A 105520-nucleotide genomic window follows, 5' to 3' on the forward strand; every position below is an offset into this window, starting at 1 on the left:
ATCGGTAAGGATCACGCCGACGCTCTAGCCAAGGGGCCGGTAAAGATCGAATCCAGATCGGCGGTCACGGACACGTAGTCGTGACTCATAGTTTTTTTCTTAGTTTTCATTTGTCAAAGAACTTCCTTCCCCGCATAACGGGGAGACTTGTCTACAGTGATCCGATGCGGCACCTGAATCCTGTGCCTGGTTGTGCTCGTTTATCCGGGGTCCGGTCTGTCTCTCGCGGAATCCTGCGGTCGAACGGGTCAAAACGTATCACACGAATTTTTGACAAAAGCACAAGAATCGTGCAGCGCACGCTACGTTGGCCGTCATTTCAAGGTGCCAATGGGCATCAAAGGGAACGTTTGGGAATCTCTGGGAACACCGCCGCACGAGGTTATTGTGACTGACATCACAACTTTGGCGCGCGGGTGTATCGATCCCCTTATGACGCCTCACAGACCAACAACCGACTGAGACTCAGCCCAGCACATTGCGCACAGCCTCATCCCAAGACCTGCCCAACTTTGCGTAACGCTCCGTCGTCGCAATCGACTTATGGCCTAGCAACTCCTGTACCTGCTGAATCGGCACACCCGCCTGCACAAGCCAAGATGCAAAGCTGTGCCTCAAATCGTGAACACGAACATGCCCGACCTTGCGCTCCTGGCGCCCGACCTTCACCGACGCAACCCGCGCCGCAGCATCGAGACGCTTTGCGAACAAGGCCGAGTCGTACGGCAGCCCCGCAGCATTCGCCACCACAAGGCCACTACGCGGCGTCGGCACGTTCACGCACGGAAGACTCGGCGGCTCTCCAAACCCCACCGCCGCCAACCTGCCAGCAAGCAACTTCCCCAGCGTTGCACCAATAGGTACAGACCTAGCCGCGTGCCCCTTGGTCGCCTTCAACGACTTATCAGCACGGTCGTACGCCAAGACCACATCAACAGTGTTGCGCTCCAAGTCGACCCGCTCCCATGTAAGACCGACCGCCTCCGACCACCGCATTCCCGTCCCGATCAGCAAGTCGAAGATGAACTGGTCGAAACCGATGAGCACCGCGCGAACAGCGTCGGCCTCCGCACGAGTCAGGAAGCGTTCAGGCGACGGGTCCGGCTTCGGAACGTCGACACCTCTGCACGGATTGACGGGAGCCTCACCCCGTGCGCCAGCCGGAATCATGCCCTTGTCCAGTGCCAACCGCATCACCGACGACAGGAGATTGACGTGCTTTTGAATCGTGGAAGCGGCGAGCTTGTCGCTCCGCATATCAGCCACCCACTGCTGCACGTCGGGCCTAGAAATGTCCTTCAAAGCAACATCACCCCAACGGGGCGTCACACGGTTGTCGAGCTTGCTCTCGTCCTGCTTGCGTGTCGTCGGCTGCACGATCCGCTGCGCCCACCACGTCGGCAAAAACTCTGAGAACGTGACGGTGCCAAGGCTGTCAGGGTCGTTACGAACCCGCTTCTCCGCAAGGTCCGCCGCCAATAACGCGTCCGTCTTCCGACCAAACGTTCCCGCCGACCGTTGCTTCCCGTCGCTGTCCCGGTACATGCCGCGCCACTTCTTGGACGGGAGTTGCGTTGCCCATGCCATCCGCCAAGGATACGTGCGCGTGCAACACGGTGACAGTGCGTGGTGTGTTCGTGTTGCAACCCACGTTCCAAGGCGTGCCGATCCATGCTTATCCGTACGCACCCGCACCGATCCGACACGCCGTTCTAACAGGGATTTTATGGGTCAATTCCCGCATCTCCCGACCGTGCTGTATGTTGTCGCTTGAACGGTCTTCTAATCCCTAGGTCGCAGGTTCGAGTCCTGCCGGGGGCACCAAAGACCGTTCAGAAAGCAGTCTTGGTGAACGGATGTCTATCGTTGACCCGCATCCACGCGGCTCCGATCGTCTGCGCGGGCCCTGGTCAACCTTGCCCCGCTTCCCAAACAATGCGCATCCGCCTCACCTTCGGATGGTGTGCCGCATGAAGCACGACACCGTACACGGTTACCTCAACACCACGTCTCAGACGCCCTCGAACATCCGCGACAGGTGGGACGCAACCGATTACAAAGGCACTCGGCGACACGCCGCCACGTCCGACACTGACGGAGGTGAGCAATGAGCGCCGCCGCGCGCCAAACTTTGAATTTGGATTCAGGGCTACAGATTCGAATTTTCGTCAGAGGCAACATATACGGTCGCCAGCATGCAACCACCCTCTGACCCCTTTGCAAAGCTTGCGATCCTCGCAACCTACGGACGAATAGTGACACGAGCTAAGCAAGCTTCAGACCTCAAACCATGGGGGTTGACTCGTCGTGTACCCGACCGGGGAAGCATTCTCGCCGAGGATGATCTACGCGCCTTTGAGCTGATTCCAGAACTCGAAGACAAGTTCCTTGTATCCAGCACAGCAGTCTTCCCCGCAATGGCCGCGACCGACAACATATCTGCTATTGCCCCGCTACTCCCTCACATCAGCAATTCAACCAGCCTGCACTCCAACGCTGTGATGAATCTCTGCCGCACCGCGATGGAGTCTGCCGCCCGCACGATCTGGCTGCTGAGTCCCAAAGACCGTGAGACACGTCGACAACGCACTACCTCACTTGCTGGGAAGGAATGGCATGAGCAGACCATCTACTTCGCCCACGCAGCGAACCTACACAAGGGAAGAATCAGCCCTGAGGCCGAGACACAACGCGCCGAACACGCTGCGCAGTCGATGCAGTACCGCGATATCGCCGAAGCTTCAACAACCATCGGCTTCGACCGACCAACTAAAGCGATCGAACTTGCTGGCGGGTGGATCGACGATAATCCCCCGGCGCACGCCCGCCAGGAAGTAGCAAAGTTCGGCGTTCAGCAGCTTGCGCAGGCCACCTACTGCATCACGTCGAGCACCGTACATGGGTACAAATGGGTACACGAACACGTTGGCGACGATGGACGGGGACTGTTTAACAGCTTGGCGGACTCACTAGCAGTCGCTCTCGTGATGACTGAAAGCGCCATCGCGCTGTTCGAGGCGCAATCAGCAGGAGAAGTCCCTAGCAACTACCCTCGTCCCATCTATCCGGATCGCTTGGAACGGACGATCCGCGAGTGGTCAAGGGCTTACCTAGATGAATAGTGTGCTGCCACTTGCCGCGCCGATTGTTTAGGAGACCTGGTCTCCAGGCGTACTTTCGCCTTTATTGCCGCGGGCCGCGACTGCGCGGACCACAACTACCCGACGCAGCACAGCGGACGGGATGGTGCAGCTCTGAGGCGCCTAATTCCGGTCCCTTCGAGGCGGTATTTTTCACATAAGTGCGCTAACAGCGCGCAGTGATCCATTCGATCTGAATCGGAGGCAGAGTGCCTGCACCATTTGTCGTACTCATCCGACGAGCTTGCCATGGCACCGATGTCGGTATCGACAACGCTGCCGACCGGGATGAAATTCGATTGCACCGCGACGCAACGCTGATAGCGTCATCGACTGATGTCTGAGCAGATCCCCGCCGCACAGTGGCACACCCGTACCGAAACTCCGGCCGACGTGCCGACTGTCCGCGAGATCACCCTCGCCGCGTTTCCCACCGCGGAGGAAGCCGAGATCCTCGACGGCCTACGGCGTGACCCCGCGTGGATCGACGGACTGTCGATCGTCGTCACCGACGAGTCGGGACGCGTCGTGGGCCACGGCGTCGCGACCCGCGGCTTCGTCGACGACTCTCCGGTCCTGGGATTGGGGCCGGTGTCGGTGCTTCCGCAGTTCCAGAACCGCGGCGCGGGCAGCGCAGTCAACCGTGCACTCCTCGAGGCCGCACGGCAGATAGGCGAACCACACGTCGTCGTGCTCGGACACGCCGACTATTATCCGCGGTTCGGGTTCGAACGCGCATCGACGCACGGGATCACCGTCCCGTTCGACGCCCCCGACGACGCCGTCATGGCGATGACACTCGACGAGGGCAAGCCACTTCCGCCCGGAGTCATGCACTACGCCGCGCCGTTCGGCGTGTGAATCATCTGGACGGACAACACCTTTCGACTAGGCGCCGCGCGCTCCCGCAGTTCCTCGCCACCCGCCGATGAGGTGAATGGTGTGATAGATGAGCAGCGCACACACCGCGCCGATCGCGATGCCGCCGAAGCTCACGTCGCCGATGGTCCAACTGAAGTCTGCGATCGCGATGATCAGCGGAATCGCGGCGGTGAACTGGTTGATCGGTCGGGAGAAGTCGACGCGGTTGGTCACCCAGATGTGCACACCGATGATGGCGACAAGGCCATAGAGCGCAGTGGTGATGCCTCCGAGGACCCCGGAGGGAACCGACGCGATCACGGCACCGATCTTCGGACACAGTCCCAAGATGATCGCCGCGGCAGCGGCGACCCAGTACGCCGCAGTCGAATACACCTTGGTCGCAGCCATGACACCGATGTTCTCGGCGTAAGTCGTGGTCGCCGACCCTCCGCCCGAGCCTGCGATCATCGTCGACAGTCCGTCGGCGAACAACGCCCTGCCCATCCGGTCGTCGAAGTTCGCTCCGGTCATCATCGCGACGGACTTCACGTGCCCGATGTTCTCGACCACCAGCACGAGGACCACCGGTAAGAACGTCGGGATCACCGAGAGGTGGAACGTCGGGGTGTGAAACTCGGGCAGGCCGATCCAACTCGCGGTATGTATGGCGCTGGTGTCCACCTCGTCGCGAATCAACGCCACCACATAGCCGATCACCACGCTCAACACGATGGCGAGTCGTCCGAGCAGTCCACGCAACAACGCGATCGACAAGACCAGCAGCACCAGGACGATCGTCGCGGTCACGGGCTGCTTCTCGAAGTTCGCCTTTGTCGACGGCGCAAGGTTGAGGCCGATCAACGCCACGATCGTTCCGGTGACGATCGGCGGCATCACGAGGTCGATCCACCGAACGCCCGCAAAGTGCACAATGACGCCGATCAAGGCGAGCAACGCACCCACCACGACGATCCCGCCGAGCGCCGACGATTGCCCATTCGACGCCGTGGCCGCGAGTACCGGCGCGATGATCGCGAAGCTCGAGCCGAGATAGCTCGGCAACCGATTACCCGTGATGATCAGGAACAGTGCGGTACCGATCCCCGAGAACAACAGTGTTGTGGCGGGCGGGAATCCGGTGAGCACCGGGACGAGGAACGTCGAACCGAACATCGCGACGACATGCTGCAGGCCGATACTCACCGTCTTCGGCCACGACAGCCGCTCCCCCGGTGAGACCACGTCGTCGACGTCGACGCGCGTCCATCCCATGTTGTCTGCCAGTCGTCGCGACGTCGTGGTGGCGCCGGAGCTCCCGCGCTCGCTCCCTCCACCGTTGTCGCCGTCGCCCCTTCCGCTATCGCCACCGCCATCACGAGTTTCGTCGTTACGCACGAGAATCAGTCTGCGCGATCACGGAGCGCGACGCCGGGTTTACCGGCATACCGGGACCGGCGACCGCACCTAGCCGGGCACCGATCAGACCGGTAACCCACTGTCGGACAGCACCTTTGCGTTGACAGCCGCCTCCCAGCGTCGCCGCAGGGCGCGGTCAGCGAAGCTCCATAGTGTTCTCCTCGTCGGCAACGCCGCCGGCAGGAAGTCACGAAGGAGAACCCATGCCTATCAATAACGGGCCGCAGCAGAACAACAACGGCCCGCGACAGGCCCCTGCCCCGCAGCCGCCGCGTCGCCGTCGTCGGCAGCGCTTCTGGAATCCGCGCGCACACCGCTGGGACTGGCGCTGGGTCTACTGACCTTCCGGCCCTACGGGAGCCGACACGGACGTCCGACGCCGCCAGGCGTGCCACCGACGCCCGCGTCGGCTCCTGTTCTCATGCCCGCTGACTCCCGTGCCCGCCGATTCCCATGCCTACCGATACAGAAGGACGTTCGATGAACGCGCGACAAGCTTTTCGACGCTTCTCTCCCGCAGTACGTGGCGAGGCCAGACGATTCGCACTCGCGGGAACTCTGCTCGGCATCGCCGCGGCATGCGAGGTGGTTGCCGTCTTCGTGCTCGCAGACGTCATCGACGGCGCGCTCGACTCCAACAGCGTCACGACGTTCGCGCGCCTTGCGCTCATCTGGCTCCTCATCACTGCAATCTCCTGCGGCGGAGACTATTTCGGCCAGGTCGTGTCCGTCGGCATCTCCGAGCGGGTGGTGCTGCGGCTGCGTGACCAGCTCTTCGACCATGTGCAACGCCTTCATCCTGTGCAGCACCGACGGCTGGGTCTTGGCAACCTCGTCACCCGACACACCGGCGATCTCGAAGCAGTCGAGTACCTGATCGGGACGGGCGTGATGCAGTTCGTGATCGCGCTGGCCCACACCATCGGGCTGGTCGTCGCGGCGCTCATCATGAGCTGGCAGGTCGCGCTCGTCGCTCTGGCTGCGGTCCCGGCGCTATGGGGTCTCTCGGCGTTCTTCGCGCGTCGGCAGGAACGCGTCACCCGCGACGAACGCGGCGCCAACAGCGACATCGCCGACTCCGTCGAAACCGCACTCCTCGGCCACGAGACGGCCGTCGCCTACAACCAGCAGGGACGTGAACACGCTCGACTCCACCGGCACGGAGTCACCTGGATGAGCGCCCGCCTGGCGCAGACGCGCGTCGAGGCCGGACTCGGCGGCATCTTGAGCTTCGGGCAGGTCGTGGTCACGCTGGCCATCGCGATCGTGGGCGTCTGGCAGGTCCGTCAGGGCCAGCTCAGCGTCGGCGGCCTACTCGCCCTCACCGGCTACCTCGGGATGCTCTATCCCAAGATGCAGGAGCTCGCCGACATCCGGATCGCCATCGCATCGGCGGTGATCAGCGCCGAGCGAGTTGCCGAAGTCCTCGACATCGCACCCGTCGAACGCGTCGAAACCCCCACGGCCCGCACGTCGGTCCGAACTCCACTACGTCCGACGACTCCGGTCGGTATCGCACTGCGCGACGTCACACTCGCGCGCGAACACCAGACGGTCCTCGATGCCGTGGACCTCGACCTCGCGCCGGGCACCATCACCGCACTGATCGGACCGAGCGGCGTCGGAAAGTCGACGCTGGCGTCGCTGCTGTGCCGATTCGAACATCCCGACTCCGGGAACCTGAGCATCGGCGACGTCGACTACGACGACCTGACAGGCGCTTGGATTCGCGATCACATCACGCTGCTTCCGCAGCAGCCGATCATCAAGGGCGCCAACATCTCCGACAACATCGCCTACGGGCGGCCGGACGCGACGCGAGAAGAGATCATCGCCGCCGCGGTCGCCGCCGACGCCGACGAGTTCATCCGCAGGCTTCCCGACGGCTACGACGCCCGGCTCGACGACGGCGGCCTCACGCTCTCCGGTGGTCAACGGCAACGTATCGCGATCGCCCGTGCGATGCTCCGCAATACCCCCGCGCTCATCCTCGACGAACCGACGTCAGGTCTCGACGCCGCGACCACGAGCCGGATCCTCGACCCCCTCCGGCGGCTCGCCGACGGCCGCACCACGCTGCTCATCACGCACGACACTCGGGTCACCGCGATCGCCGACCGCATCGTCGAACTCCGCGACGGGCATCTCTACGACCTGACGCGGTGGATGGAACCCGAGAACACACCCGCGTGACGCGATAGTGCACGTACGGGGAAACCGCCTGCTCGATATGCAACAGGCACCCTATGCACACTATTGCATAGTGCGTAGGTGCATTGGTACGGTCGAGTCGTGGCACTCGAACACGCGATCATGGTGTCGCTCTCCGAACGCCCGGGCACCGGCTACGAGATCGGCAGGCAATTCGACCGGTCGATCGGCTACTTCTGGTCGGCGACGCACCAGCAGATCTATCGCACACTGGGCAAGCTCCACGCCGAGGGCATGGTGAGCTTCGAACCCGTCGCCCAGGAGGGCAGACCGGACAAGAAGGTCTACACACTCTCCGACGCGGGCCGTCAGGCACTGCGCGAGTGGGTTTCGTCGCCGACACCCATGCAACAACTCCGCGACGACCTCGGACTCAAGATCCGAGCAGCAGAGCACGCCGACCTCACCGACGTCATCGACGAACTCCGCAGGCACCGCGCCGAACACCTTGCGCGACTGCACCTTTACCAGTCGTTCGAGAAGGACGACTACCCCGATCCGCAGGCACTGACCGGCCGTCGCCTCCATCAGTACCTGGTACTCCGCGGCGGCGTACGCATCGAAGAAGGCTTTGTCGGTTGGTGCGACGAAGTCATCACCGCGCTCGACACCGAGCAGCGTCGAACAGCCACCGCGTCGACGCCATCCGTCGGCAACGAGTCCTGACCACCAACCCACCCCATCCCCGACGACCCAGGAGAACGCAGATGTCAGCCCCATCCGCGAATACCAGCTCGAGCCAACCGAATCCGTACTATCCGCGTCTGTTCGAGCCCCTCACCGTCGGTGGGATGACGTTGCGCAATCGCATCGTCATGGGGTCGATGCACACCGGCCTCGAAGACCGCGTGTGGGACACCGACAAGCTGGGCGCGTACTACGCCGAGCGCGCCCGCGGCGGTGCGGGCCTGATCATCACGGGCGGCTTCGCGGTCAGTCGCACCGGCCAGCTCCTGCCTTTCGCGGGCAAGATGACCAACGTGCTCGACGCCAAACGGCACCAGCGCGTCACCCGCGCGGTCCACGATGCGGGCGGCAAGATTGCCATGCAACTCCTCCAGGCAGGCCGCTACGGCTACACGCCGCTGAAAGTTGCTCCGGGAAGCGAGAATTCGCCCATCCACCCGTTCAAGAACCTGCCGATGCCCGAGACCGTCATCCGGCACGTGATCCGCTCGTACGGTCAGGCCGCGAAGCTGGCGCGTCAGGCCGGGTACGACGCCGTCGAGATCATGGGCGGCGAGGGCTACCTGGTCAACCAGTTCCTGTGCCCGCACACCAACGACCGCACCGACAAGTGGGGCGGCTCCACCGAGAACCGGCAACGGTTTCTCGTGGAGGTGATCACCGAGATCCGACGCCGCGTCCCCCGCGACTTCCCGGTCATCCTTCGGCAGTCGATCGCCGACTTCGTCAAGGGTGGACAGACCTGGGACGAGATCGCCCTCATGGCGCGCAAAGCCGAGGCGCTCGGCGTCGACGCCATCAACACCGACATCGGATGGCACGAAGCCGGAGTGCCGACCATCGTCACCTCGGTGCCGCGCGCGGCGTTCGTCAAGTTCACCGAACGACTCCGCGACGAGGTCTCGATCCCGCTCATCGCGAGCAACCGCATCAACACCCCGGAGGTGGCGGAGGAGATACTCGCCCGCGGCCGCGTCGACGCGGTGTCGATGGCTCGCCCGCTCCTGTCAGACCCCGAGTTCCCGGTGAAGGCCATGACCGGTCGCGCCGACGAGATCAACACCTGCATCGGCTGCAACCAGGCGTGCCTCGATCACGCGTTCGTCGGGAAGAAGGTGTCGTGCCTGCTCAATCCGCGTGCCGGACGTGAGACCACGCTGACCCTCGGCGCGACACGTCGGGCACGCAAGGTCGCGGTCATCGGCGCCGGACCGGCCGGACTGTCGGCCGCGGTGACCGCCGCACAACGCGGACACCGGGTCGAGCTCTTCGAGGCCGGCCCGACGATCGGCGGCCAATTCTCCATCGCCGCAAGGATTCCCGGTAAAGAGGAGTTCGCCGAGACGCTGCGCTACTACACCCGGCAGCTCGAGCTCAACAACGTCCGCGTCCATCTCGAACAGCGCGTCGACGCCGAGCACATCATCGCCGAGGGCTTCGACGAGGTGATCGTCGCCACCGGCGTCACCCCACGCATCCCCGACATCCCCGGTGTCGATCACCCGATGGTCATGTCGTACGCCGAGGCAGTCCTCGGCCACCGCGAGATCGGCAAGCGTGTCGCGGTGATCGGCGCGGGCGGCATCGGTTTCGACATCACCGAATTCCTCACCGTCGACGACTCACCCTCCCTCAACCTCAAGGAGTGGGAACAGGAATGGGGAGTCAGCGAAGACCTCGACGTTCCCGGCTTCCTCACCACGCCCCGACCGCTTCCCGCGACCCGCGAGGTCTTCCTGGTGCAGCGCAAGCGCGGCAAGCAGGGCAAGACACTCGGCAAGACCACCGGGTGGGTGCACCGGGCGAGTGTGAAAATGAAAGGCGTCGAACAGATCTCGGGTGCAACCTACGACAAGATCGACGACGCCGGACTCCACCTGAGTTTTCACGACGACGACGGCTCGGTCCGTGAGACGCGCCTCCTCGAGGTCGACAACGTGGTCATCTGCGCGGGACAGGAGTCCGTCCGCGACCTCGTCGACCCGCTGACCGTGGCGGGCATCCGAACGCATGTCATCGGTGGCGCCGACCTGGCCGCCGAGCTCGACGCCAAGCGCGCGATCCGTCAGGGCACGGAGGTCGCAGCGGGTATCGAGTAAACCGCTACCAATCGATCGACACCCAGACCGATTCGACGTACGCGCGGCCGCAAAACTGACAAGCTGTGTGGGTCGCACGTCCGTCGATCGAAGGAGTGGCATGGCGTCTCCGTTTGCCGAGCGTCGCTGGGGCTCGACGTCTAGTCCGCTGCGCGGCCCCATGACCGCTCTCGCGAAGACGAGCGTCGGCTCGTGGGTGGTGCGTCGATCGGCCGGTGTCGACCGGCGTGTCCTGCATGCCTCGAAGGGTCGGTTCACGGTGCTGGGACCGATCGGGGCTCCGACGCTGCTGTTGACGACCACCGGCGCAAAGTCTGGACTGTCGCGAACATCGCCGCTGCTCTACGCCCGCGACGGCGACGACATCTTCGTCGTCGGGTCCAATTTCGGCCAGGAACGCCATCCCGCCTGGACGGCCAATCTCCTCGCCAACCCCGCCTGCACGGTCAACACGGCAGGCGTCGAGGTCGACGCCGTCGCGACGCTTCTCGACGGCCCCGAGCGCGAACGGATCTACCGCCTCTTCGAGAGCGACGTCACCGACGTGTACTCGGTCTACCGCGATCGCACCGATCGCGAGATCAGGGTGTTCCGGCTCTCGGCGAGCTGACCGGCGCACAGCCACGCGACCAGTTCGCGATCGAGCCACTCCGGCGGCGCTACCATGACCGCCATGCCCATTGCGTCTCCTGTCGTGTCCGCGCGTGCCGTCGTCACCGGCGCGTCCTCCGGAATCGGAATGGAACTCGCCCGCGAACTCGCCCGTCGTGGACACTCGTTGATCGTCGTGGCGCGTCGCGGAGACATCCTCGAAGAGCTCGCAGTCGAGCTGCGCACGCAACACGACGTGCAGGTCGAGGTGCGACCGAGCGACCTGTCGGATCCGACTGCCGTCGAGATCCTCTCCGCAGAACTCGCCCAGCGTGAGGTCTCGGTACTCTGCAACAACGCGGGCATCGCCACCTTCGGTCCGGTCGCCGAGCTCGACGCCGACTACGAGCGCGCCCAGGTCCGGCTCAACGTCAACGCCGTGCATGACCTGACCCTCGCGGTGCTCCCCCAGATGGTTGCTCGCGGCTCGGGCGGCATCCTCATGGTCGGCTCGGCAGCTGGCAACATGCCGATCCCCAACAACGCCACCTACGCGGCGTCGAAAGCCTTCGTGAACACCTTCAGCGAGTCGCTGCGTGGCGAGGTCGGCGGTTCGGGTGTCCACGTCACCCTGCTCGCGCCAGGACCTGTCCGTACTCAGACACCGGACCCCGAGGACGCGTCGATCGTCGACAAGATGGTGCCGGGCTTTCTGTGGCACGACAGCGCGGAGGTCGCCAAGATGAGCCTGGATGCCCTGGAGCACAACAAGATGCGCGTTGTGCCCGGAACGCTGTCGAAGGCAATGTCGGTCGCGGGCGGATACAGTCCGCGAGCGCTCGTCGCTCCCATCGTCGGCACGTTCTACAAGCGACTCGGGCCAGAGTCCTAGGAACCCCGATGCCACTCGAAGAATTGCTCCGCATCGGTACGACGCGCCCGATCGTGCGGTGGGGCGACCCTGTCCTGCATACGCCTGCCCGTCCGGTGACAGACTTCGACGACGAGCTGCAGCATCTGATCGCCGACATGTTCGCCACCAATACCGCGGCACCGGGTGCGGGTCTTGCCGCGGCCCAGATCAGCGTCGACCTCGCGGTATTCGTGTACGACTGCGGCGACGAGACAGGCAGGCGACGTACGGGCGTGATCTGCAATCCCGAGCTCGAACTCCCTGAGGGCCGCGACAGGGAACTCGCGACGCTGGGCGAGGGATGTCTCTCGCTGCCGGGTGCCCATGAGGATCTCGCCCGTCCGAAGGTCGCGACGTGTCGAGGCGTCGACCAATTCGGCCAACCGGTCACCGTGACAGCGGGCGGGATACTCGGCCGCTGTCTACAGCACGAGACCGACCACACGCGCGGCATGGTGTTCGGCGATCGCCTGACCGCCAAGGCTCGCAAACGACTCTTCCGCGATGCCGGTGAGGTTACCGATCGGTATCCCGACGACTGGCCCGTGTCGCCGATGGTGTCCGGCTCGCGATGACCGGCTCTGCCTTCAGCGGGACAATTCAGGATTCTGATAGTTAGCCAAATCACACAGTGCTAGTTTCTGAGAACTTACTCACAGGTAGGTGCTGGCTCGTTCTCAGGAGGTCTCATGCGTCGCTTCACCCGTCTACGTCGGACAGTCATCACGGCCGCAACGCTATCCGCAACTGCCGCAGCCGTTTTCGCCACTTCCGTACACGCGGAGGCGGCCCCTTCGCTCTACATCAACCACAAGCACACCACGGTGACCACTCACCTCAAGAATCTCGGCGTCGACGTGGTCTTCACAACCACAGAGCGGACGAAAGCCGAGTCGATGCCACCGTTCGCGCTGGAATCCAAGATCGAGCCGGCACAGACACGTGCCGCATGGAGACTGGCCGACCTACGCATCGCGACGCTGCAGATCAAGATGATCCCCGACGGACCAGCGACCGGAAACGCCACGCCGACGGGCCAGGGACCGATGGACGTCAAGGTCACTCAGAAGCTCGACATTCAGATCCAGCGGATCGAACCTCTCGGCATCAAGGAGTTCAATCTCGTCGGGGCTCCGTGTACGACGAGCACCCCTGCTGAACTGGAGTTGACCGGCCAGATCCCCTTCTCCGAGGACGAGGGCACCGACTTCTTCGCGCCCCTCACCCTCAAGGGCGATCTGACCATCCCACCGCTGGCAGGCTGCGGCGCGCTCACGCCGCTGCTCAATCCCATCGCGTCCGGCCCGGGCAATGCGGTGACGGTCGAACTGAAGGAGTGACGCTCAGGCGGTGCCGGGCGTCCTCAGCGTCGACGACGCCCGGTACCGAAGATGGCTCGGCTGAACTCGCGGCCGGCCTGGCTGGCAGCGTTACGTAAGAAGCTCTGCATCGGCTGGCTCGTCAGGATTTCGGTGATCATGCCTGGCTCTTCGGGCGCGGGAGCAGGCACAGGTGCCGGCGTCGGCGCTGGTGCCTGTGCGGGCGGAGTCGGTGCCGGGGCGTCGGGTGACTCGCCCGGCGAGAGCATCTTCGCGGCGAGCTTCTCGTATGCCGACTCGTTGTCGACCGCCGTGCCGTAGGTCTGATAGAGCGGGCTCGCCTTCGCCGCTGCCGTGATCTCTTCTGCCGCAACAGCTTCCATCGACGACCGGGGCGCACGAATGACCGTCCAGGCGACCGGCGTCGGCGCACCCTTCTCCGACAGCACGGTCACGATCGCCTCGCCGGTCCCCAGAGACGTCAGTGCCTGATCGAGCTTGTAGACGTCCGATACCGGATAGGTCTTGACCGTCTTGCTGAGTGCCTTCTGATCGTCGGGGGTGAATGCGCGCAGCGCGTGCTGGACTCGCGCGCCCAATTGGGACAGCACGTCGTTGGGAATGTCGGTCGGCAACTGCGAACAGAAGAACACACCGACACCCTTGGACCGGATCAACTTGACCGTCTGCACCACCTGGCCGATAAAGGCTTTCGACGCGCCGTTGAACAGCAGATGCGACTCGTCGAAGATGAAGACGAGCTTGGGCTTGTCGACGTCGCCCACCTCGGGCAGGAACTCGAACAGGTCGGCCAGGATCCACATGAGGAACGTGGAGAACAGCACCGGGTTGGCGGCTTGGTCTCCCAGCTCGAACAGTGTGATGATGCCGCGGCCATCCGGCGCGAGCCGCAGCAGGTCCTTCGGATTGAGCTCGGGCTCACCGAAGAACGTATCGCCGCCTGCCGCTTCGAGATTCGTCAGTGCACGCAGAATGACTCCTGCGGTCTGCGTGGAGACGCCGCCGATCGCCTTGAGTTCTGGCTTACCCTCGTCGCTGGTCAGGTAGGCGATCACCGACCGGATGTCTTTGAGGTCGAGCAGGGCCAGCCCGTTCTTGTCGGCCCAGTGGAAGATCAGGCCCAGCGTCGATTCCTGAGTTTCGTTGAGTCCCAACACCTTGCTGAGCAGAATCGGCCCGAAGGCAGTGATGGTCGCGCGTATCGGCACCCCGATCCCCTGCGATCCGAGTGACACGAACTCGACCGGGTACGCCGTCGGCGACCAGTCGTCGCCGGTCTGTGACGCCCGTGAGGTGATCCTGTCGTTGGACACCCCCGGTCGGCTCAGCCCCGACAGGTCGCCCTTGATGTCGGCCATCACAACCGGAACGCCGTTGGCCGACAACTGTTCTGCGATGAGCTGCAAGGTTTTTGTCTTACCCGTGCCCGTCGCCCCGGCCACCAACCCGTGACGGTTCATCATCGCCAGCGGGATACGAACCTTGGCTGTCGGATCGACCTGGCCGTCGACCGATACCGTGCCGAGTTCAAGCGCAGTCGAATCGAACTGGTAGCCCTGCGCGATCGTCTGGGCGGCCTGGGTGGGATCGGTCACGAACATGTCCTTCCGGCGGTTGATTGACTGAGCACGACACCGGTCCAAGCACTGGCAGTCGGTGCACTACAGCAAACAATAGCCGTGGAACGCCGCCCGCTAAGGTTGATGCGTGCAGGACAAACTGGTGTGGATCGATTGCGAAATGACCGGCCTCGATCTCGAGAAGGACAAACTGATCGAGATCGCCGCCCTCGTCACCGATAGTGAGCTCAATATTCTGGGCGACGGCGTCGACGTGGTCATCCACGCCGACGACGCCGACCTCGAGTCAATGCCCGACGTCGTGACCAAAATGCACGCCGACTCGGGGCTGACCGAAGAAGTCCGACGCTCGACCATCACAGTCCCGGAGGCCGAGGCGATGGTCCTCGACTACATCCGCGCGCACGTGACGACCGCGGGCGCAGTCCCCCTCGCAGGCAACTCCATCGCGACCGATCGGGGCTTCATCGCTCGGGACATGCCGGAACTCGACGCCTACCTGCACTACCGCATGGTCGACGTCAGCTCGATCAAAGAACTCACTCGACGCTGGTACCCGCGCATCTACTTCAATCAGCCCGAGAAGGGCCTCGCGCACCGTGCCCTCGCCGACATCCGCGAGTCCATCCGCGAACTCCGGTATTACCGCGCTGCGGCCTTCGTCCCCGACCCAGGCCCCGACGTCGATACCCTCGCGACGATCGTCAAAGACCTCGGACCGGCCTGAACGCACAGGTCAGTCAACCGATTGGAGTTCGGAGCGTCCGAACCGCTAGAGTATGACCTTGGCTCTGGGACCCAGTGTTCTTCCTGGGTTTCCGATGCCGATGGTGAGCGTAGTTCAGTTGGTAGAGCACCAGGTTGTGATCCTGGCTGTCGCGGGTTCGAGTCCCGTCGCTCACCCCAAAAGAACGAGGTTCAGACCTGCGACAGGGAAATCCCTGTCCGGGTTTGGACCTCGTTTTTCGTTTCTGCGACTTCGGCGGATCTCGGCGCCAGCCGTGCCAGAGACCAAATCAAGCACCCGTGTACGAGTATCCGGCTATGCTAACCCGTATCTCCCCGTACGAGATAGGAGTTGGTCTACATGAGCGCGACGGACCACACCGGTGCTGCGACGAGCAGGGAAGGCCGTCCCAGCAACCAACGCGCCGATGCCCAACGCAACCGCGGCGCGATCTTAATGGCCACTCCCATCGCTCTCCGTAAGAATCCCGACGCTTCCATCGCAGACATCGCAGCCGAAGCCGGTGTCGGCCGGATGACCCTCTATGGGCACTTCAAGACCCGCGCGGAGCTCATCGAGGCGGCCGTGGTCGAGAGTCTGAAGCGAGGCGACGACGTTCTCTCCGAAGTGCCGCTCGACGACGATCCCGCCGAGGCCCTCGGCCGCCTCGTCGAATCCAGTTGGACACTCGTCGATCAGGCCCGTGGTCTCCTCGCCGCCGCCCAGAAGGAACTGCCTGCTGCTCGAATCCGCGAGCTGCACGAGACGGTTGAAGCACGCATGCGCAACCTGCTGGAAAGAGGGCAGCGAGAAGGCAGGTTCCGGGATGACCTGCCGGTGAGCTGGCTGCTGACCACCACCCACGTCGTCATCAACGCCGCCGCCGATGAGATCACCGCCGGCAGGCTTGATCCCTCGGACGCGGCTCGTTTCATCAATGCCATCCTTCAACCCGCATTTGCCCCACCAGCGGACTGACGATCATGTCCCGACTCGTCGACGTCCTGCCGCCGTGGCGAAGTCCGCGCTGGATCGTCCTCGGCTTCTTGATGACCAGTTTCGGGTGGGCCCCGATGATGGCGATGTCGTCCACCGCGCCCCCGACGGCACCGCTCGCCGTGGCATACGGCGCTGGACTCATCCTGTACGGGTTCGCTCTGTTGACCGTTCTGCGCAACGCGGTCGAACCCGCACCCGTGCTCGCCGCAGGTATTCAGAAGACGACGCTGCTGATCATCGTCTGCTCAGCGCTGTGGACGCCGACTCACCTGTGGACGGAGTCGGGTGAAACGCCCTGGGTATGGCTCGCCGGCTTCGCCATCGCCGCCTGTGCGCTGCTCACCTGGCACTGTGGCGTGATCGCGGCGGTGATACTCGGCGGCGCCGCAGCACTCGGCGGCGAAATCTTCGACGGGTCGCCGATCCCGAGCCTTCTCACAACTCTCGGCTGCGCCCTGGCCGCGTGGGCGACATGTCATGTCCTGGTCTGGATTCACCGCCTGTGGCTGGCAGCTCAAGATGGTCGGGAGGCCCACACCGAACTCGCAGCCGCACAGGAGCGGTTACGCGTGGGCCGCGAGTTGCACGACGTGCTCGGGCGGCGTCTGACAGTCATCGCGCTCAAGGCCGAGCTCGCAGCCGATCTCGCCCGGCAAGATCCCGACCGAGCAGCTGCGGAAAGCGAGAGCATCCGTGAACTCGCGAACGGAACGCTTCACGAAGCACGACGCGCGATCCATGGAGAATCCGCCATCGATCTCCCGACTCAACTTCGGTCCGCACGGCTCGTGCTCGACTCAGCCGGAATCGACACGACGATCGACGTCGAGAAGCCAGACCTCATACCGCCACCCGTCACCAACCTTCTGGCGATGGTCGTTCGCGAGGCCGTCACAAATCTGTTGCGCCACAGCGACGCTCGTACCGCGTCGATTCTGATTTCCGCGACGACCTCCATGGTGACCATGCGGATAGTCAACGATGGGGCCGGAGGAAAGACTTCACAGACGAGCACGGGCGGCGGAACCGGCCTCGCGGCGCTGTCGGCGCGATGCGCAGTCATGGGCGCGAGTCTGGTCGCAGGTCCCATCGGAGAGAACCGCTTCGAGCTGAGCCTGGTATCGCCCCGCGACAGCGGGAATGCGCCGTGAACGAGTCAATCCGAGTCCTCCTCGCCGAGGACGATGAGCTGATCCGGGAGGCGTTGGTTGGTCTACTCGAGCGGGAGACCGACCTGCGCGTGGTCGCCACCGCACGCGATGGCAGGGAGGCGGTCGAACGTGCTGTGCTCCATACGCCCGAAGTCGCCGTTGTCGATCTACAGATGCCGAAACTGGATGGCCTCGAGGTCATCGGAGAACTGCAGCGGGTACTCCCGCAGTGCGCCGGGGTGATACTCACCGGCCACGGGCACCCCAATGCTCTGCGTACCGCCCTTGCCTCCGGCGCACGAGGCTTCCTCGCCAAGGGAGCGCCCGCCACCGCCCTCGCGGATGTCGTCAGGCGAGTCCACTCGGGGCAACGCTACGTCGACCCGGTACTCGCCGCAGACGCGTTGACCATGCGACCGTCACCGCTGACGGCACGTGAGACCCAGGTCCTCGCGGCCGCGCAAGAAGACCGCGCCGTCCGCGATGTCGCCCGAGAACTTTTTCTCTCCACCGGCACCGTGCGGAACCATCTCGCGACCATCAATCGAAAACTCGGCGTCGACAATCGATCCGGCGCCTACCGAATAGCCCGCGAGAACGGGTGGGTGGATTTTGCGCCGTGAGCGCGAACACGATTCGGCTGTGCCGCCCCGGGAATTCCGCGGAAAATTCGTGACCGATTCACGGGTTGGCCGGGCACGAGCCGGGCCGAGACTTTCGAGTATGAACACACAAACTCATCTCGAGAATCACAGCCACCACAACGCAGGCCAGAACGGGAGCATAGGGCGCCATGTCCTGGGGCGCTGGCCCTCACTCCTCGGTCTGGCCGCTCTGCTTTTCAACGTCACTAACGGAGCAGACTCCCATGTGACCGCGATGATCATCGTCATCGCCTCCATGTGCTACCTGGCCGCGAGTGCCATCGGCCGTCAACACAGCGGCTGGGTCGTGGTCGCGGTGGCAAGCATCGCCGTCGTCCTCGCACGCCTCACCGGACTCGACCCCACCGCGACCCTGCTCGTCATGGGCGCCGGTTTCGCCGCCTTCGGCTTCCTCCGCGGCCGCAACATCGACCGCCGTGAACTCACGGCACAAACCCTGGCGTTCGGAGGATTCAGCGCAATCGCGCTCACCGCCATGGTGGTGAATCCCGTCGCCGCCCTGTATTTGGCCGCACTCGGCGCCATCGGGCACGCGGGCTGGGACGTGATCTACTTCGTCCGAAACAAGGTTGTGCCGCGTTCTCTTGCCGAGGCCTGCTTCATGCTCGACCTCGGCCTCGGCGTCGCGCTGCTTCTGATCGCCTGGCTCGGCCCCTTCTGACCGGCCCCACCGGGATGCCCACACCTGACTGCCCTATGCGTGGAACCTTCGCCGCTATCGAACCCCTCGCCAACTGGTTGTGTTTCGCGACCAGTTGCCATAGCCTTTAACTGATCGCGAAACACGAGCAGTTTAGAGAAAGGTGTCAACGATGAGCAGTCAACCCACCGTGATCTTGGTGCCAGGCGCATGGACGGGAGCCTGGGTGTGGGAGCCAACAGCAAACGAGTTGTGCCGCAGAGGAATTGAAGCCGAGGCGGTGACCCTTCGCGGTCTCGAGACCAACCTGCCCCGAGCAGCCATCGCCGCTGTCCATCTCGAAGACCACGTCGATCAGGTCGTCGCGCTTGTCACTCGTCGCACGAATCCCGTTGTGCTCGTCGGCCATTCATATTCGTCAATGGTCACCGCTCAGGTTGCCGACCGTGTGGGCGCCCAGGTCGTCGGACTCGTTCACTTCGGAGGCTTCATGCCCGAGGATGGACGTTCCCTGCTCGACGGCTGGGGACACTCTCCGTCGGCACGCGAGGACGAGCGCCGGGCAATCGTCGATGCGGGAGATGTATGGTTGCCACCCGAGCCACACATGCTCGAACACGAACGGGACCTCACGAATGCCGACCGGACGTTACTTGCCGAGCGATTCACGCTGCACCCAGGTCACACCGTCACCGACCCCGCGCGGCTGCATACCGCCAGTTCGGATCAGCCCACGACATACTTCACCCTGTCGCCTGAGGACATCTCGACCGCAAGCCGCGCGACGGACCCGGGTGTCCCGAAGGCATGGCGGGTCGAGCATCTCGTGAGCGGACACTGGCCCATGCTGTCGAGGCCCGACGACGTCGTCGACCTCATCGCCCGTGAAGTGGTCCGCTACGGAGAAGGACAGGAGTGAAGCATGGCCACGACAGATCGTTCCCGTTGCCCGATCAACCTCGCTGTCGAGATTCTGGGAGACCGCTGGACCTTACTTGTGCTGCGCGACATCATCTTTGCCGACCGTAGGCACTTCCGAGAACTTCTCCGCGGCTCAGAAGAGCACATCACCAGCAGCATCCTGGCCGACCGGCTCGACCGACTCACGACGGCTGGAATTCTCACCCGCGAGGACGATCCCACGCACCGACAGAAGGCCCGGTACACGCTGACGGACAAGGGCATCGACCTCGTCCCGGTCGTCGCCACCGTGGCGCAGTGGGGTGCGGCTCACTACCCGGCCGATCCGGACAAGGTCGACGTGGTCGCTGAACTCGCATACGAGCCTCCGACGGCGTGGACGCATCTCATGGACGCCCTGCGCTCCGAGCACTCACCCAGCGCCCCCATGGACTCGATGTAATCTCCGCGCTCTGGTGGCGCGTTGCGCTTTGGCGTTCTAAAGTCTCGATCCAGGAAGATCGGCCCACCTCGTCGGCCGTTTCCGCTCAGCGATGCGGCATCGGGCGCGTCGCACAACGAATCGAGAGCGCGCATGCGACATCGGCTGGCGGCAACGGCAATTCTGAGCGCGACGATAGCGGCTGTCGCGACAGCGCCGAACGGTTCTGCCGCGACTGTTCTGACCGTCGCAGGCAATCAGCTGGTGGTCAGTACCCCGATGAGCCAGGAACTACGCGGAGACCTCTGCCGATCTCCGAACGTGTGTAAGGCCGTCGAATACCCGTCCGCGTCGATCGGTTCGGTGGCGCTCCAGCAGGGAGCCGTCAACCTGCAGAAGGCGATCGCCTCGACGTCGGGCAAGAAGATCGTGATGGCCTACTCGCAGGCCGGATACATCGTCACGATGTGGGTGGCCGCGCACGCGCACGACGCGGATGCTCCCAGTCGCGACGATCTCACGTTCATAGTGTTCGGAAATCCGCAACGTGCGATCGGCGGATTTTCACGGGCGACCGGTGGCGCCTCGACTCCCAGTAAGACCGGGTATCGGGTCATCGATGTGAGTCGCGAGTACGACCTGGAGTCCGACTTCCCCACCAATCCGTTCAACGCACTGGCCGTCGCAAACGCATTCGCGGGCTATCTGCTGGTCCACACCGACTACACCGGCGTCGACATCAACGATCCCCGCAACCTGGTGAAGACGGTCGACGACACAACCTACGTGCTCGTGCCGACCGACAATCTCCCCCTCCTCCAACCCCTGCGCATGCTGGGCTTGAACGCTCTGGCAGACCAGCTCAATCCCGCGCTCAAGAAGATCGTCGACGCCGGGTACGACCGGAGCGGATTCACTCCGCAGACCACACCGGTGTTTCCACTACCCGAGGGATCGCCCACCTCGTCGTCGAGGAGCAGCAACTCTGTCACCGTCTCGAGCAAGCTCGCGACGTCGCAGCGCCCGACGGCGCTTCTGACGGCGCCGGCCCCACTCGCCGCGACCGCCCCGACCACCTACTCCCTCGCAACGACGCCGACGACGCAACCCGCGACGACCAGCACCTCGAAATCCGTTTCCGACGCGCCTTCGCAGACAACGCAAGTCACGCAATCTGAGTCCGCGAGCGCGGTCGGCAACAACGAAGCGGCCCCTGCGGCGACGCCTCACACGACCTCGGTGCCCGACGCAACCGCAGAGCCCGATGCCTCAGCCAAGGACACCTCGCACACGGCAGCTGAGACCGCGGGAGCGGTGGGCGCAGCGTCGTAGCGCGGTGTTTACTTTCATGCTCTACGATCTGCACCCGTGCTGGAAGATCTGAACAAGGCCGCGAAGAAGTCGGGGCTCCACGTTGCGCCGGGCAAGAAAAAGGACACGTACTCAGTGCGAAAGTCCAAGAGCGGCAAGCTCATAGCCAAGAACATCGACGCCGACGAGGTAAAGAAGATCATCAAAGATCGCAAGTGACCTCGACCAACCCGGGTGCGGCCCTCATCAACCGAGGTGGGCCAGCATCGTCACAAGTTGGTCGTGCTCACCCGACACCTCGGAGAACCGCAGCGGCTTGACCCGCTCGACCAGTATCTCGCGCTCCGAGGTGGGCAGCAGTTTCATCACCTCGGTGAGGAACTCGTCGAGCGGCATGGCCCACTCGGCGTCGGCCTGTCCGGGCATGAGGTCTGTCTGCACGGCCGGCGGGACCAGTTCGAGGACAGCGATACCCTTGTCCGCCAATTGAATCCGAAGGCTCTCCGATAGCGAGTGGATGGCCGCCTTCGTGGCGCTGTACGTGGGGGTGCCGACCATCGGCGTGAACGCCAGACCCGACGACACCGTGATGAAGGTCGCCCCGTCCTTACCGGCCAGCGAATCGGTGAAGGCCGCGACCAGACGTAGCGGTCCCAGAATGTTTGTGTCGACCTCCAGAGCCGCGGTCTCCAGAAAGTCGGGAGTCGTGAGGTCCTCGGCCCGCATGATCCCCGACATCGCGACGACCACGTTCAGTTCCGGGAAACGTCGAGTCACCTCAGCGGCCGCGCGAGTGACGTCGTCGGTGTCGGTGGTGTCGATGCGGACCGCCTCGATCCCGGGGTGCTCGGCGACGATCTGGTCGAGAAGTTCCTTACGACGCCCGCCGATGAGGACCGTGTTGCCCGCCTCCTTCAGCCTCAGCGCGAGACCGAGTCCAATGCCCGACGTCGCGCCCGCGATGAAAATGGTGTTGCCGCTTGTCTTCATGTCGTCTCCTCGTTGCCGTGTGGTCCGGCCGTGCGCCGTTCCTCGGTTCTGACTCCGAGTTCACTCCTCTCGTACGACGCCGACAAGGCACCCGATATCCGGGGACCGACAATCCCTGGTTCACCTCCGTCCGATCGGTCACCCTGGAGAGATGACTGACAAGCCGATGCCCTCGAAGCGAGCAAGGTGAGCACCGTCGATCGAGCGGGCCTCGCCGAGTTCCTCCGTCGGCGCCGGGAGTCGTTGCAACCCGCCGACGTCGGCCTCGGCGTCGGACAACGCCGCAGGACACAGGGGCTCAGGCGCGAGGAGGTCGCGGCGCTCGCAGGAATGTCGGTCGATTACTACACGCGACTCGAACAGCAACGTGGGCCGCAGCCGTCGGACCAGATGGTCACGGCCATTGCGCGGGCACTGCACCTGTCACTCGCCGAACGCGACCACCTGTTCCGGTTGGCAGGACACAACGCGCCCGACCACCTCAGCCGGGATGATCACATCTCCCCCGGGATGCTGCGCATCATCGACCGCCTCACCGACACTCCGGCCATGGTCGTCAACAGTGCCGGTGAGACTCTCGTACAGACCCCGCTGGCTGCCGCGCTCGTCGGTGACGACAGTGTCTTCACCGGGTTGAGCCGATCGATTGCCTATCGATGGTTCACCGACGCTGACACCCGTGCGCGTTTTCTCCCCGAGGATCACGCCCTGCATGCGCGGGCGCACACGGCCAGACTGCGGGAGGCGGTCACGCGGCTCGGACCACACTCGCGTGCAGCAGAAGTCGCCGACGCACTACTCGCCGAGAGCACCGAGTTCGCAGAGCTGTGGCACCGGCACGATGTCGGCGTCACGCTGACCGACACCGACAAGCGAATCGTGCACGGTTCACTCGGCGTCATCGAGGTGCAGTGCCAGATGCTGTTCGATCCGAGCACCGCTCAAGCACTATTGGTTTACACCGCGGTGCCGGGCTCGTCCGATTACGAGAAACTGGCGATGCTCGCGGCGTTCGCCGACTGAACCGCCAACCTCTCGGCCTCAGAGGCTGCGCGAGATGATCTCCTTCATGATCTCGTTGGTGCCCGCGTAGATCTTCTGCACCCGCTGATCGGCCCACATGCGCGCGATCGGGTATTCGTTCATGTACCCGTAGCCACCGAAGAGTTGCAGACATTCGTCGGCCACCGCCATCGCCCGCTCACTGGTCCACCACTTGGCCATCGCGACAGTAGGGATGTCGAGCTTGCCGTCGAGGTGCTTGATGATGCAATCGTCGGTGAACACGCGGGCGATGCGCGCCTCGGTGGCGACCTCTGCGAGCTTGAACTTGGTGTTCTGGAAACCGAAGATGGGTCGGCCGAATGCGGTGCGGTCCTTGGTGTAGGCCAGCGTGTGCTCGAGCGCGACCTCCATCCCGGCGGTCGACGCGACGGCGATGATCAGACGCTCCTGCGGGAGCTGATGCATGAGCTGAATGAAGCCCTGACCCTCTTCGGTGCCGAGCAGGTTCGACGTCGGCACGCGAACACCGTCGAAAAAGAGCTCCGAGGTGTCCTGTCCGCGCTGCCCGACCTTGTCGAGCACACGACCACGCCTGAACCCGGGACGATCGGCCTCGACGAGGACGAGCGAGATTCCCTTGGCACCCTCACTCACGTCGGTCTTGGCGACGACGATGATGAGGTCAGCCTGGCCGCCATTGGTGATGAAGGTCTTCGAGCCGTCGATGACGTACTCGTCACCCTCGCGGATCGCCTTGGTCTTCACGGCCTGCAGGTCCGATCCGGTACCCGGCTCGGTCATCGCGATGGCCCCGACGACCTCGCCCGACGCCATCTTCGGGAGCCAGGTGCGCTTCTGCTCCTCCGACCCGTAGGCGAGGAGGTAGTGGGCGATGATCCCGTTGTGAAGGCTCGCGCCCCACGACGAGTCCGCGATGCGCGCCTGCTCCTCGATCAGCACCGCCTCGTGGGCGAACGTTCCGCCGCCTCCGCCGTACTCCTCGGGAATCGACATGCACAGCAGGCCGAGGTCACCCGCCTTGTTCCACAGCTCACGGTCGACGTGATGCTGCTCGATGAACTTCTCGATATTCGGCTTGATCTCCTTCTCGCAGAAACTGCGAGCAAGATCGCGCACCGCTGTCAGGTCGTCGGTTTCCCACGGGGAGCGCTCGGCCATGCTGTACACCTCGATCGTCGGCAAACAATGTCACCGCCGATCGTAACAGTGGCCGGTGTCACAGTACTTGCTAGGCGTTGCCCTTTGACCAAACGGCCCACGGAACGTTCCAGTCGCCGAGCCCGTCGGTACCCGAGAGCGTCCCGCCTGCGGTGTTCTTGACCACCACCGGGTCGCCGCGCAGCGTGTTCTGCATGACCCAGAGCGCGTCGTCGGGACTGAGGTTGAGGCACCCGTGGCTCGTGTTGGTATTGCCCTGCGCCCACACCGACCACGGCGCGGAGTGGAAGAAGATGCCGCTGTAAGACATCCGTGTCGCGTAGTCGACCGGAGTGCGGTAGCCGTCTGCGGAACCGACGGGGACGCCGTAGGTCGAGGAGTCCATGATGATGTGGTCGTGCTTGTCTGACACGAGGTACACACCGTTATCCGTTTCGGTACCCGGCTTGCCCATCGATGTCGGCATGCTGCGGATGTCCTTGCCGTCGCGATTGAAGACAACCTGCTTGGTGCGGTCGTCGGCGGTCACGACCATCGAACGCCCGACGGTGAAGTTCGACTTGAGGTTCTCCTGACCGAAGAGGCCATCACCCAGGTCGATGCCGTAGGTGTTCACCGCGACCGAGACCTTCGTTCCCGGCTTCCAATACTCTTTCGGCCGCCAGCGGACCTCGGTATCGCTGATCCAGTAGAAGGCACCCTCGACCTGAGGGTTGGTGGTGATTGTGATCGCGCGCTGGGCGGCCTTGCGATCAGGGATGGGTTCGTCGAACTTCACGGCGACCGGTTGGCCGACACCGACGGTCTCACCGTTCGACGGGGTCAGGTACGCCTGTGTCAGATTGGCAGGCGCTCGTGTGGTGAACGAGACACGCTTGGTGCTCGTGCCGCCGATGCCCTTGGCGTCGGCCTGCACGGTGTAGTTGCGCGCGTAGCCGAGGGGCTCGGCACTCGTCCATCGCGTCGCGTCCTCACTGAGGCTTCCGCGCAACGGCGTGCCGTCGGCCTTGTCGATGCGCACGTTGGTCAGGGCGCCCTCGCTGGCCTGAACGGTGATCGGCGCGCCGGGCTGAATGCCGACCGCCTGATCGATCAGAGGCCGGTCGGCCCACTCGGTGATCTCGACGCCGGGCATGAGGAGATCGCCGAAAAGTGCTGAACTCTGCACGTTCTCGGAGTATTTCGCCGTCTGCGAGCAGGAGCTCAGCAGCGCAGCCACGGCAACCACCATTCCAACGATCAACAACCCGCGTCGCTGGATACGACCGCTCCCCATGTGACTCCTGCCCGATGTTCAAACGATCTGCGGTCCCGTTGTGTGGAACCGCAGACATGGATCAAATGACTGTGCGCGACGGCGCGCCACCAGTGTACGAGATCTACCGAATGCCCGAGTCGCCCGACATGGCTCAGTCGTCTTCAGGATCGATTGCCGGTAGCAGCCGCGGGCCCGAACCGTCGACGCCGAGTTCGTCGTCGGGGTTGAGTACCCGGCAACTCCGCAAGGACACACACCCGCATCCGATGCACTCCACGAGTTCTTCTTCCATGCGCTCGATCTCTTTGCGTCGAGCTTCGAGCCGGCCGCGCCACCGCTCCCCGATGCGTCGCCAATCGGTTTTCGACGGCATGCGATCCTGCGGCAGCTCGGAGAAGACCTCGGCCACCTCGGCGAGCGGGATACCCATGCGCTTGGCCACCTGGATCACAGACACACGCCGGATCACGTGCCGAGCGAATCGTCGTTGGCCTCCGGAGGTGCGTGTCGAGGAGATCAACCCCTCGCGCTCGTAGAAGTGCAGAGCCGATACCGCGACTCCCGTGCGCCGGGCAACGTCGCCGACGGTGAGCAGATCGGTCGGGGTTGGTTTGATCTCGTTCACGCTTGACCTCAACTTTAGTTCAGGTTCTAGCGTAGCCGACATGACGACCGAAGATACTAGAACGCCTGGGGATTCCAGAGACAACGCATCCGCAGGCACACGATCCGGAAGCTGGCGCGAACTGTTCGGCGCCGAACACATCACCGCCTCGCTCGTCCTGGCCGGTGGTATCGCGGTGTACGCGATGAACACCTTCGTGACCGCCGCACTCCTCCCGTCGACGGTCGACGACATCGGCGGAGATCGTTACTTCGCATGGGTGACAACAACATTCATGGTGGCATCGGTACTGGCGTCGATGCTGGTCGCTCGTTCGCTCGCATCATGGGGCGCAGCACGCGCCTACCTGATCGCGTTCCTGCTGTTCGCAGCAGGCTCGGTCGGCGCCGCGCTCACACCGAACATGGAACTCCTCCTCGCCTCACGGGTGCTGCAAGGGCTCGGAGGCGGACTCCTCGCCGGGCTCGGCTACGCCGTGATCCGCGATGCACTCCCCGAACATCTCTGGACACGCGCCACGGGATTGGTCTCGGCGATGTGGGGGCTCGGCACACTCCTCGGACCGACCATCGGCGGCGTCTTCGCCCAAATCAACTTCTGGCGGGGAGCATTCTGGCTGCTCGCCGTCGTTGCGATCATCCTGGGTGTGCTCTCGGTACGCGGATTGCCCAGGCGCAGTGCGGAATCCGACGACTTCGGCCGGGTTCCGGTGCCATCGCTGACGGTGCTCGTTCTGGCTGCGACAGCATTCAGTATCGCTGCGGTCGTGCCTGTCGGCGGACCAACCGTCGTCGCACTCGTCTCCGGTGTGGCACTCCTGGGGGCCTTTGTCATGGTGGATCGCCGCGCGTCGTCTCCGGTGTTGCCGCACATCACCTATCAGCGCGGTAATCCGTTGAAGTGGTTCTACATCGTTCTCGGCATCCTCAGTGCCGCGGCCATGGCGGAGATCTTTCTCCCCAAGTTCGGGCAGGAACTCGCGGGGATGTCGCCCCTCGTCGCCGGAATCTTCGGTGCCACCGTGTCGATTGGTTGGAGTGTCGTGCAGTTGTTCAGCGCGAGTGTTGACAGCGAACGGACCCGAAGGCGACTCATGGTCCTCGGCCCGGTGTTCATGACCATCGGCCTGACACTGTTCGCCGCGACTCTGCACGCGAACGCGGGATGGATCGCCGTCATCTGGGTAGTGGGGCTCCTGCTTGCCGGAGCGGGTGTCGGACTCGCCTTCCCGCACCTGAGCGTCGCGGCGATGCGCAGCACCGATGATCCGGTCGAGGGGTCGAAGGCCGCCGCCGGGGTCGGCACCGCAGAACTCATCGCCAATGCGATCTCGTCCGCACTGGTCGGGGTGTTGGTTGTCGTCGGTGGCCCGGGCGCCGCAGGGGCGATGACCATGGGCGCGGGACTCGCAGCGCTCGGCGCCCTCGGCGTCGTGGCGATCACCGTCGCCATCCGGCGCTAGCGTCGTCGGGTTAGGCAATCGGTGATCGGCTATCGACGGTGATGGGCCGACAAAGAAAACCGCCCCTCACCGTTGAAACGGTGAGGGGCGTTCGCTGTGCGCCATCAGGGACTCGAACCCCGAACCCGCTGATTAAGAGTCAGCTGCTCTGCCAATTGAGCTAATGGCGCTTGGCCGTGCGAGAAAGAACCTTACAGGGTCACTGCCTCAGAAGTGAAATCGCCTGTTCACAAGCCCTTTTTGGCCTCTCCCGCACGGGAACTCATGCGTTGCCCTTCTTCCACACATCCCACGGAACGTTCCAGTCACCGAGGCCGTCGTCGCCGGGCAACGGCTCGCCGACGGTGTTCTTCGCGATGACGATGTCGCCGCGGAGTGCGTTGTTCAAGAACCACTCCGCGTTGTCGGGGCTCACGTTGAGGCATCCGTTGCTCACGTCGTCGACGCCCTGGTCGCCAAGCGACCACGGCGCGGAGTGAACGTAGATGCCGCTGAACGAGATTCGAGTCGCGTCATACACGGTCTCTCGATAGCCACCGGGCGAGCTCACCGGCACCCCGTACGTCGAGGAGTCCATGATCACGCTCGGCTCACGCTCGGCGACCATGTAGATGCCGTTGTTGGTCGGCGTCGAATCCTTGCCCAGCGAGGTCGGCATCGTCTTGACGACCTTGCCGTCGATCGAGACGGTGATGTTCTTGGTCTTGTCGTCGGCGACCGCGACAAAACTGCGCCCCACCTTGAAGTTGGTCTCGAGGTTGTTGCTGCCGTATACCCCGCCACCGAGGTCGATGCCCTTGAGGTTGGCCGCGACGTGCACCTTGGTGCCCGGCTTCCAGAAATGCTCGGGGCGCCAACGCACCATGCTGTCGTTGAGCCAGTAGAAGGCACCCTCGACCGGAGGGTCGGCGGTCACCGTGATCGCGCGCTGCGCGTTGAGTTTGTTGGCGACAGGGGTGTCGAAGTTGATTGCAACCGTCTGGCCGACACCGACGGTCTCGTTGTCCTCGACCACCGACGACGCCGATGCCAGCGAGTCCGCGGAAGCCGTCGTGAAGCTGATCTTGCGGGCACCATCGCCCTCGACGCCCTTCGCCGCAGCGGTCAGCGTGTAATCGCCACCGAAGTCGAGCGGCTGACTCGACACCCAGGTACCGCCGTCGGGCGACACCTTGCCTGCGACCGGACCATCAGGCCCCGACACGACGACGGACGTGAGACTGCCGTTCTGCGCCGCGACCTTCACAGGGGCGCCAGGCATGACACCGACCGCGTGGTCGGACATCGGACGGTCACGCCATCCGGTCACCGAGATCGTCGGCTGCGCAAACGATTGCAGCGCAGGCGCATTGGTGACCGTGTCGGAATACTCCGGCGACTGAGAGCACGCCGCCGCACTGACAACAACCAAACCGGCCGCCGCGAGCGCACCCACACGGCGTACGCGCGAACGGGACGACTTCTGCCCACTCAGACCAATGAAAGAAGTTTCTGAAGTACTCAAAGAAGTTGAAGCCTTGAAGCGACGAGCACGCGTCACGCGATCACCTTGCGGACGACGCCAACCAAGACGACTGCCCCGGCAACCGCGAGCGAGATCTTGACCGCCGGCTTGTTGACGAAGGCGATCACCTTGGTCTTCGCGGAGTCGGCAAGCCTTTCGGGACTCACCCGAACCGCGAGTTCGTCAAGTGTGTTGGCCAGGTCTTCGCGCGCCTGCACGATGTCCTGTTCGATACGGTCGGTGTCGCCGGCCACAGTTGTCCTCCCAGACTTTTTCACTACACATGCGGACTCACCGATCCGCGTCTTTCCGCCAGAACGCCGTCGACGCAGCGGCCACGGCAGGCGCGCGCGCGTCGACAGAGCAAACGACATGTCGAGAATACGTCATCGCGACGTGGCGAGCCTCGTCCTGCACGAGCGAGTCGAGGAGGTGCCCGGTTTGCCCGGCTGAGGGTCGATCACCCGGTCGACCTGCCCTATCGGTAGCCTGACGACCATGTCTGGCACATCCCGTCTTGCCGTCGGCGACACCGCGCCCGGCTTCACACTCACCGACGCCCACGGCGAAACGGTATCGCTCTCCGACTACGCCGATACCAAGGTCATCGTCTACTTCTACCCCGCGGCGTCGACGCCCGGCTGCACCAAGCAGGCGTGCGACTTTCGCGACAACCTCGCTGAACTGGACGGACAAGGTATCGCCGTCGTCGGTATCTCCCCCGACAAGCCGGAGAAGCTCGCCAAGTTCGCCGACGCCGAGGGTCTGACGTTTCCCCTGCTGTCAGATCCGGACAAGTCGGTTATGACCGAATGGGGAGCGTTCGGCGAGAAGAAGCTGTACGGCAAAACCGTGACGGGCGTGATCAGGTCGACGTTCCTCGTCGACCACGGGACCATCGAGCTCGCGCAGTACAACGTGCGTGCCACCGGGCACGTTGCCAAGCTCAGGCGCGACCTGTCGGTGTGACCCACAGGCGCTGATCGAACCGAGTTGATCGAACCGATGAGTACCGAACCCCTGGTGCCGCGCAAACGCCCTACGCAGGAGCGCAGCAAACGAAAGTTCTCCGCGATGCTCGCGACGGCGCGCGATCTGCTGACCGAGGTGGGTTTCGAATCGCTCACCTGTGAGGAAATCGCCGTTCGCGCGGGCGTTCCCATCGGAACCCTCTATCAGTACTTCGCCAACAAGTACGTCATCGTCTGCGAACTCGACCGACAGGACACAGTCGGCGTCCGTGAGGAGCTCGCCGCCTTCGCGTCGGAGGTGCCCTCGCTCGAATGGCCGAACCTTCTCGAGAAGTTCCTCGACCATCTCGCGACGCTCTGGCGCGACGATCCATCGCGCCGCGCGGTCTGGCTCGCTGTCCAGTCGACCCCTGCGACCCGCGCGACGGCGACACTCAACGAGCGCGTACTCGCCGAGCAGGTGGCTCGCCTTCTTGCGCCGCTGATCCCCTCGCAGGGACGCCGCCGGGAGATGATGGCTCAGGTTCTCGTCCACACCGCGTACTCGCTGTTGAGTTTCTCGGTGCAGGACGGCCACGATCACGACGCAACGGTCGACGAACTCAAGCGCATGCTCGCGGGCTACCTCCTACTCGAGGAGTCGACCGGTAGCTGAATCCGTTGCACCGCACACGGATTGCGCACCGGCCGGTCAGCTCCCCTCCAGGATCGCCACCGCGGCAGCGGTGTTCCCGTCGTGCGTGAGCGAAATGTGCACTGTCGTCTCACGGAGGTGTTCGGCGATCTCCCCCGACAACCTGATCGCCGGACGGCCCCACGTGTCGGTGACGACCTCGATATCGCTGTGCCGGATCAAGGGCAGCAACGGCGAGCGCGAGAATCTGCTCACCGACCACGCCTTGACCACCGCCTCCTTCGCCGCCCACCGTGCCGCGAGGTGACGGGCGTCCTCACCCGTACCCGTTGCCGCGTCACGTCTCTCGCCCACCGTGAATCTCTCGACGAAGTTCGTGCCGACCTGTTCGAGTTGGTCTCCGAACTCCGGGATCGACACGACGTCGATCCCCACCCCGAGTACGGCCATCGCGTCAGCGCCCATCGGCCGCGACGCCGTACGCGCCATCGGTCGTGAGGCGTGCACCCGGATCGAGCAGCAGCCCGGCTTCGGCATCGTGCTCGTCGAGCGTGCTGTCGAGACGTCGACCCGACGGACGACGGTACGCAGGCTCGCCGCCGCACATCGCGACCAGCCGCCGCTGTGCACCGTCACGTTCGCGGCGTGCGGCCCGATCGCGATAGCTCTGCGCCTGATCCGAATCCAGTGTTGCGACAAAGGCTTCCGGATGGACGATGGCGATCAGACCCGAGACGTGACCGAAGCCGAGGCTGGTGAGCAGACCCGCCTTGAGCGGGAACCGATCACCGAGCGCGAGCGGCTCACGCGCCCACACCAGGTGGGGGTAGTCGCGCATCTGCTCATCGACACAGTCGAGGCTGCGGTTGGGTGGGATCACCCCGTCACGCAGCACCTGGCAGAGCCCGATGAGCTGGAATGCCGCCGCGCCACCCTTTGCGTGGCCGGTGAGCGACTTCTGCGACACGACGAACAGCGGCGCGCCGGGCGTCCTGCCGATCGCGTCGGCGAGTCGCTCGTGCAGCTCTGACTCGTTGGGATCGTTTGCACGCGTCGAGGTGTCGTGCTTGGACACCACCGCGACGTCGTCGGCGCTCACGCCGAGTGCACCCAGCGCGTTGGCCAACGGCGAGGCGAGCGCCCCACGTGCGGCTCCCAGCGCTCCGAGTCCCGGTGCGGGAATCGAGGTGTGCACTCCGTCGCCGAAGCTCTGCGCCCAGGCGACGACACCGAGGACCGGCAGTCCGAGCTGTGCCGCGACGTCGCCGCGAGCGAGCAGAATGGTTCCGCCACCGGCAGATTCGACGAATCCTCCGCGTCGCCTGTCGTTGGCACGCGAGTACCGGCGCTCGTCGATTCCGCGTGCGGCCATCTTCGCCGACTCCGCGGTCGCCGACATGTCACCGAATCCGACGATGCCTTCGATACCGAGATCGTCGAATCCGCCCGCCACCGCGAACATTGCCTTGCCGAGACGGATCTTGTCGACGCCCTCCTCGACCGACACCGCGGCCGTCGCACAGGCAGCGACCGGGTGGATCATCGCACCGTAGCTTCCCACGTACGACTGAACGACGTGTGCGGCAACGATGTTCGGCAACGCCTCCTGGAGGATGTCGTTGGCTTTCGCCTCGCCGAGCAGGGTGTTGACGTACAGCTCACGCATCGACGTCATGCCACCCATACCGGTTCCCTGGGTATTCGCGACGAGTCCCGGATGCACCCACCGCATCAGTTCCGACGGGGTGAATCCCGATGACAGGAAGGCGTCGACGGTCGCGACGAGATTCCACAGCGCAACACGATCGATCGATTCCACCATGTCGGGCGTGACACCCCAGCGGGTCGGGTCGAACCCGGTCGGGATCTGGCCTCCGACGGTCCGGCTCAGCTCGAACTTGCGGGGCACGCGAATCTCGGTGCCGGCCAAGCGAGTAACCCGCCAGTCTCCGGTGTCGGAGATCGGGGCGATCCTGGTCTTGTCCGGATCGGCGGCCGCAAATGCCCTTGCCTGCTCCTCGGAGCTGACGGTGAAGCTCAGGTCCTCGTCGAGGAAGATCGACGTGAGCAGCGGCGAGGTGTTGTCGACCATGGCGCCTTCATCACCGTAGCGCCGAATGCCGCAGCGCTCGACGACCGCGTCGTGGTAGCGCTCTGCGATGTCGGCCTCGTCGACCGGATCGCCGGTCCCGGTGTCGTACCAGCCCGGCTTGGGTGCGTCGTCCCAGACGATCAGACCGGTGTTCCAGGCAAGCTCCAACACGCCTGCCGCGCTGAGCTTCTCGTCGACCTCCATCTCGAACCGGGTGCGCGACGAACCGTAGGGTCCGAGCTCTCCGGCGCCGACGATCACCACGAGATCCTCGGGGCGCGCATCGATCGACGGCCATGCTGGCGCCATCGACTTCGCGGCGCGGGCCGGCGCGGGTAGCGCAGCGACCGTGGCGTCGTCGAGTTCGTCGGCCTCCGCCTCGACCTCTCCGGCGTCGTCCTGGTCCGTGGCGAGCGCTTTGAGATCGATCGACGGGTCGAGGCCGCCGGTGAAGTCGGCGAGAATCGCCTCGTCCCGGGCAGCGGCTCGCTGCTGCGGCGTGCACAGTCCGAGGAGCTGTGCTGCCATTTCGTCGGTGCTCCACGTCCGCACGCCCGCGGCCTCCACAGCCGCGACCATGCCGTCGTTGTGGCCCATCAGCCCGGTGCCGCGCACCCACCCGATGAGTGCGTGCGCGAGAGTCGTTCGCGCACCCCACGATTCCTCGGCTCCCCAGCGGGTGACCAGTGCATCGAGTGCGGCCTTGGACTCGCCGTAAGCACCGTCGCCACCGAACATCCCGCGGTTGGGCGATCCGGGAAGCACGACGTGCAGTCGGGCCGCGATGTCATGATCGGCGCCGATCTCACACAGCCCCGCGATGAGCCGCTCCACCGACCAGAGGAGGACCTTCATCTCGAGCTCTGCGCGCGCCCCGGCGTCGGTGAGGTCGCCGGCGACACGGGGTGCCGCGAACGGGAAGAGCAGCGTCGGCTTCATCGCAGGCTTGATGACAGCCGTTGTGCCGCCGACGTTCTCGGTCTGTTCGCTGCCGACCCATTCGACGAGATCGTCGACATCGGTGTACGACGCCATGTTGGTCGGTGCGACCCATAGCGCCGCGTCGTGACGCGCGTTCTCCCGATAGAGCTTCTTGTAGAAGGCGAGCTTGCCGGAGTCGAGCTTCGACGTCGTGGCGATGACCGTCGCTCCGCCCGCAAGCAGTCGACCGATCACGCCTGCGGCGATCGATCCCTTACCCGCGCCGGTCACCACGGCGATCTCGTCGGACCATTCACCCGCGTCGGGCGCCTGTGCCGCGGCGGCGATGGCGCCGAAGATCTGCGCGCGGGTCGCCTCGCCTGCGGCGAGAGCCTTGCCCTGCCACCACGTGGCATGTTGCGCGACAGTCTGTCCCGCACCCGCGAAGGACTCGACGATCGTGTCGTGGCGGTCGGCGAGGTCGGCGTCGGCTGTCAGCCAGATGCGGACCAGATCCTCGCGACTGGTGGCCCACCGGTCGTCGACGAGGACGATCTTCTCCGCGTCGAACGCCGGCGCGACGGTGCGCGCCCAGTCGGAGCCGAGTTCGGCACTGACCCGCTCGGCCAGGTGCGCGTCGACGTTCTCCGCGATCTCGGGCGCGGCGTCGTCCTCGGTGAGTCCGAGTTTGGCCAGCACCGTGTACGCGGCAGAGGCCAGCGCGCCACTGCGTCCGGTGAGCTGCTCGGTGAACTCACCGAGTGCTGCCGCGTCGACCGTCGCGCCACCGCCGGTGTCGGCCGCGGGCTTGGCGACAGCGATACCGCGCGACGCACCCACCGCGGTCACGGCGCGGTCGACGAGAGCATCGAGCGCGTCGGTGTTGGCGAGTGGTCCGTCGAGCAGATCGCCGAGGTCGCCTCCGCGCACGCTGGCTCCGTCGCGGGTACCGAGGGCGAGTGCCACGGTGGTGTGCAGTCCCCAGCCGGGACCGAGCTGCCACACGCCGGTCACCCGATCGGCGATGTAGGCCTGCCGCTTTCCGACGGGGCCGAGTACCTTGCGGATCTGATCGGACACCGCGTCGGTGAGCACCGCCCCCAGCGGGCGGTAACCACGCGCGAGGCTGTCCACCGTCGCGGCGAGCGCGACCATGTCGGCTTCTGCGGCTCCGTCGATCGCGCCGAGTCCGAGCTCGCCACCGATGTCGAGCAGGAGCTGGTTACGCCGCGACGAGACGCCATCGCACAACGCTTCGATGGTGTCGGCCGAACCGATCTGCTCGGGGCGGATCTTGGTCCACAGCGCCACGACTGCACGAACCGCGTCCGACGGCCCGAAGGAGACGTCGTCGGGCCGCGGAGCGCCTGCGGGCGCACTCGGAGCAGCAGGCGCTGCTGCCGCGGGAGCGGGCGTGCTTGACGCAGCGTCGTGCGAGGCACCGGTGTCTTGCGCAGGCGCGTCTTCGACGGGTTCATCGTCGAGCTCGGGGCCGGCATCCTTGGCGAGGATGACGTCGGAATCGCGCTCGACGTTCACCACTTCGGTTGTCGCCGAGCCGTAGTCGTCGAGCTTGAGAGTGTTGGTCGCCAGGCCGGCCAGCGTGGGCGCACCCTTGAGGCCGATCTCGACGAAACGTTGGATGCCCAGCCCGCCGCGCTCGGTTGCACCGAAGAGGAGGTCCTGGGTTTCGATCCAGCGCACAGGACTGGCGAACTGCCAGGCGAGTAGCTCGATGAGAACGATGCGCGCCAAGCCCGCCGGGTCGGCCGCGTGGGTGTCCCAGTCGGCGAGGACGGCGTCGAGCGGATCGGACGGCACCAGTGCCGCAATCTCTTCGACGAATGCACGGTCGAGCGTGAACAACCGCGGTACGAGATTCGGGATGTAGCGCCCGACGAGGATGTCGGGATCGATCTGTGCGGGCAGCAGTTCGTCGAGCTTGCCGCGGAACTCGGGTACACCGGCGCGCAGCACTGTCGAATGGAATGGCACATCGATGCCGGGAACGAGGATGAACGATCGCTTGCCGCCGAATTCGGTTCGACGACGCTCGATCTCGTCTTCGAGATGTTCGAGACCGCGAACCGTGCCCGCGATCGCGTACTGCGAGCCGAGAAGGTTCAGGTTGACCACCTCGAGGAACTCGCCGATCGACTCCCCGACCTCTGCGACGAACGACTCGACGTCGGCGTCGGCGAGGCCGAACTGGCTCGGGCGAATGGCCGCCATGCGATAGTCGCTGCGCCCCAGGTCATCTCGCGGGACCAGATGGTGCATGGCCTCGCCGCGCTGGAACACCACCTCGAGGACGGCTTCGAGTGGGAGCACTCCCGCGCATGCCGCGAGGGCGTTGTACTCGCCGACCGAGTGTCCACAGGTGATGGCGCCGTCGACGAATCCGCCTGCTTCCTTGAGCTCAGCGATCTGCGCGACGCCGAGGGTCGCCATGGCGACCTGGGTGAACTGTGTCAGGTACAGCACGCCGTCGGGGTGGTTGTAGGTGGTGCCGTTGGCGATGAGCGTGGTGGGGTTGTCGCGTACAACTGCGAGGATCGAGAACCCGAGAGCCGCGCGCGTGTGCTTGTCCGCGCGATCCCAGATCGCCCGGGCCGCCTTCGAGCGTGACCTGGCGTCGAGTCCCATGCCCTTGCTCTGGATGCCCTGCCCCGGGAAGGCGTAGACGGTTCGCGGAGTCGCGAGAAGTCCCGTGGCACTCATCACCAGGGTGTCGCCGACCTTGCAGGTCACCTCGACGACCTCGCGGCCGCGATCGAGACCGACGCGGTCGACGCGGACCGACACCGCATCGCCGGTACGAACCATCCCGAGGTAGCGAGCCGTCCACCCGACGATCGGGCGCGGCGACGGGATGCGGTTGCGCGAGTCGGCCGCAGTGACGACGTGCTGAGCTGCCGCCGACAACCACATGCCGTGCACGATGGGCTCACCGAGTCCCGCGAGCTTTGCCGCGCTTGTATCGGTGTGGATCGGATTGCGGTCGCCCGAGACGACAGCGAACGCACTCATGCGTGTCGGTGCGGTGATAGTCGCGGTACGCAGCGGCTTCCGGGTGGCCGCGGCCTCGTCGGTGATCGCTCCCCCGGCGCGCTGCGGGTCGTCGAGCTCGGCATCACCGATGCGACCACGGATGGCGAAACGCTCTGTCATACGGGCGATCTCACCGTCAGGCCCCGACACCTCGACGGCGACGTCGATGACGCGTCCCACCGTCGTGTCCCGGACCTCGCCCGCGCGGGCGACGATGGTGAGTTCGGTGTCGTGGTCGGGGATGGAACCGACGGTCTCGATGGTGTGGTCGAGGTGGACGAGGTCGAGCAGGCCCTCGACGACGGGGATGCCGTCGTCGGTCGTGGCAGCACCGATCGTCGCGAAAACGCTTGGCCAGCAGGCTCCGACGAGCGTGTCGGGCACCGCGAAGCCGAAGGGCTGCGCCGGTGTGACGGCGTGGAGGTGAGCAGGCAGCGTGTTGGCGGTGACGACGGCGTGGTCGGCGACCCCGTCTGCCGACCACCCGATGGTGGTGACCGCGACGCCGTCGACGACGTCGGTGAGGCGTCCGCCGGCTGCGACGGTGAGGATCTCGCGCATGGCACCTGCTGCGTCGTCTCGCTCGATGCGAGGGCTGCCGCCGTCGGCGATGCTCCGATCAACACGGAGCGGAATGCGCACAGACGATCCCGAGATCGGCACGATCAGCTCGAAGCTGTCCTCTCCCACGTGTTCGAGCACTGCGCCTGTTGCCGCATGCTCGGCTCGGCGCTCAGAGGAGACCTCCCACGACTCCCGATCGCCGAGCAGCGCAACCGGACTCGGCACGATGCGGCCGGCCCACGAAACGTCGTCGGCCCAGAGCACGGCACCGAGGATGCCCGCGTCTCGCACCGGAGCCTGCTTGCGGGCGGTGATCAGGTCGGGGTCGGCGCCCGCGGTGGCGAGATCGTCGACGACCTTGGCCTCGAATCGATCGAGCAGCTCGCCCACCGGCTCATCGACACGGGTGATACCCGAGACCGCGACCGGTCCGGGGATGATGCAGACGGCGTCCGCGCCGTAGCGTGCATCGTGGGCCTGCCACAGCGAGTCGCTGCGCCACCACCGTCGAACGTCTTTGTCGACGACGGGCACGAAGTTGACCGGCTTGCCCGGGGTCCGGCACAGGCCGAGGAAGAAGGCGACGTCCGCGGGATGCAGGATGTCGGTCTCGATCTCGGGGTAGACACCGCCGAGCGCGTCGATCGCCGCGTGCGGATCGTCGGTGGTCGAGATGTCGGCGAACATCGTGGGGACCGGGCCCGAATCCTTCGGGTGCATGCGCGCCTCGGCACGCTGCAGCATCTCCACAAATCGCTGCTGCCAGGTGATGTCGGCCCACGGGTACTGATCGGTGCGGCCATCCCCGACGGCCAGCGTCGCATAGCGATCGAGCCATTCGCGGTAGGTCATGGTGTCGAGGTCGCCGAAGTAGGGTTTCGCTGTCAGCGCCATCGCGGCCACGATCTCGTCGCGACGCTCGGCCACCGCGTTGGCGTCGCCCGCCACCTCGTCGAGCAGTCGACCGCAGCGCGACGCGGCGTTGTCGACCTCATGGATGTCGGCGCCGAGTTGGCTTCGGCCCGAGGCCATTCCGTTCGCGGCCCGGCCTGCGCCGATCCACTCGTCGACCCCCTCGGTGTCGACGAGTAGCTGCTTGACCTCCGGCGCGGTGGTCGCCTCGGCGGTCGCCATGGCCGCGGTACCGATCAGGATGCCGTCGAGCGGCATGGTGGGATACCCGTGCCTGGTTGCCCATTCGCCGGTCAGGTACTCGCTGGCGCGCTCGGGGGTGCCGATGCCGCCACCGACGCAGATGACGACGTTGTCGCGCACGCGCAGCTCGGCGTATGTGGAGAGCAGAAGGTCGTCGAGGTCTTCCCACGAATGGTGGCCACCGGCGCGCCCGCCTTCGATCTGCACGATGACCGGGTGATGCGGCACCTCGGCCGCAATGCGGATCACCGAACGGATCTGCTCGACGGTGCCTGGCTTGAATGCCACGAAACGCAGTCCTGCGTCGACGAATTCGTCGACGAGTGCCACTGCGTCCTCGAGCTCTGGGATACCCGCCGACACGATCACGCCGTCGATCGGAGCGCCCTGCGCCCGTGCCTTCTGCACGAGACGCTTGCCGCCGAGCTGCAGCTTCCACAGATACGGATCGAGGAACAGCGCATTGAACTGCGCTTCGCGGCCCGGCTCGAGAAGGTCGGTGAGCGCCGCGATGTTGCGGGCGAAGATCTCCTCGGTGACCTGACCGCCGCCGGCGAGCTCTGCCCAGTGACCCGCGTTGGCCGCGGCAGCGACGATCGCGGGGTCGACGGTGGTCGGGGTCATGCCCGCCAGCAGCATCGGAGAGCGCCCGGTCAGCCGGGTGAACGCCGTCTGCACGACACGACGACCGTCGGCGAGTTCGGCCAGTGTCGGGGCGAAGTCGGACCAACGGCGCGCAACCTCGGGAATCCCGCCGGGGCTGAACAGATTTCGCTGGCCTCCGCGAAGCGCTGTCGCCACCAGACCGACGCCCTGTCCGCGAACGAGCGGGGCGGTGAGCCGTGTTGCGAGATCGCTGGGACCGAAATCGAGAATCCACGCGGCGCCGTCTGCGATCACGGCGTCGATCTGTGCGACCCAGTCGACGGGCGCGACAAGGATCGATTCGGCGTGGCCGGCAGCGAGGTCGGCGTCGATCCCGCACGTCTGCGCCCACTCACGTACCAGGTCGACCGCCGGTGCCATGCCGGGGTGGTGGAATGCGACGCTGACGGGGAGCTCGTCGAAGACGGGGGCGAACGGCGCGCCGCCGGTGCTCTTGCGCTTGCGGTCATCGGCCTCCGCGGCGACGATGCGCTCGCATTCGGCCGCGAACGCCGCGAGATGTCGGGGCGCACCGGACAGCACGACCGAACGTCGGCTGTTGCGGATGGCGATCACGGGTGCCGTGACGAGTTCGGCCTCGGGCAGTCCAGCTCGGTAGGTCGTCAGGATCTCGTCGATGCGCGCGGGAGCAACATTGGTGATCGACAGCATCGGTGAGCCGTCCGGACTGCTCGCCAGGCCGCGACGTCGAGCAACGAGAGTGCCCGCGGCCGCCACGAGATGCGCGATCGCCAGCAATTGTCCACAGCCGCTCTCCCCGTGCCGGATAGCGTCGACGGCGAGTGACCCCTGTGAGTGTCCGACGACGGCGACGGGTGCGATCACGTCGGGATCGAGGCCCTGCTTCTTGAGTGATTCGACGGCGGCGACCTGGCTGAGGAGCACGCCGGGACCGCTCAGCGCGAAGTCGGCGAGCTCGGCGTCGGACGGCACCGGCTCACCCGCGTCGGTCGCACGCACCCATGCGAGGGGGTGGAAGCCGTCGGGGCGGGCTATCTCGATCGAGTCGGCGACGGGGGCGAGCATGCGCTCTGCGGCAGCGACGGCACCCGCCAGCTTCTGTTCGAGATCCGCGTCGACGACCAATTCGGCCAGCGTCGACAACCACGGACCACCCTGCCCACCGAAGCTGATTGCGTACTGCTCACCTGCTGAGAGCCGATCGATCAGGGATTCTGCAGGGCTTCCGGTGTTGCGGCTTCCGTGGTGCCCTTGGCGGAATTGGTCGACGGTCACGGGCTCTCCTAGAGGATCGGGGCTCGGCTGATGTGCGGTGCAGGAGTTGTCTGGTTCTCGTGCGAGAGCACCACGTGGCACGACCCGGCGGCGGGGGGATATCGCCGGGTCGCGCACGTGTCTCTCACGAACATGCTTGCCCAGCAACACCTTTGACGCTGTGGCGGGCGACTGACAGTTCAGCGTGGAACGTCGTCGACATGAACGTGGCACTCATGATGGCACATAAACGTGAGGACTTCCTCATGTTGTTTCCGACCCCCAGGTATACCCGCGAGTAGCCCCGCCGGTAACAAAATGCGGGCCCGTGCGCCCATTGATCGACGTGCACATCCGACCAGTTCGGGGCGCATTTCTCCGGTCGCCCGAGCCGTAGCGAAGACATCCGGTCGTCGTTATATAATCGTTATGTGACCTGTCGCACTGCGTGTCGTCCGCTGCGACATGGCACGCCCTCAGCGATGTCGAGCCAAGACGTCGAAGTCGTTAGGGTGCAGGGATGACCGACTGCGTGTTCTGCAAGATCATCGACGGTTCCGCACCGGCCCGAAAGGTGTACGAGGACGACTCCGTGGTGGGTTTCCTCGACATCAGACCGATGTCGCGCGGACACACCCTGCTCGTTCCCCGCATCCATTCGAGCGGACTGGGAGATCTGGTTCCCGACGACGGCGCCGCCCTGATGCGAGCGGGCCAGGTCGTCGCGGCAGCACTCCGGACGGCGCCACTGACACGCGACGACGAGCCCGCCGACGGGGTGAACCTCGTCGTCAACGACGGAAAGGCAGCGTTCCAGACCGTCTTTCACACCCACCTCCATGTGATCCCGCGACACCGCGGAGACAAGCTCCGCATGGCGAGGTCGCTGCTCGTACGCCGCGACAAGAATCCCGACGCCACCGCGGCCACCGTGCGTGCGGCGGTCCTCGAACAGATCGGACCCGCATGACCTCCGACGACGCTCTCACCACACCTGGCGCGCAGATCCCCCAGGCCGCGATCGACATCCTCGCCGGGGCCGAGTGGATCACCGTGTTCACCGGTGCCGGGATGTCGGCGGAGAGCGGCGTACCCACCTTCCGCGACGCGCAGACGGGACTGTGGGAGAACTTCGACGCCGAGCAACTGGCAACCCCGCAGGCGTGGGACGCCGATCCAGCACTCGTCTGGGGCTGGTACCAGTGGCGCGCACACCTCGTCAGCCGAGCTGCCCCGAACGCCGGACACCTCGCATTGAGCGCACTGGCAGAACGTGCCGATGAGGCCGACGACGCGCCGTCGGTCATGGTGGTGACGCAGAACGTGGACGACCTGCACGAGCGCGCGGGTAACACTGTGGTCAGCCATGTACACGGCTCGCTCTTCGCACCACGCTGCTCACGCTGCGGACATCCCTACGAGGGCAGAGACGCCAATCCGGCGACGGCCACCGACGAACATCCCATGGAACCGCCGTCGTGCCCGATATGCCTGTCGCTGGTGCGCCCCGGCGTCGTGTGGTTCGGCGAGCCGATCCCCCCGGAGCCCTGGGCGCGCGCCGAGCAGGTGTTCGACGTCGCCGACGCGGTCCTCGTGGTCGGGACCAGCGGGATCGTCTACCCCGCTGCGGCGCTCCCCGAGCGCGCACCGGCAAGGGGTATTCCGGTCATCGAACTCAACCCGCAACCGTCGGGACTGAGTTCCGTTGCCACACATAGCATTCGGACCACCGCCGCACAGGGTCTACCCGAGATCGCCGAACGCGTTCGTGCCGCGCGGCGCAGCCGATAACGGCTGCTACTCCGCTCCGGTCAAGTCGATCGGCTCCCACGCGGCGACCTCACGCGAGGCCGTCGCCGATACCGAACCCGGCTTGACGCCGCGACGATCGAGAAGCCGGATCACCGCGGCGAGCGCAGTGTCGGCGTCGAGCTCGAACTCCGATTCGCGCACACGCGCGAATTCCCAACCGCACCGACGCAACTCACGCTCACGCTCCATGTCGGAACGCGCCTGTGCGCCGGTAGAGGTGAACTCGTCTCCGTCGCATTCCACGGCCATCCGGCCCTCCGAACCCGTGACCACGAGATCGATGACCCGATTGTTGACAAGGACTTTCGGCGTCACGTGATACCCGAGTGCCGCGAGGCGATTGAACACCCGCTGCTCGAAGAGACTGTCGAAAGGTTCGACGCGCTCGTGGTCGGGGACGTCGGACGGCATCGGCGCGATGGTCGGTCCCTGATTTGCCTGCATGTAGCCGAGCAGTGAGTAGCGCAGGTCGTTGGGACGCAGATCGTCGAGTCCGACCGAGTGGAACAGCCACATCTGATCCATCGCGCGCGATGCGGCGACGTTGATTCGACGCTGCGATTCGGCGCGGGTGAGAGCACTCAGTGACGCGGGGTCGGAGACCACCATGGACAGGAACATCACGTGTCGTTCGTCGCCCTGGAAGTCGGGCGGGGTCCCGACCCGGATACGGCGTGCACGCCAGGTCTCCTCGTCAACAGCCTCGCGTAGGAGACGTGTGATCTCGTCGACCTGCTTGGTTCCCTGCAGAGCGATGATGCCGAAATCGAGCTCGGCGTAGGCGGGATCGGCGAGGCAATCGAGGAGCGTCGCAACGATCGCGGCGGCCTCCCCTTCGTTCACCAACGACTGTCCCTGACCGGTTGCCGCACCGTCGACACGCACCGTCCGCAGGGGATCGAGCCGATCGGCACCGAACTGTCGGACCGGGACGAGTGGCGACCCGCCGTAGAACTGTCGCGACGAGTACTCGATGATCTCCGGCATCGAACGGAAATGCTCGCGCAGCCGGATGAGGTGACCGAATCGACTGCGCAGCAACGAGAACAGGCTCGAGCGCGGAGTCAGACCATCCCGGAGGTAGTGCGGCAGATCGGGAAGCTCGGCGTCGAGTCGTGCGAAGGCGTCGTCGAGCGAGGTCCCGGCGAGTCCGCGTGGGGCACACTGCTTGTCGTCGCCGACGACGATGACACGGGGCGCGAGCCACAGCAGGAAGGAACTGGTGATGTCGGCCTGACTCGCCTCGTCGACGATCACGACGTCGAACGAATTCGGTTCGGGCGGAAGCATGTCGGCGACCTGGCTGGTCGACATGATCCACGCGGGAACCGCCGACTGTGCCTGCTCCATCGCCTCGCGCGCAGCAGTCCGGAAGCGGTTGGCGTGCTTGCCCGATCCCTTGCCCAGATTGATCATGTGGTCGCGGTAGGACTGCAACGCCTGCACCTGGGCGACGGTGGTGCGCGCGAGACATGCCCGCCACGCGCGTGCGGCGGCGAGCTTGGTGGTCAGCTGTGCGATGTCGGCATCGGCGTCGTCGAGCGCAGAAGCCAGGCGCGCCTCGGCGTCGGGGTCGCTGCGTTCGGCGACCCAGGTCCGTGCCCGACGCCACTCCCAGGCGCCGACCACGTCACGCAGACGTGCGTCCCACGCGGGATCGTCGGGAGTTGCGGCCAGCGCCGCGTAGAACTCCGGTGCCTTACCGCGCAACCGCAGAGCGAGCAGGTCGAGCGCGGCTTGGTCGTTCAATTCGTCACGCGCCGTCGTGAAGGCGCGTCGCGCCGACCTGATCGCCTCCGCGTCGGCGTTGGCCAGTGCGGCGACAAGCGCATCACCTTCGGGCGACGGTCCCCTCTCGACTTCCGTCGACAACCGATAGGCGTGGTCGGCCAGTTCCTGCTCGGCGAGGTTCGCGTCGTTGGCGGCAGCGATGAACGCACCCTGGTGGGCAACCTCCGACACCTCCGCGACGCTGCGCGGGCGAGGACCGCCGGGGCTGATGTACTCGAGCTCGCGAATCAGCTGGTCGCGTGCAGACAGCAGATCCGATACCCAGGCGAGTTGCGTGTCGAGGCGCACGAGTTGGCTGAGCTGCTTTGATCGCGAACCGGCGGTGTCGACGGGGACGTGCAGATCGGCGAGCACGCGATGTACCTGACTCACGGCGTCGAGGACCGCGAGGTGATCAGCGACGAGCTCCAAGCTGTCGGCATCGGTGGCCGGACGACCGTCGACACTGGCTATGACGCCCGAATCCTCCACTGCCCGTTGCTGTTCCGACCGCAGCAGGCGGCCACGCCAGCGTCCACCCTCACGTAGATAGGTGGCAGCGGCCGCGAACCGTTCGCCGTCACCGGGCCTCGCATTCTCGACAACGACGACGTGCGCGCCGATCGCCCGGTCACGCTGCGCGGCGTCGGCGATGACCGACGAGAGAGCCGTGACGCGCGACCACAGGTGCGCTTCCTGCCCGGCGAGGAGCCTGTCGGCCATGTCGACGATCAGCGGCGGGAACGTCGCGACCTCTCCGGAGGCCACCGCGAGGTGATCGCAGATCCCCTTGATACGCAGCAACCGTTCGCTTGCCACGTCCGACAGGATCGACATCAACGATCCGCTGCCGACCATCGGCTCCGCGGGCCGCTGTCCGATCCGTTCGCAGATCGCGTCCATCGTCATCGTGTCGGGCAGGTAGTCGTCGAGGTCTGGCAGGCGCTGCGCGAGACGCCCGGAGTCGGCGCCGACACGACGAAGCAGTTCGAGTAGGCGGGTGAATTCGCCGCTGTCCAGTGGCGGCAACGCCCCTTCGAGTGGCCCGGGAAGCCAGTCGAACCGTTCGGCGTCGGCGTTGCATGCGCGAACGATCGACGCCGCGGTGCCGCGATAGTCGCCCGCAACCCACTCGTGCACCTCGGTCTCCGACGAACGCAGATCCCACAGACCGCGCAGTGCCCGCTCGCGCCGGTCGATCGCCTGCGCGCGGCGGTAGGCGAGGTCGTCGATCTCGGCGTCGGCGACACCGGTGGAGAAACTCGACTTGCGGTCGGCGATCGCCTCGACGCCCGAGACCACGGCGTCGTAGCTGTCGGTGCTGACGTCGGCGAGCGAGACGGTCAACTCGCGCAGCTCCGGCGGAAGGATGTCGCGCAGCACCTGCAGCGCGTTGACCTTCTCGCTGGTCACCAGAACGCGCTGGCCCTTCGCGAGAAGTGCCGAGAGGACGTTCGCGATGGTCTGGGTCTTGCCGGTACCGGGTGGCCCCTCGACGACAACCCCACTGTCGACTCCGAGTTGAGCCAGCACGTCACGTTGTTCGACATTGGACGCGAGCGGGAACATCGCGTCGGCGACGAGTTCGGTGGCGGGTGTCGCTCCCTGCCCGCTGAGCGCCGCCAGCCGATCCGCTGCCTCGATGGGCGCGACCAATTGCGACAGACCGATCGGCACCTCGGTGCCCGGCTCGCGCAGCGCCGCCAGCATCGCGTCGTAAAAGCGCAACGCCGACCCCGTTCCGCGGTTGCGTAGAACGATGGCCGGCGCGAGGTCGATGGTCAACGACACGTGCTCGTCGTCGACGACCACTTTGTCGCGCCACGCGGAAATCAGTTGTCCCGCAGCAGAATTCGCGACATTGGTAAGGCCTGCTACACGGCCCCGCTGCTTGACCGCGTCCGACAGGTCTATGCCGTCGATCGAGGCGAGCAGGTGCGTGTCGTGGATCATCGGCACGCCCGCGGAACCGAGCGAGATCCGGATGGTCCCGGAATCGGCGTCGCGTTCTGCGACGACGTCCTGCGTCAGCAGGTGTTCACGAACAAGCGGCTCACCGTCGTTCTCCTGGTCGACGACGGTGACAAGCCCGTTGGCGAGGACGATCTCGAGCGATTCGGGATCGGCGATGAGGTCGTCGAGAATCGTCGACAGTTGTGGATACGCTTCGTCGTCCGGAGATACTTCGACGACGGTCTGTCCCGGCGCGGCTCCGGTGCGGACGGGCACGGGCGTCGATCTGCCGACCCACACGACAGCGGGGTGGGAATCGACTGTGCTGACCGAGACCGATCGTGACCGAACCAGGCCACGGAGAAAGCCGATCAGCCTCGACACCTGATCCCGACGCTCATCAGGAGTGTCGTTGATCATGCGCTTGCTGCCTTCCCGCCGCGATACCAGAGTTCATCAACGCTACCAAGGCCGCGGAGGGCCAGTCGTGTCGACGAGCACTGTGGCGGTGCAGCTCAGCGGCCCGAGGTGCCTCGAATGGCAGGGAAACCGCCATCGACGTAGTGCACGTTGGTGTATCCGAGGTCGGCGATCTGCTCTGCGATGCGCGGTGCCTGCGAACGCACCGACACGACGGCGATCTCGGTGTCGCGGTTGCTGACCAGCGGGAACGAACCGGTCGGCGTGGGCGCGAGTCGGGTTGTGACCTCATTCGGGTCGACGACGACTGCGCCGGGGACACTGCCTTGATGACGGACGACCTGCGGACGGGCGTCGACAACGACTGCGTCGCCGTGCTCGACGTGATCGATGGCTTCTGCTGCGGTAATCGCACTCACCACTGACACTGGTGACTCACTCCTGAACTCGAACTTCTACTTGCCTGTCGGGAGTCGGTGTACCGCTCTCCCCCCAAAAGGTTACGGAAAGATATCGATCTGTCCACCTTCGCACCAACAGCCTGGTCACAGGATCAAAGCTGTCGCGAGGACGGGCGAACCAGCTACCCGATTCCGTCAGCCCCGACCACGACCGGCGACGCGCGGATTGCCGCGCTTGCCCCAACTGTCACCGCGTTTACCGTGACGGTCGCGGTTGAAGCTGCCACCGCCCTGACCATTACGTTTGCCGCCACGTGTGCGAGGCGGGCCCTGGTCGCGTCGGATGTCGATCGGGTTCTTGCCGATCCGCGTGTGCCGCAGGCGCTCCAATGTCTCCCTGTCGAGATCTTCAGGAAGCTCGACGATCGAGAAGTCGTCGCGGATGCTGATGTTGCCGAAATCACCCCGGGTCAGTCCGCCCTCGTTGGCGATCGCGCCCACAATCGCGCCCGGAGACACCTTGTGTTTGCGTCCGACAGCGATCCGATAGGCGGCGAAGTTGCCGCCACCCGACCGCGGCGCACGTTCCCGACGCTCGGGACGCTCGCCCTTCGGCGGGTCGGGCGCCATCAGGAATCCACCGTCGCGGGTCTCGAGCGCCAGCGCCGCCGCGATGTCGGCCATCGCCACGTCGTTGTCGCGGGCGTAGTTCTCGATCAGCTGTCGGAACATGTCGAGATTCTCCGACGCCAGATTCTCGGTGATGGAATCGGCGAAACGCGCGACGCGCTGAGCGTTGACGTCGTCGACAGATGGCAGATCGATCTCGGTCAGCGGCTGACGTGTTGCACGCTCGATTGCGCGCAGCAGATGGCGCTCCCGCGGCGAGACGAACAACAGAGCGTTACCCGACCGTCCGGCACGCCCGGTGCGTCCGATGCGGTGCACGTACGACTCGGTGTCGTGCGGGATGTCGTAGTTGACCACATGCGAGATCCGGTCGACGTCGAGTCCGCGGGCAGCCACGTCGGTGGCGACGAGAATGTCGATGCCACCGGCTTTGAGCTGATTGATCGTCCGCTCGCGCTGGGCCTGCACCATGTCGCCGTTGATCGCGACCGCGGAGAACCCCCGCGAGCGAAGCTTCTCGGCCAGCTCTTCGGTTGCCGACTTCGTGCGGACGAAGACGATCATCGCGTCGAACGTCTCGACCTCGAGGAAGCGCGTCAGGGCGTCGAGTTTGCGCTGGTGAGAAACCTGCAGGTAGCGCTGAGTGATGTTCTGAGCGGTCGCGGTCTTGGCCTTGACCGTGATCTCCTGCGCATCGTGCAGGTACCGCTGCGCGAGGCGTCTGATCGCGCTCGGCATTGTCGCCGAGAACAACGCCACCTGCTTGTCGTCGGGAGTCTCGGCGAGAATGCGTTCGACGTCCTCGGCGAACCCCATCGTCAGCATCTCGTCGGCTTCGTCGAGCACGAGGAAGTCGAGTTGGGAGATGTCGAGCGTGCCCTTGTCGAGGTGGTCGATGACGCGTCCCGGTGTACCCACGATCACCTGCGCGCCGCGTTTGAGACCGGCGAGCTGGACGCCGTAGCTCTGTCCGCCGTAGATCGGCAGGACGCGCACGTCGGGCATGTGTGCCGAGTACTTGCCGAACGCTTCGGCCACCTGGAGTGCGAGCTCACGGGTCGGCGCGAGGATCAGCGCCTGCGGGCGTCGAACCTGCGGGTCGATCCGCGAGAGGATCGGAATCGCGAACGCGGCGGTCTTGCCGGTACCGGTCTGGGCGAGCCCGACGACGTCGCGGCCCTCCATGAGCGGTGGAATCGTGGCCGCCTGGATGGGCGACGGGGTCTCGTAACCGACATCGGCGATGGCGTTGCGTACGCGCTCGTCGATGTCGAGGTCGTCGAATGTGATCGACGGTGTATCTGCGGTCGGGCTGTCGGTCATGGTCTGCGTGTCCCGTTCATCGACTCAACTGTAATCCGCAGGCGGGCCAAAAGCGGCATTCACGTGCGGCATGGTCAAGACCGGAGTCGATCACACCCCAATGTGATGGACGCCACTTTCCCTGCTACCCTCTGTGGCAACATATGCGAGCGGCATCCCGCCCTACCTCGACTATGTCCGTAATGTCTATGTCCGAAATGCCGGATAACACGTCCCAGGGGGCCACCTACATGCAGCAGTACGCCACTCCGTCGGATCTGACCGTCGAAGACAAGGCCACGCTGGTCGACACTCTGCTCCGTTATCGCGACGAACGCCCGACACTCCCACTCTTCCGGCGACAGTCGTCCGGCCAGTGGATCACGGTGACCGCGAAGCAATTCGCCGACGAGGTCGACGCCGTCGCGAAAGGTCTCATCGCGTCCGGGATCGCACCGGGCGACCGCGTCGCGATCTGTTCGTCCACTCGGTACGAGTGGTCGCTCCTGGACTACGCCATCTGGCGTGCGGGCGGGACAACGGTCGCGATCTACGAGACCTCTGCACCCGATCAGGTCCAGTACCTCCTCGAGGACTCCGGAACCGTCGCGCTTGTCGTCGAGGACGCCAACCACCGCGACAAGTTCCGCGAGGTGACCGACGGACTGCCCGCGCTTCGCGAAACCCTCGTCATCGACGACGGCGCGGTGAACGAGCTCACCAACCGCGGCAAAGATGTGCCCGACGCCGAACTCGATGCGCGACACGCCAATACGGTGTCGTCCGACGCAGCGACGCTGATCTACACCTCGGGCACCACCGGGCGCCCGAAGGGTGTGGTCCTCACCCACGCGAACTTCCTCGCCGAGTGCGCCGCAACCCGCTCGGCCGTCGGATCGGGTCTCGAAGAGGGCAATTCGACGCTGCTCTTCCTCCCACTGGCACACGTCTTCGCTCGCGTCATCGCCGTCGCGAGCCTGGAGAGTGGCGTCATCGTGGGGCACACGAGCGATATCCCGCACCTCGTCGAACATCTCGCCACCTTCAAGCCGAACTACGTGCTGTCGGTCCCGCGCGTGTTCGAGAAGGTCTACAACTCGGCCAAGCAGAAGGCATACGACGGCGGCAAGGGATCGATCTTCGACAAGGCCGCCGACACCGCCATCGAGTACAGCGAGGCGCTGGAAAAGGGCGGGCCCGGCATCGCGCTGAAGCTCAAGCACGCGGTGTTCGACGCTCTGGTCTACAAGAAGCTGCGTGCCGCACTGGGCGGCAACTGCGACGGCGCGATCTCCGGCGGAGCCCCTCTCGGGGCGCGCCTCGGGCACTTCTTCCGTGGCGCAGGCGTGCCGGTCTACGAGGGCTATGGGCTGTCGGAAACCACAGCGGCGATCACCGCGAACAGCGAAGAACACCAGCGCGTGGGTTCTGTCGGACGGCCGATCCCCGGGGTGACCATCGCGATTGCCGACGAGGATGGCGAAGTTCTCGTCAAGGGTCCGGTGGTCTTCACCGAGTACTGGCACAACCCCGACGCGACCGCTGATGCGATTCGCGACGGATGGTTCCACACGGGCGACGTCGGACACCTCGAGGATGGCTTCCTCTTCATCACCGGCCGCAAGAAGGAACTGATCGTCACCGCGGGCGGCAAGAACGTCTCCCCCGCCCAGCTCGAGGACTCGATCCGCGCGCATCCGATGATCAGTCAGTGCCTCGTCGTCGGCGACAACAAGCCGTTCATCGCCGCATTGATCACGATCGATGTCGAGGCCGTTCCCGGTTGGCTCGAGCGCAACCGGCTCGCTGCCGATACCCCGTTGACCGAGCTCGCCTCCAACGACAAGTTGCGGGCGGAGATCGCCGAGGCCGTCGACGCCGCGAATGCGAAGGTCTCCAAGGCTGAGGCGATCAAGAAGTTCAGCATCCTCGACACCGATTTCACGATCGATTCGGGCGAGCTCACGCCGACGATGAAGCTCAAGCGCAACATCATCCACTCCGCCCACCAGAAGGCGATCGCCGACCTCTACACGTGATCGTTCGCTAGCAAAGTTCTCACCGCACCCCGCGTGGCCCTGCACGGCTACGCGGGGTGCGGTCTTCTACGCTCGAGTAACCATGACTCGTGATCTCGCCATCGACGCCACACGCGGCGTCGCCATCTGGTCGATGATCACGGCGCACTTCGCGCTGGGCATGCGCATCGCCGAACCCACGCACTCGTTTCCCTATGTCGACGGAATGTCTGCGTTCGTCCTGCTATCGGGATTCGTCCTCGGACTGGTGTATCAGCGCTGGATAGAACGCCACGGCCTGTGGTTCGGCTACCAGCGGCTCACCAAACGGATCGTCGTCCTCTATCTGTGTCAGTTGACGATTGCGCTCGTCGCCGTAGCCGCGGCAATGGCCGGGCATCGCTGGCTCACTCTCCTGCTCCCGATCGACGGGTGGGGCGAAGGTCTACGACTCGCGCTGAGCATGAATTACCTGCCCAGCGGGGGCAACATCTTGTTGCTGTACATGGTGTTGATGGCGTCGGCGTACGTCGTGTTCCCCCTGTTGATGCGCGGATGGTGGGTCGCGGTGCTGAGCGGATCGATTGCGCTGTACGTGCTCTCGCAGATCCACTCCCCGCACTGGTTCTTCCTGACCCAGTCGATGGCGTCTCCGCGGACGGAGAACTGGGCGGCGTGGCAGATCATGTTCGTGCCTGCACTGGTGATCGGCTGGAACTGGCGACGTTGGCAGGGCGCCCGTTTCATCGACAGATACCTACCCGCGTTTGTTCTCGTGGCCGTCGGCGTGTGGTTGGTCTTCCACTACGTGATCGACGCCGGGCCGTTGGCCGATCTCGAACCCCTCGTCGCCGACAAGGTCAGCTTTGCGCCGGCACGGGCGTTGGGCGCCTGGGTCGTCGTACCCGCGGTGTACGGGGTGTTCCGCGCGCTGCTGCGCGTGTGGCACCACGACTGGTTGCGACCCCTCGTGATGACCGGGGCACGCAGCCTCGATTCGTATGTCATCCAGGCAATCGCGCTCATCATCGTTCCGATCCACATCGCTCACCGGCCCTGGGACGAGACCACGTCGATTGCCGTCACGCTGCTCGTCTTCGGCGCGTGCTGGGCGTGGGCGGAGCTTCGACGCGCCGCCGAGATCGACAAACTCCATCGCCTCCCCGCGATCGCCTACGACGCGACGCGCAGCCGCGCCACCCCGGGCGACGGGACTATTGAAGCCCCGGAACGCGAGCCCGTCGCCGGCGGTGTACCCGGTTGAGTTCCCGAAGCCGTTGACTGTCGGGGCAGCGCCGCGCAGAAAGTGACGTCCCTGGGGTCACTCGCACGTACCGGTACATGCGAGTGACCCCAGGGATGTGGTTTTCTGCGCTGCGATCAGACCGGTTCGAGTCGTGCAGCCCGCCTCAGCGAGCCGCCCATGCACGCGCGATGTCGAGTCGTTGCCAACCGCCGTGCGCTCCGGTCTTGTCGAGCGGATACCCGCCGGGCAACGCCGTGCGCGCCAACAAGTCCCGCAGTTGCTGCGTCGACCATCCCGGGTGAGCAGCCCGGATCAGGTTCTCTGCACCGGCCGGAACCTGAAGCGGCGCAGCGGGTCCGGTCGGCAGGAACGAGAAGGTCGAGCGCTGCCGGTAGCTGGTCAGCGCGGCGTCGGTCGACACGTAGGGCTGCTGGCAGCCGACGATGCGGCTGATCGGTGCACCGACTCGCGCGGCGAGTACCGACCGCAGTTCGGTGCGCGCCTGCGCCAGCAGCCTTCCGAAACTCGGGTCGGCGATGACCTCGGCGGTGATGTTCTCGGCAAGCATGCGTCCGCCGATGACGTCGAGTGGGTAGTGCACCCCGAGCACGACGCGGTGATAGCCGTACTCGGCGCCGCGGGCGAGGACCTGCGGCCCGACCTCGGGCAGCATCGTCGCGATCAGAAACGCCTGCGTGTAGCCCCAGGTGGTATGTCCCGACGGGTACGACCCGCTGCCGCGCACCGATTCGTAGAGGTCTGGGCGACCATCGCTGTAGTGGCGGATGAGAGTGGGCGCGACCTCGAACGGCCGCTTGTAGTCGAAGTACTTCTTCTCCTTCGACGTGCCGACGCGCTCGCCGACCAAGGCCTTCTCGCCGAGTAGCAACTCACTCGTCTTCGGAAGCTGTCCCGCCTTGAGCGCGTCGAAGAACGCGGGCGAGAGCTTCGAGCCGAGAGCGTTGAAGATCGCGGGTCCCTCGATCGCGTAGTTGTCGTCGACCGCATACGCCGAAGCCTTGGGACTCGCGGAGTTGTTCACCGCGATGGCCTCGAGAAGATTCTGCTGCTTGATCACCGGGGACAGCGACGAGAACGCGTCAAGGGTCGCGATGTGATCCGCGGGCTTCGCAGTCGCGAACGGCGCCGACTTCTCGCCCGCGGTGAAGCCACTCGACGCCGAGACGGCAGTCGGGGCGAAGGCACATGCTGTGGGAGCCGCTGTGGCGGTCGTGGGTACCAGCAGGCCGACGGCAGCAATGACGGGAACGACTGCGGCCGTGAGTAATCTGCGACTTCCGAACCGACGCATAGGTGTTTCCTCCCCGAGGCAGTTTCGCCCCATGGACGTCGGGGCCGGTCGCGAACTCACTCAGATGACCAGCTCATGTCAACGCCACGGCGACGATGCGGTGAACGTCTGGTGTCCAGACCGGTCCCATCAGATCGGGGTCGGACAATCCGGTCGGGCTGGGAAGCGCTGTGGGGGTGCTTGCTCAGCGAACCTCGTAGAGGATGCCCCGACCGATTGCCTCGCGCACCACGGGCAGTGCTGCTTGTGCGAGCGCGTCGGCGTCGACGTCGTGGAAGTCGGCGAGAAGTTCGATCAGAGCGCCGAGTGGCACCTGGCCTCGGCAACCCGCCAGCAGTGCCCGTGAGACGTCCTCGACGCCGAGCACGGCGCCGGGCCCGCCGGGACGGCGTACGGATGCACCGATCTCCTGCCACCCCTCGTCGCTCGGAAGTGACTGCGCGTCGAGAAATACGGGAGCAGTCTTCAGCCGAGCGGCCAGCAGGGCGTCGTCGGAGGTTGCCCGCAGATAGTCACGACGGTCCAAGAACGCCTTCGCTTCAGGGCCGGTCACTTCCTCACCAGCGCCGGTGATCTCCTCGATCACGACGTCGGGCGGGCCGTCGGGTCCGCCGCGACGATCCCGAAGTGTGATGACTCCCATGCCGATTCCCGCAATGCGCCCGCGCTCGAACCAGTCGAGCCAGGCTGATCCCCGCGCGGCGATCTGCTCGGGTTCTTCGCCTGCGTCGGACAACCACAGCGAGATGTAGTCGACGGGATCGGCCAGTTCGCGCTGCACGACCCACCCGTCGAGGCCCGTCTCCGCGATCCACGAACCCACTCGATCGCGCCAGTCGGCGTCCTCGTAGACGATCCAGTTGGCGAGCAGCTGCGCCGTGCCTCCGGGATTCAGGTGCGCGGGCAACTCGCGGATCAGGCGCGCACACAGAGCGTCGCCCTCCATCCCGGAGTCGCGATACTCGTAGTCCTGCGACCCTGCTCCGACGACGAACGGCGGATTGGAGACGATCAGGTCGAAGCGCTCGTCGCCGACGGGCTCGAACAAGCTGCCCTCGCGCAGATCCCAGGACATTCCGTTGAGGCGCGCGGTCGCGGCTGCCAGAGCAAGCGCTCGGGGGTTGGTGTCGGTCGCAACGATCCGGTCGACGTGCGTTCCGAGGTGCAGCGCCTGAATTCCGCACCCGGTACCGAGGTCCAATGCCGACTCGACCGGATCACGAATGATCGCCCGTGCCAACGAGATCGACGCCCCTCCGATACCAAGTACGTGATCGTGCCCGACAGGACCCGAGCGCATCGCGGCGTCTTGGTCGGAGACGACGAGGTAATCGCGGACGTCGTCGGCGTGCGGTCGGATGTCGAGGACAGCCCGCACCCGCTCGTCATCGACGAACTCGACGACGCCGTTCGCTGCGAGCGCATCCAGCGGCGTCGACGCAAACGCCTGCTCAGCGGCCTCACGCGGCTCGTCAGAGCCGAGGAGGAAGAGTCGGATCAGCGTCGCGAGAGGTCGGTGTTCGGTGGGCGCTGACGAGGTAGCTCGCAGCGCAGGCCACCACACTCCCCCGCCGAGAGCTGCGTTGGCCTCGTCACCGAGAAGCGCGGCAACTCCGTCGGAGTTGTACTGCGCCGCACGCAGATCCGCTCCGATCGAGTCGACGACCGACGCGTCGTGGAGAGGAAGGCGCCCAGGCGTGGGGTCAGACATGCGTCACCGACCTTTCAATGCTTCGTGGGGCAATGTCCAGCAGACCACACGACCCGCACCGTGGCAGACGACACTCACATCAATTCGCCGAGAAGTCTGTACGCAGTCCGTAAAGTGCCCTAGCCTTCCGAGTGTCAGCCGAGACCTGATAGTGACCTTAGAGATTCATTAAGGTTATGCTAACCTCACGAACTGAGCCGATGTGCTGGTGCCATCGGCGGGATGAGTGAGCAGGCGGCGGACACCATTTCGGTGACACATGAGAAGAGAGTGCTTCATGGTGCGTGGCGGGGGTCGGGACCACCCAGCGGCAGTAGGACGATCGAGAACCGGGACGAAATGGCTCGTCCGCGTCACCGCAGTCACGACGTTGTGTTCGGTGTTTGCCGCCGGCGCTACCGGTAATGGCACAGCCGCCGTGGTGGCCACGCAGGCCGCGCATCAGCAGCAGGCCGCAACGCAAGCGGCACAGATCAAGACGAAGCCGACAACGCGTCCCGCCGAGACCTACGACGAGCGACTCGACCGGATCGGCAAGTCGAAGCGATCACTGCTGGCAACGCCCAAGGAGAACCTGGGCAAGGAAACCAGTTGTGTCAGTGCTGAATTCACCTCCCTTGCAGTGGTCTACGACTCGCTCTTCGAGTCGATCCTCCCGTCACTTCCGCCTCAGCTGAAGCAGAACGCCTACGCCGCACGTGCACAGGCACATCGCGACATGGACCAGATGAACGTCTCGACGCTGGCGATCTCCGACAACCCGCTGGCCCTCGGCGCCGATTCCGACGACCCGGCCACCAAGTACCGCACCCCGATCTCCCAGTGGATCGTGGTGCAGCTCTTGAAGGTTCGCGACGGCAAGCAGAACGATGCGATCCCGGTCAGCCGCATCACGTTGATGCAGGCCGTGGAGACGGCATGGCTGTATTTGTTCACGACCGTCGTGGCACCTGCGCGGGTGCTGTCGCAGATCGCGCCGATCCAGGGCAGTCCGTTTGAGGGAACCCAGCTGTCGGCACTCTCGGACTTCATCACCTGGAGGAGCATCCTGCAGATCGGCGTCTCCGCCAGCGCGCTCGGTGCCCAGTACACCTACCAGGCGATCGCCAGCTCGATGATCAACCAATGCGTCGCGCGGGTCACCAAGGAGCAGAAGGACGACGCCGGTCGGCCCAGCGAGACCGTGCGCTACAACATCCCGATCCCGGCCATCGTGCAGGACATCGCCGATCAACTCGCACTCGCCGACAACAAGACCTGCGCTCCGGTCGGTTCACTTCCGCTGTCGCGCATCGTGACTCGCACCTCCGACTACGCGCAGACGATGGTCACCACCGAGGCGCAGAAGCGCAACATTCGTAACGAGACCAAGCGCATTCTTACGACGATGCGCTCGACCCCGATTCCGCACAACCTGATCCCCGCCGATCCCGCGGACTTCAACACGGCGGAATCGATCGCGTCCTACATCGGCACGATCATTCCTTACGTCGGCGGCGCACCCCTCGACATCGCGTTGGGCCTCGGACACAACATCGGCCAAGGCGACAACCTCGCGGCGACGGTACCGCTCGCAGACCTCACCGTGACCAAGGGAATGACCGCCGCGTATTACTCGCTCTACCTGTCGCTGTACTTGTTCAGCACGGCAGGCGGACTGGTGGAATCTGCGGGCCTTGGGGCTGCAGGTATCACGGGTCTTCCGATCACCCCGGTCCGCCTGCTCAACGCGGCCGGTTCGGCAGCCATCACGTACGGACTCGTCAACTACCACAACGTGATCCGGTCGATGTGCTTGCGCGAGGACGACACCACGGGAGCCGGTCTCGGAGCCGAGCAGAACAAGAAGTTGCGCGACGCCAAGGACGGCGTGCGCACCGAGAAGGCGGCCGACGAGAAGGCGCTCGCGCCCGCCGCACCGACCACGTCAGCGCGCGTGCCCGCCGGTGAGGATCGACGCCGCACCGCGACACCGTCGACCACATCGAAGAAGCCCGCCATCACACCGGTGCCCGGCCTGCCCTTCACGATTCCGGCTGCTGGCTGATAGCCGAACGCAATTCGCGGCGGTTGCTGTCGGTCTCGGGTTTGGTGACTCACAGCAACCGCAGGTGGTAGTGCACGTAGGGTAACGCTTGTGCGGTTCGGTGCGCGCAGGCAGAATCCGACCACCTCGCTACGGCGCGGCCCTGGTCCGTCGCATCCTGTCAACGCACGGCCGCTGGTCGGTCTGACGTCGCTGCAACCGTGGGTCTACGACCTCACTGTGCGCCCCGAGTCCGAGGGGGTTGCCGGGCTCGACGGCTGCGATCTCGTCGGGCGCGTCGTCGGAGAAGACGACGAGCTGACCTACGCCATCCATGCCTTCTTCGACCCTGACGAGCACGACGTGCGGGACTCGTACGCCGCAACGGCCGTATCCCTCGATCTCCACTTCGACGACGGGCACTCGCTTTCCGAGCGAGCGGTGTCCGACCAGCACGGCGTCGAACTCCATCCGCGCAGTCAGTACCTTTCTCGGACTATCGCGGTGGATCAATGGACTCTGAAACGAGTGCGACTCACCGGATGCGCGGGGCTGAGGATCGTCGGGGTGGCGCTCCGGTTGGCTCCACCCCCGCGAATCACAAAGAGTCACAAGCAACGTCGGCTCAGGGGATTTGTCGACGAGGTGTGCCTGCGTCCGCGCAGTGTCCCTCCCCCGGAGCGTATTCATCGCGTACGCACCACACGCGGAACGCACTCCAGCGACCGCTTCTCACGCGGCAACTGCGCACCGCTCGTCGCTCCCCCGCACGGGGCGGTGTTCGGTCTGCCGATGACCGACGCGGGCAATCGAGGGTGGCCGTACTCGTACCACGAGGCCAACGACGCCGAGAATCGTTCGCACCTCAACGCTTTCGCGACCTCGCACATCCCGAGTCCCTGGATGGGTGATCGTGGTGTGCTCCAGTTCTTTCCCAGTGCACTTTCCCAGCCCTCGCTCGATCGCGGCGACCGTGCGCTCGAGTTCTCGCACCACGACGAGTCTGATCGTCCGGATCGCTACGCCGTGCCACTCGGCGGCGGCTCTGCCGCCGGTGGTGTCGACGCCGAAATCACCGCGGGCACCTGGTCGGTGTGGCTGCGGGTTGGCTTTCCCTCCGACGTCGGGTCACTGATCTTCGATCAGCTCGACGGGCGCGGATCGCTGGTGTTGTCCGACGCCTCACAGGGTGTGATCACCGGATTCGTCGATGGCCCAGGCGGTTTGGTCGATGTGCCACGCATGTACTTCGCCGCACGCGTCGATGTTCCCGTCACGGCAACACGCCACGCACCCGGTCGCCACGAACGCAGCGCGGTGCTCGGAGCGGTCACGCTCGACGTCGCGCAGCGTCGAAGCGCGGTGCTCGCCATCGGGACGTCGTTCATCGGTGTCGATCAGGCAGCCCGCAACCTCGACTACGACATCTGTCTTGCGGGAGGCGGTTTCGATGCGATCTGGTCACGAAGCCGAGCGGCCTGGGACGCTGTCCTCGGTCGGCTCGACATCCGTGGCGCGAGCGATGACCAACTCGTCACCGCGTACTCCAGTCTCCATCGAGTTCACCTCTACCCCACCATCGCCCATGAGAACGTCGGGACCCCCGAGCGTCCGCGGTGGGCATACGCAGACCCGTTCGTTCCGCCCGTCGACGACGCACCGACGCGGACGGCGCGTCCCGTTGTCGACGGCAAGCTCAGCGTGACCGACGGCTTCTGGGACTCCTATCGTGCGAGCTGGCCCCTACGTACCCTCGTGTGGCCAACGGAGACAGGCGAATTGGTTGACGGCTTCGTCGAACATTACCGGCGGAGTGGTTGGACGAGCAGATGGTCGGCGCCGGGGCCCGCCGACATCATGACCGGCACGAGCAGCGACGCGGTATTCGCCGACGCCGCGCTCGCCGACCTGCCGGGACTCGATCTCGAGAATGCCTACGACGCCTGCCTACGCAACGCGACCACCCCGTCGTCGAATCCCCGCGTGGGCCGAAAGGGTATGTCGCGGTCTCTGTTCCAGGGATTCACCGACACCGACACGGCCGAGGGAATGAGCTGGACGGTCGACGCCGCGATCAACGACGCAGCCCTAGCAACCTTCTCACGCTTACTCGCACAACGCTTCCCAGCTCATCCTCGGAGTGAGGAGTTCCGCACCAACGCGCTGTGGTTTGACGCACGAGCCGCGTCGTACGCCGCCGTCTTCGACGCCGAGAGCGGCTTCTTCCGCGGGCGAGATCGCAAAGGGGACTTGCGCCCGCTCCGCGACTTCGACCCGCGTAGATGGGGCATCGACTACACCGAAACCAACGCCTGGGGAACAGCATTCACCGCACCCCACGACGGCGAGGGACTTGCGACGCTACACGGAGGACGAACCGCACTCGAGAAGAAGCTCGGCGAGTTCTGCGCGACTCCCGAGACCGGCAGCGCCGACATGCGCGGGTCGTATCCCGTTGTGATCCACGAGATGCGAGAGGCGCGCGACACCCGCATGGGCATGCTCGCCCTCTCCAACCAACCCGCACACCACATTCCGTTCATGTACGCCCACGCGTCCACGCCGGGTAGCGTCGCCCACGCGAAGACGCAGTCGTTGGTTCGCGATGCCACACAGCGACTGTTTCTCGGATCAGAGATCGGGCAGGGATATCCGGGCGACGAGGACAACGGCGAGATGTCGGCGTGGTACCTCTGGGCGGTCACGGGGCTCTATCCGCTGTCGATCGGCTCGGGCGAATACGTGATCACCGCGCCGACGTTCCCCTGGATCAGGTGGACGTTGGACAACGGCGCCACACTCACCGTCGACGCTCCCGCGGCGTCGCCGACGAATCGCTACATCGAGTCCGTGACCATCGACGGGCAGCCGTGGAGTCACATCACCGTGTCTCGGGAACGACTGATGCGGGGTGCACGCATCACCATCGCGCTCGGCCCGGCGCCCACGACGTGGGCCGCGGGCACGGTGCCGGCATCGACTACTCCGCAGGGCGCAGTACCCCAACCACCCCGCGACCTGACGAGTCCGCGGGCAGCTCCGACGTGCGCCCGCGGCCCAACAGACGCAACCGCCGTCTTCGACGACGATTCGTCGACAGCGCCACTACTCCTGCCATCTGGCCACGCGGTCGGCTGGGCATTCGACGCCCCGACCCTCGTCGACCACTACACCGTCACCCCGCACTCGGCGGGCGAGCTGGGGTGGCTGATCGAGGTTCTCGACGACGCCGGCACGTGGATCTCCGTCGACGAACGGAGAGCTTCGTTCCGGTGGGATCGACAGACCCGCATCTTCGCGCTGCCGACGGCGAGCACAACGTCGGAGATCCGACTGCGGACACTCGACGACGCCGAGCTGGCTCAGTTGGAGTTCTTGCGACTGAACAGCACCGTGCACCCACCGGAAGAAAGCCAGCACTGCCCGCGACGTCTCGCGACGCCGCGGGCAAGCGATAGTGGCGAGTCAGTGTCCGGCGACCACGTCGGCCTCGTCGACGGTCACCGGCGTTCGGGCTTTGGGTAGGAACCAGTAGGCGAAGCACACGATTCCGAAGAAGAGATAGCCGAGCGCCACCTGCGGGTTGGCCGCCCACGTCACCTCGGGTGCATGGATGAGCCCGATGAACGACAGCACCGCACCGACCAGGCAGGCGATCGCCGCATAGTGGAACTTCTTGTCCAGGATGAACGTCACGATCGCCCCCAACACCAGACCCACCAGCACCGCACCTTCGCCGAAGGTCTTGAGGCCGGAGTAGACGAGCCCGGCGTTGGCCAACGCGTCGCCTCCTACCTTGTCGGCCGTCGTTCCTGCCGCGGACAGTGCGTTGTCGATGAGGCCGGTTCCCCACTGCGCGAGGTTCGGCAGGATCGCCGCGACCACCGCTACCGCGTGCAGTCGGGGTACAGCCTGGAACGCCTGGGCCCCGATGAGCAGGCCGATGTAGAGCAGGATCGGCACGATCGCGGGCACCGGCAGCAGCGCCTCGAGTACCCCGACCAACCCGAGGAAGCACAGCAGGCCGACCACCACCCCACTGGCCAGCGAGTACGTCGACCGACCACCGGCGTCCTTCCACCCCGGGTGCCCGATGTAGACCGCAGGCGGGAACGGCGAGCCGAACGCCGCACCGATACATGCGCCCGCACCGTCGGCCAGCAGCACGCTCCGTAGGTCGTAGTTGTCGCCCGCGGCGGCGGCGCTCTCGACGTTGCTCATCGCCTCGGTGAAGTTGTAGACGCCCAACGGGATTGCTGTGCCCAGCAGCGGGGCGAGATCCCCCAAGCCCGAGAAGAGCATGTCGAACCGCTGATCCGGGACTCCGATGGCGATGTTGTCGACAGCGCTCTGCAGGTCGGGCAACGACATGAACCCGCCGATCCAACCGATGGCGGTGCCGACAAGTAGCGCTGCCAGCCCGACCGGGATGTTGCCCGGCAGCTTCACGTCGGTGAAGAACCCGATCAAGATGATCGCCAGCACCGGCAACCCAATCCATGCCGCATCCCATATCTGTCCGGCCGGCCGCATCGAGATGAAGGTGATCGAGATACCGGCGAGGGTGCCGAGCATCGCCGCGCGCGGGGTGAGCTTGCGGACGTACGGTCCCACGAACGCTCCGATCATCACGATCACACCGATCATGAACGCCCACGCCAAGCCGGCCTGCCAAGCCTGCATCGCGTCGTTGCTCTTGAGGTAGACCGGCAGCATGACCACGAATACGACGATGAACATGTGTGGAACGCTCGGCCCGTACGGCAGAGCCGTGACGTCACTCCTGTTCTCACGCTTGGCAAGTCGTCGGGCCAGGTAGGTGTAGTACAGATTGCCCAGCACGAGTGCGACGCCGAGGGCGGGCAGCACGGTACCGAGGACATCGTCGGCCGGAACCTTGACGACGCCGATCATCAGGCCGGTAAGGGTCAACACGTTGACGAGAATGTTGAATCCGAGCCCGAAGAAGGCGTTGGTATCCCCTCGGGTCCACCACGGTAACTTCGCAGTGGCGTCAGGTGTCGACGGCTCGGTGGGTGGCGCGGGTTCGACGGTGGTGCCCATGATGTTCCTTCGAGTGTGTAGATGTTTCAGCAATGTCGATTCCACAACGCCGTGGAAGGTGGTGGTGAATAGTGTTGTGCTAGTTCAGGAAACGACGTCAGACGAGGCCTCTGCACGACGCCCGAGCATCGCCGGGAGCAGGTCGGCACTCGCAGCGACCCAGCCGAAGATGCCGCCCTGCGCGGCGATCATCTCCAGCCCGACACGCTGAAACTCAGGGAAGTAGGACCCGACGCAATCAGAAACCACGACGCACTCATAACCCCGGTCGTTGGCTTCACGAGTTGTGGTGTGCACGCACACCTCGGTGGTCACGCCGGTCACCAATAGCTGCGTGATGCCATTGGACTCCAACACTTTTCCGAAGTCCGTCGCGTAGAAGGCACCCTTGCCGGGTTTGTCGATCACGACTTCGTCGGCCAGCGGCGCAAGCTCGTCGACGATGTCATGGCCGTACTCGCCCCGGATCAGGATGCGTCCGAATGCCCCGAGGTCGCCGATCCGTTTCGACGGAGCACCTCGAGACAGTTTGGCGGGCGGGCAATCCGACAGATCAGGGAGGTGTCCTTCTCGCGTGTGTACGACGAGCATGCCCGCTGATCGGGCGGCGGCGAGCAGCGCCTGCAACGGTTCGACGACCTTCTGCAACTGCCCGACGTCGTTGCCAAGAGTCTCACCGAAACCACCGGGCAGCAGGAAATCTCGCTGCATGTCGATGATCACCAGTGCGGTGCGGTCGAGTTCGAGATCGATTGGTTCGGGTAACGCCATGACGGTGACCGATTCGCTCACAACACGGCCTTTCTGTTGTGCTGCAGGGGTTTCGCTTGCACGCTGTTCAGCTCTGGGCGTCCCACGACGGAGGCGTGCGCCCGCGGCTCGTCGAGCAACTCGGCCGCAAGATGCAACACCGTGTCGTCGGAGAGGGCATCGCCGAGCAGCATCGCAGCATGGGGACGTCCGTCGGCGGTGGTTCCCTGCGGTACCGAGATCCCTAGAAGGTCAAGCAGATTCCCGAAGTGCGTGTAATGACCGAGCATCGTGTTCGCCGCGATGGGTTGTGCAAGCACCTCATCGACGGTGAACGTGCGGCCGATCGTCGGCACCACCAGAACATCCATGGCGCGCCAGATCCGGCCGACCTCGGCACGCAGTTCGGCGAGTCGCTGCAGCGCGGCGAAGGCATCGACCGCCGTGTACTTCAGTCCGCTGCGCAAGATATCGCGCACCACTGGGACGATCTCTTCCGGATGCTCGTCGAGGAATTCATCGAACACCACCAGGCGCTCGGCGACCCACGGCCCCGAATACAGGAGTTCGCCGGCGGCAAGGAAGGGCGCCAGAGATACCTCGACGACCTCAGTCGGGACGGAGAAACTGTTGTTCTGGAGCTTGTTTCGGAAAGCAAGATGAGCATCGCGCATCGCCTCATCGCCGAAGAACTCCAACTCCTCCACCGGCGGCAGGCCGATAGTGATGCGGTCACCGTCGAATCCCGGCCCCGACGCTCGTGACCACGGATCATCGTCGTCGACGCCTGCCATCACCGCCATGACCCGATCGACGTCGTCGATGCAGCCGGCCATCATCGTGATGCAGTCCAACGACTTACACGCCGGCACAAGCCCCACAGTGCTGATCAAGCCTCGGGACGGCTTGTAACCGACGACACCGTTGAGGGCCGCAGGGACCCGGCCGGACCCGGCAGTGTCGGTGGCCACCGCGAACGGGACCTCACCCAGCGCGACCGCCAGCGCCGATCCCGAACTCGAGCCACCGGAGATCATGTCGCCCCCGTAAACGCTGCGGGGCACGGTGAACGGGGTGCGCGTGCCGTTGAGACCGGTAGCGAACTGGTCGAGGTTGGTCTTCCCGACGTAGAGCGCACCCGCGTCGAGTAGGCGCTGCACGACCGGCGCGGTGGTCTCGGCGACATATGCGTAGCCCGGGCACGACAGCGTTGTGGGCACCCCGGCGACGTCGATACTGTCCTTGACGCCGAAAGGCACTCCGTACAGCGGAAGACCGCGCGCGCCCGGCCTGGCTTCGAGTTCGGCCGCCGCCGCCATCAGTTGGTCTCTCGGCACCGTCGACAACCAGGTGCCATCGTCTCCACGCGCCTCGATCGCATCGCAGACCATTCGTGCGGTTCTGCTCGGCGACCCGCTACCGCTCACATGTGATTCGACGATCTCGGCGACCGTCGGCCCCAGGGTTGGACCCTCTCCGGAAATGTTCATACCGTCGATTGTCGACAGAATCGTGCCAACCGAAGAACGACTGTGTGTCGTTTGTGTTAGCTCATCCGGGCTTCGTCGGCTCGCCCGTCCTCCCCCATCGTCGCCTCGACAAGGTTGAGGTAGTTGAGGTGTCCGTGATCACGTAGTGCGGCGACCACGGCTTCGATGTCGTTGGCTTCTAGCGCGTGCAAGATGTCGTGATGACGATGGAGTCCATCATCGTGCCCGTGGTGGTCGCGCGCCTCCGCACGCAGGTTGACCGCCATGGGCAACTGTAGTTTCAGCAGGATCGGCTCCAAGGCGATGTCGAGTTGCCGATTGTCGGCGAGTCCGACCACCGCTGCATGAAACCGCCGATGAGCATCGTCGATATCAATGTCGGCCGAAGCATTCTCCATGGCCTCGATGGCCGCGCGCACTGGCGCAAGTTGAACGTCGGGATCGGCCAGCGGCAGTGCCGACTCGACCGCATATCGCTCGAGGAGTTGGCGAAGTTCGAAGAGCTGCAAGATGTCTCGCGGTGCCCACTCTGCCACCCGGGTTCCGCGGCGAGGCTGGTGTTCTACGAGGCCCTGCTGGGCTAGCAACCGGAGTGCCTCTCGGACCGGAGCCCGACTGATGCCGAGATCGGTGCAGAGTGTCTCTTCGACAATCTTCTGTCCGGGTGTCAATGCCCCGGACAGGATCGCGTCCCGAATACGACGGCCTGCCACGTCGACGAGGCTCTCCGGGAGATCGGGGGTGACACCGGACCCATCGATCTCCGTCATCGTGCGTTCGTACCCTTCGTAGTGATGAATTCGTGGGTGACGGTTGGTCGTACCCGTGGCCGAGTCTAGTCAGCATCGCGTCATCCGCTGGACATCTCTGGCCACCGTGACGTCGGATGCGAATTCACGGGCGCACTGATTCGAGTAAGGGTTCTGTGGTGCGCGAGGGGGGACTTGAACCCCCACGTCCGTAGACACTGGAACCTAAATCCAGCGCGTCTGCCAATTCCGCCACTCGCGCGTGCGCGGTCAACAGTACCGGTCGCGCGGCGATACACCCAGGCCAGGTACCGTCAAAGGTATGTCTACTACGCGTCGTGGTGCCCGCAGGCACCGCCCGGCACTGTTGGTGCTGGTGGCGCTCGCCGCTGTCGTATGCCTCGGCATGGCGTGGTGGCAGTGGGATCGTTATGAGTCGTCGGGCGGTACCGGCCAGAACCTGGGCTACGCGCTCCAGTGGCCGGCGTTCGCCATTGCGTTCGTCTGGGCGTACCGCCGGTTCGTGGTGCTCGAGGCCGACCCTGAGGAGGTCGAGAAGCTCAGGCCCAAGGGCGTGACCGAGATCCCCGACGGCATACTTCCCGAGCGGGCCACCACCCCGAGCGCGTCGTCGTTCGCCGCGACTCCCGTGCGCGACGATTCGACACTCACCGACTACAACCGGTACCTCGCCGAGCTCGCCGCCACAGACCACGAGCGCACCGAGGCGCAGCCGGTCACCACGCCCGCGACGACCCGCGAGTCCACACAGACGGAGGAACACCCCAGGTGAGCAGCGAGACCCCACAGAGCACCGAAACCGCCCAGTCCGCGCAGACCACCACGCCCGTCGCGAAGGTGAAGAGCGCACTGACTCGCTATCGCGTGCTCGCGTGGATCACCGGCATCTGGCTGCTGCTGTTGGTCGCCGAGTTGATCCTGCGCTATGGCTTCGGCAATCACGTCTTGGACTTCGTCCCGCCGGTACACGGCTGGATCTACTTCATCTACCTGATCTGCGCGATCGACCTCGGTATCAAGGTGCGTTGGTCGGTCGGCAAGATCATCGTGACCGCCATCGCGGGCACCATCCCCTTCCTCTCGTTCTATGTCGAGCACATCCGGTCGAAGGAAGTAAAGGCGCAGTTCAACCTGCCCTAAGGCACGCGCAGCGCTGCGTTCACGCAAGCGCGGCTGACTGGCGAGGTGCGCATCGTCCAGTTGGCCAACTTCTACGGTGAGCGCTCCGGAGGACTGCGCACAGCCGTCGACCGCTGGGGTGCCGGCTACGTCGCCGCAGGACACGACGTGACGCTCGTCGTACCGGGAAGCGAATCACGCGAAGATCTGATGCCGTCCGGCGTAGTGAAGATTTCGGTGCGCGCCCCGGGTATCCCGTTCTCCGGCGGGTATCGCCTGGCATCCGCTCGACGCGTCGCCGACGTTCTGGCTTCGATCCGCCCCGACGCACTCGAGGTGTCGGACCGGCTGACGCTGCGCGGCTTCGGTGGCTGGGCCCGACGCCGCGACATCCCGTCGGCAATGGTGTCGCACGAGCGGCTCGACAGGCTGCTGGCCATGGCCATGCCCGTGCGGACCGCCCGGGCACTGGCCGATCGGGCGAACGCCGCAACCGCCAACTCGTACGACTCCGTGGTGTGCACCACCGGGTTCGCCGCCGCCGAATTCGAGCGGATCGGGGCCCGCAACGTGGTCCGCGCACCGCTCGGCGTCGACCTGGAGCAGTTCGCACCACACCACCTCGACCCCGCGCTGAGTGCTCGGTGGACCGACGGTTCGACGACTCTCCTGGGCCACTGCGGCCGACTGTCTATGGAAAAGCGCGCGGATCGCTCCATCGCGGCCGCTGCGAAACTTCATCGCGCGGGACTACCCGTGCATCTGGTCATCGCGGGAGACGGTCCCATGCGCGGCGCCCTGCAGCACGCCGCCAGGGGCCTACCTGTCACGTTTCTCGGCCATCTGCGTGACCGGCGCGAGGTCGCGGCACTGTTGGCCAGCACCGACGTCTCGTTCGCTCCCGGCCCGCACGAGACGTTCTGCCTGTCGGCGTTGGAGTCGCTCGCGTCCGGGACGCCGGTCGTCGGATCGCGGTCGTCCGCCGTGGCAGGAATGGTCGACGAGTCGTGCGGCGCACTCGCCGACAATTCTGGGACAGGGTTCGCACGCGCCGTCGAGCATGTTCTGTCGATACCACGTACCGAACGCGAAGGTGCCGCTCGTGCGCGTGCTGCGCAGTTCACGTGGCCCGATTCGGTCTCACGAATGCTCGCGGTCCACAGCGGCGGCGCAGGCTGACGGTGGCCGTTTGCCGCGACGCCTGGTCCGTTGCGCGCCGTCGACCCTCAGGCCAGGGCGCGCAGTGCGGGAACCAACTGCGCCAAGGCTTTTCCGCGATGGCTCAGTGCGTCCTTCTCGGCCGGTGCCAACTCGGCGGCGGAGCGTCCGGCAGCTTCTGCGTCACTGGGAAGGAAGAGCGGGTCGTAGCCGAAGCCGTTGGAGCCCTGCGGCTCTCGCGCGAACGTGCCGCGCCACTCACCGCGCACGACGGTCTCGTCGCCCGCCGGCGACACCAACGCACACGCCGACACGAATGCCGCGCCCCGTCGTTCGTCGGGCGTATCCGAGAGTTGCGCCAACACCAGCGCGTTATTGGCGGCGTCGTCGCCGTGTAGGCCGCTCCATCGAGCGGAAAGCACCCCGGGCATCCCGTTGAGTGCGTCGATCTCAATTCCCGAATCGTCTGCGAGACAAGGTAATCCAGTTGCCTTAGCGCCTGCCCTGGCCTTGATCAACGCGTTGTCCTCGAAGGTCGCACCCGTCTCGGGTTCTTCGGGGTACTCGGGCACGGCGTCGAGTCCGATCACCTCGAGGCCGGTGAGGCCTGCGGCGTCGACGACACGCTGAAGCTCGGCGAGCTTCTTGCGGTTACGACTGGCGAGGAGTACCTGCGACATAGGGTCAGGCCGGCTCGGGCAGGGTGCCGGGATACGGAAGCGCGAGCGCCTCACGCTGCGCCACGAACAGCTTGTCCGTACCGATCTCAGCCATGTCGAGCAACTTGTCGAGGGTGGCGCGCGGGAAGGTCGCACCCTCTCCCGTGCCCTGCACCTCGACGAGGGTTCCGGCATCGGTGGCGACGACGTTCATGTCGACCTCGGCGCGCGAATCCTCCTCGTACGGGAGGTCCAGTCGCACTCGGCCGTCGACAACGCCGACACTCACGGCGGAGATCATGCACGAGAGCGGCTGCGGATCCGACAGTCGCCCAGCAGCTTTGAGCCACGTCACGGCGTCGGCGAGTGCGACGTAGGCGCCGGTGATCGACGCGGTGCGCGTGCCGCCGTCGGCCTGCAGGACGTCGCAGTCGAGGGCGACGGTGTTCTCACCGAGCGCGCCCAGGTCGATGCACGCGCGCAGCGAGCGCCCGATCAGTCGACTGATCTCGTGGGTGCGTCCGCCGATCTTGCCCTTGACCGACTCGCGGCGTGAACGCTCGTGGGTTGCGGCGGGAAGCATCGAGTACTCGGCGGTCAGCCAGCCGAGCCCCGAACCGCGGCGCCAGGGCGGAACGCCCTCGGTGACACTCGCGGTGCACATCACCCGTGTCTGACCGAACTCGATCAACACAGACCCTGCGGGATTCGACGTGAATCCGCGGGTGATGGTGATGGGACGGAGTTCGTCGTCGGTCCTGCCGTCAGCTCGTGTGGTCACGAACTCAACTGTAGGAGATCACCCGGGTAGGTCGAACACCTGGCCCTGGCGCACGAGTCCGACCGGACCCGAGAAGGTACTTCGCGCTTCGGCGAGAATCGCCTCGGCGTCCGACCACGGTGCAACGTGGGTGATCGCGAGAGATTTCGCGTCGGCCTTGGTCGCCATCTCCCCGGCCTCGATGCCCGACATGTGCAGGTGCGGAGGGCGATCCGATGGAGCATGCGTCCACGACGCCTCACACAAGAAGATGTCGGCGTCTGCCGCCAGATCGATCACCGCATCGCACGGACCCGAATCGCCGCTGTACGCGATGACCTGCCCCTCCGGCCCGGTGAACCGAAGACCGAATGTCGCGGGCGGATGGTCGACCCGGAAGGGGTCGATCGTGATGCCGCCCAACGTGATCTCGATATTGTCCGACCACTCGTGGACGTCGAATGTATCGGTGATGTCGTCGATCTGACCACCGAACTCGCTCGACGCCGCCCCGATCCGCAGCGCGGTACCGGTCGGCCCATAGAGCGACGCCAGTTCGGTCGCGGGTGTCGGTGCATAGCGGCGCCACACCAACAACGCGGGAAGGTCAACACAGTGATCGGCATGCAAATGGCTCAGTACGACGTCGACCTCGTTCGGATCAACAATCCGCTGCAACTCCCCCATTACCCCGGGACCACAGTCGACGAGCACGGGTCGATGACCAGGAACGGTCAGCAGGTAACCCGAGCAGGCCGCGCCGGGGCCACCGACACTGCCCGAACAGCCCAGGACAGTCAGACGCATACGACCTACCTTGCCACGCGCACATGGCGGGCAGACCACTTATCGGTCACAAGACACGCCGACCGGGATGTGTGACCGGCCCGGCGTGGGCGACACGCCGCACGTCAGACCGGATCCACCGATCGGACAACGGGTCCGAGGAATCGACTCGACAGCTTTGCGAACATCTCCGGGTCGCCGGTCGCTTGGAAGTGGCGCACAGCCTCGCGCCCGGTGTGCGGGTGAAGGAGGTCGGATTCGGTGAGCACACGGAACAGATCTTTGGCGGTCTCCTCGGCGCTGGACACGAGTGTTACCTCGTCGCCCATCGCCAACTGAATCACGCCCGACAGCAACGGGTAGTGAGTGCAGCCGAGGACAACCGTGTCGACGTCCGCCTCCTGCAGCGGTTCGAGATATCCCTGCGCAAGACCCAGGATCTGCCTGCCGCTGGTGATTCCGCGTTCGACGAAATCGACGAATCGCGGACAGGCGACGGCGGTGATCTGAGCATCGCGGGCGGCGGCGAACGAGTCCTGATAAGCGCGCGACGAGATCGTCGCCTCCGTTCCGATCACACCGATGCGCCCGGTCTTCGTCGCGACAACGGCTCGACGGACCGCGGGCAGGACCACCTCGATCACCGGGATCGGCGCGTAGCGCTCACGGGCATCGCGCAGGCACGCCGCAGACGCGGTGTTGCAGGCGATCACGATTGCCTTGACCCCGCGCTCGGCGAGGTCGTCGCCGATCGCCAATGCGTGGCGTCGAATCTCCGGAATGGTCAGCGGACCGTACGGGCCGTTCGCGGTGTCGCCGATGTAGACGATGTCCTCGTCGGGCAGTTGGTCGATGATCGCGCGGGCAACGGTCAGCCCACCGACGCCGGAATCGAAGATGCCGATAGGCGCGTCGGCGCGTGTGTTCGTGACTATGACCGCACCCCCGGTGTTGTCGGGCCATACGGTGATACAGGACCCGACGAGGCGCTCCGTGGGCGTCGGCGACGATCCCGGTCGGCGAGGAACCACGCGGCAAGCACGCCGCCGATCGCGCCGAACAGATGGCCCTGCCACGAGACTCCGAAGGTGCCGGGGAACACGCCCCACAGCACCGATCCGTACACGAGAAAGAGGATGACTCCGATCGCGATCTGTGTGAGGTCGCGGTTGAAGATCCCGCGCACGAGCAGGTAGGTCAGCCAACCGAAGATGATGCCCGACGCTCCGACTGTGACGCTGTACGACGGCGCGAACAACCAGACTCCGAGGCCAGACACGATCCAGACGATCGCGGTGACGATGAGGAAGCGCTTGCTCAGCAGCAGAATGAATCCCAGCACGACGAGTGGGATCAGATTGGCGAACAGGTGCTGCCAATCGGCGTGGAGAAATGGTGCCCACAGGATGCCGTCGAGTCCGTCGATCTGGCGTGGTTCGATGCCGGCGCGATCGAGGTCGTAGCGCGTCGCGGCGTCGATCGCCTCGACGATCACGAGCACCGCGACGATGAACGCCATCACGATCGCCGACCGCGCCCACAGGGGTCGCGCGCCGCGCGTCGCGGGCGTGGTGCTCGGTGTCATCGTCTTTCCTTCGTCGGGTGGTCTCGACAAGCTCGACCAGCGGGTTCAGCTCGACCGGCGGTGGTCTCGACAAGCTCGACCAGCGGTGATCTCGACAAGCTCGACCAGCGAGGCTCGCTCGACCGGCTGGGGTGGCCCTCCCGCTGGTTGAGCGGGCGCGAGCGCAGCGAGCACCCGAGTCGAAACCACTGCGGCTAGGCCCAGAGCTGCCCCTCGAGTGCCTGCTCGGCATCCTCAAGGCTACCGTCGTACGCCCCGGTGGACAGATACTTCCATCCCGCGTCGGGCACTACCAATCCGATGTCGGCGCGTCGACCTTCTTTGAGCGCCTTGCGGCCGATGCCGCGGGCGGCCTGCAGGATCGCGCCCGTGGACACGCCCGCGAAGATGCCCTCGCGGTCGATGAGTTCACGCACTCGCGCGACGGCGTCGACGCCCTGAACCGAGTAGCGGCGGGTCAGCACCGATTCGTCATACAGCTCGGGCACGAAGCCCTCGTCGATGTTGCGCAGGCCGTACACCTCGTCGCCGTATCGCGGTTCGGCAGCGACGATCTCGATGTCGGGGTCTCGTTCGCGCAGATACCGTCCGACGCCCATCAACGTTCCGGTGGTGCCCAGTCCTGCGACGAAGTGCGTGATCTCGGGAAGGTCGGCGAACAGTTCCGGGCCCGTGCCCTCGTAGTGCGCGCGCCAGTTGGCCTCGTTGCCGTACTGGTAGAGCATCACCCAGTCGGGGTGCTCCGCGGCGAGTTCCTTCGCTATACGGACGGCGGTATTCGAGCCGCCCGCCGCTGGTGACGAAATCACCTCGGCGCCGTACATGCGCAGCAGTGATCGACGTTCCTCCGAGGTGTTCTCGGGCATCACGCAGATCAGGTGGTAGCCCTTGAGCTTCGCGGCCATGGCAAGCGAGATGCCGGTGTTGCCGCTCGTGGGTTCGAGGATCGTCGACCCCGGCTGTAGCAGGCCGTCGGCTTCGGCTTGCTCGATCATGCGCAATGCCGGCCGGTCTTTGGTCGAGCCGGTGGGGTTGCGATCTTCGAGCTTGGCCCAGAGCCGCACGTGCGGACCGTCGGCGGAGTCGTCCCACCGCGGTGAGAGACGTTGCAGTCCGATCAGGGGCGTGTTCCCGACCGATGAGATCAGCGACGTGTAGCGCGCCACGAAATCCCTATCGTCCCAGCTGTGGCAGTGCGCCACCGGCGACCGCAGGCAAGATGGTGACCTCGTCGCCGTCGTCGATCGTGGTCGCGAGACCACCGGAGAAACGCACGTCCTCGTCGTTGACGTAGATGTTGACGAAGCGATGCAGCTTGCCCGCGCCCGCACCGTCTGCGGCGACGAGACGTTCCTTGAGGCCCGGGTTGGCGGTCTCGAGATTGTCGATGAGCTCCGACAGCGTCGAGCCGGAACCCTCGACCCGCTTCTCGCCGCCGGTGTGCGTACGCAGGATGGTCGGGATGGACACGGTGACCGTCATGGTTGATTCAGCTCCTGATCTCGATGGGTTCTTCGGTGACTTCACCGTCGATGATGCGGTAACTCCGAATCTCGGTGTCGTCGGCGTCGCGCGTGGACACGAGGACGTAGTGCGCTTGGGGTTCGCTGGCGTAGGAGACGTCGGTGCGGCTCGGGTACGCCTCGGTCGCAGTGTGGGAGTGATAGATGACGATCGGCTCCTCGTCGTTGCGGTCCATCTCCCGCCACACCTTCAGTTGCTCCGTCGAATCGAAGCGGTAGAAGGTCGGCGACCGCTCGGCGTTGACCATCGGGATGAAGCGGACGGGACGGTCGGAACCCTCCGCGCCTGCGATCACCCCGCACGCCTCGTCGGGATGGTCCGCGCGCGCATGCGCGACCATCTGGTCGACCAACTCCTGGCTGATCTGCAGCACTCGCTCTCCTCGAGGTGAACGGATAAACGTCGTGACGAACAACGTGCCCCTCGGCGCCGCTATTCCGAAACCAGGCCGCTACGCGATGCCGGAGGTGGTGATCGCCGACGGCGCGAGGTCGGCGTAGGAGGGCACGCCCGCCACCGAATCGGCCGCCAGCACGGCGTTGACGATCGCGCGCTGAGTGACCGTCACGGCGACGCGGCAGATGTCGGCGAGGACAGCGACGTCGGGGTTCATCCCCGCCGGCACGAACGCCGAGGGCTCGGTCGGATGTGCCCCCGTGGCAACCGCGAAGATCGTGTCTCCGTCGAGCGGCGAGTGCACGGGGTGGATGGCGCGGGCGAGACCGTCGTGCGCCGACATCGCGATTCGACGTACCGACGCCGCGTCGAGTTCGGCGTCGGTCGCCACCACGCCGATCGTGGTGTTGAGCACGGTCTGCTTGGCAGCGACGTCGGCCAGTCGCGCAGTATCCGAGCTGTCCGGGCGGCGAGTTCGTAATACGCGAGGTCGTGATCTGTTGCACCCCAAGGCAATCCGGTATCGGGGTCGATCACCGAACCCACCGGGTTGGCGACGATCAGCGCGCCGACAGTGATCCCCGACGCCGCGCCGGTCTCGATGCGCGACGACGCCGTACCCACTCCGCCCTTCAGTCCACCCGCCCGGGCTCCTGCCCCTGCGCCGACGCTGCCCTGAGCAACCTCGACACCCGCAGCCTGCAGCGCCGCGTGTCCGAAGCTCGCGTCCGGACGGTTGGTCCACCCGCCCATCGGGAGGTCGAAGATCACGGCCCCCGGAACGATCGGGACCACGCCGCCCCGGGCGTTCATCGGTAAGCCGCGACCCGACTCCTCGAGCCCGGCCATCACCCCGTCCGCGGCGGCGAGTCCATAGGCGCTGCCGCCGGTGAGCACTATCGCGTGCACCGTCGTGACGGTGTTCGACGGGTCGAGAAGGTCTGTCTCGCGAGTCCCCGGACCGCCGCCCCGCACATCGACGGCCGCCGTCGGGGCACCCGTCGCCCCCTCGGGTGCGCTGACCACCACGACCGTCGTACCGGTAGCCCATCCCGTTCCCGGCGCATCGTCGGGTCCGCCGAGGCCGAGCGTGGCGTCCGCGTCGACGAGGTGATGATGACCGACGGCGATGCCCGCAACATCGGTGATCCGATCGCCGACGGGGGCCCAGCCGGTAATCACATCGTCGCCTCGACGAGCAGCTCCTGAATGACGGTCAGCCAGTGATAGACGTCCAGGTGAGCAGCGTGCGGATGGTCGGCCGGGAGCTGATCGGGGGTGTCCTCGGAGATCCCGAGCATCGCGCCCAACGCGAGGCGGACATCGTTGAGCGCTGTCAGCCAGCACATCGCCTCCTCCTCCGTGAGCGCGACATCGCCGCCGCCGTCGGGAAGGGTCGCGAGCATCGTCGTCGACGCCGCGAGCTTGGCGTCGATGATCTTGGGTTCGTTGACACTGCGTAATGCCGCATTGAGCCGCCCGTTGACGGCGTCTGCGGTGAGTTCGGTGTCCTGGTCGGGGCGGTGGAAGTCGGGCAACAAGCGTCCCAGGGTCGCGTCCGTCGGGGCGCTCGAATGTCCGGTCCGGATCCCGGTCAGCTCGGCGAGGTCGTCGCGCGGCGCGCTCTCCTCACGTTCGGTGAGCAATTCCGACATCGACGCCACCATCGACGCGAGGAGCTCGGATTCGTGCGACTCCAACGACGTCGTGTACCGCACCGAGCGTCCTCGGCCCTTGCGTTTGAAAACGCGCACTCGTATATCCCGCCCGCTGCTAGCTGTCGCGCTGCATGGTCGCCCACAGACCCGCGGCATGCAGTTTCGTCACGTCGGATTCCATCTTGTCGCGGTCGCCCGACGACACCACGGCCTTACCCTCGGTGTGCACCTGCATCATGAGCTGATTCGCCTTGGATTCGGAGTATCCGAAGACCTTCTGGAACACGAACGTCACGTAGCGCATCAGATTGACCGGATCGTCCCAGACGATGGTCACCCAGGGACGGTCGAACGCCGAGGCGGAGTCGGCAACTGCCGGGTCGGCCACGGCCGTGCCACCGCTACCACCGCCACTTCCGGGGGTAGCCTCATGCGCACGAATATCGTCAGGCGCCATACAAACTAGGGTAAGGGATCGTGACCATCCGCAACACCGCCCTGCTCACCGACCAGTACGAGCTCACCATGGTCTCCGCCGCGCTGCGGCAGCCGATCGCACACCGGCAGTGTGTGTTCGAGGTGTTCGCACGCAGGCTCCCCGACGGCCGCAGGTACGGGGTCGTCGCAGGCACCGCTCGCATCCTCGACGCGCTGACACAGTTCCGGTTCGGCGAAGACGAGATCGCCGTCGTCGAACGTTTCCTCGACGACGAGACCGTCGAGTGGCTCCGTAACTACGAGTTCACCGGCGATATCGACGGCTATCGCGAAGGTGAGCTGTACTTCCCCAACTCGCCGATCCTCACGGTGCGCGGAACCTTCGCCGAGGCAGTGGTGCTCGAAACGCTGATCCTCTCGATCCTCAACCACGACAGCGCCATAGCGTCCGCCGCCGCCCGCATGGTCAGCGCGGCAAGCAGGCGCCCGATCATCGAGATGGGATCGCGTCGCACGCACGAGTGGGCCGCCGTGGCGAGCGCTCGGGCCGCCTATCTCGCGGGTGTCGCCGCCACCTCCAATCTCGAGGCCGCGCGCACCTACGGCGTCCCGAGCGCGGGAACCGCGGCACACTCGTTCACCCTCGCGTTCACCGATCCCGAGGGCCCCAACGAGAAGGCCGCGTTCGCCGCACAGATCGAGACGCTCGGCGTCGGCACCACGCTGCTCGTCGACACCTTCGACATCACCCAGGGCGTGCGCAACGCCGTCGAGGTGGCCGGTCCCGAGCTCGGCGCCGTCCGCATCGATTCCGGCGACCTAGGTGTGCTGGCACGGCAGGTCCGCGAGCAACTCGACGAACTGGGTGCCCCGAACACCAAGATCGTCGTCTCCGGTGACCTCGACGAATATGCGATCGCGTCGCTGCGCGCCGAGCCCGTCGACACCTACGGCGTCGGAACCTCGTTGGTCACCGGCAGCGGCGCCCCGACTGCGGGCATGGTCTACAAACTGGTCGAGGTCGACGGCATCCCCGTCGCCAAACGCGCCAGCCACAAGGAATCGAAGGGCGGCGCGAAGAACGCCGTGCGGGTCGCGCGTCCCACCGGCACCATCGTCGAGGAGATCCTCTACCGCGACGGAACACCGACACCCGACGTTCCGGGACACGTCGTCCGACCTCTGCAGATCCCGCTGGTTCGCGGTGGCCGTCGCGTCGACGACCTTCCGACGCTCGACGACGCGCGCGCGTTCCTCGCCGAAGGTCTGGTCAGCCTGCCGTGGGAGGGGCTGGGACTCTCGCACGGAGATCCCGCCGTACCGACACGTTTCCAACTCGGCTGACAACCGCGGGAACCGATCCCCACCCGCCCACGTCCAATCATCGAACCGGTAGCGAGCAACCCGGGTACTTCAAGCAAACACAGGTACGTCAAGCAAACACAACCGATCACACAAGCAGCCAAGCCACGACCCGAGGAGATCGGAATGTCCAGCCCACACTTCGACGACGACGTCACCCCAGCCCAAGCGCTCATCGTCGTCGACGTCCAGAACGACTTCTGTGAGGGTGGCGCACTCGGCGTGAACGGCGGCACCTCGGTCGCGCGGTCGCTCAACTCGTTGACCGACGACTACGGCATCGTCGTGGCGACGCGTGATTACCACATCGATCCGGGCGCACACTTCTCCGACGACCCCGACTTCGTCGACACCTGGCCGCCGCACTGCAGGGTCGGGACCGACGGCGTTGCGTTCTCGCCCGAGTTCGATACCTCCGATGTGCAGGAGGTGTTCTCCAAGGGCGCCTACAGCGCGGCGTACTCCGGATTCGAGGGCGCATCTGACGACGGCACCACACTCGCGGACTGGCTGCGCGCCCATGACGTGCGCAGCGTCGACGTGGTCGGTATCGCCACCGATCACTGCGTACGCGCCACGGCAGTCGACGCCGCGAATGAGGGTTTCGACACCCGCGTCCTGTTGAACTTCACTGCGGCAGTCTCCGAACCGACCGCCAACGCCGCGCTGACGAGCATGCGCGACGCAGGCGTCACGCTCGTGGGCGACCTGGTCTATGGCGGACAGGCCGCTTCCTAGTGACGGACCTCTCTGTAGCGAATGCGGCTGCGCCGGACGCCTCTGGGCCAACCGGCTCACGGGCGACCGGGCTGCCGCCGGTGACCGCCCTCCTCGACACCGCCGTGACCGCACTGTCGGGCAAACGCCGAGACGGGCAGGTTCGCATGGCCTCCGCCGTCGCCAACGCAATCGACACCGGCCAGCACCTCGCAGTGCAGGCAGGTACCGGCACGGGTAAATCGTTGGCCTATCTCGTGCCTGCGATCCGGCACGCCGTCGAGTCCGGCGACACCGTGGTGGTCTCCACGGCGACCATCGCACTGCAGCGGCAGTTGGTCGAGCGCGACCTTCCCCGCCTCTCCAAAGCCCTGAAGGGCGCGCTCGGCCGCGAGCCGACGTTCGCGATCCTCAAGGGTCGCGGAAACTACCTCTGTCTGAACAAGATTCACGCAGGGACCGTCGAAGAGCCGGATACCGAACTGTTCGACGCATTCGAACTCTCACGTACCGGCCGGGAGGTCACACGCCTGCGCGAGTGGGTGTCCGACACCGACACCGGCGACCGCGACGACCTCTCCCCCGGCGTCGCCGACCGATCCTGGCGGCAGGTCAGCGTCACCTCGCGCGAATGCCTCGGGGCGTCGAACTGCTCGTATGCCGAGGATTGCTTCGCCGAGCGGGCACGGCGCAAGTCGGGGCAGGTCGACGTCGTGGTGACCAATCACGCGCTGTTGGCGATCGACGCGATGAGTCCGGCCAACGTGCTGCCCGACCACCATGTGGTGATCGTCGACGAGGCGCACGATCTCGTCGACCGCATCACATCGGTGTCGACATCCGACGTCTCTGCCGCGTCGATCGCGGTGGCCGCCCGACGGTGCGGCAAGCTCATCGACGAGGAGACCGTCGACGCACTCATCGGAGCGGGCGAGCAACTCGGCGACATGCTCGACGACGCCCCTAAGCGCGAATGGACCGCCATGCCCGCGGATGCCGCGCTGGTGCTGGCGACGCTGCGAGATCGGTTGTGGCAAGCGCGATCGGCGATCGGTCCCGCGCGCGGGCCGGGAGGTGCCGACGACGGCAAGGGCGCAGCACGGTCGGCGGCGCTGACCTCGTTGGAAGAACTCCACGACACCGCGGTCCGCGTGCTCGGCGCCTTCGACGAACCCGACCCGGCGAAACGACGCGACGTCGTCTGGGTGGCTGACGAACGCGCAGGCAGATCCGAATCATCGACGCGCACCGTGCTGCACATCGCACCGCTGTCGGTCGGCGGACTGTTGCGCGCGACGCTGTTCAGCGAGTCGACCGTCATCCTCACCTCCGCGACACTGACCATCGGGGGTTCCTTCGACGCTCTGGCCGCCACGTGGGGGCTGCCAGCCGCGGGTCGCGGCACCGACACCCCCGTCGCCGACGACATCGCGCTCGGCGTCGCACGCAACGACGCACCCGCGCGCGACGTCACCGCAACGGGCAGCGCTGCACCCTCCGACGGTTCACCGATGCGGTGGACGGGACTCGACGCCGGCTCGCCCTTCGACTATCCACGCTCGGCAATCCTCTACGTCGCACGTCATCTCCCCCGACCGGGCCGAGACTCGATCGCGCCAGCGACACTCGACGAGCTCGCCGCGCTCACCGAGGCCGCGGGTGGCCGCACGCTCGGGCTGTTCTCGTCGATGCGCGCCGCCCGCGAGGCCAGCGAGGCGCTTCGCGCACGCAGCGACCTACCCATCCTGTGCCAGGGCGACGACACCACCGCCGCGCTCGTCGCACGCTTCGCCGAAGACCCCAGGACCTGCTTGTTCGGCACGTTGTCGCTCTGGCAGGGTGTCGACGTCCCCGGACCGTCGCTGTCGCTGGTGATCATCGACCGCATCCCCTTCCCGCGCCCCGACGATCCCCTGCTCGGCGCCCGCCAGCGCGCCGTCACCTCGCGGGGAGGAAACGGATTCCTGTCGGTAGCGGCCAATCACGCCGCATTGCTGCTGGCGCAGGGGGCCGGACGGCTCCTGCGTTCGGTCGACGACCGCGGCGTCGTCGCCGTCCTCGATTCGCGACTGGCGACGGCCGGATACGGCGGCTACCTCCTCGCATCCATGCCACCGTTCTGGCGCACCACCGACCCCGACGTGGTCCGCGCGGCACTCGGCAGACTCGCCGCCGTACCGCTACGGTGAGTCTGACGCCTGGATCTGACATCACGACCCGGCGACGTCACTAGAGTGAACGCAACACCTTGGGATCGATGAGGACTCCCGGCCCTGCGCGTGGCCGCTGACGAGAGGGGGCCGAAGTGATCGGCCGGATGGGCATCGACGACATCCAACCATTGGTCTCCGCAGGGCAATACCCTGCCAAATGTGTTGTCGGAGAATTGATCCCGATCAGCGCGACGGCGTGGCGGGAGGGGCACGACGCCCTCGGGGTCACCCTGCACGTCGAAACGCCCTATCGCACCTCGTTCGACGTCCGCATGTCGCCCGCGAGCGAACCGGATGTCTTCAACGCAGCCATCGTTCCCGACGCCGTCGGCTACTGGACCTTCCGGATCGAGGCGTGGAGCGATCCCTATGCGACGTGGCGGTCTGCGGTCACCAAGAAGATCGACGCCGGCCAGGGCGCGGAAGACCTCGCCAACGACCTCGAGATCGGCGCACGGGTTCTCAGCGAAGCGGCGCAACAGGTCGACGGCACCGACCGTCAACTGTTGCTCGACGCCGTCGACTCACTTCGCTCGAGGCGCAGACGCGTCGAGAACCGGGTGGGCATCGCGTTGTCCGACGAAGTCGTCGACCTTCTCGACGAGCATCCCGTGCGCGAGCTCGTGACCAAGAGTCGCAATCTGCGGATCTGGACCGACCGACGTCGCGCACTCTACGGATCGTGGTACGAGATGTTCCCGCGATCGACGGGAGGCTGGGACAACGACGGCCGTCCCGTGCACGGCACGTTCCTGACTGCGGCCCAAGACCTCTCGCGCATCGCCGACATGGGATTCGACGTGGTCTACCTGCCACCGATACACCCGATCGGTGAGGTCAATCGCAAGGGCCCCAACAACACATTGGTCGCGGCACCAGACGACGTCGGGTCGCCGTGGGCGATCGGGTCGGCGCAGGGCGGTCACGACGCGATTCACCCGAAGCTCGGATCGCAGGAGGATTTCGAGTATTTCCTTTCTCGCGCAAGCGAACTCGGCATGGAGGTCGCTCTCGATCTGGCTCTGCAGACCGCCCCCGACCACCCGTGGGCCACCGAGCATCCCGACTGGTTCACCACCCTGCCCGACGGCACGATCGCCTATGCCGAGAATCCACCGAAGAAGTATCAGGACATCTATCCGCTGAACTTCGACAACGATCGCAATGGCATCTACCGCGCGGTACTCGAGGTGGTACTTGCGTGGAACAAGTTGGGCGTCAAGATCTTTCGGGTCGACAATCCGCACACCAAGCCACCGAACTTCTGGGAATGGCTGATCACCGAGGTCAAGAAGCGCGACAGCGACGTGCTGTTCCTCGCCGAGGCGTTCACCAGACCCGCCCGACTCTATGGCCTTGCGCGCCTTGGTTTCACCCAGTCCTACACCTACTTCACCTGGAAGACCGCGAAGTGGGAGATCGAGGAATTCGGTCGCGAGATCGCCGCGCACGCCGACGAGTCACGGCCCAACCTCTTCGTCAATACCCCCGACATCTTGCACGAGAGCCTGCAACACGGCGGACCCGGCATGTTCGCGCTTCGCGCCGCATTGGCCGCCACGCTGTCACCGACCTGGGGTGTCTACAGCGGCTATGAGCTGTACGAGCACCTGCCCGTGCGCGAGGGCAGCGAGGAGTATCTCAACTCCGAGAAGTACGAACTCCGTCCGCGTGACTACAAGGGGGCCGCGAGCCGCGGCGAGTCGCTCGAACCGTGGATCACGTCGCTCAACGCGATCCGTCGACGGCATCCGGCCCTGCAGCAGTTGCGCGACATCACATTTCACCACCTCGACAACCCCGCGCTGATCGCCTATTCCAAGCTCGACCCGGTGTCGGGCGACCGGGTCGTCGTGGTGATCAACATCAATCCGTTTGGCGCGGAGGAGTCGACGCTGTGGCTCGATATGCCCGCGCTCGGATTCGACTGGCAGGAACGCTTCGTCGGCAAAGACGAGGTCTCCGGTGAGGAATTCGGTTGGGGCCAGGCGAATTACGTACGACTCGAACCGTGGCGCGCCGTCGCACACATCGTCGCCCTTCCACCCCTGAGTCCCGACGCCGCCCGCCGACTCTCCTACCGAATCCAGTGAGCACACCGTGACCAGCACGCAGCCCGACCCCTTCGCTTCCGACCACGACCTTCGACGTCTGATGTCGACGACGCATCCCGACCCGCACTCGTTCCTCGGCGCCCACGACGCCCCGGGCGACTACACGATCCTGCGGACGCTGCGCCCGAACGCCATCTCGGTGTCGGCGGTGATCGGCGGCGTCGACTATCCGATGCACCATCAGACCGACGACCTGTTCGTCGTCACCGTGCCGATCACCGATCTCATCGACTACCGCTATCGCGTCGTCTACCCCGACGGGCACGGCGGCACAACAGAATTCGTCGTCGCAGACGGTTATCGGTTCCTGCCGAGCATCGGTGAGCTCGATCTGCATCTGTTCTCCGAGGGCAGGCACGAGGAACTCTGGAAGGTTCTCGGCGCGCACACCGTCACCTACACCACACCGGACGGCGACGTGCCCGGCACGACATTCTCGGTGTGGGCACCCAACGCACACGGCGTCGTCGTGATCGGTGATTTCGACGGCTGGAGCGGACGGTCGACGCCTATGCGGTCGATGGGACCGTCGGGTGTCTGGGAGTTGTTCATCCCCGACGTCGGCGAGGGCACGCTGTACAAGTTCCGTGTCCACGGCGCTGACGGCACCATCCACGACAAGGCCGACCCGATGGCCAGGCGCACGGAGGTTCCGCCGGCCACCGCCTCGGTGGTCACCCACTCGGACTTCGTCTGGTCCGACGACGACTGGATCGACCGTCGGGTCGCGAGCGAGCCGACACGCGAACCGATGAGCGTGTACGAGGTGCACCTGGGTTCGTGGCGCAAGGGCCTCGACTATCGCGAACTCGCAGAACAACTCGGCGCCTACGTGATCGAGAAGGGATTCACCCACGTCGAGTTCCTGCCCGTCGCGGAGCACCCGTTCGGTGGCTCGTGGGGATATCAGGTCACGTCGTACTACGCACCGACGGCCCGCTTCGGCAAGCCCGACGACTTCCGGTACCTCGTCGACCATCTGCATTCGCTGGGAATCTCGGTGCTCATCGACTGGGTCCCCGCACACTTTCCCAAGGACGAATGGGCGCTCGCACGCTTCGACGGAACACCCCTCTACGAGAACGCCGATCCGATGCGCGGCGAGCAACTCGACTGGGGCACATACGTTTTCGACTTCGGTCGACGGGAGGTGCGCAACTTCCTGGTCGCCAACGCGCTCTATTGGATCGACGAATTCCACGTCGACGGGCTGCGCGTCGACGCCGTGGCATCGATGCTCTATCTCGATTACTCGCGGCCGGCGGGGGGCTGGCGCCCGAACATCTACGGCGGCAGAGAGAATCTCGAAGCAGTGCAGTTCCTGCAGGAGACCAACGCGACCGTCCACAAGCTCTTCCCCGGCGCGGTGACCGTCGCCGAGGAGTCGACGGCCTGGCCCGGCGTGACGCGCATGACCGACCTCGGCGGACTGGGATTCAGCCTCAAATGGAATATGGGCTGGATGCACGACACGCTGGGGTACCTGGGTCGCGACCAGATCCACCGCAGCTTCCATCACCACGAGATCACGTTCTCGCTGATGTACGCGTGGAGCGAGAACTTCGTGCTCCCGCTCTCGCACGACGAGGTGGTGCACGGCAAGGGCACGCTGTGGAGCCGGATGCCCGGCGACTCGTGGACGAAAGCCGCCGGCGTGCGGGTGTTTCTCGCATACCAGTGGTCGCACCCGGGCAAGCAATTGCTGTTCATGGGCCAGGAGTTCGGACAGACCGCCGAGTGGGCCGACAACCGCAGCCTGGATTGGTACCAGCTTCAGGGTTGGGAAGGTGAACTGCACCAAGGGATCTCGGCGCTCACCACCGATCTCAATCGGGTGTACCGCGAGCGCCCCGCTCTGTTCACACAAGACACCGATCCGCAGGGCTACGAATGGATCGACGCGAACGACACCGCGAACAACGTGATCAGCTTTTTGCGATGGGGTTCCGACGGCTCGGTGGTGGCGTGTCTGTTCAATTTCTCCGGGGCCGACCGCAGCGACTACCGCGTGGGACTTCCCCACGCCGGAACCTGGACCGAGATCCTCAACACCGACGCCGCCGCCTACAGCGGGGCGGGCAAGGGCAATCTCGGCTCGGTGCAGGCCGACGGCGAGGGCTGGCACGGCAGGCCGGTCTCGGCGTCGGTCACGATTCCTGCCAACTCGGCGATCTGGCTCGCACCGGCCTAGGGCGCGGCCCGCGCGATCGTCGGAACCAGACGTGACGGCCCGTCGTCGTGATAGCCGTGGTCGGTAGCGCGGCGGAGTAGCGCCTCGACAGAGCCAGGGAAGCCCGCGTCGATACGGCGATCCGTGCTGGCGTGGAGGATATGGGTCAGCGTGCTGCGGGCAGACGCCATGGTGGATACATCACCGGGATAGCTGCCGAGCTCGGCATCCTGCGAGATCCCGGCTCCGACCTCCGCGGCCAGGTGCACTATCGCGGTCAGCCGCTCGGTGAGGTCGTTTGCGTTGAGCCCTTCGGCTCGTCCGAGGGCGACGGCGTGGCTCCACGCTGCCACTGTGCCCCAAAACGCGTCGAGCAGGGCGAGGTCGAGCGCGGCGACAGCGCCGGGGTCGTCGCCGTGGCGCGCGACCTCGGGCGCGATCACCTCGAGCACCGGGAGGGCCTGCTCGTAGATGCTCTCGACGCCACCCAGGACCGCCGTCGAGCCGGGCTGCCCCACCAAGACGGAGGGGGTGAGCATCGTTCCACTCAGGTAGCGGACACCCTGCTTGGTCATCCAGCCTGCTAGCTCACGTGCCGAACCCGGGGTGTCAGACGTGAGGTTCACGACGAGCACGTCCACGCCGGACAGTTCGGCTTGTTCGAGTATGTCGCGCGCAGCGTCGTTGCCCCGCACCGAGATGAGCGCAATGTCGCTGCGACGCACGGCCTCTCGTGGAGTGGTGGCGACATGCGCACCGAGTTCGGCAAGCGGTGCGGTCTTTTCGAGGGTTCGGTTCCAGACGGTCACCTCGTGGCCTGCTGAGAGTAGAGCGCGGGTGATGGCCTGCCCGATCGGGCCTGCCCCGATCACGGTCACGGTGGAAGTCATGCCTCAAACACTCCTGTGCCGCTGCACTTCTCACAAGTACGCACTTTCGCGTTAGGTAGCCACCGAATGGTTAGTATTGACTGATGGCTGATGCTTCGAGCAAGGGTCCGTTCTCCTGCGGACTCGACGCGGCGGTTGCGGTGGTCGGCGGAAAGTGGAAGCCGTTGATCCTGTGGGCGCTGCACGAGCGCCCCTGCCGCTTCGGCGAACTGAGGCGCAACGTTTCGGGTGTCAGCGAGAAGATGCTCACCCAGCAATTGCGCGAACTGGAAAGCGACGGCATCGTCCACCGCGAGGTCTACCGGGAAGTGCCACCACGAGTGGAGTACTCGCTCACCCCGCTGGGACAGTCACTCAACGACGCACTGCTTCCCCTCGGAGACTGGGGTGAAGCCAACCTCGTGACCATCGTCGCCACGCGCCAAACTCCGCGAACTCCCTCGTAGGCTCCTCGCCGATAGCCGGCTCAGAACAGCGCGGCAGCCAGCTTCCGACGAGCGGCCACCACGAAGGGCTCGGCAGGATCGAACAGCTCGAACAACTCGAGCAGTCGGGTTCGTGCACGCGTGCGGTCGTCGCCTGAGGTCGCCTTCACGACGTCGATGATGCGCGCGAACGCTCCCTCCGGATCCTGACCTAGCAGCAGTACGTCTGCGGCCGCGAGCTGGGCGTCGACGTCTGTCGCAGCGGCGTTCTCGACGATCGCCGGGTCATGAGCCTGGGCACGGAGCATGAAGTCGAGGTTGCGCACCAACGATGCGGCCTCGACGTTGTCGGGCTCGGCCTCGGCGATGGCGCGGTAGTCGGCGAGCGCGCCGTCGAAATCGCCCGCGTTCATCTTGTCCTCGGCGGCGATCATGCGCGGATCGTCGGCGATCTCCTGCTCTGCTTGCGGAACAGGAGCCCCGGCGAGCGCACCGCCGACCTGGGCGAGGATCTGATCGATCCAGTCGACGATCTCGGCCTCGGGACGGGCACCGTTGAACGCGGCGACCGGCTGACCGGCGGCGAGTGCGACAACCGTCGGGATCGACTGCACACCGAAGGCCTGCGCGATCTGCGGGTTCGCGTCGACGTCGATCTTCGCGAGGACCCACGAGCCGCCTGACGCGTTGGCCAGCTTCTCCAACACCGGCGACAACTGCTTACACGGACCGCACCACTCCGCCCAGAGGTCGACCAGGACAAGCTGTCTCGTCGACCGCGCGAGGACCTCGGTCTCGAAAGTCGCGTCCGTCACGTCGATCACGTTGCCGCCGGTCGGCGCCGATCCTGCGCTCGGCTGCTGCGCCGCCGCTGCGGGCTGACGTGCCTGTGCTCGTTGCGCCTCGGCCTTCTCCTTCAGTGCGGAGAGGTCGACTGCACCTGACATGGCAACTGTCGCGGCGGCTTGCTGACGTGCTGCGGCGCCGGCCTGAGTGCGTGCAGCATTTCCCTGAGGCCTGGGGGTCGGTCGTGTCACCCCTCTAGTGTGTCATGTGCATCGCGGCCGCTCACCGGTCGTGCAGCGGGACGCACGACCGGTGCGGCCACCAACGCGAACACCAGCGCGCCGATGACCGGTGTCAGACCGACCGACACCCCCGAGCGGCCGGCGATGAATCCGACGATCGCGGGTCCCGACAGCATCCCGATGTAACCGCAGCCGACGACGGTAGAGATGGCACGTCCGCTCGACGACGCCGTCAGATTGCCTGCAGCCGTGAAGATCTGCGGTATCAGCCCTGCGAGACCGACACCGAAAATAGTCCAGCCGACGATCGCGATGATCGGTTCGGGAGCGAAAATCGCCAGGGTGATTCCACAGATTCCGAGCGCCGATCCCGCCCGCACCACCCAGACGGGGCCGAGTCGCGCGGCGATCGGATCGATACCGAAGCGGGCGATCGTCATTGCCGCACTGAACGCCCCGAACGCCACAGCGCCGACCGCGTCACGCGTACCGAAATCTTCGACGATCTGCAGCGCACTCCAGTCGTATGCGGTCCCTTCCGCCAGCATGAGTGCAAACGCCACGGCAGCGAGGACCGCCAGTCGACGCAGGTCCAGTCCGTGCCACCAGCGCGCCTTCGCCGTCGACTCATCGTCGACCGTCGGCCCGGCCGCGTCCGACGGCGTCGTCACGTCGACCAATCCCCCGCCGTCCGGCGCGACCAGCGAACGTGCGCATACCGCGACCAGTATCAGCCCGAGCAGTGACGACACCCCGACGGTCGCGGCCACACCGACCTGCGCCCACAACGTCGCGGCGACGACGAGCGACCCCGCGAGACCGCCAAGCGAGAAGAAGCCGTGAAACGACGACATAATCGGTCGGCGATACGCCCGCTCGACCGCGACTGCCTGGGCGTTCATGGATACGTCGAGGCTGCCGTTGACGAACCCGAAGAGCGCGAGCGCGACGGCGAGCGCAACGGTGTTCGACGCCACCGCCGGCCCGATCATGACCGGACACAGCAGCGTCGCCGCGACCAACGTGGTGGTACGCGAACCGAATCGGTCGAGTGCGTGCCCGCTGACCTGCATGCCGACGAACGCCGAGCCGCCGAGCAACAGCAGAAGCCCGCCGAGTTGCTCGTGCGAGGTCTCCGTGCGAGCGGTGATGACGGGGATATGGGCAACCCACAGCGCAGCGAGGAAGCCGTTCAGGAAGAAGATCGCCAAGACCGCACCGCGCGCACGTGCCAACGTGGATCGTCGAGCAGGCGCGCGGGCCGAGTCAGGACAGATGTCGCATCACCCGGTCGACCTTGCCGGTCAGTTCGTCGGTGTGGCCGGGGCGGATATCGGCCTTGATGACGAGCCCCACACGCGGGGCGAGTTCGCCGACCGCGTCGGTGGCGCGTTTGATCACGTCCATCACCGCGTCCCAGTCACCCTCGACGTAGGTGAACATCGCGGTCGTCTGGTGCGGCAGACCGGATTCGCGAACCACCCGCACCGCAGCCGCGACGGCTTCGCTCATCCCGCCGTCATCGTCGACGGCGTCGCCACCCGACGGAGTGAGACTGAAAGCGGCGATCATGGTCGGCTCCTCTGCGAGCTGTGCGGGACTGGAGGCAACGCAGGCAAGGCCCTATACGCGGGCGTCAGGCTGCGTACTGGGGCTTCGACTCGGCGTCGAACTGCGCCGACAACTCGGCCAGATGCCCGTTGCGGCGCGCCCACCATTCGAACACGAGGGTGCCGAACGGCGGGATGCTCGAGATCAGCGCGAGCAACGTGACCCAGAGGCTCCACCTCAACGAGACCGCCGTGACGATCGAGATCAGAACGAACGCGACGAACACGATGCCGTGCACCATGCCGGGAACCGCGACGGCCTCGGTGTACCCGAGCACCCACTTGAAGAACATCGCCACCAGCAGCGCAGCCCAGGTGATCGCTTCCAGCACGGCGACGAACCGGAATCGCTTGGCGGGGGTCGACAGGTCGAAGAATTGCTTCATATAGGACATTGTGCCTGATACGGATGCCTACTACGACACGGCGTAGTAGGCATCCGTGATCACGAACGTGTTGGAGTGACCTCAGGCCTTGGGGACTCGGATGATGAGCGCGTCACCCTGACCACCGGCACCACAGAGCGCGGCAACGCCGACGCCCCCACCCCGACGCTGCAGTTCCAGCGCGAGGTGCAGCGTGATGCGGGCACCCGACGTTCCGATGGGATGGCCGATCGCGATGGCCCCACCGTTGACGTTGACGATGTCGGGGTTGATGCCGAGCGCCTTGGTCGAGGCCAGGCCGACTGCGGCGAACGCCTCGTTGATCTCGACGAGGTCGAGATCGGCCGGCGCGATTCCTGCTCGCGCACAAGCCTTTTCGATGGCGTTGGCCGGCTGGAGCTGCAGCGAGGAGTCGGGGCCCGCAACCACACCGTGCGGACCGATCTCGGCGAGCGGGGTCAGGCCGAGTTCTGCTGCCTTCGCCTTGCTCATCACGACGACGGCGGCGCCGCCGTCGGAGATCTGCGACGAGTTGCCCGCCGTGATGGTGCCGTCCTTGCGGAATGCCGGGCGCAGTCCCGCGAGAGTGTCGGCGGTGGTGTCGGCGCGAATACCCTCGTCCTCGGCGAATTCGATCGGGTCGCCCTTGCGCTGCGGGATGCTCACCGGAACCACCTCGTCGGCAAACAGCCCGTTCTTCCACGCGGTCGCGGCGAGCTGGTGGCTACGCGCGGCGAACTCGTCCTGCTCGGCGCGGGTGAAGCCGTCGGCGTCATTGCCCTGCTCGGTCAGCGCACCCATCGGCTGATCGGTGAACGCGTCGTAGAGGCCGTCGAATGCGGTGTGGTCCACGAGCTCGGTGTTGCCGTACTTGAATCCGCTGCGGCTTCCCGGCAGGAGGTGCGGTGCCTGGGTCATCGACTCCTGGCCACCGGCGACGACGCACTCGAACTCACCGGCGCGGATGAGCTGATCGGCGAGTGCGATCGAGTCGATGCCCGACAAGCACATCTTGTTGATGGTCAGCGCAGGGACATCCCAGCCGATTCCGGCTTTCACCGACGTCTGGCGCGCAGGCATCTGACCTGCGCCGGCGGTGAGCACCTGGCCCATGATCACGTAGTCGACTGCCGACGCCGGGACACCGCCGCGTTCGAGCGCAGCCTTGATGGCGATCGCACCGAGATCGACACCGCTGAAACCCTTCAGCGAGCCGAGGAGCCGACCGAACGGCGTGCGCGCGCCGGCGACGATCACCGACGTCGCCTGATCTGTTGCCGGGGACATGAGGACCTCCAAGTACTGGGCAGCGACCAACCGAGCGGTCGCTCTGTTCGAATGACGCCTTAAACGTTACCTTTATCGCATGACGACCTCATCATCCGTGCCCCCCGCCAAATCAGCGGTTGCAGTCGATTCAGAAGCCGCAGGTGCGGTCGACTCCCCTGGTGCGACGGCACTCATCTCCGACCTCGTGGTGGCCATCGACCACGTCGGCATCGCGGTGCCCGATCTCGACGCCGCGAAGCAGTGGTACGCCGACCACCTCGGATTCGTCACCCTGCACCAGGAGAAGAACGAGGAGCAGGGTGTCGAGGAAGCAATGGTCGGACCCGCCGACGCAGGCGCCGGCGCGGTGATCCAGCTGCTTGCCCCGGCTTCCGAGTCGTCGACGATCGCCAAGTTCCTCGATCGCAACGGACCAGGCCTGCAGCAGCTCGCCGTACGGGTCACCGACGTCGACGAGGTGATGTCACGCCTGACGTCCGCAGGTGTCCGCGTGCTGTATCCGGAGGCGCGACGCGGCACGGCCGACTCGCGAATCAACTTCGTGCATCCGAAGGATGCGGGCGGTGTGCTCCTCGAACTCGTCGAGCCCGCGGCCGACCAGGGCGCTTCGACGCACTGAGCCGCACACTTTCGCTCTGACGCCGGCTATTCGCAAAGGCGTAGACGCGCTCGGGCCAGACACAGCACCGCCACAGCACAGCCGACTAGACTGTCGAACCATGTCGAGCCAGGCTCCGAGGCAGCAACTCCCGTTCGCCGTCGTCATGCGCGGATACGATCGCGAGCAGGTCGCCGAGCGTTTTCGACGCATCGACGCCGACCTGCGAGTCCTCGCAGCCGACCGTGACGCCGCGACCGCCAACGCGCAAGAACTCGCCGCACATCTGCACGAGGCGCGCGCGACGATCGACGAACTGCGGCGCGAGGTCGACACGCTGTCGGTACCACCCACCACGGCGCAGGGCATGAGCGAACGCTTGAGTCGCATGCTGCAGCTCGCGTCCGACGAGGCGTCGGAGATGCGCGCGGAAGCCAGCGCAGAGGCCGCCGAGACGGTGTCAGTGGCGCGTCAGGAAGCAGCGGAACTCGCCAAGAACTCGCGTGAAGACGCCGACCGCATCGTGTCGGAGGCACGGAGTAGGGCCGAGTTGATCGTGTCGAATGCGGAGAACAAGGCGTCGGGCATCGTCGCCGACGCCGAACAGCACGCAACCGATCTACGCACCGATGCGGAATCGATTCATGCCAAGGCCAAGGCCGACGCCGCCGAGTCGGATCGCCTGTGCACCGAGCGCGCAGCCGCAATGGAAGCCGAACACTCGACGACGATGAACGCGGCACGTACCCAGGCGTCCCAACTGGTCGCCAAGGCTCATGCCGACGCCGACGAACTGGCCCGCCAGAGCAAGCAGACACGCACCGAGGAGCGCCGCCGGCACGACTCGACGCTCGCCGAGGAGCGTCGACAAGCACTGGCCGAGGCCAAGCAGATCCGCGACACCGCGCGCGATATCGCGATCGAGCGACTGGCGGGCTCCCGCAACCTCTCGGCGAAGGCCGACGATGCTCGCACGCAGGTGCTCGAGGAGTTCGAGGAGATCCGCACGAAGCTCGTCGAGATCCAGCGTGAGTTCGGCACCTTCCCCGACACGTTGCGACCGGCCGAAGACATCGACTACACGTCGTTGTCGGATGCCGACGACTCCGAACTTCTCAACCGGATACTGTCCGAACGCGCTCGCTTCAGCACGGGCGACTGACGCCCTCGCGCATCAGAAAAGCCGGAACTCGGTACTCTCCGCACCCCGCAGTGCGTCGTAATCCAAGACGACGCAACGGATTCCGCGGTCGGTTGCCAGCGTGCGCGCCTGCGGTTTGATCTGCTGCGCCGCGAAGACACCGCTCACCGGGGCAAGCAACGGATCGCGGTTGAGAAGTTCGAGGTAGCGGGTCAGTTGTTCGACGCCGTCGATCTCGCCGCGACGTTTGATCTCGACGGCGACAGTCGCTCCCCGCGCATCCCTGCACAGAATGTCGACGGGTCCGATTGCCGTCATGTACTCGCGCCTGATCAGCGTGTGGCCGGGCCCGAGAGTCTCGACATGCTCGGCGAGCAACTCCTGCAGGTGCGCCTCGACGCCGTCCTTGACCAAACCGGGATCGATGCCGAGTTCATGCGACGAGTCGTGCTCGATCGAGGCGAGCGTGATCCGCAGTTCCTCGCCGGCCTTGTTGGTCACCACCCAGTACGCCTCTACCGAATCGTGCACCGCCGCGATCTCCTCGGGCACCTGCGCCTCGGTCAACCAGCAGGGCGGACTCATCCAGTTGAGCGGCTTGTAGGCGCGGTCGTCGGCATGCACACTCACCGATCCGTCGGACTTGATGAGCAGCAGCCGTTTGGCCATGGGCAGATGAGCCGTCAGTCGGCCGACGTAGTCCACTTGGCATTCCGCGATCACCAGACGCACACCGGGCAGCTTATCGGCCGCACACGCTGACCAACACGACCCCCGACCCCCGGCGAGCCACGCCGAGCCACCACTGCGACTAGTCAGGCGTTGCGGTAGCGCTTCAGCAGGAACTCTTCGGCGTCGTCGACGGCATCGACCATGGATGAGTGCACGTGCGGGAGCGTGGGGTCGAGTCCCTGCAATTGAGCAGGCACGGCGAGCTCGTGGACGAAGGAGTCCGACCGGTGTCGCTCGACACTCGCGCGGACCTCGCCGTCGGGGTCGACGAGAATGATGCGTTTACCGCCGTCGTCGGCTGAGTTCTTGACGGCGAGCATCATCGTGCGGGCGACCGGATCGATCACCCCGACACGCGAGATCTCGATGATCACGACGTCGACGCGCTCGATGTCGTCTTCGACGCGCCGCAGTGCGCTCTCCGCGCTGCCGAACGTCAGGTCGCCCTGCAACTCGTACACCCGGACACGGTCGCGGCAGGTGCGCAGGAAACTGCGCTCCTCCTCCGTCCAGTCGATGCCGACGGAGAAATCGGCGATGTCGTAGGTCGCTCTGATGGTGACGCGGTTCTCGCGGGTCACGTTGAACATGTGGAGCCCGAGGTTGGACGACAATTGCTCGCAGGTCTGGATGCCGCGCACGCTGTTGCCGTGCTCATCGAGTCGAGGCGAATAGACACCGATGCCGAGCTGACCGGGCAGCACCGCCAGGATGCCGCCTCCCACACCACTTTTCGCAGGCATGCCGACCGCTGTCACCCAGTCGCCCGCGGCGTCGTACATGCCGCACGTGGTCATCACGCTCAGCAGCCGCTGTGCGACCTCCTGACTGAACACTCGCCGTCCGGTGCGCGGGTTGGCTCCACCGCAGGCGATCGTCGTACCCATCACGGCGAGGTCGTCGGTGGTGACCTCGATCGCGCACTGACGGAAGTAGAGCGCGATCGCGGCGTCTGGATGGGTGTCGAGTCCGCCGAAGCTGTCGAGCATGTAGGCGATCGCACGATTACGCGACCCTGTGGCCGCCTCCGACTCGAAGACGTCGTGGTTGAGCGTCAACTGTCGGCCGGCGCATGCGGAGTAGAAGGCGAGAATCTCCTCGAAAGTCTTCTCCACGACCTCGGGATCGACCTCGCGGACCGGAGGAAGGAGCAACGACGACGCGACAATGGCTCCGGCGTTGATCATCGCGTTCTTGGGTCGACGTCGTGAGTCGACGCTGATCTGGTTGAACGCCTCACCCGACGGCTCGACACCGATCTTCGCGTCGACCTCTGTCGGACCCAATCGGCTCAGCGCCATCGCGTAGGTCAGTGGCTTGGACACCGATTGGATGGTGAACGCGGTCCCCGAGTCACCGAGCGAGTACAGGTAGCCGTCGTGCATGGCGACCGAGAGTCCATAGCCGTCGGGATCGACCGCCGCGAGTTCGGGGATGTAGTCGGCCACCTCCCCCGCCCGGTCGTCGGCGCAGTCGGACATGATCTTGCGCAGGTAGCCATCCACATGCGAAATCGTCACGCACTGACCGTAACCCGCCGAAGTTCATCGGTCGAGGATTCACCGGTCGAGTGACCGCGCGGGGTCGTCGACAGTCGTGATCTCGACCCCCGCGGCGAACCGGTACGGATTCGCGCTGAGCACGCCGCCGAGACTCTTTCGCAGACGCGACATCTCGGCGCGCACCGTGACGGTGCGGTCGTCGGTGCCGAAGAGTTGCTCCGACATCGCTGCCGCACTCAACCCGGCGGGGTGCGCGGCGAGCAGCGCCAGGATCTCCGTGTGCCGCCGCGACGGACGTTGGGTCCACGAGCCCGTCGCGCCCGATACCCGCACAGTCGGTGGACGGTTGCCCGCGAAGTCGAGTTCGACGAGCGTCGTCGTCGGGTCGCGGTCGTCGGCCACGCGCACGAGCCATCCGCCCGGCAACGGTTCGAACTCGCATGCACCCAGAGCGTGTAACCACGTGCGCCCGGGCTGCGGAGTCCCGGGTAGAAGCAGCCGCGAGCACGGCGCAACCGAGTCGACCGCCGCCACCCAGCCGTCGGGGTCGACGGCGAGCGCCGGCCCGGATGACCGCGCGAGGATCGGCGCCGCGATCGCCCTCAGCTCGTCGAGGCGGCGTCGATGATGTTCGCGCAGTTGAGATTCGGCGAGTTTCGCAACGGCACTCACCAGTGCCAGCGTCGTCGGGTGGATGGTTGCGGCGGGGCCACTGACGTCGACGACGCCGAGCACCGCATCCGTTCTCGGGTCGCGGATCGGCGCACCCGTGCACGTCCAGGTGTGGTGTGTTCGAACGAAGTGCTCGGCGGAGAAGACCTGGACGGGACCTCCGGACATCAGCGCGGTTCCGATGGCGTTGGTGCCGACGGACTGCTCTCCCCAGTCCGCGCCCTCGACGAATCCGAGACGATCGGCCCGGTGCAGCACGCGGGTCTGACCTCCACGCCAGAGAACGTGTCCCACGGCGTCGGCGATCACCAGGATGTTGTCGCCGTCGGCGATCACGGCGTCGAGTCCACCGGTCAGATCGTCGAGAACGAGTGCCAACGGTGACTGAGCGCGACGCGCCTCGAGGTCCGCGGCACCGATGAGGCTCTCACCGCGGCCGCGCTCGGGGTCGACACCCGCGCGCAGGACTCGACGCCACGACTCGCCGATCACATCGCGCGGACGCGCGGGTGGGCGGCTGCCCGACATCGCGGCGTCGTACACGGCTGCGAGCACGGCGGCATACTGCCGCGGGTCATCGCCCGCGCCAACCGCGGGCTCGCCCTCTCGGGATGGTGATGTAGCGGTCATCACCAGCGATTGTGCTCTCGATCACAGAAGAACCGCAAAGAACCCCGCGAATGCAACCTGTTGCAACCCTTGCTCACCCGACCCGCTCCCGAGTGTGCTGTGCATCACACCCGCCGGGCGCAACGGCCCGACAGAGATGAGGAGTAGCGATGACTCAGACGCTTGAACCCCAGACGTCTTCACCGACCACCGGACGAGACGAGCCGACCGAACGGACACCGACGGAACGCGTCGACCGGTGGCTCGCCGACTTCGAGTCGGCGCTTCGGGCACGCGATATCGCCGCGGTGACCTCGATGTTCGCGACCGATTGCTACTGGCGTGACCTCGTGGCCTTCACCTGGAACCTCAAAACAGTCGAGGGCCGCGAACAACTCGCAGACATGCTCACGGCGCGCCTCGACGACACCGCCCCGGAGTCGTTCACCGCAACCGAGACCCCCACCGAGGACGACGGCGTCGTGACGGCGTTTCTCGAGTTCGAGACCGCGACGGGTCGCGGCGAAGGCATGCTGCGGCTCCGACAGGCGGCCGACGGCGACGGCAACGACCGCGACGAGGCGTGGACGCTGCTCACCACCCTCCAGGAACTGAAGGGGCACGAGGAGCGCCGCGGCGCGAGCAGGGTGCTCGGCGCAGTTCACGGGTCCGAGCCCGACGCGCGATCCTGGGCCGAACGCCGCGAGGCCGAGGAGGCGGAGCTCGGCCGGTCAAGCCAGCCATACGTGCTCGTCGTCGGCGGCGGGCAGGGCGGTATCGCGCTCGGTGCGCGCCTGCGGCAACTCGGCGTTCCGTCGATCGTCGTCGACAGTCACGACCGACCGGGCGACCAGTGGCGCGGACGGTACAAGACGCTGTGCCTGCACGATCCGGTCTGGTACGACCACCTGCCCTACCTCCCCTTCCCCGACAACTGGCCCGTCTTCGCGCCCAAGGACAAGATCGGCGACTGGCTCGAGTTCTATACGCGCGTCATGGAGGTCCCCTACTGGTCGAAGACCACGTGCACGTCGGCGAGCTACGACGAGCAAGCCGGGCGATGGACCGTCGAGGTCGATCGCGACGGCGAGCACCTCACGCTCACCCCGACCCAACTCGTCCTCGCGACCGGGATGTCGGGCAAGCCCAACGTCCCGTCGTTCCCCGGCCAGGAGGTGTTCGCCGGCGAGCAACACCACTCGAGTCAGCACCCGGGACCCGACGGCTTCGCAGGCAAACGCGTCGTCGTGGTCGGTGCCAACAACTCGGCACATGACATCTGTAAAGCGTTGGTGGAGAACGGGATCGACACGACGATGATCCAGCGATCGTCGACACACATCGTGAAGTCGGACTCGCTCATGGAGATCGGCCTCGGCGCGCTCTACAGCGAGCAGGCCGTGGCGTCGGGCATGACGACGAAGAAGGCCGACCTCACCTTCGCCTCGCTGCCCTACCGGATCATGCACGAGTTCCAGATTCCGCTCTACGACCAGATCCGGGAGCGCGACAAGGACTTCTACGGGCGGCTGGAGGCGGCAGGCTTCGACCTCGACTTCGGCGACGACGACTCGGGACTGTTCATGAAGTACCTGCGCCGCGGGTCGGGCTACTACATCGATGTCGGCGCGTGCGAGCTGGTTGCCGACGGCACCATCAAGCTCGCTCACGGCCAGGTCGACCACCTCACCGAGAACTCCGTGGTGCTCGCCGACGGCACAGAGCTTCCGGCGGACGTGGTGGTCTACGCGACCGGGTACGGCTCGATGAACGGGTGGGCCGCCGACCTGATCGGCCAGGATGTCGCCGATAGAGTGGGCAAAGTGTGGGGCCTCGGCTCCGACACCACCAAGGATCCCGGCCCGTGGGAAGGCGAGCAACGCAACATGTGGAAGCCGACCCAGCAACCGGGCCTGTGGTTCCACGGGGGCAATCTGCACCAGTCCCGCCACTACTCGCTCTACCTCGCACTACAACTGAAGGCACGGTTCGAAGGCATCGACACCCCGGTCTACGGGCTACAGGAGGTCCACCACCTGAGCTGACCGGTCGTCGACTGCCGTTCTGCACCCACTGGCCAGAATGTCCTGCGTACCTCTTGGACGCAGGACATTCTGGCCAGTGCGTCCGGAAGTGGCCCAGCGCACAGTGAATCGGATGCCGTGAACATCGAACCGCTCGGGCCCTGCTGGCGCCACCTTCCCGAGCCGACCGAACGGAGCGCACCACCATGACCAACCCCAGGCCCAACCTGCTGGTCGCCTACCTCGCGACCCCCGGCGGCGAGGATGCACTGGCACTGGGCGCGCAGTTGGCCCAATCCTTCGACGCCGACCTGAAGATCTGCCTGGTGGTGCCGCCCTCCACACCAGCCGAACAGGCCGTGGCACCGGGCGACTTCCAGGAGATCCTGGACAGGCAGGCCGCAACCTGGCTCGACGACGCACTGCGCACGCTGCCCGACGGTGTCGACGGCGAAGGTTATGTCGCCGAGTACGAGAACGCCGCGGAAGGCCTGTCCATCGAGGCGGAGCGGCTGAACTCGTCGATGATCGTCGTCGGCGGGTCCGGGGGCGGCATACTGGGCCGTCACACGCTCGGTTCTGTCGTGACCAATCTGGTGCACACCTCGGCGACCCCGGTCGCGGTGACACCGCGCGGCATTCGCGAGATCGTCTCGCCGGTCACCCGCGTCACGTGCGCGGTGGGTCGACGGCCCGGCGTCGAGGCGCTGTTGCAGGCGGCGACGAGGGCGTGCACAGCCGCCGACGTCCCGCTCCGATTGTTGTCACTACTGCCCGTCGACGACGGCCTCTCGAGCGACCCGACGAAGGACTCCGAGGCCCGCCGCGTTGTGCACGAGCACCTCGAGCGCACCGTTGCCGCGGTGCGCGACGACCTGCCGGACGGGCATCCGGTCACCACCGCGATCGCGACCGGCAAGACCGTCGAAGACGCTGCGGCGTCGCTGGATTGGGAGCCGGGCGACCTCCTCTACGTCGGTTCGAGCCGACTGGCACAGCCATTCCACCTGTTTCTCGGATCAACCGCGGCAAAGATGTTGCGGGTGCTCGCCGTTCCCATGATCGTCGTCCCCCGCGGCGCCTGACACCGGAGATCTGCAGAGATGAGTACGACCCCATCGTCGCCAACCGAATCGCCTGACCCCGCGCCGTCGACGCCGAGCACGTCCGACACGGCCGCGTCGAACCCTGTCACCATCGAAGCGAACAGCAAGGGGCTCGCGTCGGGCAAGGTCGGAGTGTTCTCCGGTGCTGTCCTCGGGATTTCGACGGTGGCCCCCGGTTACACGCTCACCGCGAGTATCGGACTGATCGTCGCGGCGGTCGGGCTCAAGATGCCCGCGATCTTCATCGCCGGTTTCATCCCGATGTTCCTGACCGCGTACGCCTACCGGGAACTCAACAAGGACACCCCCGACTGCGGAGCGTCGTTCACCTGGTCTACCAAGGCATTTGGGCCGTACGTGGGCTGGATGTGCGGTTGGGGCATGGTCGTGGCGACCATCATCGTGCTGTCGAATCTCGCGGCGATCGGCGTGCAGTTCTTCTACCTGATCATCGCCCAGATCTTCGACAAGCCGTCGATCGCAGATCTCGGCACCAACAAGCTCGTGAACATCCTGACGACGCTGGTACTGCTCGCGATAGCCACGTGGGTGTCGATGCGCGGGATCACCACGAGCGAACGACTTCAGTACGTGCTGGTCGGTTTTCAGCTCATCGTGTTGTTTGCGTTCGCCATCATCGCGTTCGTCAAGGTCGCCGACGGATCCGCGCCCGCGGGACTGCATTTCGACATCGACTGGTTCAATCCCTTTACCGGACTGACCATCTCCGCGTTCGCAATCGGGCTCACCGGATCGATCTTCGCGTTCTGGGGTTGGGACACGTGCCTCACGCTCGGCGAGGAATCCAAAGACCCCAAGCGCACCCCCGGACGTGCCGGGTTGCTGTGCGTGATGTCGATCCTGCTCACCTATCTGCTCGTGGCGGTCGCCGTGATGATGTACGCGGGTGTGGGCACCGACGGGGTCGGGCTGGGCAACGAGAACAACGCCGAGAATGTCTTTGGCGCACTGGCCGATCCGATCCTGGGACGATGGGGCGGCGTCCTGCTGTTCGCCGCGATCCTGGTCTCGTCGATCGCCAGCCTGCAGACAACCTTCCTGCCGGTCGCACGCACCATGCTCGCCATGGGTAGCTACGGAGCGTTTCCGAAGAAGGTCGCCGAGATCAGTCCGCGCTTCCTGTCACCGTCATTCGCGGCGCTCGTCGCCGGCATCGTCACAGCCGTCTTCTACACGGCGGTGACGCTTCTGTCCGAACGGACGCTGATCGACACCATCGCCGCGCTGGGCATCATGATCTGCTGGTACTACGGCATCACGGCGTTCGCGTGTGTCTGGTACTTCCGACGCGAACTCTACTCGTCTGTGCACAACTTCTTCTTCAAGTTCTTGTTCCCGCTGCTGGGCGGTGCCGCACTGATCGTGGTGTTCGTCATTTCGGTCGGCGAGAGCATGAATCCCGACAACGGAAGTGGCGCTTCGATATTCGGCGTCGGACTTGTCTTCTACATCGGTTTCGGATTGCTGGTGCTCGGACTCTTCGTGATGCTCTACCTACGCATGCGCCAGCCCGCGTTCTTCCGGGACGAAACGCTTCCCCGCTCGCTGCCCGTCTCGTCGGACGCCGACAGCGCCTAGCCCTTCGAGAGCGGTCACATGGTGACGGCGCTGTGCACGGCGATGTCACTCTCGACGAGCAACTCCGTGGTGTGCGCGATGTGATCACGCAGTGCTGTCACTGCGCCGTCGGCGTCGCGCGCGAGCGCCAACTCCATCATTCGACGATGCTCGCCGTCGAGATCGCGATTCTTCTCCCGCCCCAACGGTTGCGACCAGCGTCGGTAGAGCTCGGCCTCATCGCGTAGACCGTTGGCCAACTGCAGGAGCTTCTTGTTCGCGCAACCGTCGAGCAGTGCGCGGTGGAACGCCGCATGGGCCAGCGCCCATTCATCGGTCACGCGCACGGGATCGTCGTCGGTGAGATAGGGCGTACCGACCATCCGGTGATGAGCGGCGACGACCGACGACTCCCACGCGAGGTCGCCGTCACCGATGGCACGACTGAAGACCAGGCCCTCGAGTTCGAGACGCGCGTCGGTCAGTTCGCGCAACCGGGGAACCGAGATTTCGGTGACCGCGTATCCGACGTTGGGTTCGTTGGTGACGAGTCCCTCGAGCGACAACCGCGTGAGTGCCTCGCGGATCACACTCATGCTCGCGTCACATTCTTCGGCAAGAGTTCCGAACTTCAGGCGGTCACCCGGCAGATACCGACCCCCGAAGATCTCGCCGCGCAACTGCGCGTAGACGAGGTCGCCTCGCGTCTGCTTCGCCTTCGCTGTTGCCATGGTTGCAACCATAACCCACCTTTGCTCGCATTAGCGTCTGATCGACGGATTTTCGAAAATAACTTGCACTGACGAATATGAGGGAGTAGACCAGAGATCAGTGACTGTGACACCGATCACCCTCTGGCATCGATGCGCAGCAATACGAGGAAGTGAGCAATCATGCGCCTGGGAGTTCTCGAGAAGCGCGCAGTGCTGGTCGATGACGGACAACGGCTGGCCATCGATGTCGCCGAGGCCAGCGACGGACGGTTCGGTCCGTCGATCACCGCGATCTACAACGTCTGGGACGATTTCGCCGCCTGGGCCCACGACATCGACCCCGCCAACGGCAGCGTCTTCGACGCCACGCTGGAGAATCCGATTCCCGAGCCCGCGCAGGTCTTCGCCATCGGCCTCAACTACGCAGAGCACGCGGCGGAGTCGAAGTACGACGTCCCCGACTTCCCGCCGGTGTTCACCAAGTACCGCACGTCGCTGGCCGGTCCGGTCGGCGTCGTCGAGCTGACGGGTCCCAAGATCGACTGGGAGGTCGAGCTGGTCGCTGTGATCAGCCGTGCGGCTCATCGTGTCAGCGAAGCGGACGGTTGGGACTATGTGGCCGGACTGACGATCGGGCAGGACATCTCCGATCGCGAAACCCAATTCAACGCGCACCCACCGCAGTTCAGCCTCGGCAAGTCGTACCCGGGGTATGCCCCGATGGGACCGGTCGTCGTCACGCCGGACGAATTCGCCGACCGCGACGACCTCGAGCTCAGTTGCGCCGTCAACGGAGAGCAGATGCAGAAGGGCCGGACGTCGGAGATGATCTTCTCTGTCCCGCAATTGGTCTCGCGTCTTTCGCACATCACGCCACTCCTCCCGGGTGACATCATCTTCACCGGCACGCCGTCCGGTGTCGGCATGGGCAGAACGCCGCAGCGATTCCTCACCGACGGTGACGTTCTCACTTCACGAATCGCAGGCATCGGCGAGATCGAGCAGCGCTTCGTCGCAACGGCAGAGACGCGGTGATCGACGATGGCACTGCACAGACTCGCGTCGGTCACCATGGGCGTACCGAACGTCGACGAAACTCTCGCCTACTACACGGAATTCGGGCTGACGCCGACATCGGACGGCTGGTTGTCGACCACCGAGGGTGGCGAACAGTTGCGGATCGTCGCCGCGCCGACGCGTCGACTCCTCGAACTCTCGGTCGGCGCTGACGATCTCGACGACATCGACCGCATCCACCACGAACTGATCTCGAAAGGCTTTCTCGCGCAACGGCACGGCGACGAGGTGACCGCCCACGAGCCGGTCGCCGATCTTCGCGCCATCGTTCGAGTCCTGCCGCGACTGAACCAGCAGCGTGTCGAACCGACTCCGTACAACGGTCCGGGCCGCATCGAACGGTACGGCCGCGCACCCGGCGTGATGCGCGACTACCCGATCAGGCCGCACAAGCTCGGACACGCGGTCCTCGGTTCCACCGACTACGTGGCGACCTGCCGATTCTTCGTCGACGGACTCGGCTTCAAGATCAGCGACCACATCAAGGGGCACGGATCGTTCCTGCGCTGCTCGCAAGACCACCACAACGTGCTCGTCATGAACTCGCCGGTGACCTACCTGCACCACACCTCATGGCAGGTCGACGATATCGACGATGTGGGACGCGGCGCGGCCGCGATGCTCGAGGGCAATCCCGAACGCCATGTCTGGGGCCTCGGCCGACACCACGCCGGGTCGAACTTCTTCTGGTACCTGAAGGACCCGGCAGGGAACTTCTCCGAGTACTACTCCGACATGGATTGCATCCCCGACGATGCGCTGTGGACGCCGGAAGATCTCGAAGGCGCACGCGGACTGTTCAATTGGGGACCGCCACCTCCCCCGAGTTTCCTCGCTCCCGAGGACCTGGCCGCGATGATGACCGGCGCCCACTCGACCAACTGACGCCCAACACTCCCGCTCGAACAACTCCCCAACCCCTTATCCACCCCTCCGGCACGACTGCCGGCACTTCGACCATGGAGGTCGACTCCGATGGAAACCGTCACCACAGATGTCCTCATCGTCGGCGCAGGACCGGCAGGCCTGACCGCAGCAGCACTGCTCGCCAAGTACGGCGTCAGGGCACTGACCGTCAGCCGATACTCGGGAACCGCGAACTCACCGCGCGCCCACATCACCAATCAGGGTGCGATGGAGGTCTTCCGGGACCTCGGCATCGACGACCGCGTGCGTGCCGCAGCCGTGCCGAACGAGTACATGGGCAACAACGTCTGGGCGACAAGCTTCGCGGGGACCGCGATCGCCCGGCTGAAGTCATGGGGTTCGGGGACGCTACGGCACGCCGACTACGAGGTATCGAGCCCGACGGAGATGTGCAACATTCCGCAGCACATCCTCGAACCGATACTCCTGCAGGCAGCGCGTGAGTTCGGCGCGGAGATCCGGTTCAGCACGGAGGCCGTCTCACTGACCGACACCGGCGATCACGTCGACGCCATCGTGCGCGAACGCACGACAGGCGCCGAGTATCGGGTACGCGCCAAGTATGTGATCGGCGCCGACGGCGGCCGTTCGACGGTCGCGCAGCAGATGGAGTTCCCGCTGCGCGGCGAGATGGGCCTCGGTGCGGCCATGAACATCTGGCTCGAAGCAGACCTTTCCCAGTACACCGCCCACCGTCCCGGAACGCTCTACTGGATGGCACAGCCGCGCAACGACTATTGGGTCGGTAGCGGAACGTGGATCTGCGTGAAGCCATGGACGGAGTGGGTGTTGCTGTGCATGTACAACCCCGAGGACGGCGAACCCGACACGTCCGAGCAGGCAGTCATCGAGCGGGCCCGCACCACCATCGGCGACGACTCGATCGACATCCGTATCAAGGCTGTCAGCAAATGGCAGATCAACCACGTCATCGCCGACACGTTCAGTAAAGGTCGGGTGTTCCTCGCAGGCGACGCGGCGCACCGGCACCCGCCTGCGAACGGTCTCGGCACCAACACCTCGGTGCAGGATTCCTTCAACCTCGCGTGGAAGCTCGCGATGGTGCTGCGCGGCGACGCCGAACCCGCACTCCTCGACACCTACACGCAGGAGCGCCAACCCGTCGGTGAGCAGGTCGTCGATCGCGCGATGGAAAGTGTGCGCAACATGCTGCCGATCTCGCAGGCACTCGGCTTCGAGCCGGGGCAGTCCGCGGAGGATGGTTGGAAGATGCTCGACGAGTTGTTCTCCGGAACCGAGCGCGGCGCGCAGCGACGTCGCGAACTCGACAGCGCCGTCGCGCTACAGAACTATCAGTTCAACGCACACGGAGTCGAACTGGGACAACGCTATTCGTCGACATGCATCGTCGACGACGGCACCGACTACCCCGAGAGCGTCCGCGATGACGAGCTCTACTACCAACCGACGACGCATCCGGGAGCCCGCCTTCCCCACGCGTGGGTGGAACAGGGTCGACGCCGCGTCTCGACCATCGACATCACGGGCCACGGAGCGCTCACCCTGATCATCGGCGAGAACGGCGATCGCTGGCGTGCCGCGGCAGCACGGGTTGCAGACGAGTTCGGAGTCGAGCTCGACGTCCGAGCTGTCGGCGTCGGCTGTGAATACCACGATGTCCTGCGTGAGTGGACACACCAGCGGGAGGTCGGCGACGACGGCGCGCTTCTCGTCCGTCCCGACCATCACGTCGCGTGGCGGAGCATGGCGATGGTCGACGATCCGGCCTCCGCCCTCCGCACCGCGCTCAACACGGTGCTCGGCAGGCAGGTGCATGCGAACGCAGCGCCAACCGCACCCCGCGGATCGGTGGAGACGGTCGTTTCCCACGACCAACCTGTCGGAGTTGTTACGGTCGGGACCGGAGCACCGCTCGTTACCGGTTCGAACTGAACCGACGCGGGCACGTCGCTCAACCGACCGACGACCAAGCTCCCGCTACAGCGACGCTCGATCGATCGATAAGTGAGGAACGGCATAGATGCCAAAGACCGAACCAGAACCGATACGCGAACCGCGCGGTGATCACCTGCTCACCCCGGAAAACTGTGTGGTCACGTTCATCGACTACCAACCCGAGCAGTACTCGACGATTACGTCGACCAGCACCGAAGCCATCAACCTCGGGGTGGTCGCTCTTGCGAAACTCGCCACCGCCTACGACGTCCCCGTCGTCCTCAGCACCGTCGGCGTCGACCTCGGTGTGAACACCGGAACCACCGAAGCGCTGCGCTCGGCGCTTCCCGATGTCGAGGAGATCGACCGCACGGGGGTCAACGCATGGGAGGACGCCGACTTCCGTGACGCCATCCGTGCGACGGGCCGCCGAAAGGTCGTCATCGCCGGCCTGTGGACCGAGGTCTGCCTCACGTTCCCGACGCTCGACATGCTCGCCGAGGGGTACGACGTCTACCCGGTCATCGACGCTGTCGGCGGAATCAGCCCGGTGTCTCATGAGCAAGCGATCACGCGGATGGTCACGGCGGGCGCACAGCCGGTGACCGCCATCTCGTTCGGCGCCGAGCTCATGCGCAACTGGGCGCGCCCGGACGCTGACAACCTCCGCACCGTCATGCGGTGGTACTTCCCGGAACGAGCGCGCCTCGGCCTCGAATAGGCCTTAAACGCAGTAATGCCCCGCACCACGGGGGTGCGGGGCATTACTGGGATGTTGTGCTCGGCGGTGTCCTACTCTCCCACACCGATTAGAGTGCAGTACCATTGGCGCTGGTGGGCTTAGCTTCCGGGTTCGGAATGGGACCGGGCGTTTCCCCACCGCTATAGCCGCCGAAACAATATGAAACAGCATCCACGCAGGATGCGCTCTTTATTGAGCGTTGCGTGTGTTGTTTCAGAAGTGTCATAGTGGATGCGAACACACCTTATAAA

The 105520-nt window shown here is 65.5% G+C and carries 87 protein-coding genes, 3 tRNA genes, 1 rRNA gene and 1 pseudogene; 48 read left to right on the forward strand and 44 right to left on the reverse strand.

What is annotated here, in order from left to right:
• Nucleotides 1-465 precede the first annotated feature (465 nt).
• Entirely contained in the window at nt 466-1587 is a 1122-nt protein-coding gene (locus tag ABW18_RS20615) for a tyrosine-type recombinase/integrase (protein WP_049700876.1), read from the reverse strand.
• Between the two features lie 608 nt (nt 1588-2195).
• Between ABW18_RS20615 and ABW18_RS20620 the strand changes: the two genes are divergently transcribed.
• On the forward strand, nt 2196-3122 hold the full coding sequence (locus tag ABW18_RS20620; protein WP_152930168.1) for a hypothetical protein: 927 nt from the start codon (nt 2196-2198) through the stop codon (nt 3120-3122).
• 354 nt (nt 3123-3476) lie between these two features.
• On the forward strand, nt 3477-4001 hold the full coding sequence (locus tag ABW18_RS20625) for a GNAT family N-acetyltransferase (RefSeq protein WP_049700878.1): 525 nt from the start codon (nt 3477-3479) through the stop codon (nt 3999-4001).
• A gap of 27 nt (nt 4002-4028) precedes the next feature.
• On the opposite strand, the gene ABW18_RS20630 is transcribed toward ABW18_RS20625, so the two are convergent.
• Nucleotides 4029-5276 carry a uracil-xanthine permease family protein gene (locus ABW18_RS20630; protein WP_049700879.1) on the reverse strand — a complete coding sequence of 416 codons (1248 nt, stop codon included), beginning with the start codon at nt 5274-5276 and terminating at the stop codon, nt 4029-4031.
• Nucleotides 5277-5623: 347 nt separating this feature from the next.
• Between ABW18_RS20630 and ABW18_RS22935 the strand changes: the two genes are divergently transcribed.
• From ABW18_RS22935 to ABW18_RS20665, 8 genes are all read left to right on the forward strand, one after another.
• The gene (locus tag ABW18_RS22935; protein WP_160318061.1) at nt 5624-5761 is read left to right on the forward strand and encodes a hypothetical protein; all 138 of its coding nucleotides are present in this window, start codon (nt 5624-5626) and stop codon (nt 5759-5761) included.
• Between the two features lie 139 nt (nt 5762-5900).
• Nucleotides 5901-7613 (forward strand): ABC transporter ATP-binding protein, encoded by a 1713-nt coding sequence (locus tag ABW18_RS20635; protein WP_049700880.1) that lies wholly within the window; start codon nt 5901-5903, stop codon nt 7611-7613.
• 99 nt (nt 7614-7712) lie between these two features.
• The gene (locus tag ABW18_RS20640; protein WP_049700881.1) at nt 7713-8297 is read left to right on the forward strand and encodes a PadR family transcriptional regulator; all 585 of its coding nucleotides are present in this window, start codon (nt 7713-7715) and stop codon (nt 8295-8297) included.
• Nucleotides 8298-8338: 41 nt separating this feature from the next.
• Nucleotides 8339-10417, forward strand: coding sequence for an NADPH-dependent 2,4-dienoyl-CoA reductase (locus ABW18_RS20645; protein ID WP_049700882.1), 2079 nt, complete (start codon nt 8339-8341; stop codon nt 10415-10417).
• 100 nt (nt 10418-10517) lie between these two features.
• The gene (locus ABW18_RS20650; protein WP_049700883.1) at nt 10518-11027 is read left to right on the forward strand and encodes a nitroreductase/quinone reductase family protein; all 510 of its coding nucleotides are present in this window, start codon (nt 10518-10520) and stop codon (nt 11025-11027) included.
• A gap of 54 nt (nt 11028-11081) precedes the next feature.
• A complete protein-coding gene (cmrA, locus tag ABW18_RS20655) occupies nt 11082-11900 on the forward strand; it encodes a mycolate reductase (protein ID WP_387316088.1) in 819 nt (272 codons plus the stop codon).
• 8 nt (nt 11901-11908) lie between these two features.
• On the forward strand, nt 11909-12496 hold the full coding sequence (def, locus tag ABW18_RS20660; protein WP_049700884.1) for a peptide deformylase: 588 nt from the start codon (nt 11909-11911) through the stop codon (nt 12494-12496).
• A 114-nt stretch (nt 12497-12610) separates the two neighbouring features.
• Nucleotides 12611-13261 (forward strand): hypothetical protein, encoded by a 651-nt coding sequence (locus ABW18_RS20665; protein ID WP_049700885.1) that lies wholly within the window; start codon nt 12611-12613, stop codon nt 13259-13261.
• Between the two features lie 23 nt (nt 13262-13284).
• On the opposite strand, the gene ABW18_RS20670 is transcribed toward ABW18_RS20665, so the two are convergent.
• Nucleotides 13285-14856: a helicase HerA-like domain-containing protein gene (locus ABW18_RS20670; RefSeq protein WP_049700946.1), complete on the reverse strand. Its 1572-nt coding sequence runs from the start codon at nt 14854-14856 to the stop codon at nt 13285-13287.
• A 112-nt stretch (nt 14857-14968) separates the two neighbouring features.
• Here ABW18_RS20670 and orn point away from each other — a divergent pair, with 112 nt between their 5' ends.
• From orn to ABW18_RS23040, 10 genes are all read left to right on the forward strand, one after another.
• Nucleotides 14969-15568, forward strand: coding sequence for an oligoribonuclease (gene orn, locus ABW18_RS20675; protein WP_049700886.1), 600 nt, complete (start codon nt 14969-14971; stop codon nt 15566-15568).
• A gap of 103 nt (nt 15569-15671) precedes the next feature.
• A tRNA-His gene (locus ABW18_RS20680) sits at nt 15672-15747 on the forward strand.
• A gap of 181 nt (nt 15748-15928) precedes the next feature.
• Complete coding sequence (locus ABW18_RS20685) at nt 15929-16546, forward strand: TetR/AcrR family transcriptional regulator (RefSeq protein ID WP_049700887.1); 618 nt, start codon at nt 15929-15931, stop codon at nt 16544-16546.
• Nucleotides 16547-16551: 5 nt separating this feature from the next.
• Nucleotides 16552-17718, forward strand: coding sequence for a sensor histidine kinase (locus tag ABW18_RS20690; protein WP_049700888.1), 1167 nt, complete (start codon nt 16552-16554; stop codon nt 17716-17718).
• On the forward strand, nt 17715-18341 hold the full coding sequence (locus ABW18_RS20695; protein ID WP_049700889.1) for a response regulator transcription factor: 627 nt from the start codon (nt 17715-17717) through the stop codon (nt 18339-18341). The genes ABW18_RS20690 and ABW18_RS20695 overlap by 4 nt, the downstream gene beginning before the upstream one ends.
• A 100-nt stretch (nt 18342-18441) precedes the next feature.
• Nucleotides 18442-19044 (forward strand): hypothetical protein, encoded by a 603-nt coding sequence (locus ABW18_RS20700; protein WP_049700890.1) that lies wholly within the window; start codon nt 18442-18444, stop codon nt 19042-19044.
• Between the two features lie 151 nt (nt 19045-19195).
• Entirely contained in the window at nt 19196-19942 is a 747-nt protein-coding gene (locus ABW18_RS20705; RefSeq protein WP_083444484.1) for an alpha/beta fold hydrolase, read from the forward strand.
• A 3-nt stretch (nt 19943-19945) separates the two neighbouring features.
• Nucleotides 19946-20386 (forward strand): winged helix-turn-helix transcriptional regulator, encoded by a 441-nt coding sequence (locus tag ABW18_RS20710; protein ID WP_049700892.1) that lies wholly within the window; start codon nt 19946-19948, stop codon nt 20384-20386.
• Between the two features lie 132 nt (nt 20387-20518).
• Nucleotides 20519-21697, forward strand: coding sequence for a PE-PPE domain-containing protein (locus ABW18_RS20715; RefSeq protein ID WP_053117548.1), 1179 nt, complete (start codon nt 20519-20521; stop codon nt 21695-21697).
• Nucleotides 21698-21733: 36 nt separating this feature from the next.
• Nucleotides 21734-21895 (forward strand): hypothetical protein, encoded by a 162-nt coding sequence (locus tag ABW18_RS23040; protein WP_197494508.1) that lies wholly within the window; start codon nt 21734-21736, stop codon nt 21893-21895.
• A 27-nt stretch (nt 21896-21922) separates the two neighbouring features.
• Here the strand turns inward: ABW18_RS23040 and ABW18_RS20720 are convergent, their stop codons facing one another.
• Nucleotides 21923-22666, reverse strand: coding sequence for an SDR family oxidoreductase (locus tag ABW18_RS20720; RefSeq protein WP_049700893.1), 744 nt, complete (start codon nt 22664-22666; stop codon nt 21923-21925).
• A gap of 186 nt (nt 22667-22852) precedes the next feature.
• Here ABW18_RS20720 and ABW18_RS20725 point away from each other — a divergent pair, with 186 nt between their 5' ends.
• The gene (locus ABW18_RS20725) at nt 22853-23689 is read left to right on the forward strand and encodes a helix-turn-helix transcriptional regulator (protein WP_049700894.1); all 837 of its coding nucleotides are present in this window, start codon (nt 22853-22855) and stop codon (nt 23687-23689) included.
• A gap of 18 nt (nt 23690-23707) precedes the next feature.
• Here the strand turns inward: ABW18_RS20725 and ABW18_RS20730 are convergent, their stop codons facing one another.
• From ABW18_RS20730 to soxR, 3 genes are all read right to left on the reverse strand, one after another.
• Entirely contained in the window at nt 23708-24850 is a 1143-nt protein-coding gene (locus ABW18_RS20730; RefSeq protein WP_049700948.1) for an acyl-CoA dehydrogenase family protein, read from the reverse strand.
• A gap of 70 nt (nt 24851-24920) precedes the next feature.
• The gene (locus tag ABW18_RS20735; RefSeq protein ID WP_049700895.1) at nt 24921-26126 is read right to left on the reverse strand and encodes a L,D-transpeptidase; all 1206 of its coding nucleotides are present in this window, start codon (nt 26124-26126) and stop codon (nt 24921-24923) included.
• Nucleotides 26127-26259: 133 nt separating this feature from the next.
• Entirely contained in the window at nt 26260-26733 is a 474-nt protein-coding gene (soxR, locus tag ABW18_RS20740) for a redox-sensitive transcriptional activator SoxR (RefSeq protein ID WP_082937943.1), read from the reverse strand.
• Nucleotides 26734-26773: 40 nt separating this feature from the next.
• Between soxR and ABW18_RS20745 the strand changes: the two genes are divergently transcribed.
• Complete coding sequence (locus ABW18_RS20745; RefSeq protein WP_049700896.1) at nt 26774-28195, forward strand: MFS transporter; 1422 nt, start codon at nt 26774-26776, stop codon at nt 28193-28195.
• 97 nt (nt 28196-28292) lie between these two features.
• Here ABW18_RS20745 and ABW18_RS20750 read toward each other — a convergent pair.
• The 3 genes from ABW18_RS20750 to ABW18_RS20760 all read right to left on the reverse strand — a co-directional run bounded on the left by ABW18_RS20750 (nt 28293) and on the right by ABW18_RS20760 (nt 29953).
• A tRNA-Lys gene (locus ABW18_RS20750) sits at nt 28293-28365 on the reverse strand.
• Nucleotides 28366-28457: 92 nt separating this feature from the next.
• Entirely contained in the window at nt 28458-29675 is a 1218-nt protein-coding gene (locus tag ABW18_RS20755; protein ID WP_049700950.1) for a L,D-transpeptidase, read from the reverse strand.
• Nucleotides 29676-29731: 56 nt separating this feature from the next.
• On the reverse strand, nt 29732-29953 hold the full coding sequence (locus ABW18_RS20760; protein ID WP_049700897.1) for a DUF3618 domain-containing protein: 222 nt from the start codon (nt 29951-29953) through the stop codon (nt 29732-29734).
• A 244-nt stretch (nt 29954-30197) separates the two neighbouring features.
• On the opposite strand from ABW18_RS20760, the gene bcp reads away from it, so the two are divergent.
• On the forward strand, nt 30198-30668 hold the full coding sequence (gene bcp / locus ABW18_RS20765) for a thioredoxin-dependent thiol peroxidase (protein ID WP_049700898.1): 471 nt from the start codon (nt 30198-30200) through the stop codon (nt 30666-30668).
• 36 nt (nt 30669-30704) lie between these two features.
• A complete protein-coding gene (locus ABW18_RS20770; RefSeq protein WP_049700951.1) occupies nt 30705-31325 on the forward strand; it encodes a TetR/AcrR family transcriptional regulator in 621 nt (206 codons plus the stop codon).
• 36 nt (nt 31326-31361) lie between these two features.
• Here ABW18_RS20770 and acpS read toward each other — a convergent pair whose 3' ends face one another.
• Nucleotides 31362-31754: a holo-ACP synthase AcpS gene (gene acpS / locus ABW18_RS20775; protein ID WP_049700952.1), complete on the reverse strand. Its 393-nt coding sequence runs from the start codon at nt 31752-31754 to the stop codon at nt 31362-31364.
• Nucleotides 31755-31758: 4 nt separating this feature from the next.
• The gene (locus ABW18_RS20780) at nt 31759-40989 is read right to left on the reverse strand and encodes a type I polyketide synthase (protein ID WP_049700899.1); all 9231 of its coding nucleotides are present in this window, start codon (nt 40987-40989) and stop codon (nt 31759-31761) included.
• 499 nt (nt 40990-41488) lie between these two features.
• Here ABW18_RS20780 and ABW18_RS20785 point away from each other — a divergent pair, with 499 nt between their 5' ends.
• Entirely contained in the window at nt 41489-41938 is a 450-nt protein-coding gene (locus ABW18_RS20785; protein WP_049700900.1) for an HIT family protein, read from the forward strand.
• A complete protein-coding gene (locus tag ABW18_RS20790) occupies nt 41935-42759 on the forward strand; it encodes an NAD-dependent deacylase (RefSeq protein WP_049700901.1) in 825 nt (274 codons plus the stop codon). Before ABW18_RS20785 ends, ABW18_RS20790 begins: the two co-directional genes overlap by 4 nt.
• Nucleotides 42760-42765: 6 nt before the next feature.
• Here ABW18_RS20790 and ABW18_RS20795 read toward each other — a convergent pair whose 3' ends face one another.
• The 3 genes from ABW18_RS20795 to ABW18_RS20805 form a co-directional block, all read right to left on the reverse strand.
• On the reverse strand, nt 42766-46923 hold the full coding sequence (locus ABW18_RS20795; protein ID WP_049700902.1) for an AAA domain-containing protein: 4158 nt from the start codon (nt 46921-46923) through the stop codon (nt 42766-42768).
• A gap of 95 nt (nt 46924-47018) precedes the next feature.
• Nucleotides 47019-47351 (reverse strand): rhodanese-like domain-containing protein, encoded by a 333-nt coding sequence (locus ABW18_RS20800; protein WP_049700903.1) that lies wholly within the window; start codon nt 47349-47351, stop codon nt 47019-47021.
• A gap of 168 nt (nt 47352-47519) precedes the next feature.
• The gene (locus ABW18_RS20805) at nt 47520-49277 is read right to left on the reverse strand and encodes a DEAD/DEAH box helicase (protein ID WP_049700904.1); all 1758 of its coding nucleotides are present in this window, start codon (nt 49275-49277) and stop codon (nt 47520-47522) included.
• A 230-nt stretch (nt 49278-49507) separates the two neighbouring features.
• On the opposite strand from ABW18_RS20805, the gene ABW18_RS20810 reads away from it, so the two are divergent.
• Nucleotides 49508-51295 carry an AMP-dependent synthetase/ligase gene (locus ABW18_RS20810; protein WP_049700953.1) on the forward strand — a complete coding sequence of 596 codons (1788 nt, stop codon included), beginning with the start codon at nt 49508-49510 and terminating at the stop codon, nt 51293-51295.
• Between the two features lie 82 nt (nt 51296-51377).
• On the forward strand, nt 51378-52538 hold the full coding sequence (opgC, locus tag ABW18_RS20815) for an OpgC domain-containing protein (RefSeq protein WP_049700905.1): 1161 nt from the start codon (nt 51378-51380) through the stop codon (nt 52536-52538).
• Between the two features lie 145 nt (nt 52539-52683).
• On the opposite strand, the gene ABW18_RS20820 is transcribed toward opgC, so the two are convergent.
• Together ABW18_RS20820 and ABW18_RS20825 are read right to left on the reverse strand one after the other, a co-directional pair.
• A complete protein-coding gene (locus ABW18_RS20820) occupies nt 52684-53832 on the reverse strand; it encodes an acid phosphatase (protein WP_049700906.1) in 1149 nt (382 codons plus the stop codon).
• 184 nt (nt 53833-54016) lie between these two features.
• On the reverse strand, nt 54017-55543 hold the full coding sequence (locus ABW18_RS20825) for a DUF7782 domain-containing protein (RefSeq protein WP_049700907.1): 1527 nt from the start codon (nt 55541-55543) through the stop codon (nt 54017-54019).
• Nucleotides 55544-55922: 379 nt separating this feature from the next.
• Here ABW18_RS20825 and ABW18_RS20830 point away from each other — a divergent pair, with 379 nt between their 5' ends.
• A complete protein-coding gene (locus tag ABW18_RS20830; protein ID WP_235434475.1) occupies nt 55923-57590 on the forward strand; it encodes a hypothetical protein in 1668 nt (555 codons plus the stop codon).
• A gap of 90 nt (nt 57591-57680) precedes the next feature.
• On the forward strand, nt 57681-61094 hold the full coding sequence (locus ABW18_RS20835) for a GH92 family glycosyl hydrolase (RefSeq protein ID WP_235434476.1): 3414 nt from the start codon (nt 57681-57683) through the stop codon (nt 61092-61094).
• Here ABW18_RS20835 and ABW18_RS20840 read toward each other — a convergent pair.
• The 5 genes from ABW18_RS20840 to ABW18_RS20860 all read right to left on the reverse strand — a co-directional run bounded on the left by ABW18_RS20840 (nt 61035) and on the right by ABW18_RS20860 (nt 65884).
• A complete protein-coding gene (locus ABW18_RS20840; protein ID WP_049700909.1) occupies nt 61035-62633 on the reverse strand; it encodes a SulP family inorganic anion transporter in 1599 nt (532 codons plus the stop codon). The two genes, ABW18_RS20835 and ABW18_RS20840, sit on opposite strands and share 60 nt — an antisense overlap.
• Nucleotides 62634-62717: 84 nt before the next feature.
• Complete coding sequence (locus ABW18_RS20845) at nt 62718-63425, reverse strand: cysteine hydrolase family protein (RefSeq protein ID WP_049700910.1); 708 nt, start codon at nt 63423-63425, stop codon at nt 62718-62720.
• Nucleotides 63422-64873 carry an allophanate hydrolase gene (locus tag ABW18_RS20850; RefSeq protein ID WP_049700911.1) on the reverse strand — a complete coding sequence of 484 codons (1452 nt, stop codon included), beginning with the start codon at nt 64871-64873 and terminating at the stop codon, nt 63422-63424. Before ABW18_RS20850 ends, ABW18_RS20845 begins: the two co-directional genes overlap by 4 nt.
• Nucleotides 64874-64929: 56 nt before the next feature.
• Nucleotides 64930-65643 carry a GntR family transcriptional regulator gene (locus ABW18_RS20855; RefSeq protein WP_049700912.1) on the reverse strand — a complete coding sequence of 238 codons (714 nt, stop codon included), beginning with the start codon at nt 65641-65643 and terminating at the stop codon, nt 64930-64932.
• A gap of 156 nt (nt 65644-65799) precedes the next feature.
• Nucleotides 65800-65884 (reverse strand) — tRNA-Leu (locus ABW18_RS20860).
• 60 nt (nt 65885-65944) lie between these two features.
• Between ABW18_RS20860 and ABW18_RS20865 the strand changes: the two genes are divergently transcribed.
• From ABW18_RS20865 to ABW18_RS20875, 3 genes are read left to right on the forward strand one after another with little or no spacing between them, the layout of a single operon-like run.
• Nucleotides 65945-66415: a glucitol operon activator gene (locus ABW18_RS20865; RefSeq protein WP_049700913.1), complete on the forward strand. Its 471-nt coding sequence runs from the start codon at nt 65945-65947 to the stop codon at nt 66413-66415.
• The gene (locus ABW18_RS20870) at nt 66412-66783 is read left to right on the forward strand and encodes a DUF3817 domain-containing protein (RefSeq protein ID WP_049700914.1); all 372 of its coding nucleotides are present in this window, start codon (nt 66412-66414) and stop codon (nt 66781-66783) included. The genes ABW18_RS20865 and ABW18_RS20870 overlap by 4 nt, the downstream gene beginning before the upstream one ends.
• Before the next feature lie 45 nt (nt 66784-66828).
• Nucleotides 66829-67941 carry a glycosyltransferase gene (locus ABW18_RS20875; RefSeq protein ID WP_049700915.1) on the forward strand — a complete coding sequence of 371 codons (1113 nt, stop codon included), beginning with the start codon at nt 66829-66831 and terminating at the stop codon, nt 67939-67941.
• 47 nt (nt 67942-67988) lie between these two features.
• Here ABW18_RS20875 and rdgB read toward each other — a convergent pair whose 3' ends face one another.
• The 11 genes and pseudogenes from rdgB to clpS all read right to left on the reverse strand — a co-directional run bounded on the left by rdgB (nt 67989) and on the right by clpS (nt 75745).
• Entirely contained in the window at nt 67989-68600 is a 612-nt protein-coding gene (gene rdgB / locus ABW18_RS20880; protein ID WP_049700916.1) for an RdgB/HAM1 family non-canonical purine NTP pyrophosphatase, read from the reverse strand.
• A gap of 4 nt (nt 68601-68604) precedes the next feature.
• A complete protein-coding gene (gene rph / locus ABW18_RS20885) occupies nt 68605-69360 on the reverse strand; it encodes a ribonuclease PH (protein WP_049700917.1) in 756 nt (251 codons plus the stop codon).
• Nucleotides 69361-69378: 18 nt separating this feature from the next.
• Nucleotides 69379-70146 (reverse strand): cyclic nucleotide-degrading phosphodiesterase, encoded by a 768-nt coding sequence (locus tag ABW18_RS20890; RefSeq protein ID WP_049700918.1) that lies wholly within the window; start codon nt 70144-70146, stop codon nt 69379-69381.
• Between the two features lie 104 nt (nt 70147-70250).
• Nucleotides 70251-71060 (reverse strand): glutamate racemase, encoded by an 810-nt coding sequence (murI, locus tag ABW18_RS20895; RefSeq protein ID WP_083444490.1) that lies wholly within the window; start codon nt 71058-71060, stop codon nt 70251-70253.
• Nucleotides 71057-71710: a rhomboid family intramembrane serine protease gene (locus tag ABW18_RS20900; protein ID WP_049700919.1), complete on the reverse strand. Its 654-nt coding sequence runs from the start codon at nt 71708-71710 to the stop codon at nt 71057-71059. The genes murI and ABW18_RS20900 overlap by 4 nt, the downstream gene beginning before the upstream one ends.
• A 194-nt stretch (nt 71711-71904) precedes the next feature.
• Entirely contained in the window at nt 71905-72876 is a 972-nt protein-coding gene (locus ABW18_RS20905; RefSeq protein ID WP_049700920.1) for a PLP-dependent cysteine synthase family protein, read from the reverse strand.
• 7 nt (nt 72877-72883) lie between these two features.
• The gene (locus tag ABW18_RS20910) at nt 72884-73192 is read right to left on the reverse strand and encodes a MoaD/ThiS family protein (protein ID WP_049700921.1); all 309 of its coding nucleotides are present in this window, start codon (nt 73190-73192) and stop codon (nt 72884-72886) included.
• A gap of 7 nt (nt 73193-73199) precedes the next feature.
• Nucleotides 73200-73607: a M67 family metallopeptidase gene (locus ABW18_RS20915; protein WP_049700922.1), complete on the reverse strand. Its 408-nt coding sequence runs from the start codon at nt 73605-73607 to the stop codon at nt 73200-73202.
• 78 nt (nt 73608-73685) lie between these two features.
• Nucleotides 73686-74809, reverse strand: a pseudogene (locus ABW18_RS20920) (P1 family peptidase).
• The gene (aosR, locus tag ABW18_RS20925; protein ID WP_049700923.1) at nt 74809-75384 is read right to left on the reverse strand and encodes an oxidative stress transcriptional regulator AosR; all 576 of its coding nucleotides are present in this window, start codon (nt 75382-75384) and stop codon (nt 74809-74811) included. Before aosR ends, ABW18_RS20920 begins: the two are co-directional and overlap by 1 nt.
• Nucleotides 75385-75403: 19 nt before the next feature.
• Nucleotides 75404-75745: an ATP-dependent Clp protease adapter ClpS gene (gene clpS / locus ABW18_RS20930; RefSeq protein ID WP_049700924.1), complete on the reverse strand. Its 342-nt coding sequence runs from the start codon at nt 75743-75745 to the stop codon at nt 75404-75406.
• A 20-nt stretch (nt 75746-75765) separates the two neighbouring features.
• Between clpS and ABW18_RS20935 the strand changes: the two genes are divergently transcribed.
• The 5 genes from ABW18_RS20935 to glgB all read left to right on the forward strand — a co-directional run bounded on the left by ABW18_RS20935 (nt 75766) and on the right by glgB (nt 84323).
• Nucleotides 75766-77070 carry a nicotinate phosphoribosyltransferase gene (locus ABW18_RS20935; protein WP_049700925.1) on the forward strand — a complete coding sequence of 435 codons (1305 nt, stop codon included), beginning with the start codon at nt 75766-75768 and terminating at the stop codon, nt 77068-77070.
• Between the two features lie 144 nt (nt 77071-77214).
• Nucleotides 77215-77826 carry an isochorismatase family protein gene (locus tag ABW18_RS20940; RefSeq protein ID WP_049700926.1) on the forward strand — a complete coding sequence of 204 codons (612 nt, stop codon included), beginning with the start codon at nt 77215-77217 and terminating at the stop codon, nt 77824-77826.
• Between the two features lie 71 nt (nt 77827-77897).
• Nucleotides 77898-79994, forward strand: a complete 2097-nt coding sequence (locus tag ABW18_RS20945; RefSeq protein WP_049700956.1) for an ATP-dependent DNA helicase — start codon at nt 77898-77900, stop codon at nt 79992-79994.
• A gap of 116 nt (nt 79995-80110) precedes the next feature.
• Nucleotides 80111-82111, forward strand: a complete 2001-nt coding sequence (locus tag ABW18_RS20950; protein ID WP_049700927.1) for a maltotransferase domain-containing protein — start codon at nt 80111-80113, stop codon at nt 82109-82111.
• 7 nt (nt 82112-82118) lie between these two features.
• Nucleotides 82119-84323 (forward strand): 1,4-alpha-glucan branching protein GlgB, encoded by a 2205-nt coding sequence (gene glgB, locus ABW18_RS20955; protein WP_049700928.1) that lies wholly within the window; start codon nt 82119-82121, stop codon nt 84321-84323.
• On the opposite strand, the gene ABW18_RS20960 is transcribed toward glgB, so the two are convergent.
• On the reverse strand, nt 84320-85192 hold the full coding sequence (locus ABW18_RS20960) for an NAD(P)-dependent oxidoreductase (protein ID WP_049700929.1): 873 nt from the start codon (nt 85190-85192) through the stop codon (nt 84320-84322). The two genes, glgB and ABW18_RS20960, sit on opposite strands and share 4 nt — an antisense overlap.
• Before the next feature lie 83 nt (nt 85193-85275).
• Between ABW18_RS20960 and ABW18_RS20965 the strand changes: the two genes are divergently transcribed.
• Nucleotides 85276-85638, forward strand: coding sequence for a winged helix-turn-helix transcriptional regulator (locus ABW18_RS20965; RefSeq protein WP_049700930.1), 363 nt, complete (start codon nt 85276-85278; stop codon nt 85636-85638).
• A 20-nt stretch (nt 85639-85658) separates the two neighbouring features.
• Here ABW18_RS20965 and trxA read toward each other — a convergent pair whose 3' ends face one another.
• The 5 genes from trxA to ABW18_RS20990 all read right to left on the reverse strand — a co-directional run bounded on the left by trxA (nt 85659) and on the right by ABW18_RS20990 (nt 89928).
• Nucleotides 85659-86564 carry a thioredoxin gene (trxA, locus tag ABW18_RS20970; protein ID WP_049700931.1) on the reverse strand — a complete coding sequence of 302 codons (906 nt, stop codon included), beginning with the start codon at nt 86562-86564 and terminating at the stop codon, nt 85659-85661.
• Nucleotides 86565-86650: 86 nt separating this feature from the next.
• Nucleotides 86651-87880 (reverse strand): MFS transporter, encoded by a 1230-nt coding sequence (locus ABW18_RS20975; RefSeq protein WP_083444485.1) that lies wholly within the window; start codon nt 87878-87880, stop codon nt 86651-86653.
• 31 nt (nt 87881-87911) lie between these two features.
• The gene (locus ABW18_RS20980) at nt 87912-88217 is read right to left on the reverse strand and encodes a thiamine-binding protein (protein WP_049700933.1); all 306 of its coding nucleotides are present in this window, start codon (nt 88215-88217) and stop codon (nt 87912-87914) included.
• A 64-nt stretch (nt 88218-88281) separates the two neighbouring features.
• A complete protein-coding gene (locus ABW18_RS20985; RefSeq protein ID WP_049700934.1) occupies nt 88282-88650 on the reverse strand; it encodes a DUF3817 domain-containing protein in 369 nt (122 codons plus the stop codon).
• A 72-nt stretch (nt 88651-88722) separates the two neighbouring features.
• Nucleotides 88723-89928, reverse strand: coding sequence for an acetyl-CoA C-acetyltransferase (locus ABW18_RS20990; protein WP_049700957.1), 1206 nt, complete (start codon nt 89926-89928; stop codon nt 88723-88725).
• A 79-nt stretch (nt 89929-90007) separates the two neighbouring features.
• On the opposite strand from ABW18_RS20990, the gene mce reads away from it, so the two are divergent.
• Together mce and ABW18_RS21000 are read left to right on the forward strand one after the other, a co-directional pair.
• Nucleotides 90008-90550: a methylmalonyl-CoA epimerase gene (gene mce, locus ABW18_RS20995; RefSeq protein WP_235434477.1), complete on the forward strand. Its 543-nt coding sequence runs from the start codon at nt 90008-90010 to the stop codon at nt 90548-90550.
• 100 nt (nt 90551-90650) lie between these two features.
• A complete protein-coding gene (locus tag ABW18_RS21000; RefSeq protein WP_049700935.1) occupies nt 90651-91691 on the forward strand; it encodes a coiled-coil domain-containing protein in 1041 nt (346 codons plus the stop codon).
• A 12-nt stretch (nt 91692-91703) separates the two neighbouring features.
• Here ABW18_RS21000 and nucS read toward each other — a convergent pair whose 3' ends face one another.
• The 3 genes from nucS to ABW18_RS21015 form a co-directional block, all read right to left on the reverse strand.
• A complete protein-coding gene (gene nucS / locus ABW18_RS21005) occupies nt 91704-92402 on the reverse strand; it encodes an endonuclease NucS (protein WP_049700936.1) in 699 nt (232 codons plus the stop codon).
• A gap of 83 nt (nt 92403-92485) precedes the next feature.
• Entirely contained in the window at nt 92486-93922 is a 1437-nt protein-coding gene (gene glsA / locus ABW18_RS21010) for a glutaminase A (RefSeq protein ID WP_049700937.1), read from the reverse strand.
• Nucleotides 93923-93961: 39 nt separating this feature from the next.
• Nucleotides 93962-95209 carry a helix-turn-helix domain-containing protein gene (locus ABW18_RS21015; protein WP_083444486.1) on the reverse strand — a complete coding sequence of 416 codons (1248 nt, stop codon included), beginning with the start codon at nt 95207-95209 and terminating at the stop codon, nt 93962-93964.
• Between the two features lie 146 nt (nt 95210-95355).
• Between ABW18_RS21015 and ABW18_RS21020 the strand changes: the two genes are divergently transcribed.
• The 3 genes from ABW18_RS21020 to ABW18_RS21030 all read left to right on the forward strand — a co-directional run bounded on the left by ABW18_RS21020 (nt 95356) and on the right by ABW18_RS21030 (nt 99914).
• A complete protein-coding gene (locus tag ABW18_RS21020) occupies nt 95356-97230 on the forward strand; it encodes an NAD(P)/FAD-dependent oxidoreductase (protein WP_049700939.1) in 1875 nt (624 codons plus the stop codon).
• A 185-nt stretch (nt 97231-97415) separates the two neighbouring features.
• Nucleotides 97416-98294, forward strand: a complete 879-nt coding sequence (locus tag ABW18_RS21025) for a universal stress protein (RefSeq protein WP_049700940.1) — start codon at nt 97416-97418, stop codon at nt 98292-98294.
• Between the two features lie 18 nt (nt 98295-98312).
• The gene (locus ABW18_RS21030; RefSeq protein WP_083444487.1) at nt 98313-99914 is read left to right on the forward strand and encodes an APC family permease; all 1602 of its coding nucleotides are present in this window, start codon (nt 98313-98315) and stop codon (nt 99912-99914) included.
• 14 nt (nt 99915-99928) lie between these two features.
• Here ABW18_RS21030 and ABW18_RS21035 read toward each other — a convergent pair whose 3' ends face one another.
• Entirely contained in the window at nt 99929-100624 is a 696-nt protein-coding gene (locus ABW18_RS21035; RefSeq protein ID WP_049700960.1) for a GntR family transcriptional regulator, read from the reverse strand.
• Between the two features lie 162 nt (nt 100625-100786).
• Between ABW18_RS21035 and ABW18_RS21040 the strand changes: the two genes are divergently transcribed.
• The 4 genes from ABW18_RS21040 (at nt 100787) to ABW18_RS21055 (ending at nt 105248) form a co-directional block, all read left to right on the forward strand.
• The gene (locus tag ABW18_RS21040; protein ID WP_049700941.1) at nt 100787-101641 is read left to right on the forward strand and encodes a fumarylacetoacetate hydrolase family protein; all 855 of its coding nucleotides are present in this window, start codon (nt 100787-100789) and stop codon (nt 101639-101641) included.
• Between the two features lie 6 nt (nt 101642-101647).
• Nucleotides 101648-102568 (forward strand): VOC family protein, encoded by a 921-nt coding sequence (locus ABW18_RS21045; protein WP_049700942.1) that lies wholly within the window; start codon nt 101648-101650, stop codon nt 102566-102568.
• 90 nt (nt 102569-102658) lie between these two features.
• Nucleotides 102659-104524 carry an FAD-dependent monooxygenase gene (locus ABW18_RS21050; RefSeq protein ID WP_049700943.1) on the forward strand — a complete coding sequence of 622 codons (1866 nt, stop codon included), beginning with the start codon at nt 102659-102661 and terminating at the stop codon, nt 104522-104524.
• Between the two features lie 88 nt (nt 104525-104612).
• The gene (locus ABW18_RS21055) at nt 104613-105248 is read left to right on the forward strand and encodes an isochorismatase family protein (protein ID WP_049700944.1); all 636 of its coding nucleotides are present in this window, start codon (nt 104613-104615) and stop codon (nt 105246-105248) included.
• Nucleotides 105249-105306: 58 nt separating this feature from the next.
• Here the strand turns inward: ABW18_RS21055 and rrf are convergent.
• Nucleotides 105307-105423: ribosomal RNA gene (rrf, locus tag ABW18_RS21060) — 5S ribosomal RNA — on the reverse strand.
• Between the last annotated feature and the right edge of the window lie 97 nt (nt 105424-105520).

Origin of the sequence: Gordonia jacobaea (genome assembly GCF_001186365.1) — a bacterium.
Taxonomy (GTDB): Bacteria; Actinomycetota; Actinomycetes; order Mycobacteriales; family Mycobacteriaceae; genus Gordonia; species Gordonia jacobaea.

What these genes read in the sequence shown, in the direction of transcription:
- ABW18_RS20615 (WP_049700876.1), bottom strand. Translation starts at nt 1,587, where the DNA reads ATGGCATGGGCAACGCAACTCCCGTCCAAGAAGTGGCGCGGCATGTAC.
- ABW18_RS20620 (WP_152930168.1), top strand. Translation starts at nt 2,196, where the DNA reads ATGCAACCACCCTCTGACCCCTTTGCAAAGCTTGCGATCCTCGCAACC.
- ABW18_RS20625 (WP_049700878.1), top strand. Translation starts at nt 3,477, where the DNA reads ATGTCTGAGCAGATCCCCGCCGCACAGTGGCACACCCGTACCGAAACT.
- ABW18_RS20630 (WP_049700879.1), bottom strand. Translation starts at nt 5,276, where the DNA reads ATGGGATGGACGCGCGTCGACGTCGACGACGTGGTCTCACCGGGGGAG.
- ABW18_RS22935 (WP_160318061.1), top strand. Translation starts at nt 5,624, where the DNA reads ATGCCTATCAATAACGGGCCGCAGCAGAACAACAACGGCCCGCGACAG.
- ABW18_RS20635 (WP_049700880.1), top strand. Translation starts at nt 5,901, where the DNA reads ATGAACGCGCGACAAGCTTTTCGACGCTTCTCTCCCGCAGTACGTGGC.
- ABW18_RS20645 (WP_049700882.1), top strand. Translation starts at nt 8,339, where the DNA reads ATGTCAGCCCCATCCGCGAATACCAGCTCGAGCCAACCGAATCCGTAC.
- ABW18_RS20650 (WP_049700883.1), top strand. Translation starts at nt 10,518, where the DNA reads ATGGCGTCTCCGTTTGCCGAGCGTCGCTGGGGCTCGACGTCTAGTCCG.
- cmrA (WP_387316088.1), top strand. Translation starts at nt 11,082, where the DNA reads ATGACCGCCATGCCCATTGCGTCTCCTGTCGTGTCCGCGCGTGCCGTC.
- def (WP_049700884.1), top strand. Translation starts at nt 11,909, where the DNA reads ATGCCACTCGAAGAATTGCTCCGCATCGGTACGACGCGCCCGATCGTG.
- ABW18_RS20665 (WP_049700885.1), top strand. Translation starts at nt 12,611, where the DNA reads ATGCGTCGCTTCACCCGTCTACGTCGGACAGTCATCACGGCCGCAACG.
- ABW18_RS20685 (WP_049700887.1), top strand. Translation starts at nt 15,929, where the DNA reads ATGAGCGCGACGGACCACACCGGTGCTGCGACGAGCAGGGAAGGCCGT.
- ABW18_RS20690 (WP_049700888.1), top strand. Translation starts at nt 16,552, where the DNA reads ATGTCCCGACTCGTCGACGTCCTGCCGCCGTGGCGAAGTCCGCGCTGG.
- ABW18_RS20700 (WP_049700890.1), top strand. Translation starts at nt 18,442, where the DNA reads ATGAACACACAAACTCATCTCGAGAATCACAGCCACCACAACGCAGGC.
- ABW18_RS20705 (WP_083444484.1), top strand. Translation starts at nt 19,196, where the DNA reads ATGAGCAGTCAACCCACCGTGATCTTGGTGCCAGGCGCATGGACGGGA.
- ABW18_RS20710 (WP_049700892.1), top strand. Translation starts at nt 19,946, where the DNA reads ATGGCCACGACAGATCGTTCCCGTTGCCCGATCAACCTCGCTGTCGAG.
- ABW18_RS20715 (WP_053117548.1), top strand. Translation starts at nt 20,519, where the DNA reads ATGCGACATCGGCTGGCGGCAACGGCAATTCTGAGCGCGACGATAGCG.
- ABW18_RS20720 (WP_049700893.1), bottom strand. Translation starts at nt 22,666, where the DNA reads ATGAAGACAAGCGGCAACACCATTTTCATCGCGGGCGCGACGTCGGGC.
- ABW18_RS20730 (WP_049700948.1), bottom strand. Translation starts at nt 24,850, where the DNA reads ATGGCCGAGCGCTCCCCGTGGGAAACCGACGACCTGACAGCGGTGCGC.
- ABW18_RS20735 (WP_049700895.1), bottom strand. Translation starts at nt 26,126, where the DNA reads ATGGGGAGCGGTCGTATCCAGCGACGCGGGTTGTTGATCGTTGGAATG.
- ABW18_RS20745 (WP_049700896.1), top strand. Translation starts at nt 26,774, where the DNA reads ATGACGACCGAAGATACTAGAACGCCTGGGGATTCCAGAGACAACGCA.
- bcp (WP_049700898.1), top strand. Translation starts at nt 30,198, where the DNA reads ATGTCTGGCACATCCCGTCTTGCCGTCGGCGACACCGCGCCCGGCTTC.
- ABW18_RS20770 (WP_049700951.1), top strand. Translation starts at nt 30,705, where the DNA reads ATGAGTACCGAACCCCTGGTGCCGCGCAAACGCCCTACGCAGGAGCGC.
- acpS (WP_049700952.1), bottom strand. Translation starts at nt 31,754, where the DNA reads ATGGCCGTACTCGGGGTGGGGATCGACGTCGTGTCGATCCCGGAGTTC.
- ABW18_RS20785 (WP_049700900.1), top strand. Translation starts at nt 41,489, where the DNA reads ATGACCGACTGCGTGTTCTGCAAGATCATCGACGGTTCCGCACCGGCC.
- ABW18_RS20790 (WP_049700901.1), top strand. Translation starts at nt 41,935, where the DNA reads ATGACCTCCGACGACGCTCTCACCACACCTGGCGCGCAGATCCCCCAG.
- ABW18_RS20795 (WP_049700902.1), bottom strand. Translation starts at nt 46,923, where the DNA reads ATGATCAACGACACTCCTGATGAGCGTCGGGATCAGGTGTCGAGGCTG.
- ABW18_RS20805 (WP_049700904.1), bottom strand. Translation starts at nt 49,277, where the DNA reads ATGACCGACAGCCCGACCGCAGATACACCGTCGATCACATTCGACGAC.
- ABW18_RS20810 (WP_049700953.1), top strand. Translation starts at nt 49,508, where the DNA reads ATGCAGCAGTACGCCACTCCGTCGGATCTGACCGTCGAAGACAAGGCC.
- opgC (WP_049700905.1), top strand. Translation starts at nt 51,378, where the DNA reads ATGACTCGTGATCTCGCCATCGACGCCACACGCGGCGTCGCCATCTGG.
- ABW18_RS20820 (WP_049700906.1), bottom strand. Translation starts at nt 53,832, where the DNA reads ATGCGTCGGTTCGGAAGTCGCAGATTACTCACGGCCGCAGTCGTTCCC.
- ABW18_RS20825 (WP_049700907.1), bottom strand. Translation starts at nt 55,543, where the DNA reads ATGTCTGACCCCACGCCTGGGCGCCTTCCTCTCCACGACGCGTCGGTC.
- ABW18_RS20840 (WP_049700909.1), bottom strand. Translation starts at nt 62,633, where the DNA reads ATGGGCACCACCGTCGAACCCGCGCCACCCACCGAGCCGTCGACACCT.
- ABW18_RS20850 (WP_049700911.1), bottom strand. Translation starts at nt 64,873, where the DNA reads ATGAACATTTCCGGAGAGGGTCCAACCCTGGGGCCGACGGTCGCCGAG.
- ABW18_RS20855 (WP_049700912.1), bottom strand. Translation starts at nt 65,643, where the DNA reads ATGACGGAGATCGATGGGTCCGGTGTCACCCCCGATCTCCCGGAGAGC.
- ABW18_RS20865 (WP_049700913.1), top strand. Translation starts at nt 65,945, where the DNA reads ATGTCTACTACGCGTCGTGGTGCCCGCAGGCACCGCCCGGCACTGTTG.
- rdgB (WP_049700916.1), bottom strand. Translation starts at nt 68,600, where the DNA reads ATGTCGCAGGTACTCCTCGCCAGTCGTAACCGCAAGAAGCTCGCCGAG.
- ABW18_RS20890 (WP_049700918.1), bottom strand. Translation starts at nt 70,146, where the DNA reads ATGCGTCTGACTGTCCTGGGCTGTTCGGGCAGTGTCGGTGGCCCCGGC.
- ABW18_RS20900 (WP_049700919.1), bottom strand. Translation starts at nt 71,710, where the DNA reads ATGACACCGAGCACCACGCCCGCGACGCGCGGCGCGCGACCCCTGTGG.
- ABW18_RS20910 (WP_049700921.1), bottom strand. Translation starts at nt 73,192, where the DNA reads ATGACGGTCACCGTGTCCATCCCGACCATCCTGCGTACGCACACCGGC.
- clpS (WP_049700924.1), bottom strand. Translation starts at nt 75,745, where the DNA reads ATGGCGCCTGACGATATTCGTGCGCATGAGGCTACCCCCGGAAGTGGC.
- ABW18_RS20940 (WP_049700926.1), top strand. Translation starts at nt 77,215, where the DNA reads ATGTCCAGCCCACACTTCGACGACGACGTCACCCCAGCCCAAGCGCTC.
- ABW18_RS20960 (WP_049700929.1), bottom strand. Translation starts at nt 85,192, where the DNA reads ATGACTTCCACCGTGACCGTGATCGGGGCAGGCCCGATCGGGCAGGCC.
- ABW18_RS20965 (WP_049700930.1), top strand. Translation starts at nt 85,276, where the DNA reads ATGGCTGATGCTTCGAGCAAGGGTCCGTTCTCCTGCGGACTCGACGCG.
- trxA (WP_049700931.1), bottom strand. Translation starts at nt 86,564, where the DNA reads ATGTCAGGTGCAGTCGACCTCTCCGCACTGAAGGAGAAGGCCGAGGCG.
- ABW18_RS20980 (WP_049700933.1), bottom strand. Translation starts at nt 88,217, where the DNA reads ATGATCGCCGCTTTCAGTCTCACTCCGTCGGGTGGCGACGCCGTCGAC.
- ABW18_RS20985 (WP_049700934.1), bottom strand. Translation starts at nt 88,650, where the DNA reads ATGTCCTATATGAAGCAATTCTTCGACCTGTCGACCCCCGCCAAGCGA.
- ABW18_RS20990 (WP_049700957.1), bottom strand. Translation starts at nt 89,928, where the DNA reads ATGTCCCCGGCAACAGATCAGGCGACGTCGGTGATCGTCGCCGGCGCG.
- mce (WP_235434477.1), top strand. Translation starts at nt 90,008, where the DNA reads ATGACGACCTCATCATCCGTGCCCCCCGCCAAATCAGCGGTTGCAGTC.
- ABW18_RS21000 (WP_049700935.1), top strand. Translation starts at nt 90,651, where the DNA reads ATGTCGAGCCAGGCTCCGAGGCAGCAACTCCCGTTCGCCGTCGTCATG.
- ABW18_RS21020 (WP_049700939.1), top strand. Translation starts at nt 95,356, where the DNA reads ATGACTCAGACGCTTGAACCCCAGACGTCTTCACCGACCACCGGACGA.
- ABW18_RS21025 (WP_049700940.1), top strand. Translation starts at nt 97,416, where the DNA reads ATGACCAACCCCAGGCCCAACCTGCTGGTCGCCTACCTCGCGACCCCC.
- ABW18_RS21030 (WP_083444487.1), top strand. Translation starts at nt 98,313, where the DNA reads ATGAGTACGACCCCATCGTCGCCAACCGAATCGCCTGACCCCGCGCCG.
- ABW18_RS21035 (WP_049700960.1), bottom strand. Translation starts at nt 100,624, where the DNA reads ATGGCAACAGCGAAGGCGAAGCAGACGCGAGGCGACCTCGTCTACGCG.
- ABW18_RS21040 (WP_049700941.1), top strand. Translation starts at nt 100,787, where the DNA reads ATGCGCCTGGGAGTTCTCGAGAAGCGCGCAGTGCTGGTCGATGACGGA.
- ABW18_RS21045 (WP_049700942.1), top strand. Translation starts at nt 101,648, where the DNA reads ATGGCACTGCACAGACTCGCGTCGGTCACCATGGGCGTACCGAACGTC.
- ABW18_RS21050 (WP_049700943.1), top strand. Translation starts at nt 102,659, where the DNA reads ATGGAAACCGTCACCACAGATGTCCTCATCGTCGGCGCAGGACCGGCA.
- ABW18_RS21055 (WP_049700944.1), top strand. Translation starts at nt 104,613, where the DNA reads ATGCCAAAGACCGAACCAGAACCGATACGCGAACCGCGCGGTGATCAC.